At 69.9% G+C, this 115,343-nt stretch carries 97 protein-coding genes and 2 pseudogenes (1 of these 99 running past the window's edge); 55 read left to right on the forward strand and 44 right to left on the reverse strand.

Features of this window, described 5'->3' with window-relative positions; translation table 11 throughout:
• The first annotated feature begins 373 nt into the window (after positions 1-373).
• From PP1_RS30810 to PP1_RS30845, 8 genes are all read left to right on the forward strand, one after another.
• Positions 374-1,690, forward strand: a complete 1,317-nt coding sequence (locus PP1_RS30810) for a hypothetical protein (protein ID WP_170918955.1) — start codon at positions 374-376, stop codon at positions 1,688-1,690.
• A gap of 4 nt (positions 1,691-1,694) precedes the next feature.
• Positions 1,695-2,072: a hypothetical protein gene (locus PP1_RS30815; RefSeq protein WP_010223943.1), complete on the forward strand. Its 378-nt coding sequence runs from the start codon at positions 1,695-1,697 to the stop codon at positions 2,070-2,072.
• A gap of 423 nt (positions 2,073-2,495) precedes the next feature.
• Positions 2,496-3,398, forward strand: a complete 903-nt coding sequence (locus tag PP1_RS30820) for a mycobacterial-type methylenetetrahydrofolate reductase (RefSeq protein ID WP_010223941.1) — start codon at positions 2,496-2,498, stop codon at positions 3,396-3,398.
• 248 nt (positions 3,399-3,646) lie between these two features.
• Complete coding sequence (locus PP1_RS30825) at positions 3,647-6,649, forward strand: Tn3 family transposase (RefSeq protein WP_212592166.1); 3,003 nt, start codon at positions 3,647-3,649, stop codon at positions 6,647-6,649.
• Between the two features lie 438 nt (positions 6,650-7,087).
• Positions 7,088-7,720: a cadmium resistance transporter gene (locus PP1_RS30830; protein WP_443217612.1), complete on the forward strand. Its 633-nt coding sequence runs from the start codon at positions 7,088-7,090 to the stop codon at positions 7,718-7,720.
• A gap of 295 nt (positions 7,721-8,015) precedes the next feature.
• Positions 8,016-8,477 carry a signal peptidase II gene (locus PP1_RS30835; protein WP_202796465.1) on the forward strand — a complete coding sequence of 154 codons (462 nt, stop codon included), beginning with the start codon at positions 8,016-8,018 and terminating at the stop codon, positions 8,475-8,477.
• Between the two features lie 89 nt (positions 8,478-8,566).
• Entirely contained in the window at positions 8,567-9,232 is a 666-nt protein-coding gene (locus PP1_RS30840; RefSeq protein WP_083697440.1) for a TlpA family protein disulfide reductase, read from the forward strand.
• A complete protein-coding gene (locus PP1_RS30845; protein ID WP_010242121.1) occupies positions 9,229-10,011 on the forward strand; it encodes a cytochrome c biogenesis CcdA family protein in 783 nt (260 codons plus the stop codon). Before PP1_RS30840 ends, PP1_RS30845 begins: the two co-directional genes overlap by 4 nt.
• A gap of 263 nt (positions 10,012-10,274) precedes the next feature.
• Here PP1_RS30845 and PP1_RS30850 read toward each other — a convergent pair whose 3' ends face one another.
• The 3 genes from PP1_RS30850 to PP1_RS30860 form a co-directional block, all read right to left on the reverse strand.
• The gene (locus PP1_RS30850; protein WP_139324238.1) at positions 10,275-11,363 is read right to left on the reverse strand and encodes a cytochrome P450; all 1,089 of its coding nucleotides are present in this window, start codon (positions 11,361-11,363) and stop codon (positions 10,275-10,277) included.
• A 196-nt stretch (positions 11,364-11,559) separates the two neighbouring features.
• Positions 11,560-13,554 (reverse strand): heavy metal translocating P-type ATPase, encoded by a 1,995-nt coding sequence (locus PP1_RS30855; protein ID WP_029239386.1) that lies wholly within the window; start codon positions 13,552-13,554, stop codon positions 11,560-11,562.
• Positions 13,547-13,954, reverse strand: a complete 408-nt coding sequence (locus tag PP1_RS30860) for an ArsR/SmtB family transcription factor (RefSeq protein WP_050802305.1) — start codon at positions 13,952-13,954, stop codon at positions 13,547-13,549. The genes PP1_RS30855 and PP1_RS30860 overlap by 8 nt, the downstream gene beginning before the upstream one ends.
• A gap of 158 nt (positions 13,955-14,112) precedes the next feature.
• Between PP1_RS30860 and PP1_RS30865 the strand changes: the two genes are divergently transcribed.
• From PP1_RS30865 to PP1_RS30885, 5 genes are all read left to right on the forward strand, one after another.
• Positions 14,113-14,739, forward strand: coding sequence for a class I SAM-dependent methyltransferase (locus PP1_RS30865; RefSeq protein WP_010227558.1), 627 nt, complete (start codon positions 14,113-14,115; stop codon positions 14,737-14,739).
• A 70-nt stretch (positions 14,740-14,809) separates the two neighbouring features.
• Entirely contained in the window at positions 14,810-16,231 is a 1,422-nt protein-coding gene (locus PP1_RS30870) for a phenylacetate--CoA ligase family protein (protein ID WP_139324237.1), read from the forward strand.
• 252 nt (positions 16,232-16,483) lie between these two features.
• Entirely contained in the window at positions 16,484-17,068 is a 585-nt protein-coding gene (locus PP1_RS30875) for a recombinase family protein (protein ID WP_010227564.1), read from the forward strand.
• A 384-nt stretch (positions 17,069-17,452) separates the two neighbouring features.
• On the forward strand, positions 17,453-17,815 hold the full coding sequence (locus PP1_RS30880; protein ID WP_139324236.1) for a hypothetical protein: 363 nt from the start codon (positions 17,453-17,455) through the stop codon (positions 17,813-17,815).
• 189 nt (positions 17,816-18,004) lie between these two features.
• Entirely contained in the window at positions 18,005-18,400 is a 396-nt protein-coding gene (locus tag PP1_RS30885; RefSeq protein ID WP_010243304.1) for an Lsr2 dimerization domain-containing protein, read from the forward strand.
• Positions 18,401-18,972: 572 nt separating this feature from the next.
• On the opposite strand, the gene PP1_RS30890 is transcribed toward PP1_RS30885, so the two are convergent.
• Together PP1_RS30890 and PP1_RS30895 are read right to left on the reverse strand one after the other, a co-directional pair.
• On the reverse strand, positions 18,973-20,334 hold the full coding sequence (locus tag PP1_RS30890) for an MFS transporter (protein WP_010243308.1): 1,362 nt from the start codon (positions 20,332-20,334) through the stop codon (positions 18,973-18,975).
• Positions 20,335-20,573: 239 nt separating this feature from the next.
• On the reverse strand, positions 20,574-21,656 hold the full coding sequence (locus PP1_RS30895; RefSeq protein WP_249266139.1) for a response regulator receiver protein: 1,083 nt from the start codon (positions 21,654-21,656) through the stop codon (positions 20,574-20,576).
• Between the two features lie 433 nt (positions 21,657-22,089).
• Between PP1_RS30895 and PP1_RS30900 the strand changes: the two genes are divergently transcribed.
• A complete protein-coding gene (locus PP1_RS30900; RefSeq protein ID WP_029240100.1) occupies positions 22,090-22,878 on the forward strand; it encodes a TauD/TfdA dioxygenase family protein in 789 nt (262 codons plus the stop codon).
• Here PP1_RS30900 and PP1_RS30905 read toward each other — a convergent pair.
• The 6 genes from PP1_RS30905 to PP1_RS30930 form a co-directional block, all read right to left on the reverse strand.
• Positions 22,850-23,890 (reverse strand): D-alanine--D-alanine ligase family protein, encoded by a 1,041-nt coding sequence (locus tag PP1_RS30905; protein WP_010243315.1) that lies wholly within the window; start codon positions 23,888-23,890, stop codon positions 22,850-22,852. The genes PP1_RS30900 and PP1_RS30905 overlap by 29 nt on opposite strands.
• Positions 23,890-25,311 carry an ATP-grasp enzyme gene (locus PP1_RS30910; RefSeq protein ID WP_249266138.1) on the reverse strand — a complete coding sequence of 474 codons (1,422 nt, stop codon included), beginning with the start codon at positions 25,309-25,311 and terminating at the stop codon, positions 23,890-23,892. Before PP1_RS30910 ends, PP1_RS30905 begins: the two co-directional genes overlap by 1 nt.
• The gene (locus tag PP1_RS30915) at positions 25,299-26,138 is read right to left on the reverse strand and encodes an O-methyltransferase (protein ID WP_249266137.1); all 840 of its coding nucleotides are present in this window, start codon (positions 26,136-26,138) and stop codon (positions 25,299-25,301) included. Before PP1_RS30915 ends, PP1_RS30910 begins: the two co-directional genes overlap by 13 nt.
• Complete coding sequence (locus tag PP1_RS30920; RefSeq protein ID WP_029240101.1) at positions 26,081-27,328, reverse strand: sedoheptulose 7-phosphate cyclase; 1,248 nt, start codon at positions 27,326-27,328, stop codon at positions 26,081-26,083. The genes PP1_RS30915 and PP1_RS30920 overlap by 58 nt, the downstream gene beginning before the upstream one ends.
• A gap of 85 nt (positions 27,329-27,413) precedes the next feature.
• Positions 27,414-28,082 (reverse strand): HAD family hydrolase, encoded by a 669-nt coding sequence (locus tag PP1_RS30925; protein ID WP_010243323.1) that lies wholly within the window; start codon positions 28,080-28,082, stop codon positions 27,414-27,416.
• Between the two features lie 509 nt (positions 28,083-28,591).
• Positions 28,592-29,014, reverse strand: a complete 423-nt coding sequence (locus tag PP1_RS30930) for a WhiB family transcriptional regulator (protein ID WP_010243324.1) — start codon at positions 29,012-29,014, stop codon at positions 28,592-28,594.
• Positions 29,015-29,158: 144 nt separating this feature from the next.
• Here PP1_RS30930 and PP1_RS30935 point away from each other — a divergent pair, with 144 nt between their 5' ends.
• Positions 29,159-30,187, forward strand: a complete 1,029-nt coding sequence (locus PP1_RS30935; protein ID WP_083697426.1) for a MerR family transcriptional regulator — start codon at positions 29,159-29,161, stop codon at positions 30,185-30,187.
• An 849-nt stretch (positions 30,188-31,036) separates the two neighbouring features.
• Here PP1_RS30935 and PP1_RS30940 read toward each other — a convergent pair.
• Together PP1_RS30940 and PP1_RS30945 are read right to left on the reverse strand one after the other, a co-directional pair.
• Positions 31,037-31,876: a GAF and ANTAR domain-containing protein gene (locus tag PP1_RS30940; RefSeq protein ID WP_010243328.1), complete on the reverse strand. Its 840-nt coding sequence runs from the start codon at positions 31,874-31,876 to the stop codon at positions 31,037-31,039.
• 60 nt (positions 31,877-31,936) lie between these two features.
• Entirely contained in the window at positions 31,937-32,440 is a 504-nt protein-coding gene (locus PP1_RS30945; protein ID WP_010243330.1) for an SRPBCC family protein, read from the reverse strand.
• Positions 32,441-33,381: 941 nt separating this feature from the next.
• Between PP1_RS30945 and PP1_RS30950 the strand changes: the two genes are divergently transcribed.
• The 4 genes and pseudogenes from PP1_RS30950 (at position 33,382) to PP1_RS30965 (ending at position 36,999) form a co-directional block, all read left to right on the forward strand.
• Positions 33,382-34,338 carry a manganese catalase family protein gene (locus PP1_RS30950; RefSeq protein ID WP_010243332.1) on the forward strand — a complete coding sequence of 319 codons (957 nt, stop codon included), beginning with the start codon at positions 33,382-33,384 and terminating at the stop codon, positions 34,336-34,338.
• A gap of 1,453 nt (positions 34,339-35,791) precedes the next feature.
• Positions 35,792-35,984 (forward strand): annotated as a pseudogene (locus PP1_RS31680) (response regulator transcription factor); the annotation flags it as partial.
• Positions 35,985-36,359: 375 nt separating this feature from the next.
• Entirely contained in the window at positions 36,360-36,662 is a 303-nt protein-coding gene (locus PP1_RS30960; RefSeq protein ID WP_010243338.1) for a nucleotidyltransferase family protein, read from the forward strand.
• Positions 36,663-36,681: 19 nt separating this feature from the next.
• Complete coding sequence (locus tag PP1_RS30965) at positions 36,682-36,999, forward strand: HepT-like ribonuclease domain-containing protein (protein ID WP_202796472.1); 318 nt, start codon at positions 36,682-36,684, stop codon at positions 36,997-36,999.
• A 269-nt stretch (positions 37,000-37,268) separates the two neighbouring features.
• Here the strand turns inward: PP1_RS30965 and PP1_RS30970 are convergent, their stop codons facing one another.
• The gene (locus PP1_RS30970) at positions 37,269-37,430 is read right to left on the reverse strand and encodes a DUF1059 domain-containing protein (RefSeq protein ID WP_010243342.1); all 162 of its coding nucleotides are present in this window, start codon (positions 37,428-37,430) and stop codon (positions 37,269-37,271) included.
• Positions 37,431-37,556: 126 nt separating this feature from the next.
• Here PP1_RS30970 and PP1_RS30975 point away from each other — a divergent pair, with 126 nt between their 5' ends.
• The 4 genes from PP1_RS30975 to PP1_RS30990 all read left to right on the forward strand — a co-directional run bounded on the left by PP1_RS30975 (position 37,557) and on the right by PP1_RS30990 (position 42,728).
• On the forward strand, positions 37,557-38,369 hold the full coding sequence (locus PP1_RS30975; RefSeq protein ID WP_010243343.1) for an AfsR/SARP family transcriptional regulator: 813 nt from the start codon (positions 37,557-37,559) through the stop codon (positions 38,367-38,369).
• Positions 38,370-39,122: 753 nt separating this feature from the next.
• The gene (locus PP1_RS30980; protein ID WP_050802581.1) at positions 39,123-39,446 is read left to right on the forward strand and encodes a hypothetical protein; all 324 of its coding nucleotides are present in this window, start codon (positions 39,123-39,125) and stop codon (positions 39,444-39,446) included.
• The gene (locus PP1_RS30985; protein WP_010243347.1) at positions 39,443-40,600 is read left to right on the forward strand and encodes a zeta toxin family protein; all 1,158 of its coding nucleotides are present in this window, start codon (positions 39,443-39,445) and stop codon (positions 40,598-40,600) included. The genes PP1_RS30980 and PP1_RS30985 overlap by 4 nt, the downstream gene beginning before the upstream one ends.
• A 1,801-nt stretch (positions 40,601-42,401) precedes the next feature.
• Complete coding sequence (locus PP1_RS30990) at positions 42,402-42,728, forward strand: type II toxin-antitoxin system Phd/YefM family antitoxin (RefSeq protein WP_010243349.1); 327 nt, start codon at positions 42,402-42,404, stop codon at positions 42,726-42,728.
• A 172-nt stretch (positions 42,729-42,900) separates the two neighbouring features.
• Here the strand turns inward: PP1_RS30990 and PP1_RS30995 are convergent, their stop codons facing one another.
• A complete protein-coding gene (locus PP1_RS30995) occupies positions 42,901-43,134 on the reverse strand; it encodes a hypothetical protein (protein ID WP_139324234.1) in 234 nt (77 codons plus the stop codon).
• Between PP1_RS30995 and PP1_RS31000 the strand changes: the two genes are divergently transcribed.
• Both PP1_RS31000 and PP1_RS31005 read left to right on the forward strand, forming a co-directional pair.
• Positions 43,133-43,555 carry a hypothetical protein gene (locus PP1_RS31000; RefSeq protein ID WP_139324233.1) on the forward strand — a complete coding sequence of 141 codons (423 nt, stop codon included), beginning with the start codon at positions 43,133-43,135 and terminating at the stop codon, positions 43,553-43,555. The genes PP1_RS30995 and PP1_RS31000 overlap by 2 nt on opposite strands.
• A gap of 10 nt (positions 43,556-43,565) precedes the next feature.
• A complete protein-coding gene (locus tag PP1_RS31005; RefSeq protein WP_010243356.1) occupies positions 43,566-44,408 on the forward strand; it encodes a hypothetical protein in 843 nt (280 codons plus the stop codon).
• Between the two features lie 218 nt (positions 44,409-44,626).
• On the opposite strand, the gene PP1_RS31010 is transcribed toward PP1_RS31005, so the two are convergent.
• On the reverse strand, positions 44,627-44,887 hold the full coding sequence (locus tag PP1_RS31010) for a hypothetical protein (RefSeq protein WP_029240105.1): 261 nt from the start codon (positions 44,885-44,887) through the stop codon (positions 44,627-44,629).
• 679 nt (positions 44,888-45,566) lie between these two features.
• On the opposite strand from PP1_RS31010, the gene rhuM reads away from it, so the two are divergent.
• From rhuM to PP1_RS31030, 4 genes are all read left to right on the forward strand, one after another.
• Complete coding sequence (rhuM, locus tag PP1_RS31015; protein ID WP_010243360.1) at positions 45,567-46,586, forward strand: RhuM family protein; 1,020 nt, start codon at positions 45,567-45,569, stop codon at positions 46,584-46,586.
• A gap of 290 nt (positions 46,587-46,876) precedes the next feature.
• Positions 46,877-47,590, forward strand: coding sequence for a DUF3159 domain-containing protein (locus PP1_RS31020; protein WP_010243362.1), 714 nt, complete (start codon positions 46,877-46,879; stop codon positions 47,588-47,590).
• Between the two features lie 227 nt (positions 47,591-47,817).
• A complete protein-coding gene (locus PP1_RS31025; RefSeq protein WP_139324232.1) occupies positions 47,818-48,021 on the forward strand; it encodes a hypothetical protein in 204 nt (67 codons plus the stop codon).
• A 52-nt stretch (positions 48,022-48,073) separates the two neighbouring features.
• On the forward strand, positions 48,074-48,535 hold the full coding sequence (locus tag PP1_RS31030; protein WP_010243366.1) for a VOC family protein: 462 nt from the start codon (positions 48,074-48,076) through the stop codon (positions 48,533-48,535).
• Between the two features lie 125 nt (positions 48,536-48,660).
• Here PP1_RS31030 and PP1_RS31035 read toward each other — a convergent pair whose 3' ends face one another.
• Both PP1_RS31035 and PP1_RS31040 read right to left on the reverse strand, forming a co-directional pair.
• Positions 48,661-49,047 (reverse strand): histone-like nucleoid-structuring protein Lsr2, encoded by a 387-nt coding sequence (locus tag PP1_RS31035; protein WP_010243368.1) that lies wholly within the window; start codon positions 49,045-49,047, stop codon positions 48,661-48,663.
• Positions 49,048-49,867: 820 nt separating this feature from the next.
• Positions 49,868-50,644, reverse strand: coding sequence for a putative RNA methyltransferase (locus PP1_RS31040; RefSeq protein ID WP_139324231.1), 777 nt, complete (start codon positions 50,642-50,644; stop codon positions 49,868-49,870).
• Between the two features lie 1,367 nt (positions 50,645-52,011).
• Here PP1_RS31040 and PP1_RS31045 point away from each other — a divergent pair.
• Both PP1_RS31045 and PP1_RS31685 read left to right on the forward strand, forming a co-directional pair.
• Positions 52,012-52,530: a hypothetical protein gene (locus PP1_RS31045; RefSeq protein ID WP_010243372.1), complete on the forward strand. Its 519-nt coding sequence runs from the start codon at positions 52,012-52,014 to the stop codon at positions 52,528-52,530.
• Between the two features lie 746 nt (positions 52,531-53,276).
• Positions 53,277-53,803: pseudogene (locus tag PP1_RS31685) on the forward strand (PGN_0703 family putative restriction endonuclease).
• Here the strand turns inward: PP1_RS31685 and PP1_RS31050 are convergent.
• The 6 genes from PP1_RS31050 to drmD are packed head-to-tail and all read right to left on the reverse strand — an operon-like array spanning position 53,746 to position 68,763.
• Positions 53,746-55,056 (reverse strand): hypothetical protein, encoded by a 1,311-nt coding sequence (locus PP1_RS31050; RefSeq protein WP_139324230.1) that lies wholly within the window; start codon positions 55,054-55,056, stop codon positions 53,746-53,748. The pseudogene PP1_RS31685 and the gene PP1_RS31050 sit on opposite strands and share 58 nt — an antisense overlap.
• On the reverse strand, positions 55,053-55,811 hold the full coding sequence (drmC, locus tag PP1_RS31055; RefSeq protein WP_010243380.1) for a DISARM system phospholipase D-like protein DrmC: 759 nt from the start codon (positions 55,809-55,811) through the stop codon (positions 55,053-55,055). The genes PP1_RS31050 and drmC overlap by 4 nt, the downstream gene beginning before the upstream one ends.
• Positions 55,783-57,852 carry a DrmB family protein gene (gene drmB / locus PP1_RS31060; RefSeq protein ID WP_010243382.1) on the reverse strand — a complete coding sequence of 690 codons (2,070 nt, stop codon included), beginning with the start codon at positions 57,850-57,852 and terminating at the stop codon, positions 55,783-55,785. The genes drmC and drmB overlap by 29 nt, the downstream gene beginning before the upstream one ends.
• Positions 57,852-61,562, reverse strand: a complete 3,711-nt coding sequence (gene drmA, locus PP1_RS31065; RefSeq protein ID WP_029240106.1) for a DISARM system helicase DrmA — start codon at positions 61,560-61,562, stop codon at positions 57,852-57,854. The genes drmB and drmA overlap by 1 nt, the downstream gene beginning before the upstream one ends.
• The gene (locus tag PP1_RS31070; RefSeq protein ID WP_029240107.1) at positions 61,559-65,581 is read right to left on the reverse strand and encodes an Eco57I restriction-modification methylase domain-containing protein; all 4,023 of its coding nucleotides are present in this window, start codon (positions 65,579-65,581) and stop codon (positions 61,559-61,561) included. Before PP1_RS31070 ends, drmA begins: the two co-directional genes overlap by 4 nt.
• Complete coding sequence (drmD, locus tag PP1_RS31075; RefSeq protein WP_083697425.1) at positions 65,578-68,763, reverse strand: DISARM system SNF2-like helicase DrmD; 3,186 nt, start codon at positions 68,761-68,763, stop codon at positions 65,578-65,580. The genes PP1_RS31070 and drmD overlap by 4 nt, the downstream gene beginning before the upstream one ends.
• Before the next feature lie 117 nt (positions 68,764-68,880).
• Here drmD and PP1_RS31080 point away from each other — a divergent pair, with 117 nt between their 5' ends.
• The 4 genes from PP1_RS31080 (at position 68,881) to PP1_RS31095 (ending at position 72,233) form a co-directional block, all read left to right on the forward strand.
• Entirely contained in the window at positions 68,881-69,984 is a 1,104-nt protein-coding gene (locus PP1_RS31080; protein ID WP_139324229.1) for a helix-turn-helix domain-containing protein, read from the forward strand.
• Positions 69,981-70,520 carry a hypothetical protein gene (locus PP1_RS31085; RefSeq protein WP_010243392.1) on the forward strand — a complete coding sequence of 180 codons (540 nt, stop codon included), beginning with the start codon at positions 69,981-69,983 and terminating at the stop codon, positions 70,518-70,520. Before PP1_RS31080 ends, PP1_RS31085 begins: the two co-directional genes overlap by 4 nt.
• Positions 70,521-71,601: 1,081 nt before the next feature.
• The gene (locus PP1_RS31090; protein WP_010243394.1) at positions 71,602-71,811 is read left to right on the forward strand and encodes a hypothetical protein; all 210 of its coding nucleotides are present in this window, start codon (positions 71,602-71,604) and stop codon (positions 71,809-71,811) included.
• 221 nt (positions 71,812-72,032) lie between these two features.
• On the forward strand, positions 72,033-72,233 hold the full coding sequence (locus PP1_RS31095) for a hypothetical protein (protein ID WP_010243396.1): 201 nt from the start codon (positions 72,033-72,035) through the stop codon (positions 72,231-72,233).
• Between the two features lie 390 nt (positions 72,234-72,623).
• On the opposite strand, the gene PP1_RS31100 is transcribed toward PP1_RS31095, so the two are convergent.
• The 3 genes from PP1_RS31100 to PP1_RS31110 all read right to left on the reverse strand — a co-directional run bounded on the left by PP1_RS31100 (position 72,624) and on the right by PP1_RS31110 (position 76,122).
• Entirely contained in the window at positions 72,624-73,301 is a 678-nt protein-coding gene (locus PP1_RS31100) for a hypothetical protein (RefSeq protein ID WP_010243398.1), read from the reverse strand.
• 257 nt (positions 73,302-73,558) lie between these two features.
• The gene (locus tag PP1_RS31105; protein ID WP_010243400.1) at positions 73,559-74,224 is read right to left on the reverse strand and encodes a hypothetical protein; all 666 of its coding nucleotides are present in this window, start codon (positions 74,222-74,224) and stop codon (positions 73,559-73,561) included.
• A gap of 644 nt (positions 74,225-74,868) precedes the next feature.
• Positions 74,869-76,122 carry a DUF418 domain-containing protein gene (locus tag PP1_RS31110; RefSeq protein ID WP_010243402.1) on the reverse strand — a complete coding sequence of 418 codons (1,254 nt, stop codon included), beginning with the start codon at positions 76,120-76,122 and terminating at the stop codon, positions 74,869-74,871.
• Between the two features lie 277 nt (positions 76,123-76,399).
• Here PP1_RS31110 and PP1_RS31115 point away from each other — a divergent pair, with 277 nt between their 5' ends.
• Positions 76,400-77,095, forward strand: coding sequence for a hypothetical protein (locus PP1_RS31115; protein WP_010243404.1), 696 nt, complete (start codon positions 76,400-76,402; stop codon positions 77,093-77,095).
• 181 nt (positions 77,096-77,276) lie between these two features.
• Here PP1_RS31115 and PP1_RS31120 read toward each other — a convergent pair whose 3' ends face one another.
• On the reverse strand, positions 77,277-77,714 hold the full coding sequence (locus tag PP1_RS31120; protein WP_010243405.1) for a hypothetical protein: 438 nt from the start codon (positions 77,712-77,714) through the stop codon (positions 77,277-77,279).
• A gap of 590 nt (positions 77,715-78,304) precedes the next feature.
• Between PP1_RS31120 and PP1_RS31125 the strand changes: the two genes are divergently transcribed.
• A complete protein-coding gene (locus PP1_RS31125; protein WP_139324227.1) occupies positions 78,305-79,537 on the forward strand; it encodes a glucuronyl esterase domain-containing protein in 1,233 nt (410 codons plus the stop codon).
• Between the two features lie 135 nt (positions 79,538-79,672).
• Here the strand turns inward: PP1_RS31125 and PP1_RS31130 are convergent, their stop codons facing one another.
• Entirely contained in the window at positions 79,673-79,897 is a 225-nt protein-coding gene (locus PP1_RS31130; protein ID WP_010243409.1) for a hypothetical protein, read from the reverse strand.
• A 346-nt stretch (positions 79,898-80,243) separates the two neighbouring features.
• Here PP1_RS31130 and PP1_RS31135 point away from each other — a divergent pair, with 346 nt between their 5' ends.
• The 3 genes from PP1_RS31135 to PP1_RS31145 all read left to right on the forward strand — a co-directional run bounded on the left by PP1_RS31135 (position 80,244) and on the right by PP1_RS31145 (position 81,621).
• Positions 80,244-80,561, forward strand: coding sequence for a hypothetical protein (locus PP1_RS31135; protein ID WP_010243411.1), 318 nt, complete (start codon positions 80,244-80,246; stop codon positions 80,559-80,561).
• Between the two features lie 91 nt (positions 80,562-80,652).
• Positions 80,653-81,039, forward strand: coding sequence for a PASTA domain-containing protein (locus PP1_RS31140; RefSeq protein WP_010243413.1), 387 nt, complete (start codon positions 80,653-80,655; stop codon positions 81,037-81,039).
• Between the two features lie 126 nt (positions 81,040-81,165).
• Positions 81,166-81,621, forward strand: coding sequence for a hypothetical protein (locus PP1_RS31145; RefSeq protein ID WP_010243415.1), 456 nt, complete (start codon positions 81,166-81,168; stop codon positions 81,619-81,621).
• Positions 81,622-81,739: 118 nt separating this feature from the next.
• Here the strand turns inward: PP1_RS31145 and PP1_RS31150 are convergent, their stop codons facing one another.
• From PP1_RS31150 to PP1_RS31185, 8 genes are all read right to left on the reverse strand, one after another.
• Positions 81,740-82,135: a RidA family protein gene (locus PP1_RS31150; protein WP_029240111.1), complete on the reverse strand. Its 396-nt coding sequence runs from the start codon at positions 82,133-82,135 to the stop codon at positions 81,740-81,742.
• 308 nt (positions 82,136-82,443) lie between these two features.
• Positions 82,444-82,917, reverse strand: coding sequence for a DUF6924 domain-containing protein (locus PP1_RS31155; RefSeq protein ID WP_139324226.1), 474 nt, complete (start codon positions 82,915-82,917; stop codon positions 82,444-82,446).
• A 252-nt stretch (positions 82,918-83,169) separates the two neighbouring features.
• A complete protein-coding gene (locus PP1_RS31160) occupies positions 83,170-83,739 on the reverse strand; it encodes a DUF6879 family protein (protein ID WP_010243421.1) in 570 nt (189 codons plus the stop codon).
• A gap of 314 nt (positions 83,740-84,053) precedes the next feature.
• Positions 84,054-85,433, reverse strand: coding sequence for a hypothetical protein (locus tag PP1_RS31165; RefSeq protein ID WP_010243425.1), 1,380 nt, complete (start codon positions 85,431-85,433; stop codon positions 84,054-84,056).
• Positions 85,434-85,525: 92 nt separating this feature from the next.
• Positions 85,526-86,626, reverse strand: coding sequence for a nucleoside hydrolase (locus PP1_RS31170; protein ID WP_010243427.1), 1,101 nt, complete (start codon positions 86,624-86,626; stop codon positions 85,526-85,528).
• 57 nt (positions 86,627-86,683) lie between these two features.
• Positions 86,684-86,902: a hypothetical protein gene (locus PP1_RS31175; protein ID WP_010243429.1), complete on the reverse strand. Its 219-nt coding sequence runs from the start codon at positions 86,900-86,902 to the stop codon at positions 86,684-86,686.
• A gap of 827 nt (positions 86,903-87,729) precedes the next feature.
• Complete coding sequence (locus tag PP1_RS31180) at positions 87,730-88,659, reverse strand: methylenetetrahydrofolate reductase (RefSeq protein WP_029240112.1); 930 nt, start codon at positions 88,657-88,659, stop codon at positions 87,730-87,732.
• A gap of 1,725 nt (positions 88,660-90,384) precedes the next feature.
• The gene (locus tag PP1_RS31185; protein ID WP_010243437.1) at positions 90,385-90,696 is read right to left on the reverse strand and encodes an Lsr2 dimerization domain-containing protein; all 312 of its coding nucleotides are present in this window, start codon (positions 90,694-90,696) and stop codon (positions 90,385-90,387) included.
• Between the two features lie 342 nt (positions 90,697-91,038).
• Here PP1_RS31185 and PP1_RS31190 point away from each other — a divergent pair, with 342 nt between their 5' ends.
• Positions 91,039-92,292 (forward strand): MFS transporter, encoded by a 1,254-nt coding sequence (locus tag PP1_RS31190; protein WP_033200713.1) that lies wholly within the window; start codon positions 91,039-91,041, stop codon positions 92,290-92,292.
• Between the two features lie 333 nt (positions 92,293-92,625).
• Here PP1_RS31190 and PP1_RS31195 read toward each other — a convergent pair whose 3' ends face one another.
• The gene (locus PP1_RS31195) at positions 92,626-92,769 is read right to left on the reverse strand and encodes a hypothetical protein (protein ID WP_157179040.1); all 144 of its coding nucleotides are present in this window, start codon (positions 92,767-92,769) and stop codon (positions 92,626-92,628) included.
• 678 nt (positions 92,770-93,447) lie between these two features.
• Here PP1_RS31195 and PP1_RS31200 point away from each other — a divergent pair.
• The 3 genes from PP1_RS31200 (at position 93,448) to PP1_RS31210 (ending at position 96,432) form a co-directional block, all read left to right on the forward strand.
• Entirely contained in the window at positions 93,448-94,671 is a 1,224-nt protein-coding gene (locus PP1_RS31200) for a GGDEF domain-containing protein (RefSeq protein WP_249266135.1), read from the forward strand.
• A gap of 82 nt (positions 94,672-94,753) precedes the next feature.
• On the forward strand, positions 94,754-95,611 hold the full coding sequence (locus tag PP1_RS31205) for a hypothetical protein (protein WP_010243443.1): 858 nt from the start codon (positions 94,754-94,756) through the stop codon (positions 95,609-95,611).
• A gap of 137 nt (positions 95,612-95,748) precedes the next feature.
• Entirely contained in the window at positions 95,749-96,432 is a 684-nt protein-coding gene (locus tag PP1_RS31210; RefSeq protein ID WP_010243445.1) for a hypothetical protein, read from the forward strand.
• A 47-nt stretch (positions 96,433-96,479) separates the two neighbouring features.
• On the opposite strand, the gene PP1_RS31215 is transcribed toward PP1_RS31210, so the two are convergent.
• The 5 genes from PP1_RS31215 to PP1_RS31235 all read right to left on the reverse strand — a co-directional run bounded on the left by PP1_RS31215 (position 96,480) and on the right by PP1_RS31235 (position 102,311).
• Positions 96,480-97,670: a DUF6545 domain-containing protein gene (locus PP1_RS31215; RefSeq protein WP_010243447.1), complete on the reverse strand. Its 1,191-nt coding sequence runs from the start codon at positions 97,668-97,670 to the stop codon at positions 96,480-96,482.
• A complete protein-coding gene (locus PP1_RS31220; RefSeq protein WP_010243449.1) occupies positions 97,667-98,233 on the reverse strand; it encodes an ImmA/IrrE family metallo-endopeptidase in 567 nt (188 codons plus the stop codon). Before PP1_RS31220 ends, PP1_RS31215 begins: the two co-directional genes overlap by 4 nt.
• A gap of 127 nt (positions 98,234-98,360) precedes the next feature.
• Positions 98,361-99,713, reverse strand: coding sequence for a GGDEF domain-containing protein (locus tag PP1_RS31225; RefSeq protein WP_083697422.1), 1,353 nt, complete (start codon positions 99,711-99,713; stop codon positions 98,361-98,363).
• A 27-nt stretch (positions 99,714-99,740) separates the two neighbouring features.
• Entirely contained in the window at positions 99,741-101,642 is a 1,902-nt protein-coding gene (locus PP1_RS31230; protein WP_010243453.1) for a S9 family peptidase, read from the reverse strand.
• Positions 101,643-101,792: 150 nt separating this feature from the next.
• On the reverse strand, positions 101,793-102,311 hold the full coding sequence (locus PP1_RS31235) for a helix-turn-helix transcriptional regulator (RefSeq protein ID WP_075315350.1): 519 nt from the start codon (positions 102,309-102,311) through the stop codon (positions 101,793-101,795).
• 515 nt (positions 102,312-102,826) lie between these two features.
• Here PP1_RS31235 and PP1_RS31240 point away from each other — a divergent pair.
• Positions 102,827-103,213: a hypothetical protein gene (locus PP1_RS31240; RefSeq protein WP_010243457.1), complete on the forward strand. Its 387-nt coding sequence runs from the start codon at positions 102,827-102,829 to the stop codon at positions 103,211-103,213.
• On the opposite strand, the gene PP1_RS31245 is transcribed toward PP1_RS31240, so the two are convergent.
• Positions 103,210-103,650, reverse strand: coding sequence for a helix-turn-helix domain-containing protein (locus PP1_RS31245; RefSeq protein ID WP_139324224.1), 441 nt, complete (start codon positions 103,648-103,650; stop codon positions 103,210-103,212). The two genes, PP1_RS31240 and PP1_RS31245, sit on opposite strands and share 4 nt — an antisense overlap.
• A 740-nt stretch (positions 103,651-104,390) precedes the next feature.
• Between PP1_RS31245 and PP1_RS31250 the strand changes: the two genes are divergently transcribed.
• From PP1_RS31250 to PP1_RS31295, 10 genes are all read left to right on the forward strand, one after another.
• Positions 104,391-104,966 carry a hypothetical protein gene (locus PP1_RS31250; RefSeq protein ID WP_010243461.1) on the forward strand — a complete coding sequence of 192 codons (576 nt, stop codon included), beginning with the start codon at positions 104,391-104,393 and terminating at the stop codon, positions 104,964-104,966.
• Positions 104,967-105,240: 274 nt separating this feature from the next.
• Positions 105,241-106,278: a MinD/ParA family ATP-binding protein gene (locus tag PP1_RS31255; protein WP_010243464.1), complete on the forward strand. Its 1,038-nt coding sequence runs from the start codon at positions 105,241-105,243 to the stop codon at positions 106,276-106,278.
• Positions 106,278-107,513 carry a glycoside hydrolase family 16 protein gene (locus PP1_RS31260; protein WP_010243466.1) on the forward strand — a complete coding sequence of 412 codons (1,236 nt, stop codon included), beginning with the start codon at positions 106,278-106,280 and terminating at the stop codon, positions 107,511-107,513. Before PP1_RS31255 ends, PP1_RS31260 begins: the two co-directional genes overlap by 1 nt.
• Before the next feature lie 57 nt (positions 107,514-107,570).
• Positions 107,571-110,117, forward strand: a complete 2,547-nt coding sequence (locus PP1_RS31265; protein WP_010243468.1) for a transglycosylase family protein — start codon at positions 107,571-107,573, stop codon at positions 110,115-110,117.
• Positions 110,118-110,121: 4 nt separating this feature from the next.
• On the forward strand, positions 110,122-111,078 hold the full coding sequence (locus tag PP1_RS31270; RefSeq protein WP_139324223.1) for a trypsin-like serine peptidase: 957 nt from the start codon (positions 110,122-110,124) through the stop codon (positions 111,076-111,078).
• Positions 111,075-112,094: a hypothetical protein gene (locus tag PP1_RS31275; RefSeq protein WP_010243472.1), complete on the forward strand. Its 1,020-nt coding sequence runs from the start codon at positions 111,075-111,077 to the stop codon at positions 112,092-112,094. The genes PP1_RS31270 and PP1_RS31275 overlap by 4 nt, the downstream gene beginning before the upstream one ends.
• A 49-nt stretch (positions 112,095-112,143) precedes the next feature.
• Positions 112,144-112,470: a hypothetical protein gene (locus PP1_RS31280; RefSeq protein WP_033200700.1), complete on the forward strand. Its 327-nt coding sequence runs from the start codon at positions 112,144-112,146 to the stop codon at positions 112,468-112,470.
• Between the two features lie 11 nt (positions 112,471-112,481).
• Positions 112,482-113,309: a hypothetical protein gene (locus PP1_RS31285; protein WP_139324222.1), complete on the forward strand. Its 828-nt coding sequence runs from the start codon at positions 112,482-112,484 to the stop codon at positions 113,307-113,309.
• Positions 113,306-115,081, forward strand: coding sequence for a type IV secretion system protein (locus tag PP1_RS31290; RefSeq protein WP_010243477.1), 1,776 nt, complete (start codon positions 113,306-113,308; stop codon positions 115,079-115,081). Before PP1_RS31285 ends, PP1_RS31290 begins: the two co-directional genes overlap by 4 nt.
• A gap of 49 nt (positions 115,082-115,130) precedes the next feature.
• A protein-coding gene (locus PP1_RS31295; protein WP_010243479.1) for an SCO6880 family protein crosses the window boundary here: on the forward strand, positions 115,131-115,343 show its beginning. 1,317 nt of this gene lie beyond the right edge of the window; the window shows 213 of its 1,530 coding nt (coding positions 1-213); it begins with the start codon at positions 115,131-115,133; its stop codon lies off the right edge, out of view.

Genomic DNA, 115,343 nt, shown 5'->3' on the forward strand with positions numbered 1-115,343 from the left:
TCCCGACGTCAGGGCGGACGCATAGATCTCAACGCCGGGCCCGGTGAACACGGCCACCTCCTCACCCCCAGGAATGAGGATCAGCACGTGCGGGGACGGTGCCTCGCCGAACCCGAGAAGTTCGCCGCGCACACCGTCACGGTCCGCGGCCGCCAACCACCGGACGGTCACTGCGGCACCGGGCGAGAGCGGAGCCGGGCGCGTAATACTCATGGCGGCAGCATAGCAGATGACCCCTCATCAGTACGTGCGACCTGTCATCAGTACTGATGACGGGATAAGGGGCATTATCCTGTACTCCTTACGTAGCGTTGCGCAATAACGGAACCAAACGTTATTGACGCAACGAAACGAATGCGGTAGCATGCTCGGCATGAGCGAGGGCGAGCAGACGCGCGACCACGGCAGCGGTGCGGACGGCGGCGGTGTCGCGGGCGCCGGGCTGGAACGGATCGCCTGCCAGATGCCCGGGATCCCGGGCGGCTGCCCGCACGTCATCGAGCAGTACGCCGGCACCGGCGGGCGCAAGCCCAAATACTGCGGCCAGACCGTGGACGGGGTCCCGCACACCCGCTACACCGCCCTGCGGGTGCGCGAGGGCAAGCTGACCCTGCCCGCCCCCGGCTCGGGCCCCGACCACGAGCCGGCCCCGGTCCGACCGGTGTCCTACGCCCGCGCCTCGATCGAGGCCCTCGGCGGCGAGCTGCGCGACCAGCTCGCCGCCCACCAGACCTGGGCCGCCGACTTCGCCGCCCGCCTGGACCAGCAGCTGGCCACCGCCACCGACCCCGACGCCGCCGCCGCCGAAATCACCGCCGCGCACCGCGACGCCCGCACCCGCATCGACGCCGCCGAAGCCGCCCGCGACGACGCCGCCACCCGCGCCCGGGTCGCCGAGACCGCGACCAGGGCCGCGACCACCGCCCAAGCCGAGGCCGAAGCCGCCGCCGAGACCGCGCTGGCCGAGGCCGACGACGCCGCCGCCGAGGCCGAGCAGGCTCGAGCCGAGCGCGACCAGGCCCGCCAACAGCGCGACCAGGTGCTCGCCGACCGCGATCAGCTCCAGCAGCAGCTCGAGGCGACCCGCACCCGGCTGGCCGAGGCCGAGCACACCCGCGACGATGCCGAGACCGCCCGGGCCCGGCTGGCCGAGGACCTCGAGCAGACCCGCACCGAGCTCGAACAGCTCCGCGCCGCACACGAGCAGATCACCGCCGAACGCGACCAGGCCCGCACCGAGCTCGCCGCCGCCCGCGACCAGGCCGAGAGCCAGCAGCGCCGGGCCGCGACCGCCGAACACGACCGCGACACCGCCACCGCGGCCCGCGAGGAGCTGCGTGCCGAACGTGACCAGGCCCGCGAACGCGCCGAGCAGGCCGCCCGCGAGGCCGGCGAGGCCCGCACCGCCCAGGCCGTCGCCGAGGCCCAGAACGAGGCCCTGACCCGCCAGCTCGCCCACGACATCGCCACCGAACGCGCCCACGCCCAGCAGCGCCTCAACGACCAGGCCGCCCGCTACGACCAGCAGATCACCGAACTCCGCACCCAACTCGCCACCGGGCCGCCTGAGCCGGCCCGAGGCGAGGCCGCTCCAGCCGCGACACGGCGCCGGCGCGCCAGCCGTAGCGGCGGGCGGTCACCGGAGGGCACCGACACAACCCAGAAACCGCCCGAGCAGCCGCAGGAGTAGCACCATGGCGACTACCACCCCGGCCCAGACCGACCGTGCCGCGGCCACCCAGCAGCAGGCCCGAGCGCTGCAACTCGCCCACGCCCACCGCGCCACCCAGGCCATCCACCGGGCCGCGCTCGCCGCCGAACACCCCGCCCCGCTCGCCGACGCCCAGGCCCGGCTGCAGGGCATCACCACCGCGATCCGTCAGACCGCACACCCCGCATTGGCCGACGCCCTCGACGTCGAAGCCACCAGCGGGGCCGTCCTGCAATGCCTGCTCACCGCCGACGACGACACCTCGGCCGCCGGCCTCGAGGACGCCCTGGCCGACTACCAACATCGCCGTGCCGACGTCGACGCACTCCTGCCCACCACACGCCCGACGGCCCAGTCCTGAGCGCACCCCTGCCCGCTCAGCACCCGTGCGACGGGCGACTCGCCGCGTGCGTTCTCGGCGCTGCGCTCGGCCCATTTCCGCGCGGGGCGAACCCGGGGCCGCGTAACAGACGATCTGTCGGGGGACCGTGCGATGCTCACGGCGTGAGCCGACCCCCGCGTCTCTACCACGCCGTGACCTGCACCGACACGGCCTGCGACCCGTCGTGCCCGATCGGTGATCCAGACCTGACCGGTGCTGACCCGCCACCGCCGGCCGCGTCCGTCGATCCGGGCGACCCGGAGCGCTGAACACCGTCCGGCGCCGTTGTTGCCCCTGATACACCGGGCCATCGAGCACTGCACGCCGACTACGGTCGATAGCGACCGAACGTCTAAACCGGACACCTGCCCGAGGGTGTGACGGTTCAGAAGGAGCGACCCCGTGGCCCTTGAGACCATTGCGTTCGAGCTGGTGGCGCCGAACGTCGACCTCGGTCGGCAGCGCGCCGTCGAGGAGGCAGGCAAGGTGCTGGAGCACTCGACAGCGTGTGGCATCCAGGATCGTATTGGGCACATTCTGATCCCCGGCATGATCGAGGAGGACGACGACCGTCCGGTGGCGATGAAGCCGAAGATGGATGTCCTCGACTTCTGGTCGACGATCTCGCCCGAGCTTCCGAACGTCCGTGGCCTGTGCACCCAGGTGACCTCGTTCATGGCCGAGCCACAGCTGACCCAGCGGCTGAGTGCGCTGCGTGGCGCCGGCATCGAGGGCATCGTCTTCGTGGGCGTCCCACGGACGATGAACGACGGCGAGGGATCAGGAGTAGCCCCCAGCGACGCGCTGGCTACCTACACAGATCTGGTGCCCGAGCGCGGCGTCGTCGTCATCCCCACCCGCGACGGCGAGGTCGGTCGGTTGAACTTCAAGTGCAACCAAGGCGCGACCTTCGGCCTGACGCAGCTGCTGTACTCAGACCGGATCGTCGAGTTCCTCCGCGACTTCGCCGCGCAGAGCCCGTACCGGCCGGAGTTGCTGTTGTCCTTCGGCTTCGTGCCTCAGGTCGAGAACCGGGTCAACCTGATCAACTGGTTGATCCAGGACCCCGGTAACCCGCTGGTTGCTGAGGAGCAGGCCTTCGTGACCAAGCTCGCTGACGGGGAGCCTGCCGAGAAGCACACGATGCTGCTCGAGCTCTACAAACGGGTCGTCGACGGAGTGCTCGAACTCGGTTTCCCCGTCAGCCTGCATCTTGAAGCCCCGTACGGTGCCAGCGCACCAGCTTTCGACACATTCGCGGCCATGCTCGACTACTGGGCTCCGGACACCGCGGCCGGGACCTGAGCGCCGATCAGCCGGCCCCTCGGCCCGGGCTCGGTCGATCCGCGCACTGCGATCCGGGGCGCGCCCGCGGCCAGCACCACCCTCCCCGGCTTCCCATGACACGGGTGGTGGTGCTCGTCGGGGGTGCTTCCCCCACCCCGGGGTCGGGGTCACCGTAGTAGTCGCCGAAGATCGGGCGGATATAGCTGAGTAGCCTCCTGAGCTGCGGATGGTGGTTGCGCGGGGGAGGTTCGCGGTTGGCGACGCAGGTGTTCTCCGACGAGGAGCTGGAGCGGCTGCGGGGGTTCCCGGAGATCGGCCGGGAGGAGTTGTTCCGGTTCTTCACGCTGGCGCCGGCGGATGTCGCGTTCGTCGACCCGGGCCGGGGCCGCGGACCGGCGGACCGGTTGGGCTTGTCGGTGGCGTTGTGCACGTTGCCGTGGCTGGGGTTCGTGCCCGACGACGTCGCCGCCGCGCCTCCAGTGGCGGTCGCCCGGCTGGCTGACCAGCTCACCGTCGATCCGGGCGTGCTGCGGCACTACGGCCGGCGGGCGAAGACCCGCACTGAGCATCTACGACTGGTAGCGCAGTACCTCGGCTGGCGGGTGCCGACGTCGCTGGAGTTCAAGGAGTTCGACGAGTTCCTGTTGGCGCGGGCGATGGAGCACGACTCGCCGACGTTGTTGTTCCGGTTGGCGTGTGAGTACTTGATCTCGGTACAGGTGATCCGGCCGGGCCCGGTGACGGTGCTGGAGCGGGTCGCGCACGCCCGCGCAGAGGCCCAGCGAGAGACCTACGACCGGCTCGCGCACGAGTTCACGGAGCAGCGCTGTGCCGGGCTCGACGGGCTGCTGGTGGTCGATCCCGCGGTCGGGATGACCCGGCTGCGATGGCTGAGCACCGCCCCGGTCGAGGCCTCCCCGGCCGGGATCAAGGCTGAGGTCACGAAGCTGGAGTTCCTGCGCGGGCTGGGCGCCGAAGCCCTGGATCTGTCGATGTTGCCGGCCGAGCGGTGCCGCTTCCTGGCCACGGTCGGGCGCCGGCTGACCGCGCAAGCCCTCGAGCGGCGGGAGCCGCAGCGCCGCTACCCGATCCTGCTGACGCTGCTGGCCCAGTCCGCAACCGACGTGCTCGACGAGGTCGTGAGCCTGTTCGACCAGGCGGTGTCGGCGCGCGAGGGCAAGGCCGAGCGCACGATGCGCGACGCGCTGGCTGAACGGGGCAAGGCCGGTGAAGACCGCCAGGCGCTGCTCGACGAGCTGCTGGCCGTCATCGCCGACCCCACGATCGCCGACGAGGACATCGGCGGCGTGATCCGGGGCGAACGGATCGGGTGGGCGCGGATCCGGGCGGCGATGGCGCAGGCCGTGCCGCGGCTCCCGCGCGATCACGGCCATCTGGGCGCGCTGGAGGTGTCCTCGTATGGGTATCTGCGGCAGTTCACCCCGCAGGTCCTGGCCGCGGTGGGGTTCGCCGGCGGCACCGCGGCGGCCGAGCTGCTCGCGGCGGTGGAGGTTCTGCGCGCCCTCAACACCTCCGGCGCCCGCCGGGTCCCGGTCGGCGCCCCGACAGGATTCGTGCCGACCCGCTGGCGCGGCTACCTCGACGCGGCCCACGCGTCGGGGAACACCAGCGCCTACCGGCACTTCTGGGAGCTGTGCACCTTGCTGGGGCTCCGCGACGGGCTCCGCACCGGTGATGTGTGGGTGCCGGGCTCGCGGCGCTACGCCGACCCGGCCGCCTACCTGCTCACCACCGAGGCGTGGGCGACGCAGCGGGCGTCGTTCTGCCAGCTCGTCGACAAGTCCGCCGACCCGGCGGTCGCGCTGGCCGCGGTCACCGACGAGCTGGCCGGTGCGCTCGGCGAGCTCGAGCAGGTCCTGTCCGCCGGTGACGGCCCGGTCCGCCTCGACGACGCCGGCGAGCTGGTGATCTCCCCGCTGACCGCCGAGGACATCCCCGCCGAGGCAGTCGCGCTCAAGGCCGAGCTCACCGACATGCTGCCGTTCGCCCCGATCGTGTCGCTGCTGATCGAGCTCGACGGGCGGATCGGGTTGCTGGACTGCTTCACCCACGCCGGGGGCAAGCAGGCCCGCACGCGCGAGTTGAAGCGGAACCTGATCGCGGTGCTGCTGAGCCACTCCACCAACCTCGGGCTGACCCGGATGGCGGATGCGTGCGGGATCTCCTACGACATCCTCGCTTGGACATCGGAGTGGTACGTGCGCGAGGAGACGCTGCGCGCGGCCAACCTGGCGATCATCGGCCACCACCAGCGGATGCCGCTGGCCGAGGTGTTCGGCACCGGCACCTTGTCCTCCTCGGACGGGCAACGGTTCCCGGTGCGGGGCAAGACCACGACCGGGCGGGAGATGACCATCCACGGCGGGCAGGTCCTCTCGACCTACACCCACGTCACCGACCAGCACACCACCTACGGCACGAAGATCATCGTCGCGACCAAGCGCGAGGCCCACTACGTGCTCGACGAGATCCTCGGCAACGCCACCGACGTCCCCATCACCGAGCACGCCACCGACACCCACGGCGTCACCCTGGTCAACTTCGCCCTGTTCGACCTCCTCGGGCTGCAGCTCTCGCCTCGGATCCGGGACCTGGGCAAGATCACCCTGCACCGGGTCGCGGCGAAGGCCCGCGCCGAGACCGACTACCCCCACGTCGGGCCGCTGCTCACCCGGCGGGTGAACGTCGAGCTGATCGCCGAGCACTGGGACGACCTGCTACGCCTGGCCGGGTCGTTGAAGTTCGGGCACGCCACCGCATCGCTGATCGTCGGGAAGCTCTCGGCGTCGTCGCGGCAGAACGCACTCGCCGCCGCGCTCAAGGAGTACGGGGCGCTGCGGCGCACGATCTACGCCGCCCGCTACCTGTCCGACCCGACCTACCGGCGCAGGATCTCCCGCCAGCTCAACAAGGGCGAGTCGTTGCACGCGCTCAAGCGTGACCTGCTCTACGCCCACGAGGGCACCGTGCGGGCCCGGCAGCTGCAGGCCCAGACCGAACAAGCGTGGTGTCTGACCCTGGTCACCAACGCCGTCGTCGCGTGGACGACCGAGTACTACGGCCTGGCGGTGGAGTCGATGCGCGCGGCGGGCCGGCGCATCGACGATGAGGTGCTCGCGCACATCTCGCCGGCACACAGCGAGAACATCAACTTCTTCGGCACGATCGACGTCGACATTGATGGCGAGCTGGCCCAGCTCGGGCCCACCGGGTACCGGCCGCTGCGCGTGCGCGACACCCTGTTCTGATCGATCACAAGCCGGCCGCAGCCAGCCGAGCAGCGAGTCCGAAAGTGTGCCGTAAGCCGATCCGCATGCGGGACGCAGCGGAGGCGCTCAGCGTCGCAGCGGGTAGGTCATTCAGTGATCGTCAATGAGACCCTGGTGCCGCGGTGTTCACGCCGCAGGGCGAGGTGCCTGTGCCGGCCGTCGCCGGCAGAGCACGGCCCCGATATTTTCATCGGTAGCCAACTATGACAGCATTCCTCAATGCTAGCATCGTTGTATGACGATGCTGTGGGCTATGGTCAACCGGTGTTCGCAGCTCGTCATGCTGTTTCGGGGTTGCGCGGGTATGTCCGCGCTGCGTCACGTGCCGGAGAACTGACCGAACGGCGTGCCCCGAAGCGCCATACCGCCATACCGCCTGCTCCCCGGCGGTCGACTCTTGCCGGCCGAACGATGCCGGTGATCATTCAGAAGGCAGCTGCCATGGAACCCCTGACCTGGACTTTGCAGGCCATCGGCCTGTTCATGGTCACCAACATCGACGACGTCATCGTGCTGTCGCTGTTCTACGCCCGGGGCGCCGGCGTTCGGGGGACCACAGCGAGGATCCTCGGCGGTCAGTACCTCGGTTTCGGCGCCATCCTGGCCGCGGCGGTGCTCGTTGCTCTGGGCGCGCGCAGCTTCTTGCCCGAGGAGGTCATTCCGTATTTCGGGCTCATTCCGCTGGTCCTCGGGCTGCTCGCGGCGTGGCGGACCTGGCGTGCCTGGCGCGACGATGACGACGACGACGAGGGCGAGGTGAGCGGTCGGGCCCTGAGCGTGCCCACCATCGCTGCGGTCACCTTCGCCAACGGCGGGGACAATGTCGGCGTGTACGTGCCGGTCTTCGCCGCCGTCGGTACCGCAGGCATCATCGCCTACTCGATCGTGTTCCTCGCCCTGGTGGCCGTGCTGGTGGCCGCGGCGCGCTTCGTCGCCACGCGCAAGCCGATCGCCGAGGTGCTGGAGCGCTGGGAGCGGGTGCTGTTCCCGATCGTCCTGATCGGTCTGGGCATCGTGATCCTGGTCGAGGGCGGCGCCTTCGGCCTGTAGGCGCCCCCCGCTGGAGGTGCCAGCGCTGTGGGTGCCAGCGACGCGCGTCGCAGTGATCCGTGCCGGCCCGCGCCGCGATGGCCGCAGCCTGTAGCGATAGCGCCTCATCCCTCCTGTCGACGCCCGCCCCGACGCTGTCATCGGCACCGCTGTCTATCATCGCCGCATGACGATTCCCGCTGGTTCCGATGGGAGTCCTGTCGGGCGCGAAGCTGAGCGACGGGACGGAGTCGCGATAGGAGTCCGGCCGAGATGGCGCTCGGTCGCCGTGGCGGGTGTCGCGGCGGTGGTCGCGGTGTTGGTCGATGTGGTGACCAAGTGGTTGGCCGACACTCGGCTGCCCGGCGCACCGGTGGATCTCGGGATCGGGCGTCTGCAGCTCAGCTACAACACCGGGGTGGCGTTCAGCCTGGGCGACGGGCTGCCGACCTGGGCGGTGCTCGGGCTGGCCGGGGTGGTTACTGGTGGCGTGCTGGTGGCGATCGTCGCCGGCTGGTTGCGCCCGCCGGTGCCGGCGGGCCTGGTGCTGGGCGGTGCGGTGGCCAACATCGTGGACCGGGCCGGGGACGGCGCCGTGACCGACTTCCTGTGGCTGGGCTGGTTCCCGACGTTCAACCTGGCCGACACCGCGATCACCCTCGGGCTGCTCGCCCTGCTGTGGGCGTCGTGGCGCACCGAGAGCTCCACCGGCACAGGGCACGCCGCGGAGCAGGAACCGGCAGACCAGGGCCGCCCCCCGTCGCGCGGCGTCTCGTGAGCGGACGGCGACTGGTGAGCGCGGCCCTGGCGTCCGCGCGCGCGAACCGGCCGCCGACACCGCGGCGATCACGGTGGGGTGCGGCCGGGCTGAGGTCGCTGGCCGTGGCGTCCGGCGCGGTGCTGCTGGTCGGGTGCTCCTACGGCTCCCCGACCGGGGATGAACCGAGCCAGGCGCGGGAGTTCACCTTCGTTGCGCCGGGAGGCCAGACCCGCATCTTCTACGACGCGCCCGCCCAGCGCGGCGCGGTGGCGGGCCTGTCCGGGGAGAGCCTGCTCGAGCCGGGCGCCACGGTCGGCGTGGAGGATTTCCCCGGTCAGGTGGTGGTGCTCAACATCTGGGGTGCCTGGTGCGGTCTGTGCCGGGAGGACATGCCCGGGCTGCAGCAGATCCATGAGCAGATGCAGCCCAGCGGGGTGACCCTGCTCGGGATCGACATCCGCGATGACGCCGACGCTGCGCGGGACTTCATGAGCGACCGCGGCATCACCTACCCGTCGATCTTCGACAACCCGGCTCGGTCGCTGACCGCGCTGGGGGGGTTCCCGCGCAACACCGTGCCGTCGACGATCGTGCTGGATCGCCAGCACCGGGTCGCGGCGGTGTTCCTGACCGCGGTGCGGGTCAGTGAGCTGCTGCCGGTGGTGCAGCGGATCGCCGCCGAACCCGCCGACGCGCCGGTCGCCGGTGCAGCGTCGAGCACCCCGTCGGGGAGTACCCCGGGAGCGGGCGCACCGGCGGAGGGCACGGGATGAGCATCACCGAGCTGGCGATCTCGGGGCCGCTGCTGGTGGCGGTCGCCCTGGCGCTGGCCGCGGGGGTGCTGTCGTTCGCCTCGCCGTGCGCGCTGCCCCTGGTACCGGGCTACGTCGCCTACCTGGCCGGGCTGGTCGGCGTCGACGAACCCGGCCCCGATGTCGCGGGCGCAACGGCGACCCGCACCGCGGGCCGGTGGCGGGTGGCCGGGGCGGCGATGCTGTTCGTGGCCGGGTTCACCGTCGTGTTCGCCGGCGGGGTGCTGCTGGTGCTGGGCCTGTCGGACTGGCTGATCGGCAACGAGCTGCTGTTGCAGCGCATCGGCGGGGTGGTGACCATCGCGATGGGAATGGTGTTCCTGGGTTTCGTCCCCGCCCTGCAGCGCGACGTGCGGATCCACCGTCTCCCGCGGGCCGGGCTGGCGGGCGCGCCGGTGCTGGGCGCCGTCTACGGCCTGGGCTGGACCCCGTGCCTGGGCCCCACACTGACCGGGGTGATCGCCCTGGCCACCGGCACCCAGGTCGGCCCCACCACGCTGCGCGGTCTGGTGCTGGTGCTGGCCTACTGCGCCGGGCTCGGGGTGCCGTTCGTGCTGATCGCGCTGGGCACGAGGTGGGCGGTGCGGACCACCGGCTGGATGCGCCGCCACATCCGCGCCCTGCAGATCATCGGCGGGGTAATGCTGCTGCTGTTGGGTGGGCTGCTGGTCACCGGGGCGTGGGGGGCGTTCATCGCCTGGATGCGCGGCCCCATCGGCGGCTACACCCTGCCGCTGTGATGCCCGAGCCCCGGGGTGGCGGCCCGCTCGACAGCGTCCGGTGCCGGATCCGCCGCCACCACCGCCCGCGCTGACCGCGCCGCCGGTGCTGCCCAGCAACTGGGTCCTGCGCCCAGACGGCTCCGTCGTACGGATTACCGACCCGCTGGTGTTCCGCGGCCCGGACCAAGTCGCCGTGGCCGTCCAGGCGGCTCTGCGGCAGCAGTGACCGCCACCGCGCCGTGGCCCTCCCCCGCCCGCTCCCGACCCGGAGTGCCGCCGCGTCAGCGGTTGGTGGGGATGAGGAGCACGCCGCTGCGGGGGCGGGTCGGGACCCGGGACAGGTCGATGTCGAGGTCCTGGGCGGCAGCGTGTAGTCCAGCCGGGCGAGCGTGCGGGCGGCGACGGCGATCATGGTGAGCACGACGTCCTCGCCGGGGCAGCGGTGCCCGGTGGCCACGTCGCCACCGCCCTGCGGTACCAGGGTCTCCGGGTCGACCGGGCCGGTCAGGAAGCGGTCGGGGTCGGGCCAGTGCGCCGGGTCGTGATCGGTGCCGTGCACGTCGAGCACCCACCAGCCCGCCGCGCGGGACCGCGACACCCAGGACGTCCTGATCCTCGCGGGCCACGGCGGCCAGCACCGGCACGAACGGGTAGCACCGGCGCACCTCCTGGGCGAACGCGACGACAACGCGCTCGGCGGCGCCGAGATCGGGTTCGGAGCCTGGGTCGGCGAGGCGGTGGCGCCATTCGGGGTGCTCGTGCAGGGCCAGGCCGGCGAAGGCCACGAACCAGGCCGCGGCCACGGTCGGGCGCACGAAGTTGAGCAGGGCGACCCCGGCGACGCGGGCGGGCAACGGCCGCCCGCGCAGGTCGCGCGCGGTCGCGACCGCGTGCAGCGCGGTGCCGGGCGCCGGGTGGATCTGCCCGAGGCGGGCCTGGCGGACCAGCCCGGCCGCCCACCGGCCCAGCTGCGCGCGGGCGAGCGCGGCCCGGGCGAAAGGCCGGCCCGGCGTGCCGAACCCGTCGACGATATCGGCGAGCTGCCGCGCCCGGCGGGGCAGCTCCGCGGAGGCCACCGGGATCCCGGCCCACGGCAGCACGGCCGCGCCCAGGACTTGCACGGCCTCGTCGAACAGCCGCACCGGCGCACCGCTCGCCCAGCGCCGGGTGACCGCCTGCCACTCCTGCTCGGCGCGCCGACCGAGGTCGGCCACCGCGTCGGCGGTGAGCACCTGCAGGTACAGCGCCTTGCGGTGGTGGTGCTCGGCGTCGTCGAGGCCGTGCACGGTGTCCCGGCCGAACAGCACCAGCTGCACCGGGGCGGGCAGCGACCCGCGGCGACGCAGCCGCGGATCGTAGAAGCGACGCACCCCGGCCGGGCCGCCGATCAATACCGCGCGGCGGCCCAGCAGCCGAGTCGCTACCGCCCACGGGGCCGCCGGGGGGGGTCGGGCCGCAGCCCGCCGGCCCAGCGGTACCCCCGACGGATCAACTGCAGCGTCTGGTCCCTCACCACGTCGCGCACCTACCCCTCAACCTCGTGAACCCGTCCGCTGGCCACCGGTATCAGGCGCGATGGGCGGCGTCGAGCGGCTGCGGGCGCGTCGGCGCCGACGGCGGGAGCACGGTGGCGGCGGTGGGAGACAGGCCGCGGGTGCGTCCGCCACGCACGCCGTTGGCGATGACCAGGATCTCGGCGAGCTCGTGCACCGCGACGACCGCGGCCAGGCCCAGGACGCCGAACAGGGCCAGGGGCATCAGCCCGATGATGATGGCCAGGGACAGCCCGACGTTCTGCAGCATGATCGCCCGAGCGCGGCGAGCGTGGTCCAGCGCCTGGGGCAGGTGGCGCAGGTCCTCTCCCATCAGCGCGACGTCGGCGGTCTCGATGGCCACATCGGTGCCCATCGCGCCCATGGCGATGCCCAGGTCGGCGGTGGCCAGGGCGGGGGCGTCGTTGACGCCGTCGCCGACCATCGCGGTGGGCCGTTCGGCGCGCAGCGTGCGGACCAGGTCCGCCTTGCCCTCGGGCCGCAGCTCGGCGTGCACCTCGGTGATCCCGGCCTGGGCGGCGAGCGCGGCGGCGGTGGCGTGGTTGTCCCCGGTGAGCATGGCCACCCGGTAGCCGTCGCGGCGCAGCTGGGCGACCACCTCGGCGGCCTCGGGACGCAGCTCGTCGCGCACGGCGACCGCGCCGAGCAGCTGCCCGTCGGCTTCGATGAGCACCGCGGTCGCCCCGGCCTCCTGCATGCTGCGCACCGGCTCGGCCAGATGTCCGGCCTCGATCCAGCCGGGCCGGCCCAGTCGCAGCGCACGCCCGTCCAGGTGACCGGTGAGCCCGGCGCCGGGCACCGCCTCGACCTCCGCGGCCGGGGTGACGTCGTCGACCGCGGCCAGGATCGCGCGGGCCAGGGGGTGCTCGCTGCGCGCCTCCAGCGCGGCGGCCAGCGCGAGAACCTCCTCGCGAGTGGCGCCACCGGTAGTGGCGACCTCGACCACGGTGGGCCGGTTGCGGGTCAGGGTGCCGGTCTTGTCCAGCGCGACCTGGCGAACGGCACCGAGGGCCTCCAGTGCGGCACCGCCCTTGACCAGCACCCCCATCTTGCTGGCCGCGCCGACCGCGGCGACCACGGTCACCGGGATCGAAATGGCCAGCGCGCACGGTGACGCGGCGACCAGCACGACCAGGGCGCGTTCGATCCACACCAGCGGGTCGCCGAACACGCTGCCCACTACGGCGATCAGTGCGGCGGCGATCATCACCCCGGGTACCAGCGGGCGCGCGATCCGGTCGGCGAGGCGTTGCGCGGCGCCCTTGCGGGATTGCTCGGCCTCCACGATCGCCACGATCCGGGCCAGGGAGTTGTCGGCGGCGGTGCTGGTGACCTGCACCTCCAGGGCGCCGGTGCCGTTGATCGACCCGGCGTACACCTCGTCGCCGGGGCCGGCCTCGACCGGCACCGACTCCCCGGTGATGGCCGAGACGTCCAGCGCGGTCCGCCCGGTCCGGACGGTCCCGTCGGTGGCGATGCGCTCCCCGGGGCGCACCAGCATGGTGTCCCCGACCCGCAGCTCGCCGGGGGCGATCACGACCTCTTGGCCGCCGCGTAGCACCGTGGCCTGTTCGGGGACCAGCGACAGCAGCGCGCGCAGGCCGCGGCGGGTCCGGGCGATCGAGTACTCCTCCAGGCCCTCGCTGATGGAGAACAGGAACGCCAGCATCGCGGCCTCGCCGACCTCGCCGAGCGCGACCGCGCCGACCGCGGCGATGGTCATCAGGGTGCCGACCCCGATCCGGCCCTTGGCCAGGCGGCGCAGCGTGGACGGCACGAACGTCCACGCCCCCACCACCAGCGCGGCCACCTGCAGGGCGAGCTCGACGGGCGCCGGCCCGCCGGACCAGCCGACGATCAGCGACGCGCCGAGCAGCACCCCGGCCACCGCCGCGGCGCGCAGTTCCGAGACCTCCCACAACCGCTCCGGCTCCCGCTCCGCCACGACCTCACCGGTCTCGGCATCGACCCGGGGCTCGTCGTCGCCGCACCCGCACGCGTCACTCACCGCGCACCCCCACACCCTCTCCGACCGAAGCGCCCGCGCCGCCGGTACCGGAGTCGGTGCCGAAGTTCGGGCACAGCGCCACCGCCGACCCGGTCGCCTCCAGCAGCGTCTGCGCGGCGGCGAGCAGGTCGAGCAGTTCCGGGCGGGTCAGCGAGTAGAACATCTGCCGACCCTGCGGCCGGCCCGTCACCAGGCCGCAGTCGCGCAGGCACGCCAGGTGCGCCGACACCGTCGACTGCGCCGACCCGAGCCGCTCGGTCAGATCCACCACCCGCGCCTCGCCCCCGGCGAGATGCTGCACGATCGCGAGCCGGGTCGGGTCGGACAGGCTGTGGAACAACGCCGCGGCCGGCATCAACTCCTGGCGCGGGGACACCGCCACCGCATCTGGCATCGTCATGCAGCGATGATAACGCACGGAACGAGTGATCGGCACCGACTCCCGGGTCGCACCGTGCCGGCCGATACCCGCTGGACAGCGGCTCGCACCTCTGCTATTCATCGCTTTACAGCGATGACACCGGTCGGGTTGGATAGCTTGGAGGTCGGGTCGTGTTGATGAACCGGGTGGAGACGGCGCTGGTGAACAGTCCACCGCGGCGGGCGTTGCAGCGGTTCTACGAGATCCCGACGCTGCTGCGGTTGGGCGGGGCGCTGCCTGCGGAGGCGCGGGTGCTCGAGGTGGGGTGCGGGGCGGGGTACGGCACCGAGCTGATCCTGCGCCGGTTCGCCACGGCCCGGGTGGACGCGATCGACCTGGACCCGGCCATGGTCACCCGGGCGAAGCGCCGGCTGTCCGGTTATGGGGGCCGGGTGCGGCTGGCCACCGGTGACATGACCGACCTGCGCGCCGCCCTGGACGCCGAGGACGGCAGCTACGACGCGGTGTTCGACTTCGCGATCGTGCATCACGTCCCGGACTGGCGGGCCGCGGTCGCCGAGATCGTGCGGGTGCTCAAGCCGGGCGGGTGGTTCTACTTCGACGAGGTCACCGCCGCCGCGCTGGCCACCCGCGGCTACCGGTGGCTGTTCGACCACCCCACCGAGGACCGGTTCACCGCGAGCGAGTTCGTCGCCGAGCTGGAACGACAGGGGTTGCAGGTGGGCGCGCGGTGGCGCACCCGGGTCCGCGGGCACTACCTGCTCGGGGTGGCCGAGCGCCCCGCCAGCGGCACGGCGCTGTGATGAGCGCCGCGGGCGGTGGAACCTCGACCGGTGCGGAGACGACAACGTGACGGCATGTGGGACGTCGGGCGTGGCTGCTGGCGAGGACCGGGTGCTGCGGCTGCTGCTCGACGCCCGCCGCACCTACCGACACGGCCCCGCGGCGATCGCCGCCCGGCAACGCGCCCGGCTGGCCGAGCTGGTGGACTTCGCCCGCGCTCACGCCCGCGTCTACGGCGAGCTCTACCAAGGCCTGCCCGACCGGGTGGAAGACCCGCGCTTGCTACCGGTCACCGGGAAGGCGGCGTTGATGGCCCGGTTCGACGACTGGGTCGCCGACCCGCACGTGACCGCGGAGCGGATGCAGGCGTTCGTGGCCGATCCCGCCCTGATCGGTCGGCCGTTCCCCGGCGCCCCACCCGGCGCCCGCGCGGGCTCCGGCGCCGGCTACACGGTGGCGACCACGTCGGGCACGACCGGAACCCGGGGGATGTTCCTGCTCGACGAGCGGGCGCTCGCGGTGGCCACCGCGCTGAGCGCACGCATGCTCGGCAGCTGGCTCACCGCGAGCGCGCTGCCCCGGCTGATCGCCGGACGGGGACGGTTGGCGATGGTCACCGCCACCGGCGGGCACTTCGCCTCCACCGCCGCGGCCGCCCGGCTGCGCCGCAGCAGACGCGGCTGGCGCCGGGTCCGGGCGCTGTCGGTGCACACCCCGCTGCCGGAGCTGGTGGCCCAGCTCAACGCGTTCGGGCCCGCCGTGCTCGCCCCCTACGCCACCACCGCGGCCCTGCTGGCCGCCGAGCAGCAGGCCGGGCGGCTGCGCATCCGTCCCGCCCTGGTCGCGCTGGCCGCCGAAGGCCTGCCCGACCGGGAGATCGCGCGGATCGCCGCCGCGTTCGGCGCCGCGGTGGGCAACTCCTACGCCGCGACCGAGTGCCCGTTCCTGTCCTACAGCTGCCGGCACGGTTGGCTGCACGTCAACGCCGACTGGGCCATCGTCGAACCCGTCGACGCCGACCACCGGCCCACCCCGCCCGGCCGGCAGTCCCACACCGTGCTGGTGACCAACCTGGCCAACCGGGTCCAGCCGATCCTGCGCTACGACCTCGGCGACAGCGTCCTGGCCCGCCCCGACCCCTGCGACTGCGGCAGCCCGCTGCCCGCGATCAGGGTGCAGGGCCGCACCGCGGACCTGCTCACCCTCCCCACCACCCACGGCACCACCGTGACGCTCACCCCGCTGACCCTCTCGACCCGCCTGGACCGGCTGCCCTCCGTGGCGCTGTTTCAGATCCTGCAGATCTCCCCGGCCGAGCTGTCGGTGCGAATCCAGCCCGCACCCGGCGCCACCCCGCAGCAGGCCTGGGCCCACGTGCACCGCGAACTCACCGACCTGCTCGCCGCCCACGGCCTCGCCCAGGTCATCGTCCGACGCGCCGAGCAGGTCCCCCAACCCGCTACCGGCGGCAAATACCGACTGGTTCAACCGTTGGCCGACACACCGGGCTGACCACGCCACACGTGGCGTCGACCGGCCATGCGCTGTCGGTTGCTCGGTCGAGACCTCACGATCTTCTATCTGGTCGACGACGCAGATGCGGCGTCGCGGCGCGAGGAGCGCGACATCGTCTCGTAGGCCGAACCCCTACCGGGACACCCCCGCCCCGGCCAGCGCCGAAGCATCGGCCCAGTACGAGGTGTCCCGTAAGCCTGGTTCGGTGAATAGTTCCGGTGAGGGGGCCATAACCGGCAGACTGCCCCGGTGACCGGACTGCTGATCGGCTACGCCCGCTGCTCCACCGACGCCCAGGACCTCACCGCTCAACGCGACGCCCTCACCGCGCTCGGCGTCGCGACCGAGCGGATCTACGTCGACCACGGCCTCACCGGCACGAACCGCGCCCGGCCCGGGCTACGCGAAGCCCTTGCCGCATGCCGCGCCGGCGACACCCTCGTGGTCACGAAGCTTGATCGCCTCGCCCGCTCGGTGCCCGACGCCCGTGCGATCGCCGACGAGCTCACTGCCGGCGAGATCAAGCTCTGCATCGGCGGCTCGGTGCACGACCCCACCGACCCAATCGGCCGACTGCTGTTCAACGCACTCGCCATGATCGCCGAGTTCGAGGCCGATCTCGTCAGGATGAGGACACGAGAGGGTATGAAGGTCGCCAAAGCCAAGGGCCGGCTGCGCGGCAAGCAGCCCAAGCTCTCGCCGCGGCAGGAAGCGCACCTCGTCTCACTCCACGCCGCCGGCGAGCACACCATCAGCGAGCTCGAGGAGCTCTTCTCCGTCACCCGCTCCACGGTCTACCGAGCGCTCTCCCGCGCTCGCGCGAAGGTGGTCTGATCCGACCGGCTCGGCCGTTACCTTGCACTTCGGGCCGTCGCCGACTGCGGTCTCCCGCGCAACCACCATCCGCAGCTCAAGAGGCTACTCAGCTATATCCGCCCGATTTTCGGCGAGAACTACGGCGACCCCCTCAGGAGCCACTTGAACTCCTGGACAGTCCCGATGACACGGTGTGGCGGCTAGGTGATTCGGGTGGCTCCGGTCGTGGCGCCGAACCAGGCGGGACAATCGACCTCGTGCCACCGGTCGAATCGTCTGTTGCTGGACAGATCACAGCGGTGGTGTCGCGCGGTCGCCGTGATGCCAGAGATATCGTCGGCGACTGCTACTCCATCGACGTATGTAGGAGGTCTCGCGGTGGCTGAGGACGACGTGTCCACCATGCCGACATCGATTCAGGGTGAGCAGCAGGCCGAGGCCGGTTACGTCCGGGCGTCGGACGCCGATGTCGACCTGTACGTCGACCGGGTCTCCGACGAGGTGCTGGCGTGCCGTGAACGGGGACGTCATCTGTTCCCGACCATCCGCGAGGCCGGTATCCACTTCACCGGTGTCGACGACGACGGTCTGCTGCTGCGGCGGTTGACCTGCACGTGCTGCACGCTGGCGGTGCGGGTGGAGAAGTGGGAGGGGCCCGTCGTCGCGGTCAGCGCACGCGGTTCCATCGGGTCGCCTCGTCTCTGGAGTACCGCACCGGGGCCGAGGGGCAGACCTATCTGGCTCCGTCCGGTCGCGGTCACATGACTCCTCGCCAGATCGGTGACTCCGTGGCGTCGAAGGCGCTGGCCGGTCAGACCGTCGCAGCATTGCGCAAGAGCGCTGCGCGGGCAGCGGCCGAGAGCGCTCGAGCGACCGGGACCAGCACGAAGAGCGGCTGAATCGCGCCGGGCTCAGTGCGCGGTTTCAGCTCCATGTGATCGAGGGAGGCACCGTATGGGAATCCGGCAGATCCGCTACTGCGATGTGAGCGGCGTCGAGGACGACGTCGAGTCGCACGAGATTCATATCGACCAGATGCGGATCGAGATCGACCTCGCAGGTGCGGAGTACCGCAAACTCCTCACCGCACTGCGACCGTATGTCGACGCCGGTCGGGTCGAGGCGTCCGCGCCGGCGTCGGTTCCGGACCGCGGCGGCTCGCGCCGCGAGGGTGAGCGGAGGCCTCCGACGCGCACCGGACTCTCCGCGGCCGAGCGGGAACAGGTGCGCCAGTGGGCCGAGTCCCAGGACCTCCCGGTTCCGGCGAACAACCGGTTCAAACGATCGCTGATCGAGCAGTGGCGCCAGGAAACCGGTGAGGGCGAACAGTCCGAGGTCGCCACGAACTGACCCATGGTCCGCGGCCGCCCATCGGATCGGCTGTCGGGACGTCGTACCCGGTGTCGCTCTCGGGTTCAGGCAGCGCACAGTTCACGGACCGGTCGAGTTCGGCTTGGGCCGATTATGTCGATCTCACCCGGCCAGATGGCGACCGGTAGGTCATCGCCGTCCTCGTTCACGACGGGCCGGCCCGGGGGATGTAGCGACGCGTTGCCGGCGATTGACCGGCGTGGGCCTGCCACTGGCCGGTCGAGGCACTGCGCCGCGGTCGCCTGTGGCCATCGCGTTTTGGGCTCGACGATCCGGCTCCGCCGGCGGCCGGATGGAATCCGAGTACGACTCCCCTGCTAGCGGCCTGCTGCATGTAGACGGGGTTTACATTCGCTACCAGGACGACGAGGTCGTCGACACCGATCACACGAGGCGACGATCTCGATCGCACGTTTTCTACGCCATGAGGTAGATGGAGCGATACATGCCGACGGGCGCGGCCGTGGTGGTCGAGTTCGGAACCCGCACGCGGTCGTGCCGTGCCCCAGCTCGAGCGCTTCGGCCAGTGCGCCTGAGCCCCGAACCGGTCCTCAGGTCTGACGGGGAGCCGGCGTCAGTGCTGCGATCACCAATGCGATCAGCGCGGCGCCTGACGCGGCCAGGAACGACACCGCGAACGCTCCGCCCGCCGGCACCGCGTGCCCGTCGATATGTACGACCAGGGCGGCACCGATGGCCGCGGCGACCGCGGTGATCGTGGAGGTCCCGAGCTGCCGCATCAGCGTGTTCATGCTGTTCGCCGCCGCGGTCTCGGTCTCGGGCACGGCGCGCATGATCAGCAGCGGCAGTGCCGAGTAGGCCAATGCCGCGCCGATCGCCCCTACCGTCGAGGTTACGACCAGCTGCCACAACGACGCCGGCAGCGTCGCCAGCCCGGCGTTGCCCACCGTCAGCAACGCTGACCCGGCCACCACGGTCGTGCGAGGACCTCGCGCCCGCGACAGCCGCGCCGAGACCGACGAGAACACCACCATCGACCCGCCGATCGGCAGCAGCATCACCCCGGCGGCCATCATCGACAGCCCGAATCCGTAGCCGGTCGCGACCGGTGCCTGAAGGATCTGGGTCGCCATCACGAACGTGGCGAAGATGGAGAACCCGAGCAGGACCGTGGCGATGTTCGTCCACAGGACCGCGGGTCGTGCGGAGACCCGCAGATCGACGAGCGGGGATCGGTGCCCCAGCTCGAAGCAGCCCCAGAACACCAGCAGCACCACGGCGGCGCCGAGCGATCCGAGGGTCGCTGCGCTCGCCCAGCCCCACTCGCTGCCCTTGGAGATCCCCAGCAGCAGGCAGACCAACGCGACGCCGAGCAGGACCGCTCCGGTGGTGTCGAACCTCCCACCGGTGCGTACCCGTGACTCCGGGACGAGTCGGGGCACCAGAACCGCCAGGACGAGTGCTCCCGCGGCAACCAGCACGAACAGCATCCGCCAGCTGGTGTGTTGGGCGATCAGCCCGGTCAGCGGCGGTCCCGCGGCACCGCCGACCCCCAGCGACGAGCTCATCAGCCCCACGCCTGAGGCTACCCGCGCCGGCGGGAGCACGTCGCGCATCAGGCTCATCCCCAGCGCGATCACCCCGAACGACACGCCTTGCAGTGCGCGCGCGACAAGCAACACCGCGAAGCTCGGTGCTACCGCCGCGAGCACAGAGCTCGCCAACACGATGCACACCGACAGGTGCAGCATGCGGCGCTTGCCGTACATGTCACCGAGCCGTCCGAGGACCGGCGCCGACACCGCTCCCGCCACCAGGGTCGCGGTCACCAGCCACGACGACGAGGACGGACTCACCGACAGCAGAGCCGGGAACTGCGGGATCAGCGGAACGACCATGGTCTGGAGCAGTGCCACGAGAAGGCCGCAGGTCGCGACCACGGCGATCGCCACGGTCGGGCTGTCGGAGGTTGCGCTGCGAGTGGCAGGACGGGCTGTGTCGGCGTGGACAGCGCTCACGTGTGTGTCGGCTCCTCCGGGGCGAGTGGAGCCTCAGACGAACACAGATCGTGAGCATGGAACAAGCATTACGTTGTCTTTGCGAAACACCTCACGGCGCCGCACGGCCGTCGGGACCGGAGCCGCCGCCAGAACGGCAAGTATCCGGAGCCACCGATGGCTATCGGGCGTAGTCAGGGCTGTCCGCGCATCGCCGCGGTCAGCGCCGCGAGGTCCTCGGGGTGCATGCGCCTCGGGGTGTCACCGTCGGCGACGTCGGTCGTGGCCGCGCGTAGCTGGGCGAGTTCGGCGGCCTGGTCGTCGCGCTCACGACGAGCCTGGTCGAGCTGGGTGGCCAGGCTGCGGTGCTCCTCGCGTGCACGCTCCGCGGTCGCAGTGGCCGACGCGTACTGGTCGCGCAGCTGCTCGGCGGTGGCACGGGCGTCGTCGAGCACCTCCTGCTGCGCGGTGAGACGACTGCGCTGTTCGGCGGTGGTCTCGGCGAGCCGGTCCCGCTCGGTACGCAACTGCTCGTGAGCTGCGCGCAGCGTGGCCAGATCGTCGGTGGCCTGGTCGCGGGCACGGGTGGTCTGGGCGATCTCGCGGTGGGCGGTGTCGCGCTCGTGCTCGGCTGTGCGGGCGGCAAGCACAGCTGCTTCGCGGTCCCGGTCGGCGGTGACCGCTCGCTCGTCCGCCCGCCGGTGGCCGTCGAGGGCCCGGTCCCGGGCGTCCTCGGCGGCGGCAGCCTGCTGGCGGGCGGCGCCGAGCGCCTCGGTGGCCTCGATGGCTGCGCGCGCGGACTCCTCGGCCCGGGTGACGGCCTCGGTGCGTTCCCGGCGGGCCTCCGCCGCGTCCTTGTCCGCCTCACGCGCCCGGACCACGGCCGTGTCACGTGCGGCCTCGGCGTCCTGGCGGGCCGCATCCGCCTCGGCTGCCTTCGTGCGGGCCGCCTCGGTGGCGACCAGAGCGTCACGCTCGACTTCGTCGAGCCGTTCCCCCACCGCGGCCAACGCCGCGGAGAGCTCCGCGACCGGGCCGGCGACGGTGGCGACGTGCTCCCGTAGCCGGTCGGCGTCGAGGGCGAACGCTCCCGAGCCGGTGTCGAGGCCGAGCGTGCCCAACGCGTCGCGTTCGGCGCGGGCCATCTGCGCACACGTGCGCCCGCCCTCCCAGCGGGTGTCACGGCAGAACGAGCGCGGTCGGCCGCCCTGGGGGCCGGGAGGTGCGAGCTCGGCGCGGCAGCGGCTGTATCCGCAGCGTACGGCGGTGTCGGTCACGTCGAACAGCGTACCAGTTCGGGTATTGCAAAGATTTACTGGGTTCTGAGTACTGATACTGGATACTATCCGCCAACGAAATTCTTGTTTCGTTGGTGGACCAGGTGGCGTCGCGAGGCCCGGGAAGGGCGACGCGCCGTCCGAGTCTCGCGCCAACCGGGGACGACGGTCCGCCGCCGGTTGGGCGCGACGAAGAACCGACATCGCTCGTCTCGCCTCGACCGAGAGCTGTCCCGCTGATGCGATCGACACCGCGCGAGCCAGCTCTCACGCACATCCCCTCCCCCGGGCGCCGTTCCCACGGGCACGGTTGCTGGTGGCCTCGAATCGGCCTCGGTGCGGTCGAGCCTCGGCGGGCCGGACTCGGTGCTGCATGATCTCCGCGAGCTGTGATCACCGCGCACGTGTCTCAGGGTGCACGCAGAATGGAACGATGGATCACACCGTTCTACGACCGGTCGGCGTCACCGTCACCGGTATGGGGTTGCATCGGGTCGGGCCTGTCCAGATCGGGCAACTCGTGGGCTTGCTGGCCGAGTACGGTGTCGTGATCTTGCCCGATCAGGCAGACGCCGATGATTCTGCATTCCTGTCCTTCTTGCGTGGATTCGGCGATCTGACCTTCACCCCGGGCGAGACACCGGTGCCCGGATATCCTGACCTCAACGTGGTCAGCAACGTCGGCCGCACGACTCCGCCGAGGAGTTCGTTCCACGTCGACACCAGCTACATCGCTCGCCCTCCCGCCTACACCGCGCTGCGGGCGGTGTCGGTGCCGGCCCATGGCGGGGCGACGCAGTTCAGCAACCAGTACCGCGCCTACGACACCCTGCCCGACGGGCTACGTCAGCGGCTCGCGGGCAGGGCGATCCGACACGTGGTCACCGGGCTGACGCCGGGTGATGCCGGCGGGGAGACCGAGGCGGAGCACCCGGTGTTTCGTCGCCATCCGGTGTCGGGGCGCGTGGCGCTGTATCTGTCGACTCCGGCCCGTTGTGTCTCGGTGAGCGGGATGTCGGCACAGGAGTCATCCGATGTGATCCACGAGCTGTTCGAGCACTCGACTCGTGCGGACAACGTGATGTGCCATGCGTGGTCGCCGGGCGACGTCGTGATCTGGGACAACGCCTGTGTGCTGCACCGGGCTGATCATGCCGGTGTCGTTGGGGATCGGGTGATGCACCGCGGGATGATCACCGGTGGTCCGACGATGTCTGCCTGACCTCCTGTCGGGCGGCAGAGATCAGATCAGCGAACAGCTCTCGTACCGGTGTTGCGGCGGCGTGGGCCATCGTCGCGACGACCGAGGAGTGGGCGAACGAGCAGTACAGGCCGGCCTCGAGGAAGTAGAGGCGGCCGTTCGGGTCGACTCGGAAGTCGAAGAGCCCATAGTGGCGGCATCCCAACGCCCGGTAGGCGCGCCGAGCGGCGTCGTGAACTGTCGCGGTGAGCGGATCGGCGGGATCGACGATCCAGGACCGGTCATCCTTGGCGACCAAACGCAGGTCGCCGGTGGCAGAGCGGTCGAGCTTGTCGTCGGCGAGTCGGATCGGCTTGTCTGTCGGGTCCATGCGGTACTCCTCGAGGGGCAGGCCTACGAGGTCACCGCCGCGATCGATGATGCCGCACCGTACTTCCCGGCCGAGAGGTACGAACTGTTCGACCAGCGCTCGCTCACTGTGGGCAAGAGCGTCTTTGATCGCCACCTCGATGGTCTCGTCGGTCTCGGCCAAGGTCACGCCGACCGAGTTGTCGGTGTCGACAGGTTTGATCACGAGCGGTGGCCGGAGGGTGGGGGCTTGTCCTGCGCGGAGTACCTCTCCGGCCGGAACCGCGACACCGGCGTGTGCGACGACGGCGCGGGCGCGGGCCTTGTCCGCTCCGAGCGCCATCACGTCCGGGGTGTTGCCCACGTAGGGGATCCCTTGCAGATCGAACAGCGCCCGGTAGTGGGTCATGCCGGGTCGGCAGAACATCTGGGGCACCATCACGTCGATCTTGAGACGTGCGATGTGGGCGAGGGCCTCGGGTAGCGACAGCAGCGGGGCGGCGGCGATGTCGCCGGGCGCCAGGCCTACGGGGAACTGCCACCCACCCGGTGTCACGTAGGCGATGTGGACGTCGTAGCGGGTGGGGTCGGCGGTGGCGGTGAGGCAGTCTGCGGCGTAGAGGCGGGACAGGTCGCAGAAGAACTCGTCGACCGGCGATCCGGTCAGGTGCAGCACCGTGATCATCAGTCCCCCGCGGATTCGACGAGCTTGCCGATGTTGATGTCGATCTTTACCCAGGGCGTGCCACGTACCAGCTTGTCGAGCAGCAGCGCGGCGATCTGCAGGTGAGGGACCAGCAGGAACGGCAGCGGGTCCCGCGCTTCGAGCAGTGCTTCCTTGCCGCGGAGGATGGTGCGTAACCGCTTGGGCAGCGACGTCGGAGCCCCGAGGAGCCGGCCGAGCTCGTGGTAGAGCCAGTAGGTCGGGCGGGCACCCGGGTCGGGGACCGCCGGTGGGCCGGCGTGGGCCGAGAGGTAGGCGTCAGCGAGACCTGGGTGGTCGTGGAACAGGGTGATCGCTGAGTGGGTACGTGGATTGCACTCGATCGCGTACACGCTGCCGTCGGCGCGTTCGATGAAGTCGAACGACAGCTGCCCGGTGACGCCGAGTTCGGTGCAGAACCGGCGGACCCATTCGTCGATGACGGGGTGGGTGACTGCGGTGTAGTTGAGCTGGAAGGCCGAGGAGGGGCAGCAGCAGTGCAGTGCCACGGCGCCGTCGCGGACGGTGGAGTGTGTGCAGTACTCGGTGCCCTCCACGAACTCCTGCAGTATCCAGGGGTTGTCCGACGAGATCGGTAGCCGGCGTACGAAGTCGGCTGTCTGGTGGGCGGTCGGGTGCGGTAGACGGGTGAGGTCCATGCGTCGGACCGGGTCGTAGGCGATCGATTTCAGGACGTAGGTGCTTCCGGGCGCGGAGGTGAAGTCGAAGTCGATGACTTGTTGCGGGTCGGTGATCCTGTGGGTGTCCGGCACCGGCAGGCCCATGGCTGCGGCGGCCTGGGCGAAACGGTGTTTGTCGTCGAGCAGCGCTACGACGTCGCTGTCAGGGTGCACGACCTCGCAGAGTGGCTCGAGCGCTTGCTTGGCGTCGGCGTCGTACCAGCTGGCGAGGGGGCTGCACACCGGAACGTAGACGTCGACGCCCTCGTGCTGGGCGATCTCGGCGAGTCGTTCGGCGTAGTCGGGCGCGTCGGGTGCAGGGACGACGTGGAAGGCGTCGACGGCTCGGGAGAAGCGGTGCCCGGACAGTCGGTAGCGGGCCTGCTCCACGAGCACGACCCGGTGCCCGGCGTCATGAAACGCACGGGCCAGTGTGAGCGCTTTGGTCATCTTCCCGCCCGACAGCATGATCGTCTGTCGGGTGGCTGTGCTGCGCGGGCGGCGTGCCCGCCGGGTCAGCCCGATCAGCGCGGCCATCCCTGTGATCGCCGCGTTCACAGGGAGCACTGCTGTAAGCAGCAGCAGCGTGGCCGCAGTCCGGGTGCGGCCCGTGGCGGGCGCACCGGTGGGGGGCACCGGTGCGGGCTGTGTGCCCGCTCGGATTCGGGCAGCGGGCGCGGCGTAGTTCGCCCGGGTGGCGGACCGATCGGTCACGACGCCCACCGGATCAGGGTCAGTCCGTCTCGGAGCGGGACGAGGACCTGTTCGATACGCGGATCATCGGTGACGGATCTGTTGAACGCCGCGATCGCCGTGCCGTTCGGGGTGGACTCGCCCGTCCAGGGCTGCCCCTGCATCAAGGTGTTGTCGACACACATCACCCCGTGCGGGGCGAGCAGGCCGCCTTGCAGCACGGCGTCGAGGTATTCGGCGTATCCGCCCTTGTCGGCGTCGAGGAAGATCAGGTCGAAGCGCTGTCCGACCAGTGTGGCGAGGGTGTCGGTGGCCGCGCCGACTTCGATCGTGATGCGCTGGGAGGCCGTGGACCGGGAGAGAGCTTCACGCGCGAGTGCTGCCGCGTGCGGGTCGATCTCGCAGGCGATCAACTCACCGTCCTCGGGTAGCGCTTCGGCCATGGCCAGGGCCGAGTAGCCGGTGAACATCCCGATCTCGAGTACCCGTTTGGCCTGCATGGCCTGGACCAGGAAACGCAGGAAGCGGCCCTCGACGTGTCCGGAGAGCATCTCTTGCTCGAGGCCGCTTGCGGTGTGGTCCCAGTTCTCGGCGCTGGTCCGGCGTTCCAGTTCCCCCAGCGCGTGGGACGCCGGCGAGGTGTGCTCGTCGAGGTAGGGATCCAGGCCGGAGGCGAGGTCGCGGGCACGAAGCAGGTCCGGTTCGACGTCGGGCCCGGCCCGGGCGACCAGGTCGTCGAGCAGACCGGCCAGGATCGTCGTCGGCGTCACCGGCCGCGGGCCACGCCTCATCGCGTGGGTCATGTCCTGGCCTCGGTGTTCGGGGCGGTCGTCAACTCTGTCTTCGCCGACGACCACATCTCGACACCTTCTACCGATGTCGGTAGGCCAGCGACGACGGCCTTGTGTGCGGCAAGGGTTTCGATCAGTTCCGTGTGCTCGATGTCGTTGGCGAAGTGACACGTTCCGATCGGGCGGGGCAGGGCGGCGCGTAGCTTCCCCGCTCGTGTCTGCATGATCGATGCGGTCGCATCGATGAGCAGCTGCTCGGTGAGGTAGGTGCTGTCGACACTGAGTCCGAGTCCGCTGAACAGTCGGTGGATGCGGTCGCGCTCCCCGGTGGTGATGTCGCCGCGGCGCGCGGCCAGGGTCGCCGAGAACGCCATGTCGATGGCGATCGCGTGACCGTGCAACATCGGCGTGGGTGGGGCGAGCTCCAGGGTCGGGCTCCATGTGTGGCCGAACGCGATGACGCGATCCAGGTCGAGTTCGTGCAGGTTGCGGTGCTCGAGTTCGAGCATGGTGTGGATGGCGTCGTAGGTGCACCGGTGGGCGATCTGGCGCAGTTCCGGGGTGCCCTCGCGGTGCCCGAAGCGTGTGGCGAGCAGGTCGTCGCCGTATTTCTCCAGCAGGTCGAACAGGCCGGCGTTCGCCACGGTCGCAATCTTGATCATCTCGGCGACGCCGTTGCGGACCTGCGCTTCGGGCAAGGTGGCCAGGAACGAGAAGTCGAGCAGGACCTGTTGCGAGGCGTGGAAGGCGCCGAGACGATTCTTGTGTCTGCCGTGGTTGACCGCGACCTTCATCGCGACACTCGCGTCGATGAGACCGATCAGCGTGGTGGGGATCCTGACGTAGGGCGTGCCACGCTTGTAGCTGGCGCAGGCGAACCCGGTGACGTCGGTGGTCAAGCCTCCACCGACGACGAGCACCGGTTCGGTGCGCAGTAGCCCGAAGTCGGCGTAGGCGTCGACGATGCGCTCGAGAGTGCGCAGGCTCTTGGCCGTCTCGGCGATGGTCAGTGGTACGAGGGTCACGGCGATGTCGTGGTGGTCGAAATAGCTGCGGATCGGGTCGCCGTAGTGTTCGTGGACGGTCTCGTCGATCACCATCAGGCACCGGCCCCATGGCCGATAGAGGTCGGCGAGCTCGGTGTTGTGGGGCGCGAACACGCCGTCGACGTAGGAGAGCGTGAACTCGATCCGCTCCCAACTCTCGACACGGAACTCCGTATCGGTCGCGCTGAGCACAGCCTGGGGGTTGCTCATGTCCTGGTCTCCGATCGGTCGGCTTCGGGGCGCGGGATCGTGGCGCAACCGGGTAGGGCCGGTGGCTGATGTGGAGCGACGGCCGTCAAGACCGGGTGAGATCAGAGAGCAGAGCACCGTCGTCGAGTCGTTCCACACGTTCGGTCGCCGCGGAGAAATCGTGGCCGGTGGTGTTGGCGTTGGGGAAGGCGATCACCCGTAGGCCCGCCGCCGTCGCGGAGGAAATGCCGCCGATGTTGTCCTCGATCGCGATCGCTCTGTCAGGTTTCTCGTCCAGAGCGGTGAGCGCGTGCAGGTAGGCGGCTGGGTCGGGTTTGGGGGCCGCGGCGGTGGCGACATCGACGATCACTGCGAAGTCGGTCGCGGACAGGGAGGGGCTCAGTGCGCGCAGCACCGCCTCGACATTGTCGGTCGAGGTGGTGGTCACCAAGCCGACCGTGACGCCGCGACCGTGGGCGGCCTTGATCGTCTCGATCACGCCGGGTCGGGGGGATGTCCCGTCTTCGATCAATTTCTCACGGAACACCTCGGATTTCGTGGCGTGTACAGTGGCGGGGTCGATGTCGTCTCCACGCGCAGCGGCGAAGTCGGCGATCCGCTGCCTGCCTCCACTGGACTCCAGCATCTGCAGGTAGTCCTCACGGTCCCAGTGCCAGTCGAGGCCGTGCCGCTCGAATGCGGTGTTGAACGATGAGCGCTGTATTTCCGACGACTCGACCAACGTTCCGATTGAGCCGAACAGTAGAGCGGGCATCGGGTTTCTCCATTCGCGTTAGGACCGTCGGCCGTTTTCGACGACTGTGGACAGCGACCTCGCCCGAGTTGGGGCTCGACCGTCGTGGGCCACCGCTGTGAGCGGAGGATGAGAGGGGATGCCGGGCTTTACTTCCCGCCAAGGCCTTCCCTACCGAAGGGGGGCCAAACCTGCATGAGGTGGCGCAGGGACGATGGCGGGCCGAGCGCGAGCGGGCGAGAGAGCTGTGCCGCGGCGTTGTCCCCGATGGTCGCGGCTTTCACGACCGCAGTGGGGTGTCGTGCCCCGGTGGATCCGGCCGTGCACCGCCGCAGGCCACTCACGCTGGCCGTGGGTGCGCTGCTCGTGAGCTGCATACGGCCGGCCTCGTGTCGGCGTGAGTCGGTCGAACCGGCACTCGAAGATCGGTGAGCTGCCGGAGGTGCGGCTTCCGGCGCGCCGACGGGTCGGTGATGCTCGAGATTCACGAAGAGGACCGGGGGAAGTCGACATCGCTTGTCAGGGATCGGTCAGTGAAGGAGTTCGCCCCGAACGGGCGGCCGGTCGGTGTTCGTCGCGGGTTCCGGGCCCGACGGGCCGGCGGTGCCTGATGGCGTGGCGACTATGTGGGTTGAGCTGGGCGGTGATGCCGGGCCGGAGGCGAGCCGGGCTTCTCGTCGCTTCCGGCGCACGATCTCCCACCGTTCCCGCTCCCCTACCCCACCCCAGGTTCCGTATGGCTCCTCGATCCGCAGTGCGTGCTGCAGGCATTCGGGTCGGACCTGGCAACCGGCGCAGATCTGTTTCGCGTTTCGCTCACGTTCCCGGGCCGCGGCACCACGTTCTCCGGGCGGATGGAAGAACGACTGGACGTCCATCCCCCGACAAGCGCCCAGACGCTGCCAGTCCCAGGTTTCGGACACTGGCGGTGGTAGACGCTGCGTGTGGGTCATCGCGCTCACGCTCCCTTCCCTGCGAACAACCGTGGCACAACCGTGGCAGCCCCGCTATCGGAGCGCGCCACAAGGCTCGTGAGCAGCCCGGACGGTGCTGGGCCGGGTCATGCGGTGGCCCGCGGTCGGCCACCGCGAACGTTCGTGGGCGAGACTGTGGTGATGAGTCCGCCATGTCCGCCGACCGGCCCGCAGCCGGTGCCGGAGTGGACGGCTGCGGCGGTGGCACGCCGATTCGGGATTGCGCCGGCGACGCTGCGCAGCTGGAGTGCTCGCTACGGGATCGGACCTGTCGATCATCAGGCCGGCCGTTACCGGCGCTATTCCGAGGCCGACCTCGCCGAGCTGGAGATGGTGCAGCGACTTCGCAGGGACGGGATACCCATGGCCACCGCGGCGGCGATCGCTCGGGCAAACCGCCCGGGTTCCGCTGCGGAGGTGCCCGGTTCCGCCCCGAGTTACGCATCGCGCGGGCGCCCAGGGGTGTCCTGTGAAGACGGCGGCGACGGTGCGACCTGCGCAGGAGAGGTCGCTGCCGTGCTGTCGGCAGCCCGAGCCCTGGACGCCGACTCCGCCGTCGAGGTTCTGCGGGAGAGTGTGTCTCGGCGCGGGGTCGTCGACACGTGGAATCGGCTGTGTCGGCCTGCCCTGTGTCACGCGAGCATCATCACGCGTCCGGCGCAGGACCCGCACGGCGCGTCGCCGGGTACGGAGTCGCTGGCCCAGTCTGATCCGCGTGCAGGTCCGATCGATGCAGAATGCACGCTCGTCTGGGCCATCACCACGAGCTTTCGCCAGGTCCCACAGCCACCGATCGGCGTCGGGGGGGTGCTCCTGGCGTGCGCTCGCGCGGAGCTGCACACGCTGGCACTCGACGCCCTGCTGGCCGCTCTGCACCACCGGCGGCGCCCTGCCCGCATGTTGGGTCCGTCGGTCCCGGCCGCGGCACTGCTGCATGCGGCGCACCGCACCCGGCCGGTTGCAGCGTTCGTCTGGGCTCAGACATCGGACACCGCCGATCCGGCGACGTTGCGCGGCCTCGAGCGCTGCACCACCACGATCGTGGCCGCCGGCCCCGGATGGGAACCCGCCCACCTGCCCGATCACGTCCTCACCGTTGACAGCATCGATCAGGCAGTGGCTTTGGTCGACAGAGCTGCGACACGGATCTGAGCGCGACCTGGCCCATCCGATGATCGAAAGTGTGCGGCGGGCCTGCCGCGTCGATGAGGAAACAGCCGCGCCTCTACAGCGAGGGGTGGCAGAGGCGCGGCCGTCGGCCGACTGCCGGGGGCAGGAGGCCGCTCGGAGCAACGCCTGTCGACCTCGCCGCTTCGCGGTTCGAGTTCGACAGGCGCGGCACCGCCGGGAGCTCGACGTCCGCCAGTGCGTTCCCGGTCGGCGCGGCCCGCTGCGCGCGAGGACGCGGTGTCCGCTACACCGTCGGGAATGCGGTCCAGCTTCGTCACATCGGCGTTGACCCACTCGCCGGGACGGAGCACGTTCATGACGGCGAGTCGGTTCGCCCGTGGGGCGTCGCAGTCCGCGAGCTTCGGGCGGTGGTGGCAGCGCAGGACCTGATGCACCGCCGTTGCGGCGACCGGGATCCGGCTGGCGATACGCAGGGCCCGATCTTGTGGGCGTCGCGCAGCGGCAGGACCTCTACCTCGACGACCCGTCTGGTGCGGCGCGGGCTCCAGTGCGAGCGGCTGGAGCGCTCAGTCACGGTCTGCTCATCACCGTGGGCCGTATCGGCGGGCCCAGCTCGCGGCGGTGGTGTGAGCGACCTGGAACTGCTCACCGGCGCAACCCAGGTTCCAGCCCTGGTCGGCGGCACACTGCCGCAGCCGCAGCCGCAGCCGCAGCCGGACCGGTCGGAGGCAGTGGGGCGCCTACAGTGGATCGCCAGGGGGCCTCTGAGGATTCGGCGGTGTGCTGTGGTGATCCACACCGAATCCGTAGGCCTCACCCCATTTCACGATCATTGATCGCGCGCCGGACCGTCTACAACCATGCCCGGATCTAGAGGTCGTTGCGGCGTGATGCCAGGGTTTCGGCGATCTGCACCAGCTTCACGTTCAGGTCCTGCGAGGTGCGGGTCAGGATGTCGAAAGCGCGTTCGGCGTCGATTCCTTGCCGCTCCATGAGGATGCCTTTTGCCTGGCCGATGACATCGCGGCTCTTGATCGCTTCCTGAAGGTGTGCGGCGTGTAGGCGCGCCGCTGTGATCTCCTCGGTGGTGGCGAGGGCGACCGACAGGTGTGAGGCCAGGACAAGCGCGGTATCGCGCGCGGCGTCGTCGAAGGCGTGGGCGCGGTCGGAATAGATGTTGAGTGCACCCAGGCGTGGTGGGCTACTGCGGGGGAACAGGCCGACTCCCAGCATCGAACGCATGCCGAGTTTGGCAGCTGCGGGACTGAAGCGGGGCCAGTGTTCGGTGTCGGCAGCCAGGTCGGGGCAGGAGGCAACTCCTACGCCATCGGTGCGTGTCGCCTCCAGGCACGGGCCTTCGTCGGCGGCGTACTGCACTTGGTCGATCTGTTCGGCCAACGCGTCGGTGAAGACTGGCGTGGTGTATCCGCCGCGAGGGTCACGCATCGTGATGCTGACCAGAGAAGCTCCCTTGATCAACCGCGGGGTGGAGTCCACGACGTGCTGGAGGACGCCACCGACCGTGCCCGCTGTGAACAGTCGCTGCACCAGCTGGGCGAACTCGTCTGCCAGTGGCCCGATCTCGGTCGCATCGTACCGTTCAGTCTGGTCGGCTCGGGTTCGTTCCTGCTCCTCTCGGACGAACCGCTCTCGGGCTTGCTGCCAGTCGGAGTTCGTGGACATGCCACCCCCTGATTCGAACTTCTTCATCGCGTCGAGGGGCGGAGCCGGCCACGGCGCGTTGCGGCCGGTCACCGCCCCGGGAGCACGTTAGCGCGCCACGCCGGTATCGGCTTCGATCAGGCGCTTGAACTCGGCAAGTGCGTTCTCGATCTTTTCCTGCGGGTCGTGGAACAGCGCGACAGCGGCCTCGCCGAGCGCTCCGGCCGGCGGGTTGATGTGCAGACTCACTTCCACCCCGGTCGTATCACCGTGATTGTCGAATCGCACCGCGCCGCCGGTGTCGATGTCGTTGGAACCAGTGTCCAACGACGCCCACGCGATCTTACGATCGCGCTCCTCGTCCACGATCTTCGCCTCCCATTCGACCGGTCGCCCGAGGGGGCCGTCGACGACCCATTTGGTTACGTCGGCGTGACCGTCCTTGGGCTCGACCCGTCGCACATCGGACATGATCTCAGGAAGATGCGTGAGCGGCCGCCACCAGCGGTAGCAGCGATCAGCCGGTGCGTTGACCTCGATGTAATGTGTTGCAGTCGTCGTCATAACGGAGACATGCCCACCCCCGGGCTTGATAAACACCTGCACGGCCATGGATTATGCCAGGCTGGCCGTCTCCTCGACAGCATTTCGACAGTTCAGGGCCAAAGCTGGACTGGCGCACCGCAGGCCGCTCGACTCGGCGTGCAGGACTCGCTTGTGCTCGACGCACCCTTATACGCGCGAGGTCAGAGCGTCGGCTCAGTATCCTCGAGGATACTGCGGTTTGTCGCGCCGCACAGATCTCGCGGGCCTGGCAGTACTCATCCCTGATCGTCGGATATCTGGCTCGCCGGGTAGGGGCGCAGCCGAGGCGACGACACGGCCTGGTCGTCCGCCTCGGCTACTCGGCGACCTGCGCTGCTGAACCCGCCTGGCATCGATGTACCGCAATTCCTGGAGTCCAAACACGGCACGCCGTCAGCGAACTCAGGGACACCTTGCTCGAGCAGGTGCGTCTGTGGGCACCTAGATCGAGTTCGGCTCGCAGGACCGAATCGCGAGATGGACGTCGAAGTATCGAGATCGGACGGCTATACCCACGTGAGCGGCCCCGACCGACGCCGGGGGTGGGTGCATCGATCGAGGCCGCGGCACCGTCGGTCGACAATCGAGCTGCATGCCGATGGATGCGCATTCAGAATACCCTGGTTTCCAGGGTCCAAACGCCTGGAGCGAAGACGTAGCACTGAGCGTGCAGCCAGAGGGTGCGACTCCCGACTGAGCAGAGCTCCCGACGGCCGAGTGAAGCACTTCCCGGGGTGCTGCTGCGCCGGATGGATGGCTCATCGCGGATCCGCCACGTTGCGATACGCGCATTCTCGGCAGCGAGTCACAGAGGCAACGCTTCCGCGGATGTCAGATAGACGGTGTAGAGAGTGGGGCGTGGGGTAGGCGGGTCGCAGCGGCTCGAACTAGGCGGTCGCGTCTTGTGGCACTGCTCGCGTCCGTCGTGAGGCGGACTGATCAGTGCACTCAGTCACTCTCCTGATGAGGTGTTGTCGTTGTTCTTGCATGTCCAGCGTCTGCTGAACGAGATCGTTCCCGACGAGCCTGACCCGGCCGCGGCCAACGCGCTGCAGGAGGGACTCGGCGGCCAGTTCGGCGAGATGCGCACGATGATGCAGTACCTGTTTCAGAGCTTCAATTTTCGCGGTCCCGACGGCAAGCCCTTCCGTGATCTTCTCTACGGGGTCGGCACCGAGGAGATCGGTCATGTCGAGCTGATCGCCACCACGATCGCTCGGCTGGCCGACGGCTCGCCCCGCTACCAGGGAGCCGCGACCGACGACCTGGACACGCCGGGCGCTGGTGGGGCGACGCCGTTGGGTATGGCGCTGGGCGAGGGCAACATTCACCACTACCTGGTGGGGGCCCAGGGTGCGCTGCCGGTCGACGCCCAGGGCGATCCGTGGACGGGCAAGTATGTCTACGACAGCGGGAACCTGCCGTTGAACCTGCTCTACAACCTGATGCTGGAGTCCACCGGCCGCCTGCAGAAGTGTCGGCTCTATGAGATGACGGCGAACAAGACGGCGCGTTCGACCATCGCGTACCTCATCGTGCGCGATCAGGCACACGAGAACGCCTACGCCAAGGCGCTCGAGGCGCTGGGGGTGGACTGGAACAAGCTGCTGCCGATCCCGAAGACCAACGCAGAGAAGTTCCCGGAAGTCGCGACGCTGCTCGAGCAGGGGCTGCAGAGCAAGCAGTACACCTTCAGCCTCGACCAGCTCTCCGAGGCTGGGAAGCTCTACCGGGGACCCTCGCCGTCCAACGACGGGACAGAATTGTCGGTCGAGCAGGCGCCGCGCGGCGTGCCGATGGGTATCGCTGTCGAGCGCCCGGAGGAGTTCGGACCGGGGCTGGATCCGGAGCTGATGGCCATGGTCCAGGCAGTCGCTGAGATGGAGGGCGAGGAACCTACCGGCGAGTGGGGCCAGCTGAGCTGACGTCCGTCGATGTCAGGTCGGGGCGGAGCAGGTCGCGCCGCTCCGACCTACTGCTCTCTGCGGCCTTGGAGATCCCCTTCCCCGGTCCGCGGGGGCTCTAGTTCCGCTCGCTGCGCGGCGAGGGTCTTCAGTTCACTGTGGCTCACTGTGGCTCGCGGACTCGGTCCGAGTTCCTCTGGGCTCTCGGCTCGCCTGGCTAGTCGGGCCGCCCCTGGACCACGGCGGCGAGCCGGTCCAGACTCTCCGCGTTGCGACAGCTCAGCAGCGGGGCTCTCAGCACAAGGGGATGAACTTGGCGGGACCAGCGACCGCGTCCTCGGTCATCTATATCAGGGTGCCCTCGCCGTCGGGGTGCAGTTCGATACGTACCCGCGCTGTACCGACCGGCCATCCATGTGCACGTAGCTGCAGAAGTCGTCCGGGGCGGTGGTCCTCGACCACGGTGCGGTCCTCGAGCATCGCCGGCCAGGCGCCGATGCTGTGTCGGATCCACGACTGCGGCTGCGGCCAGTGGGCGGCGACCCCTCGGATGTGGACCGCACCGACCACCCACAATCCGTAGCTCCACCCGTCGGCCAGCACTGCATGGACCTGGTCTGGCCGTGCCCTCACATACCGCCGTACCTCAGTCACCGGTCGTCTCCTCTCGTCTCTCTGGCGGTGGCTGGTTGCGGAGAGACTCGGGTGAACAGGTTGTGGTGCTCGACGTCAGAGTTGCGGTGGCCCGGTCGATGGCCTCGTTCCGGTTCCCGGACAGTCCTCGGGAGCATCACGGCAACCTTCGCACTGGCTGGAAGACGAGCCGCCCACGACAGCTTGTTCCAACTGCATTTTCCGGGGTAGTCGCGCGCTTCACCGTCGGTGAGCCTGAGGGGGCCAGATGAACGAAAGTTACGTACGAGGTGATCAGCCGCGCCCGGACGTCTACCGCGTGCGCGTTGAGGGGCTGCTCGACACTGCCGCAGGGAGTCGGATGTTGCGGCAGCTCGACGCGCACCTGCACTTGATCAGGTCCGGGCTCGTGGGTACCCGTCACCTGCTGGTTGATCTGTCGGCTGCTGTGAGCACGCCGCGTGGCATGCGAGCCCTACCGCATATCCGACACGCTGCCCAGAGCCAACAACTCACAGTGCATTTGATCGGCGCCCACCGGCTCGCGGCTCGGCTGACACCGGCTGAGCGCGCCGTACTGCGTGGGTTGCACAACTACCCGGATATGGGCGCCGCCCTGCGGGACCTTTCACCGGCACCGGCATAGACCGCCGACTCGAGGCGGCGCCGCGTCGAGGTCGAGAGTTCGGCCGGGCTCGGGCGATCGGCGCCGCAGCTCGGCGCTGTGCTTGGCGTCGGCATGAGGTCAATCGCCCGGCGCGACGCGTCCTGGATCTCTACACCCGCCGCCACCGCCGGACCCTGGCCGCGCGCAACGCCGTGACGACCCGCCGTGACGCCCCTGACCGGCCCCGAACGCGCGGTCCTCGGGCTTCTGGGCGCTGGACTGTCCAACGCCGAGATCGGGCCGCGAGCTACAAGTGGTCGAAGGCACCATCAGAGCCCACGTCAGCACGATCCTCGACCGGCTCGGCCTCCGAAACCGGGTACAGGCCGCGATCGTCGCCTATGAGCACGACCTCATACCCGACTGACTCACGTTGATCTCGGGCCACCCCGGTCCGCTCCGCTCCGCTCTGCCCCACCGTGTCCAACTGTCGTTCTCAGGGCGTGGTGGAGTCCGCATCGGCAGGTACGGCTCCTGCCCGGTCGGCGGCAGCCGTGCCGTCGGCGGACGAACCGTGACCGGTCGACCGGTCTGCTGTGCACGGCTCGGCCGGCGCCGGCTTCGGCCACTGAGTGGCCGTTTACTGCCCGGCCGCCGGGCTCACGGCCGACCCCCGACGAGCAGCACAGGCCGGGTCGCACAGGGCCCCTCGTCAGCATGCGCCTCGCATGGCGTTCGGCCCTCCTCCCTTCGCGTCTCACCGAAGGTCGGATAGTCCGCTCCAGGGCGGTACGCTGGGCCAATGCTGATCGTCGCCGGCCGGGTCGTCGACCGCGAACGCCTCGCCGCGATCTGCCAGGCCTACGGCGTCGAGCACCTCGAACTGTTCGGCTCCGCCGCCCGCGACACCGTCGGACCGACCGGCGACATCGACATCCTCTACACGCTCTGGCCCGGCCGGACACTCGGCTGGGAGATCGACGACCTCGCCGACGAGCTCAGCGAACTCTTTGGCCGCCCGGTCGACCTCGTCGCCCGACGAGCCCTGCACGCGAAGCTCCGCGACCACGTGCTCGCCGAAGCCCGCCCGCTCTATGCAGCGTGACCTTCTTCTGCTCGGCGAGATGATCGACGCCGTCGAGCAGATCCAGCAGCTCGGCACCGACATCACCCTCGACGAGATCACAGAACGGCGCGAACGGCGCGACGCGCTGCTGTGGAACTACACGGTGCTCGGTGAGGCGGTCGGCCAAGTCTCCACCGAGACCAAGGCACGGTTCCCGGCCGTCGCGTGGCACCAGCCCGTGCGGCTGCGCAACCGCATCGTCCACGGGTACTGGTCCATCGACATGGAGATCCTCCTGACCACCGCCCGGCGTCAACTGCCCGCACTGGCCACCGAGCTCCGCGACGCCCTCGCTGTCCTCTCCGCGGACGAGTGATCCGGCACGCCAACCCGCTCTAGGCTCACGTCGATCCCGCACGCCGCGAAAGGGATCTTCGGAAGTCACCGCTCACAACAAGTCTCCGTGACAGGCAGGCAGCTTCGCTGGTGATCGACGCTGCCGGGGGCGCGCTGTGGCGCGGAGTTCCTCGACCGCTGCGTGCAGGTGCAGGCCGAGCGTCTGCTGCGCAGGGTGCCCGTCCGGTCCGTGCATGGAAAGACGACTGGCGTCACCCACATGCGCCCGGGGCGATGTGACGGCGGGCGTCACGGGACGAGTTCGATCCATCCCCGGATGACGTCGGGCGTGACCTGCTCGACGAGTTCCGGGTGGCTGTCGCGGACATGGCGCTCGACCGTTCGTACCACGGTCGCTTCGTCGTTCTCGCGGACCTGGTACCCGCATTCACAGCTGACCTGACGGAGCATGGCTGCACTCCCCTCTGGCGGTACCGAACGAGCGACGACTCATTCGATGTGGATTCCGCCGAGAATGCCAGAGTGGATTGCGACGATGGTGTCGCGATCTTGCCGCAACCTTGTCATCATGACCCCGTGCGGATCCAGCTGCACGGACAGTTCGTGATCGAAAGCGACAGCCCGGGTGCGGACATTCGATTGTCCGGCCGTCGGGCTCGGCTGCTCGTGGCCTGTCTGGCCGCGCACGGATCGCAGGCCGTGGAGCGGTCCACGGTGATCGAGGCGCTGTGGTCGCCGGGGCGTCCCTCCGACAATGCGGGACGAGTGTTCGATCCGCTGCTGTCGAAGACACGCGCGGTGATCGCGCCCGCCGAGATTCGTGGCAGGTCCGCGCTGCGCCTTGTCCTGCCGTCGGGGTCGTTGGTCGACGCCGACCGTGCGGCGGAGGCACTGCACGACGCGGAGGCTGCGGCGAGCCGCGGTCGGTGGCGGCGAGCATGGGCACAGGCGCTGAGCGCCATGTTCGTCACCCAGCGCCCGTTCCTCCCTGATGTCGTCGCGCAGTGGGCCGAGCGGCGCCGCACCGAGGCTCAGATCGCCCACGTCCGTGCGACCGCCTGCTACGCCGAGGCCTGTCTCGAGCTGGGCGGTGCCGAGCTGGCCAGCGCGGAACGGTGCGCCCGCCGACTGGTCGCTGCCGATCCCCTGGCCGAGCGCAGCGCTCTGCTTCTCATGCGTGCGGTGAGCGCCCGCGGCGATCGGGCCGCGGCCCTGGCCGTGTTCGCCCAGCTGCACCGGACCCTGCGCGATCAGCTCGGGGTCTCGCCGGGCCCGCAGGTGTCGGCCCTACATCAGGCGCTGCTGAGCGATGCGCCGCCACAGGGCCGGCGGGCCTCCCGGGCGCGGGCATGGCGGGAACCCGGGAGCCGTACCTGGGGTCTCGGCTAGTCCGGAAGCTTCCCCGGGATAGAAGGTCCACGTCGAGGGAGCCAGGTGGCGGGATCGGCCTGTCCTGTCCCCAGGACGGCGGCACTGCGTGGGCCATCGACCGCGGAGCCTTTGTCCGGTACCGCCTGCTCTCGCTGCCGGTCTGATCCAGCGTCGCTATCCGACATAGGTTGACAAGTCGGCGCGACGTCGCGAGGCAGTCGGCGCGGGTGCAGCCTACTGGGCCGGTCGTCGTCGGCCTCGTCGGTGGCGGTCTCGTCGTCGATGCGGTGGCGCTCACGGCGACCCAGTGTCGTTCCCCGGCTGCGCGGCCAGGTCGCCGGGGCGTGCTCGTCGTCGCGTCGGTCTGGTCGCTTGACCTCTACCGGGCCCTACGAGGTCCGCGCCGGGCCCCCGATCACCTACCGCGACATCCCCCAAGATCGACACCTGCAACCGCTGCGTGCGTCGAAACCCAGCCACCCGGGGAAAGGGTCAACTCGAGGCCGACCGAAACGCTTCCCCATCGCCCGATCCTCCCGATCGCGCTCGACCACTCCCGCCGACGCGTGCGCGAAAATTACGGTGGGTACGTGGCGCAGTGAGCCGGTAACACCGGTCCGCATGCCGCACACCGATCGATCCCCTCGCCCACGATTCTCGCGACGCCGAATCCCGGCATGCGAGCGGGGCCGCACGAGGACGGATTCGCGACTACTCACTGCTGCTGGTCGCACGCAGATATACTCGACGTACGTGATGGAAGGAGTGCCGATGCCGAGCCCCGATCCGAAAGCGGCCACGAACCCGATGGATCTCGTCGCCGATCTGCCGCCACGGCGGTGGAGCAGTGATGATGCCGTGAGTTACGAAGCCGCGCAGGAAGCCATCAACGAAGTCCTCGCCTGCTACGCGGCGCTGCTCGACCAGGAGGAGCAGAAACCGACGGCCCCCGAGCGGATGGCATACCTCCACGCGCAGATCGAGGCTTGCGCCCGTCAACAACGCGTCCTGTCCCCCCACAACCCCGACGAGCTCGCTGCCATCCGCGCCAGCTACAGCCGGCGCCTGACCGAACTGCGCGAAGAGCTCGGGTGAGCACCGACGGCGACGACCTCTCCCGGTATCGGCTCAGCGAGCCCGACAACGAGCGGATCTTCCGCGATCGGATCGTCCCCACCCGGCTATCCGGATATCTGAGCCACGACCATCCCGTCGTTGTCGTGCTGATGGCTCAGCCCGGTGCCGGGAAGTCGAAGTTCGCAGCCGAGATTCGCGAGGTCCTGCGCGGCGATGGTGGAGCGGTGGAGATCGACAGTGATCTCTACAAGCCGTTCCACCCGCAGTACGCGCGCCTGATGCGCACCGACGATCAGAAGATGGCGGCGGCCACGCGGACCGACGGCCGGGCGTGGATGGGCAAAGCCCAGGCCTACGTCCGCGAGAACCGCCTGCACGCGATCTTCCACGAGACCGCGCAGGACCCCACCGAGTCCATGCAGACCTTGGACGATTACCGCACCGCCGGCTACCAGGTCGCGGTCCTCGCCCTGGGGGTCCACGAGAGCCAGAGCCAGCAAGGTGTCCTGCACCGCTATCAGGAACAGGTCAACGACCGCGGTTCCGGACGGCTGACCGTCCCCGCGAACGCCCACCGCTCCTATCGCGGGATCGCCGAGGTGGCCGCGCTCATCGACGACACCGCCGCAGCGGACTTGGTCGCGGTCTACCGCCGCACGATCGACACCACCGGCCCGGCACACCTCAACCGACTCACCCCGACCGGCGACTGGGCCGAGCCACCCCGGTTCGCCCGCGCCCTCACCGCCGAGCGGAACCGGCCGCTGAGCGCCGATGAGGTCGTCAACTTCCAGGCCGTGCAGCAACGCCTTCGCTCGAGCCTGCCCGATGAACTACAGCCCTGGCTGAGCGAGGTGGACGGGCTCGCTCAGAGCGTGATCGCACCCGATGACGACACTCTGGCGGACTACCGCACCTCCGACGCCGGCGCCCGACACGGACACCACGCCCCACATGATCTCGCCTCCTCAGGCAGCGGGCTACGAGTCGCAATGGACAATCTCCGAGCCGAGATCACGCTCCTGCATACGAACCGGACGCCCCAGGCAGAACAATCGGACCCGCGACGAGCAGGTCGCGACAGCCGCCGCCAGCAGGACGTAGGGACAGATCCCCGGCACCACCAGCACGATCGCAGACCTCCCGAGCACAACCTGGGATCGAGCTACTAAGGGCCTGCCGCGATCGCGACAGCAGGCGGGGTGTCCGTCGAGCTGGAATGGGCCGGTCCGCGAACAGCTCTACTGCGGGAGTGAGGTGACGCGTCACCGGCGATGCGTGCGACGGCGCGGTGTGCTGCGAGACCTCGGACGTCATCGCCGCGGTCGAGCGAGGAGGAAAGGCCCGCTAAGCCCGATCTATGTCCGGTCAGCGCCCCTGTCGATCACGCAGAACCTGCTGTCCTCGGGGTCGGCAAGGACGAAGCCGGCGGCACCCGGCCCAGCGGGGACGCTTCCGGACAGCCCCACGTCCTCGCCTGCGACTGGCGCTGCTCGACCAGGAGGGGCGGAAGCCGACCGCCGAGTCCGAGCGGATGGCATACCTCCGCGCGCGCGTCGAGGCGATCTTCCGCGAGACCGCGCGAGACCGCGCGGGACCGCACCGAGTACCTGCAGATCCTGCAAGTTGCCGCACCGCCGGACAACAGGTCACGGTCATCGCCCACAGAACTGGGGAGCCGACGCCCGGCGAGCCTCACCGGGCTTCGGGGCGGCGCAGGGGCCGGACCCGTTGATAGGCGAGTCCTGCCATCCCGCGGCGTTCCTGTTCGCAGCGCCAGGCTGCTTCGGCCTGGTCGTCGTGGTCGAGCGGACGCGGGTCAGTGAGGTGATCTCGGTGGGCGTGGCAGGTGAACGCCCGCCAGGTGGTGCGGGGCCCTGAGAAGAAGATCGTTCCGGTCCAGGCGATCGGGCGCGAGCACGGGGCGAATCCCGTCCGGCCACCGATCGCGGCTCCACCGCAGGTCCCACGGCTGGGGGCGAACGGTTCGCTGCGGGTGGTGTCAGCGTCGGGCATGGCCGTGGTCTCCCTCGGGCGCGCGGACAGCTACGGGCCGCGGGGGAAGCGCTGGCGTGGGAAGTCTACGGCGCCTGAACGCGGAGAGCGCCCCGGCGCCGTAAGGGGGTGCCGGGGCGTCGCGGTTCGGTTCGTCCGGTCGCTCAATGGTGCGGCCCCGAGCCGGTCAGGCTCTTGCGGCAGAGGTGGCGGTGCACGCCCCAAGGGGAGGGAGGTCGCGTGGCAGCCGAACAGGAGCTACGCGCCTACTGCGGTGAAAGGACCTTGTCCGGCCGGACTGGCTCGCGTGGAAGGCCGCCGAGGTCGCTTGACGCCGTCGCGTCGACCGCGAAAGACCGTGCCCGATCGACGGGCTGAGGCGACCCGGCCCGGGCCACGACGGTCGGCCTCTGTCCCCGGCCCGGCGGGCGAGCTTGAGGCGGTGTTTCGTCGAGGCCGGTGGCACCCTGTCGCCACGGGTGTGTTGCGACGGACAGGTCGTGGCGTGAGCACTGTGGTCGAGGTCGTTGGCCGGACCTTGGATGTGGTCTCCGGGTTCAGCGCGGTCCGGTCTCGTGGGGCCACTGCCCGCTCGCGGAAGCGGCGCGACGCCGGGCTCGAGGAGCTCACGCGACTGCACTCGTCCGGCCGGATCAGTGCACGTGAGTTCACCGAGAGGAAGCGTCGCCTGCCTGGATGACGCACAGCACAGGCGGCTGGGCCGCTTCGCACGTGTCTGCCGATCAGGGCTGCAGCCTGACTCTGCGCCTGGTCCGGGCGTGACGGCGATCGTAAGGACGAGTGCGATCACAGCGGCTGCCCGCGAGGCTCGTGTCGGCACGGGCTCGGCGGCGCGCGGTGCCCTCCCTCGGACGGAGGCCTGATTCCGGAGCCACTGGCGCCGACTCGGCGTCCGCATGACGCTCTCGACGCCGGTGGGCGTACCCGAATGCGTACGCATTCGAGTACGCTCGTGGCATGCGGCTGCGTCCCGAGGTGTTGTCGTTCCGCGAGTTCCGTTCGGCACTCGCGGCGACGTTGAGGCGGGTTCAGGAGCCTGGCGCGGAGCCGGTCTTCGTCGGCTCGCATCGCAAACCCGAGGCAGTGGTGATGTCGGTGTCGCAGTACGAGGAGCTCGTCGACGCCGCAACCCGACGTGCCGATGTGGATGAGGCGCTGGCGTCGGTGCGTGCTGAAGGGCTCGAGCCCAGCTCCGAGGGCTTGGCGATGCTCGACGACGTCGCGGCGGGACAGCTGTCGACGAGCGCGGCGCGTGAGCGCGTCCTGGCGCGCTACGGCCGTTGACCGACCGGGCCCCCTATCTCGACTCAGAAGCCGGTGTCCTGCGTAACCGGTTGGGCATCGGTGATCCCGCCGAGCTCGGCCGTGCCGAAGCGGAGCTGGCTGCACTGGGGCTCATCGAGCTCCGTCGCCACCCGCTCGAGGGTTCGTCGCGGACCCGCTCTACGACGCCCCGTCACCGAACCGCATCACTAGCGAGGAGGCGTACGACGAGGAAGTCCTTCCTGTCAGTTGCAGCCACCGTCAATGCGTTGGCCTTGGTCAGCAGATCGTCGTACACGACGTGCACGCGCTCCAGCATGGCCCTTTCCCGCTCGTGCTCGACGCGAAGCTCTGCCTCACGCTCGGCCCTGCGGTCGGCCGCGCGCTGCGTCCACAGGACACCGGCGAGGGTCAGCGTCGGAGTCATGACCGCGAGCAGGATAGTCACCCACAGCGGCGTGGTCGCACCCATCCTGTTACCGCCGCGGCCGGGCGAGAGCCGTGTTCATCCCGGATGCCGGGCATGGCGTGCGCACGACAAGATCCGGTGCCCGCCGGTCGTCTCGCAGGTGATTGGTGAACACGACCGGGTCATTGAACTCGTTCGCGCCGGGGCCGCCGCCGGTGTCGATCATCTCGACGAGCTGATCACAGTGCGGGCGGAACTCGGCTATCTTCTCCATGCCGCAAGCGTTCGCCTAAATCAGAAGACTGCGCCATCGCATGGCGCCGACGGACCGTTCGGACGCGATGAACGGCGCTGGTCACGGGCAGTGAGACGACAACACGGCGCAAAACGTACGACGGGCGGGTGGACGGCTCTATTCTGCCGGCCTCAGCCTGGTTGACTAGTTGGTCATGATGTCCGACCCGGCCGGAGACCAGTTCACCACGGGCGAGCGCCTACGCCGGGCCGCCGACATCGTCGATCAGTGGGCGAAGACCACGGTCACCCCGCATCCGGTCCATCCTGGCAGCAGCCTCGCCGCCGACGACGCGCTGTTCCCGGTCAGCTCGATCAGTCACCTTGCTTGGTTCGGCATCGCCCACGCCGTCGACCACCTGCACCTGTTCCTGCACGTCCTCGTCCGGGATGGCCTGTCGTATCCGATGGCGCCGCAGACCCTTGCCCGCGGTGGGCTCATCGGGGCCGCCCACTCCCTGTGGCTACTCGACGGACCGGACCGCCGCACTCGGCAGTTACGCGGGCTGCGCATCGCGCACGAGGAGTGGCGCAACGAGCGCAACGCCTACAAGGACATCGCCGAGACCGGCGAGGCCGACGAGGGCATGGCGACGATTATCGAGACTCGTACGGAGTGGATGACGAGGGCCGTCACCGCCGGGGAATCGATCGGCTTCACATCCGCTGAGGTGAAGACCCGACCGAACGACACGACCCTGATCAAGGACGTGCTGACGCGATACGAGAGCCACGAGCCTCCGGAACCCGGGGAGATGAGCATGGCCGCGGGCTACAAGCTGCACTGGCAGATGCTCAGCGGCAGCGCTCACGGCTATCGCTGGTCGAGCTTGGGCCGGGTTGAGTTCACCGAGAGCAAGGGCACGTCCGCCGCCGACGGTGTGGACGGGCTCATGGCCGCTGACGAGGACGATCACTGGCAGTCGGTCGGCGCGCTCATGTTGCTGATCAACCGGGCGTTTGAGCTGTTCGACCAGCGGCGGATCCGATACACCTGAAGGGGACGCTCACGCGCTGGCCGTCGCGGCCGGGCCTCGCCGTGCATTCGCAACGCCGTGGCCGGCTGATCTTGAACGAGCGCGCCAGGTCAGTGACCGACTCCCCGGGGCGTACAGGCTTCGGAGCTGACGATGGTGGCGGCACTCAGTCCGGCCGGGGCCGCTGGCATGCTTCCCGCGCGCCGCAGCGGCGGCGCGGGCCTCGGCCGCACGGTCGTTCACCGGCTCACATTCGTACGCCGCGAGCGAGTCGAAGAGCCGGCCTGGCCGGGGCGGTCGATCACGATGTCCTGTGGTGTCCCGATCGGTCCGGTCCGGTCGGAGACCTCCAGGATGATCCGGGCGCCCGGCGCGTCCCGGTCGATGCCGTCCACGGTGAGCCGCGACACGACCGGGATCCCGTTGTGCGCCATCGCGTAGCTCAGGACGGGTCGCACGTCGAGGGCGATCGTCGCCGCGGTGTCCAGCACCTGATCCATGCACCACTCCCCCGCTCGCGCCCGCGACGGCACCACGTCTGGTCGTCCCGGATCTATACCGCCCGGCGCGCACAGCCTCGTTCCCGGGCCCCTGTCACGAACACTGCGGGCAACGATGGCACCGGACCGGGCGACGCCCGAGTACTGCTTCTCGGGGTGCTGTCGGTGACGGCCGCGAACGTTCGCGTCACCTGATCACCATATGGGGTCGACGCGTGGGTCGGCAGCGAGGTCACCGGGCTGGATGTTGGCCGGATCGGCCGGGGAGAACGAACCTGCGGACGCTCTTGCGGGGTGTCCCATCAAGGCCGCGGACCCGCATGGGTGGTGCGGCCGGCAGGCGACGTAGCTGGCCGCGGGTCGCGCAGTGGGCTTCCGCCGGATCTCCGAGCCGGCGGCTCTCGGCCTGCGACGGGCTCGGGGGCACTTGTCGGCGAGGCGTCGGTGTCGCCGATTCAGGCTGCGGGACACTTCGTGTCGTGACCGAGTCCGCTTCGACGGGCGCCGAGCAGCGCCGGGATCCTGCCGCAAGTGCTGCCCGGCAGGTGGGCGGCCATACCCCGACAGGGCGAGCCGCAGTCCTAGGACCCGTCTGTCGACGAGCTCAGTGGTTCGGCCGGGGACGGTCTGCAGAGACTGTGTTCGTGTCGGTCCGGGCCATGACGCCGGGGGCTGGGTCGTGAGCGGCGAGGAGATCGTCGTCTACCGCAGCGCCGACGGCGCTGCGAAGGTTCGGCTGCGCGCGGCCGGTGGCACTGTGTGGCTGACGCAGGCCGAACTCGCGGAGCTCTATGCGACGTCGGTGCAGAACATCGCTCAGATCATCGGGCGGATTCTCGACGACGGCGAGGTGACCCAGGCAACTATCAACTCTGAGTTGAGAGTTCGCCGGGAGGGCTCGCGAGAGGTCCGTCGCGAGGTGAAGGTCTACAACCTCGACATGGTGCTGGCGGTGGGCTATCGGGTGTCGTCGCCGCGCGCGGTGCAGTTCCGGCAGTGGGCCACGACGACGCTGCGCGACTTCCTGATCAAGGGTTTCGCGCTCGACGATCGCCGGCTTCAGCAGCCGGGCGTGGACTACTTCGACGAGCTGCTCGAGCGTATCCGCGATATCCGTGCCTCGGAGCAGCGCTTCTACCAGAAGGTCCGCGAGCTGTTCGCGATCAGTAGTGCCGACTACGACAAGGAGTCCGGTACTGCGCGGGCGTTCTTCGCCACCATCCAGAACAAGCTCATCTATGCGATCACCGAGCACACCGCGGCGGAACTGGTGACGATGCGCTGCGATGCCGAGGCCCCGAACATGGGGCTGACCTCGTTCTCTGGGGGCCGGGTCGGCAAGGCCGATGTGACGGTGGCCAAGAACTATCTCAGTGAGCAGGAGGTCTCTGACCTCAACCTGCTGACCACGCGTTTCCTGGACTTCGCCGAGGACCGGGCTCGTCGGCGCCAGTCGATCCTGATGTCGGAGTGGGTGAGCCAGACCGACCGGTTCATCGACTTCGACGAGCGTCCACTGTTGCGCGATGCCGGATCGGTGTCGGCGGCCGAGGCGAAGGCGGTGGCCGACGACCGCTACGCGCGTTTCGATGCCCGTCGTCGGGTCGAGGAGGCGCGGCGCGCGGAGCTCGAGGAGGCCGACGATCTCCGGGCTCTGACCGAGATCGAGAAGCGACGCGACGACCCGAGCGGTGGGTGACCTGCCAGGTCCTCCCCCTGTTCAGTGGGCCAGGCCGGCCTCGCGGGCGACGGGTGCTTCCTGATTGCGGCAGGCAGCTACCGGTGGTCACGGCTACTCCGCGCCGCGAGCTCCGCCGCTGACGACATCAACTCCGGTCACGGTGCGGCCGGGCGGGTCATGCCCTTCCGACCCGGCGACCGCTCCACGCGATAGTGACGCCGGTCATATCGGGGTTGAGGGTGCCGGAGCGGCACACCTTCTGCTGGGGACAGCTCACCCCGCTCCCCATCGGAAGAGGTTCGAAGACCATGACCGTCCAGGACCACGCCCCCCACCGCATCGACGACGTGGCGACCCGGCCGATCCCGGTGGTCCCCGCCGCAGCAGATGCAGCCGACGCCACGGCGGCCACCGGGCAGCCGAAGCCGACGCTGCTCGACCAGATGGGCGGCCCGATGGGGTTCGTCTACTCGACGCTGCCCGTCGTGGTCTTCGTGACCGCCAACGCGTTCCTGTCCCTGCCCCTGACCATCGCGATCGCGATCGGCTCCGGCCTGGCGCTGACCGTCTTCCGGACGGTGCGCGGCGAGAAGCTCACCGCAGCGGCGGGCAGCCTGGCCGGCGTCGCCGTCGCCGCCGGGGTCGTGGCCTGGACCGGCTCGGCCAAGGACTTCTTCCTGATCGGGATCTGGGCCGCGGCCGCCGGCTTCCTCGTCACCTTCGGCTCCGTGCTCGCCCGGCGCCCGCTGAGCGGCCTGGTCTGGAACGCCGTGCACGGCGGCACCCACGACTGGCGCGGCGACCGGACCGTCCTGCGCGCCCACGACGTCGCGACCCTCGCCGCCGCCGCCGTCTTCGGCGCCCGCTTCGTCGTCAAGGAGTGGCTGTACCTCGCCGACTCCACCACCTGGCTGGCGATCACCAAGGTCGCGATGGGCACCCCGCTGACCGTGCTCGCCGCCCTGGTCGTGGTCTGGGCCTTCCGCCGCAGCACCAAGCAGCTGATCGACGCCCCGGCCTGAGCCCCGGTGAGCCGATACCGGCTCCTTCGACGCGACCGGTCGGAGGAGCCAGCCGTTCGTCGCTCTCGGGTGACGGGCGCAGGAGAGTCCAGTTCGGTACGAACTCGGCCGTGAGCTGTGGCCGGTTGTGCAGGCCGAACCGGGCGTCACAGGCGAAATCGGGCAGCTGTGCCTCGTCGAGGCGATACCCTGTCGTCGAGGTCAGTTCGGGCCTGATGGAGGACACGATGGCAGCTGTTCCCACTCGTTCGGTGCCGCTGGGCTTTCCCACCCTGGTCGGGGCGGGCGGTCTGGTCGGGATGCTCGGCGTCGGCGGACAGCCGTGGCAGGTCGCCGTATCCGGATTCTTCGCCGCCGTCCTGGTCTGTACCGACGTCGTCCGTGGCTGGTCGACGGTCAGGGACCGGAGACGGCCCCACGGTGCGTCGTGACCACGGCAGCCTCCCGTCTGCCTTCTAGGTGGCGGGAATCGGAGCGCTGACCGTGTCGGATCCTGCAGGGTCGCAGTCCGTCGGTGACCTCACCGGCGCCGATATCGCCCCTGGCCCGCTGTCGCTGCTGGTGATCTACACCGAGCAGCTTGAGGCTTGTCGTGAGTTCTACAGCGGTCTCGGCTTGCGCCTGGTCCGCGAGCAGCACGGCGGCGGGCCGGTGCATTACTCGACCGAGCTCGAGCACGGCTTGGTACTGGAGATCTATCCCGGTGCACCTGACCGCAGCACCAATCGGCTCCGTCTCGGCATCACAGTTCTCGCCGGCCCGGGTGTGCCGACCGGTCGCGAGACCCGCACAGACCCCGACGGACGCGTCATCATGCTGACGGTCGCGCCGGGCGCCCCACTGAGCGTACCCGGGCGCACTGAGCCGCTATCGCCGCAAGACCTGGACGAGATCAACCGCGCGCGGGCCGCCCGCGGCGAGGCACCGCTCAGAGGGGACGTCTAGCGCGGCCCGGCCGCGACGCAGCGCGGTGTTTGCCCCAGCCCAGTTACTCCGGCCTACGCCGTATCGGAGTCGGTACGGCAGCCCACGAATGCCGGGGTCTGTAATTCGCTTATGTCCTGCGCCGGTCAGCCGCTGAACTGGACGGTGTTGCCCGGAGCGCGGGTGGAGCCGCTCTGCTTGGCGTGGGCTTCCATGATCTCGGCGGGGAGGCGGCCTCGGTCGGAGACGGTGTAGCCGTTCTCGCGAGCCCATGCCCGCACTGCCTGGTTGTGTGCCCGGGCCTCAGCACCGGTTGTGCTGACGGCGCTTGCCTTGCCGCGGCCACGACGGGTGGCCGTGGCGCTGCTACGAGCGGCGGTCAGGAACGGCGCGAGCTTGTCCCGGAGTTCGCCGGCGTTGCTGGTCGACAGGTCGATCTCGAACTGCTTGCCGTCGAGTCCAAACGACACGGTCTCGTCGGCTTCTCCGCCGGTGAGGTCGTCGATGAATCGGACGGTGTGGATCTGCGCCACGGCGGTCTCTCTTCTGCTCGATCGGTATTCGGCCATAGGCTACCCAACCCCAGGGGCAACAGACCGGGGTGTTCCGGTTTCGTGACATCCGCCGGCTCCCGATATCCGATACCTGCCGCCTGTTCTGCTCGACGGGCGATAGCCGGCGTCCCGCCCGGCTGTAACTGTCGACACCAGTTCCGCCCGCCGTAGGCGGGTGGCGAGCAGTTTCCGGTCGACCGGCGGCCGTGCTCGAGCGCCAGCGGGTCCAGCCGCGCGAGCGGTCGGTGTGCCACACCGGAACAGCGGGCTCCGCCCAGGTCCAGCCGTAGCTCTCGACCGCCTGCTCAGAGCTGCATAGCGCTTGCGCAGAGCAGTTAGTAGAAACCGCGGACCCGTCTCAGGAGGCGGAGGCGACACGGTTTCTCGGCGGCGCACTCGCGATTTCAGCAGTCTACAGTTGGCCGTCGCGTTGGCGATGGCGCCGGAGCCCGGCGCGGATCGTGAGCTTCGCGATCGGCAGTACCGTGGTCTATCTGGTGAATCGACGCCGGACATTCGCCTCGCGTCGAGGCGGATGAGAGATCGGCGCCGTGGCGCTCGTGCTCGTGGCGACCCTGCTCTCGTCGACGCGACGAACGCGCTGGCACTGGCCATGCTGCCCGACCCGGTATGGCGGATCTCGCTGGCGTGGGTGATGTCGCAGGGCGTAGCAACATTGTTCCACGTCCACTCCGCGGGTCCTCGTCTTCCCGGCTCGGCGCCGCGGCCTTCCACTGCGGGAGGTGACCGGTCACCGGGACAGACCGGGTTCGAGGGCATCGGCGGGCGACGGCCGGATCTATCCACGGCGTCGGAGTCCGACGACGTCGATCGAGGCGGTCACCCCGACCAGGGGTGGTAGTCGCGCAACTTGCGCCTCGATCTCTCGCTCGTCGAGGTGGTGGCCGGTGGGTCCCATACCGAGCAGGTTCGCCACCTCGGGCCTGGACAGCGCCAGTCGCCATGTCACCGGCTGGCGGATGACCGGTTCGAACGCCCGCAACGCCGCCTGCAGGCGTTCGCGCTTACGTGGGGCTACTCCCAGGGTTCCGTCGAGTCGGCGCAGCTCGTGGAGGTGGTCCGGTGCTGCCGTGGCGATGAGGAGTACGCCGTCGTCGGCCAGGACGCGGTCGATCTCGGTGATGTTGCGTGGTCCGAAGACGTTGAGGACGTGGGCTGCGGTGCCGGGGGCCAGCGGCAGCTCTTCCCAGGCGTCGGAGGCGATCGCGGCGGCTCGGGGGTGGGCTCGTGCGGCCCGGCGTAGGGCTGCCGGTGACAGGTCGGTGGTCAGCCCCCAGTGCTGGGTCAGGCCGTCGAGCACAGCGCTCAGGTAGTGGCCGGTGCCGCCGGCCAGGTCGACGACCAGTCTCGGCTCGGTCGGGGCGAGCTCCACGGCGACCGAGGTCAGGGTGGAGCGCAGCGGTCGGTAGTGGTCCTGGCCGAGGAAGTGTTCGCGGCGGGCCACCATGGCGGTGCTGTCGCCGCGGTGTCGCCTGCGGCCGCCGCGGAGCAGGGAGACATAGCCCTGGCGGGCGATGTCGAAGGAGTGCCCTGCCGGGCATGCCAGGTTCCGCATGGCCGACGGAGGGTGGCGGCGCAGTGCGGGCAGCGCAGCCACTGGTTGATCTCGAGCAGGGCTGCGGGGTGCGTCGGGCTGTCGGTGGTGCCGGCTTCGTGGCCGGCGGGGGTGGTGTCCACGGTCGCGTCGTCCCGGTTCGTGCTACGGGGAACGCGGCGCCACGCCTACACATCGGGTCCACGTCGACACGGGTGAGGCCGGACCGGTCGGCGGCGTGCGCCGCCTCAGGCGGTGCGGGGGCGCTTGGCGATTGGGATCCACATGCCTACGACTCTACCGACGGTCGTCAGCGCTGCCGGCTGAGCTTCGAGGTCGTCGCGGGGCACGGTCCGGAGGGAGGCCCCTGCGCGGCACCCGTTAACGGCGCGCATTGGGGACCGGGCGCGAGCAAGCCGACGGCCTCCCGGGAGAAGTGGGCCCGGCCGGTGTTTCCCGTCAGCGGCGGCTACTTCGGCCATGCAGGCGGGGCGCCACGGCGATCAGCACCTGCACCGCCGAGCATCGGCGCGTGCGCGTAGCCGCGCTCCGGCGTCGGCCCGCCGACCGTCGCCGGGCGAAGGGTAGTGCGGCGTCAGCGGTCGCCGGCGAGTAGGGACAGTCCGCACCTGGCCACCACCACCAGCTGCGCATCGCAGCGAGCACCGGGCGGCGAGCGCTCTGACAGTCACGGACGATTCCGGCGTCTGCGCAGATCGCTGATCGGGTCACCGGTCCTGACCGCTCCCCCGCTCCGGGCTGTGACGGACCCGCCCTCCGGCGGTCGCCGTGGTGTCGGCACGCGCCTGCTTGTACCCCCGTGGCGGGGTTGGGTTGTCGTTCCTTCGTTGACGGTCCGTTGACGTCAATGAAACATTGACATCTAGAGATCGATACCGCTGCGGGGCGTGGAGCTTCGTACATAGCCAGGGACGCATCTATCGCTGACCGAGCGACGAGGTCGGACCTGCCGCCGGTGTGTCAGCGCGCGACGCAGCCGTGGCTTGAAACGCTCGTTCGCCATCGACGTGGCAGGCACTCGGCGGCGAGCTCGGTTTGTTCTGCGGGATGCGGTGTGGTCGGTCCATGCAGGTGATGGCGGTGAGCGCGTTGCGGTCGTAGATGTAGCGCCCGTCGACGTCGCGGCCGCAGACCACGTCGCCCAAACCGAGGAGCGTCGCCGCGCCCGGCTGCGACGTGGGTGAGCCGTCTCCTGCAGCAGGCAGCAAGGTTGACAGGGCTGCGCACCACACCTCCAAGACGACGAAGCGGCTTCGACTCACTCCGGGACCGTTACGGAGCAGTGGGTGGTCCCGCCTCCGGTCGCACTTCCCGATCGAGGACGGTCGCCCACTGAGCGTCAGGCGGCGACGGGCAGACTGGTCGGCGTGACACAGATCGTTGCCGCCTTCGCCGGCGTCCTGTCTGCCACTGCCGCACTTCTTGCAGTAGTGATAGCCCGCATGACATTCCGTGGGCAGCTCATGGAACTCGCCCGGCAGGCACATATCGACCTCACCACCGGCGAGGTGGCCCAGGCCCGCAACGTCCTCGGAGGAGTCTCCTTCCAGGAGAGTGAGCGGATCCGGGCTGGTGATATCGAGGCGACTAGGCAAGCCTGGTTCACCGTATTGTGGTGCTTTCAACGGCTCGCTGCCGCCCGGCACCGGATCGCATCAGCTGGGCGCGTCGGCCGCGCCCCGCTGATGTACTTCGACGAGTTGGTCGGCGACCAGCTTCGTTTTATGAACGAAGACTACGACGTGGTCCGCCCGCGGATCCTCCGCGCTGTTCCCGCATTGTCAGACTGCGACTCGAAGAAGAGCTTCCCCGCCCTCTTCAACGGCGTCCACCAGGGCCGCTACGAACTCGGGCTTTGGGCCCAGTCAAGCAGAGAACACGCCTAGTCCGGGCGCTCCTGCATTCCATCCGCAGCGCCGCATAAGCGAGCGGCCCCAGGCCTCGCTGCGCCGCCTCCCACGCACCACGGGCAAGGAGAGACCCTTCGCAGGAGTGACGGCAGTCGGTACCCCGGGGCCGCTCTCGACACGAGCGCGCCCGGTTGGAGATGCCGCCCCGCCGACCACCATCTCGTGTCTGTGCGGTCCATCGGACGCTGCGGCACTCGCGTTTCCCTACATCGGCACTCTCATCAGGACTGTGGACGCCGAGTAACATGCGAATGCCGTTACGCGCTGCACTCGGCATGATCATCCACCGCATCGTCGCTGCCGCGTCCCTCGTGCTTCTGGCCTCTCAGCTGGCCGGCTGCTCGTCCGAGCCGCCTGAGTACCGCATCTTGGTGACCGAGCCGTCCAGCAACATGGCCAGCGACGGACAGCTGTTCGTCCATTGGTCGTGCGACGCCTCGGTGGACCCCGCAACCCGATACCAGGGTCACCAGGATGCCCTCTGGCGAAGCGAGACCGCCCCTGAGGGTGCCAGCCTTCTTGACACCAGCGCGTCGTGTCCGTCGGGGTCCCTGTTGACCGTTCAGGTGGACGCAGCGGTCATGGAATTGACCCGCCCGACTCAGCTGCGATGCGAGGTGTTTAACGCAGACGGCCAGCGAGCGGCCGACGAGACGGTCAGCCGCGGGCTCGGGACCTCCGACCCAGTCTGCCGAGTACCGGTCGCTCGCTAGTCCCGAAAGATGAAGTTGCGACGGCAGCAGGTGCAGGGGGCAGTCGCGGAGGCTCCGTCGACGGGCGCGCTGCTGTCGCGTCCGCGGCTGTGGGTCGATCTGCTCCCGAGCCAACCGTTGTGTTTCAACCTGTTCGCTCCTCTGGCGGCCGACCTGGCTCTCGCCACCGCCACGTTGCGCCCGATCTAGCCCGACGTCCGTAGCGTCCTCGGCATCCGCTTCGAGTGGTCACCGGGACGGGGCGATCCGGCCTATACGGCGAACCGGTCGGCGTTCGACATGTTCGTCGAGTACGACCGGAGGATCGAGGGCGGAGCTTTCTTGGCATCGAGGTGAAGTATCACGAGGACCTGCGTGGCACGCCGGCCGCGGACAGGGACGGTCGCTACCTCGAGATCGCGAAGAGGCAGGGCGTCTTCCGGGAGGCGTCATTGCCGGAGCTGTCGGTGCTGCCGCTGCAGCAGATCTGGCTGGATCATCAGCTCGCGCTCACGACTCGCCCTCGACGCCGCGGTCGACGAGGAGATAGGTGTTGATCTCGCCGACCCGCGGGCTTGCGCGGCTGATGGATGCGGGCCAGCTCGAGCAGCACGACGATGGCCGACGATCCGGTGTCGAGCCAGGCGGTTGCGGCACGCAGGTCCTCGAGCTCGGTCGTCGCAGGGTTGAGGGTCTCGTCGTCCACGGTCAGTACGACGGTGCCGGCCTCGATCGCGGCTGCCAGATCCGCCGTCGACAGCTCCGCGGGAATGGCGGGCTGGCCGTCGAGCATGTCGACGGCCAGCTGCCGCACCTCGGCTAGGGTGAGTCCTCGGCCGAGCTCGCGGACCTGTTCCAGCCCACGGCGGCAGAAGTCGGCCCAGACCGAGGCGATCGCCTCCTGCCAGATGTCCTTGACCGCCAGCGCGGCCCATCGATCCGCGACGGCCTGGTGGGCATCGCCTCGGACGGCGTCGGCGGCCCAAAGCCGATGCCGGAACTCATTGGCATCGACGGCGACATCAGCGGTCACATCCACGAGGCTCAGGAAATGCGCGACGGAGGCGCGGCGCCGCGGCAGCGTGTCGTCCTCGCTGTCAGCGCTCGGTTCGCCGGTGACGAGCGCGGCCTGCAAGGCCACCTGCTCTGTGGGGCGGTCGAGCAGGCGACACAGGCAGGCGCGCTCGGCGTAATTCTGGACCACTACGGCCGGGAGCGGTTCGTCACCACCGAGGAAGCGGCGGACGTACTCCGTGTCCCCCACAGCGTCGCGGTACTCCTCGACAACCTGTCGGGCCCGGGCGGAGTCGGGCCGCAATACGTCGATCGGCGTCGGTTCCTCGCCCAGCATGGTCCCGGCGCGGGCGACGAGACCCAGAGTGATCATCGGAGACCGGTAGTACAGGCCGTACCCACCAAGCGCCTGCTGCACCGACTCACCCCGCGGCAGAATGGCCAGGTCATCGGGCAGCGCACGGAGCCGGCGCGCCCCGACCGGGCTGTACCGGCACCCGTGTGGGCAGCGCTCCACGGCCAGCCCCAGATCCCACTCGCTCGCCCGGATGAACCGCCCCAGCTCCGCCATGCTCGGCGGCAGCCCCCGGACCCGGTACTCGTCGAGCAGGAACGCATGAAACGCGAAGTACCGGGCGACGGAGGACAACTCGAGGATGCCGGGGATCAGCCAGGGCAGGTAGCGGTCCTGGGTCATCGACAAGTACCCCAAGGGGTCCTGGCCCTCACCGACGCGAAGCCCGGGCCGGATCCATTGCGGTCCGACCGGGGCCACCGGCTCCACACCGTCGTTCATCGGCGTGGACCCGTAGCAGGCAGCGCCCGTTCGTACAGGGCGTCCTCTGCCCGCCGCATCTCGGACTCGACCGCCTGCACGAGGTTCGTATTGTCGGCTAGCACTCCCAGCTCGACGTTGCCGTGCTCGGCGCTCCACGAGAAGTTCGCGCTGGTCACCAGCAGGAAACGATGATCGATGGCGAGAAACTTCGCGTGGTTGCGAACGTAGCCGCCGCCGAACTCCCTGGTGTGCATGACCACCCCGGGGCGTAGGTGGTCTGCCACCTCCCTGGTACTTGGTGCCGATGCATGGCCGGCGGCCTTTCGGTCGACATAGACGCGGACCGCGATCTCCGGTCGGAGTGCCGCCGCGCGCAGGGCGGTCCACAACGCGGAGCTGCGCTGGAAGTTGAAGGTGGAGCAGGTGACGGACTGGCGGGCGCTGTCGACGAGGTGTGCCACCGAGCTGGTCAGCGGCCCGCTACGGGCGAGGTGGCCGGGCATCGTCCACAGAGGGTCGATCGCGGTAGTAGACGAGCGGGCGCCCTCGATCGCCCGCAGGACGGCCACTGCCTGCTCCCGGGTGAACTCGCCGAAGCGTGGGGCGAGTAGGTCCCGCAGGGGGGGACGCCTTCCGACGATCACCGCCTTGAGCGCCGCGGTGACCGTGTCGCCGTCGGCCAGCCGGTCTGCGATCTCCTTCGCCTCGGTGCCATTGAGCAGGCGGCCCAGCTCACGGGATGCCTCAGCGGACGGATGCGAAGAACCCAACATCGCTCCCCGGAAGGTCGAGCAGGAACCGGCGGTCTAGGAAGCGGTTGGCTCTCTCGCACGAGGTCTCCGACGCCATCACGCAGCAGTGGCAGGCGGCGCCGTGCAAGAAGTCCTCCGGGTCCTGGGGGGTGCGCATCGCGCAGATCGGATCGGACGAACAGCGTTCGGCCCGGTAGAGCGCGGCGGAGACGACCCGTTCTAGCCGGTCCGGCGTGCTGAGCTGCACGAGCCCGCCGAGGGTGCCGTCGCTGTCGGACGCCGTCGTACAGATCAGTAGACCCGCGGCCGGCGCCCGCCCGGGCGCAGACGGCCAGGCGTAAAGCCGCTCCGACAGACTCGCGGCGGAGTAGCCACAGGTCATCGCCAGCTCGCGGATTAGAACGTGGGCAAGGGTGTGCACCAGCCAGTAGCGGGGCGGCTTGAGCCGGGTGTCCGGATGCACCGTCTCGGCGGTTTCAGAGAACCGTCGTTCGAAATTGCGGCGATGCGCGTCCCGGTGGTCCTCCCACAGCTCGGTGGACAGGATCCGGCTTTCCCATGCCGCTACTGCGTCGCCGTCGAGCTGCAGGAAGATGCCTTCGCCGCGGTCCTCAGTGGCCACAGTCCATGCCGGACGCTCAGTACGCATGAGCGGAGCAAGCCGCCGGGGCAGGTCGCCGACGCGGTCCATGTCGTCGATGCGGGTGAAGCCGACCAGCGCGTTGACCTTGCGCAGCCGCTCCACGGCCAACACGCGGGTGATCGAGGCCGGCAGGTCTGGTCCGCGTTCCATCTTCGACAGTGTCAGGCCGCTCGCGGGGTCCTCCTGGTGCGGGCCGATGGGGTCGCGCTGCAGGTAGTCCCACTCGGGGACGAGCAGCTCGACGGGATCCCAGTCCCGGATCCGTTCCTCCTGCTCCTCGCGGGTGGTCGATGGCTGGTTGGCCGCGGTGACGGCGTCGGCCAGCTGCGCGTCGGAAAGCTCGGTGACGTCGACCCGGCCGTCCAGCACGTCCCGCAGCGTGTCCAGGTCGTCGCGATACTTCACGAGCTTGTCGCCGAGGGCCAGGCGGATCTCGTCAGCGACGTCGGCGGCTCGCTCGGCCTTCGACTCCGGCATTACGATCACCGACTGGGTTGCCGGGAACCACAGGTTGGACGCACCGACCAGGATTAGCTTCGTCTTGTTCTTGCATCCGTTGACGTCGAACGCGTCGAGATGGGGGTGACGGCCGCGGCAGTCCGGCAGCTTGGTGCGGCCGACCTCGCCCTGGGCTTCGGTCATCGGGCGACGCAGCCCGCAAGATGCGCATTCGATGACGGCAGACGCGCCCTTGCCGACGGTGCGATCGACCATGCGCAGCGCAGGGAACTCCGCCTGCGCGCAGCCCTGACCGTGGTGGACCCACTGGTCGTAAGGGAACTCGTCGAGGTGGCCATCAACGCAGGCCAGAAGGTAGCGGGCAGGCACGGCAGGGCGCCGGGCCGCCTTGCGCCCTCCACGACCGTTGCGCCCTGGCCGGCCGGTGCACTTGGCGTGCTCGAATCCGGCGAGATCGGTGCGGAAGGGGTGGGTATTGCGGTAGTCGAACTGGGCAAGGCCGGCGAGCATGTCGCATCCGGTGCAGCGTAACCACTGCGGAAACACCCGGGCCGGCACTCCCAGGTCGCTGCCCTCGGTGGAGTGCACGTTCTTCTTCGGCTGCCATGGGTAGGGCCGCAGCTGGACGTCGGGCGAGCGGAGCAACATGCGCACCACGTCGCGCAGCCGGGGAGCGCGAATCTGCGGAATGCCGTCGCGGCGACGCCAGATGCGGTCCCAGTCGTCGAGGCCGGCGGGCATCACCGTGAACTGCGGCAGATCCATGATTGCGCCGGGGCCGTAGGTGTAAAGCAGCGACGACGGGCGACCCGACCCCACCTTCGCGCGGTTGTGCTTGGTGCCCTTCTCAGCCTCTTGGTCGGCATCGCCGAGCGGGTCGACCGGGGAGGCCGGGTCGTAGTGGAACCGGCCCTCGGCGCTGACGCTCGTCCCTGCAAGCAGGTCTTCGGCGCTTGTCATCAGTCCTCCTCCGGCATCTTCCAGGTCGGTGAGCCGGGCGGGGCGACGTACACCAGGTTCTCCGTGATCGGGCTGACCAGCAGGTTGATCTCCGGCTGCACCTCGCGCATGGAGTTGGCCACCACGAAGGGCGCCGCGTCCTTGCTGGTCGCCATCGCGCGCGCCATCTCCGGGCTCGTCATCAGCGCGCCCTGGTGGGCCTCGTCCGGTGTCCGCTCGTAGGCCAGCGCCTTGGAGAGGTTCTTCAGGTACGTTCGCCGCTTGCTCCATTGGTCGAGGCGGTTGGTCAGGCGCTGGCGCGCACGTTCGGCGCTGTCGTCGTCCGATGCCAGCCGAACACGCTCGACCAGCGCGTCGATCAGATTGATGACGGCGGCGCGTTCGTCGTCGATCCGGCCGGCCGACTGCTCGGGCGAGAGCCCCTCGGTGACGATCGCGTGCTGCACCCGCGCCGCGCTGACGAGGACCCCATCGAGGCCGCGTTCCAGTGACGTCACCGAGAACGGGGTCACCGACAGCGCCTCGACCTGCCGGTAGAACGTCTCGTGGTAGTGCCGGAACTGCTCGAAGTGCGCGAGGTCCCGCGGGCGGGCCCAGTTGCCGAGGCTGACGACCAGACCCGGCCGGCCCGGGTCCCGGCCCACGCGCGAGGATGCCTGGATGTACTCGGCGGTGTTCTTGGGCTGCCCGACCACGAGCATCAGCCCGAGCCGGGTGACGTCGACACCGACCTGCAGCATCGACGTGGCTAGCACCGCGTCGAACGGGTTGGTCTCCCGCTTCGGCACCGACTTGCCCGCTTCGCGCAGGTCGCGCAGCTGCCGCTTGCCGTCCGCCGAGTCGAAGGTGGGGTCGAACTCGACGGCCATGTGGTCGAGCGTCCCGGTGATGTCGGCGCTCGCGACCCGTGAGGTCAGCTCGGCGGTGTGCAGGTTGCCGTAATCGGTACCAGAACGACTCGGCAGCAGCGACCACGGTCGGCGCTTGGCCAGCGCGGTTTGCACGTCATCGCCGAGATAGCGCGCCATGCCGGCCAGCTCCCGGATCGCGCTGAAGTAGCTGACGAGTGTCATGTAGGGGTCGGCGGCGCGCCCGGAACGGTCGAGCAGCAACTGCGCGCCCGCCATCAGGATCTCGGCGACCCGAATCTCCGCGGTCGTCAGGCGCACCCCGGTCGTACTGATCCCCACATAGCGCCGCCCGGGGAACTCCTCCGACACCGGCGCGTCCTTGGAGAAGAACGTGCGGCCGGCGTCGAGCACCTGCGGCGGGAAGATCGTGACGTGCCGTCCGTAGAGGGCGCGGACCTGGTCGGGCGCGTTGCGGGCGGTGGCCGTGGAGGCCACCAGCAGCGGCCGGACCGACCGTCCCTGTTGGTCGCGCCACGATGTGAGGATGTCCACAGCCACCTCGAACAGCCCCACCGTGGTACCCAGCGCACCGGTGATGAGGTGCAGCTCGTCCTGAATGATCAGGTCCGGCGGCCGGAGCCGGCCCACCGGCCGGACCGCCGCGGGTGGCGCCCCGTCCTTGCCCTTGGGGTGCTTGCTGCCGTCCTTGATGTCACAGAAGCTGTAGTCGGGATGGACGTAACCGTGGCGCCCGCAGCGCCGGTCGACGAACCCGAACAGCGCGGCCGCCGCACCCTCGCGGGCGAGCCGGGCGAACTTGTCCACCGTGGCGATGACGAACGCCGGCGCGAGTCGGTAGATCTCCTCGTCGATGGTGAGGACGGGCAGACCCTCCTGGACCGTCCCGCCCTCGGCGAACGGGCACCCTGCCAAGTCGTCGCCGCACCGCACGTACACGCGTCGTTCCGAGGCGACGGCCTGGATGTCGCGGGCGGTGATGCGGCTGCCGCACCACGGGCAGCGCTGGATCTGCAGCACAGTGAGCCGATGCCCGCGGCCCTCGTTGACACTCTTGAGCTGCTTGTCGGCCTCCTCCCACCACTTCGGGCTGACATCCGTGCCGACCCACAGCCCGATCCGGAACGGCTCCTCCCCCCAGGTGGCCGGGTCCTTCTGCCGGGTCAACTCGGCGGCACAGACGAGCGCGGTGGCGCGCTGGAACTGCTGGGAGGTGAGCAGCCGCAGCGTGTAGCGCATCAACACAGCGACGCCGTCGCGGCCGTCGAGCGTGCCGTCGGGGGTGTCGACGACGCCCTGACGGCGACGGATCGCGAACGTGTACGCCGCGAGCCCGAGGTAGGCCTCGGTCTTGCCACCGCCGGTGGGGAAGAACAGCAGCTGGGCCCGCGCCATGTTGCCGCCGGAGCGCTTGGGCGCGGCCGGGTCGGTGAGCAACGGGAGTTGGGCGAGGATGAACGCGAGCTGGAAGGTGCGCCACGAGTGGGCGCGGGCGCCCTTGTCGTCGAGAACGGCGGCGCGGGCGGCGGCGATGTCCAACGTCGGGTTCTTGGCGCGAAGTTCGGCGATCTGGGTTTGGATGCGCTGGTCGGCCATCACTCGGTTCATGAACCGGAAGCAGCGCAGCGGTTCGTCGTCGGTGGCGTCCAGGAGGTGGTCAAGTCCGTCGGCGAGCTGCTGGGCGACCTGGCGTGCCTCGATGACGGCGTCGTGGGCCTCGTCGCGCAGGTGCTCGGGCAGGTCGGCGGCGCGCTGTTCCTCGCCGTCGAGCCACTCCCGGTAGCCGGTGATGATCGGCGTCAGCCCGGCTTCGAGGGCGCCGCGGTCGGCTGTGGCAAGGTCCTCCATGTCCAGCAGTGCCGCCTCGACCTCCTCGGCTGTGGTCTGCGGGGTCTCCGACGTCGGAAGCCAGGTTGTCCACACCGAGGTGGCCCGCCGCTTGTCAGGGGCGACAGCCCAGTCGACGGAGCACGTGCGGCCCAGCGCGAACTCCAGGCGGTCGCGGTACTGCAGCCGCAGCCGCCGCAGCTCGTCGTCGCGCTCGTCACGGGCGTCGAGCAGCGGGTCAGTGACCGGCAGGAACACCTCCGCGCCGCCGGCGTCGACGGTCAGCCTGGTCTGGTAGAGCCAGGCGTCGACGGGAATCTTCCGCGGGGTCACCTTGTCGTTGCACAGCGCCACCTCGATCATGCGGCAGCCGCGATCAGCGTCGTCGTAACGGTCGACGCGCAGCACGACCTTGTCGTGCAGCACGTAGGTCTTCGTCGTGCCGAGGACGAGGTCGGCGACCCGCACCGTCGTGGGGAACTCCATAGGTGTGCGCTGGTACTTGCGCGCCCGCGGTGAGTCGGAGCGTTCGTCGGCTACCGACTTGTAGGTACCCCAGGTGGCGAGCACGGTGAACGTCTCGAGGTCGGTGGGGATCTGAAAGCGCAGCCCCATCGACGCGGGGATCATCAGCCCCCGCTGCTGCGGCTGGTCCTCGGCCGAATCCTCGTCGGCCGACGGGGTGCTCTCGTCGACTGCGGTGACCGGCACGCCCCGGCTCTCGTCCGCGTCGACGGCGTCGCCCACGTCGGTGGCGGCCTCCGGGTCGTCGGCGGTGGTGGGGTCGTCGCGGCCGGCGGTGAGCCGTGCCGGAGCGATCCGCCCGACTAGATAGGCCGAGTCGGGCGAGCCACTAAGCAATTCGCGGGGACCATTAGCCGGGCCGAGCAACTCACGTTCGAGGATGTCAGACAGGTTCTCCCGGGCTGTCCACGACCGCCCGTCCGGCTCGTGGGTGAGCTGGAACGGCGGCCGCTCCTCCCGCCGGACCACCTGGGGAATCGATGTGGTCATTCGTCCACTCCCTCAGTGTCCTCGGCCTCGGCCCGGGGCAGCGCCTCACCTTGCGCCGCGGCCCGGCGATGGTTCAGTTCAAGCAACCGGTCCATGACCTCCACCCGAGCGGTCGGGCTGACGGTCCAACGGCACATCTGGCGGTAGGTATGGAAGCCGTGCTCCAGCGGGAGGTCATCCCAGCCATAGGCAGCTATTACGGTCTCGTCTAGCTCGACATGGATCTTCCGGAGACGCGCCGAATCGGGGTCGGCCGCGTCGGTGATCTCTGGGTCATTGACGCGGTTGTAGAGCGTCGTCAGCCCGAACTTTCGACGTGCCATTATCCCGTTACGTTCAGCTTCGAGCGATTCACCGATTGCAGCTAGACGTGCGGTATAAGTTGGACGAGGGAAAGTCTCGAAGCAAGTTCTAGGATTGTATGTTGGATCCGTACGCATTGTAGTTCCGTACTTGACTGCCCACGCCTGATGCAAGCTGGATGATAGCACTGCCTGGAGGGCAAACGAGTCGTCGGCGAAAACCGTGAGTGAGTCACTGAAGACCTGACGAGCCGACACTCGGAGCGGCATAGCAGTCTTACTGACCCGAGTAAGTGCGAGAACATACTTGCGATCCACGAGCGCCTTTCGTAAGGCAGGTCTAGACCTAAAGAAGAGCCACCACGGCGCCGTCCGGACCGCCTGCGCCTTCTTCGCTCGGTCAGACTTTACTCGATCCCTCAGTCGAACGTACGGCAATTCAAATCTCTTGGCAGCCTCTTCCGACCGGTCATTGAAATCAATTACCCATCGCGAAGGAAGTCCCTCCGGACTTCCGTTCAGGTCTTCGCCGTTCAAGTATGGCGAGAGTACTTCGGCGTTCCTTCCGTCCTTCTCAATCCACTCAAGAGCTTCCTCCTCATCAATTACGAAACCCATGCCTTGCAGGTAACAGCCGACGAATGCCACGCCCAAGTTCTCGGCAAGTCGGTGTGGTGCGCCAACGACGCGCCCACTTGGCTCCAAAAGAGTGGAGATCCTTTCCACGGCCAGGTTGTCAGCTACCCGCTCGACACTCCCATCAACCGCTCCGCGAGTCGCCCATACCGCCGCATACTCCAGGGAGGCACTCGCGACCGGCCATGGCTGACTCTGAATGGTCCGCACGATAGTGAAGCCCGAAGCAACTATCTGGTCGAGACCAACCTCACGAGTATCACCCTGGGCAATCGTATTAGTTGCGATAAGGCCTAGATTTCCACGACAATTCAGCAACCCAGAGGTGCGCAGGAAGAAGTACGCCGCCAGGTCTGCATTTCCAGGGGTGCCGTTAGCAAGTACGTGCACCATCCAGTTTCTAATATTGGAGCCAACAGCACCTGAAACCTTCTTGCCTCCAAGAAACGGCGGATTGCCCACGATTGCGTCGAAGCCACCGTTCTCCATCACGTCCGGAATAGCCAGAATCCAGTGCAGTGGCTTCCAGCGCTCGTAGTCCGTCTTCGATGTCGGGGTGAGGCCAGACTCCAGGATGCCGTCGAGCATCTCTCGATTCGGATCCGACCCGTCGACCGGGTGGGCATGGCCAATCGCAATCTGCAGGCCCTTGTACGCCTCTCGCAACGCCTTGCCTCGCTTGCCGCCGAGCCGCAGCCCGGCGGCCACTACTCCGTCGGCGACGTCCACCAAAGTGCGGGTGAGGTCCTGATATTCCCCCCATTGCCGCCTCTTGGCAGCAGCCGAACGCTGAGGGTCGGCGTCGTCGACCTCCGTAGCGAGTCGCCGGCGCAAGTTCACGGCTTTTGCCAGCACGCCATCAACGTCCAGGTTCGACAGCATCATCTGGGCGCTGGCAGGTTCGGGATGAATGTGCTGGTACTTCAGCTGCTGCTCGTCGGTGAGGCCGAGTAAGGAATTGCCGTGCAGCACCTTATCGTCGACGAAGGAGAACGGCAGCTTCGGATCCAGCGACACCAGCCAGAGGGAGAGTTTGCACATCTCCACGGCCATGCCGTTGATATCAGCGCCGTAGAGGCAGTTTGCCACGACCTTGCGGATTGCCTGGGTGTGCAGTTCGTGTGCCGAGCCGGTGGCCACCCCCTCGCGGTGGTAGGCCTCGACCAGCCGTGCGGCAAGGTAGCGGGCGGCTGCCACCAGGAACGCGCCGGAGCCGCAGGCGATGTCGGCGATCTTGAGGTCGAGCAGGCGGTCCGAGGACAGCGGTGTCCAGTCGGCCGAATCGGGCTTCTGGTGCGGGCCCGGGTCGAACACCAGCGGCTGCAGCGCATACTTCACGACCTCCTCCGCCAGCGAGCGCGGCGTGTAGTGCGCGCCGGCGGTGGCGCGGGACGGCGTCTCCACCACCACGAGCCCGTGGGGCTGCACGACCAAGGGGCGCTTGCGCAGGTCGCGGCGGATGATCCCGACGAAGGGCCGCAGCCGCTCGCGCAGGCCGGGTGCCGTGGTCACCGCACGCAAGGCCCGGTCGGCGTCCTCGATTTCGTCGTTCGTGCGGATCGCCTTGGTCAGCGCCGACTTCGACACTGGTGACGCCGCGGGCTGGCTCACTTTGACTGCGGCCAGGATCGCGTCGGCGCGCTTCGCCGGGTCGCAGTGCGTCTCGGCGAAGTTCTCCAGCTCAGCGAGCGTCATTTCAGGCTCCTCGCCGGGCTTGCCGATCAGTCCGACGGTCACCTCGTCGACGGCCACGCACGAGTAGCCGAGCAGACCTTCGTAGATGTAGCCGATCTGCTCAACATCGATGTCGCGGAAAGAGATCCGCCGCGCGGGCTGGCCCTTGAGCTGGGCCACCTGCACCGCTCGCAGCACCTCCAACATGACCCGGTCGCTGACCGTGACCGCCAGCGGGCCGCGCTCACTGCGGGTGGTCAAGAACGCGAACCGGTCGGGATCGAACAGAGACCCGCCGTAGGACGGCAGCCGCAGGTCCTCGAACGACGCCCCGCGGTAGAGGGCCAGCGAAGTGGCCAGCAACCGGTGCCAAGTTAGGTGCGTGGCGTCCAGCGCCTCGCTGCCCTCCCGGAGGGTGCGGCCGTCGAGGGCGTCGAGCTCGGCGCTGATGCCATAGCCCGCGGCAAACAGCCGGCCCTGCGGGAGCAGGCCGCGCTCCTCGGCGAACAGCAGGAACACCACCCGCATCAGCACCGTGACCGCCGCCTCGTATACCTGCGAGCGATTTGCGGGCAGCGGGTCCGGCTCGCCGCGGTCGCGCGCGTCCAGCGCGGCCTCCGACAGGGCCTGCACCAGGAGCTCCACCGCGCGACGGACCTGCACACCGAGCGCCTCGGTGATCTCCTCCGCGGCGGCGACCGAGTCCTTGAACATTTCGGGCAGCCGGTCCCCGACCTGGCCTGCGACCAACCGTCGGCGCGAGAGCAGTTCGATGAACGCATTGCGCGTCGCTGGCTCCTCCACCCAGGTCTGCGCGTCGACGATCCCGGAGGCCACCATCGTCTCCGGCCGGGCGCTGACAATCGCCCACCACCGCCCGTCGGTGACCACGCCGATCGATACCGACGCGCCCCGCAGTAGCTCTTCCATGCGGTCGATCGGGCTGGTGGCCCAGCCGTCGGTTAGCGGGTCGCGCAGTGAGTCGACGGGGTCGACGACGAGCACCAGCGCACCGGTCACCTCGCCGTGGGCGAACGTGCCGGTGGCAGCCACCTCGACCACGTGGTCGGGCGAGCGCACCGTGGAAGTCGTCGACGGGCCGTAGGCTGAGGCCCAGCCCAGGACGTCGCGGAGCACGATCTGCACCCAGGCGTCGCGAGCGGCCCGGTAGCGCTCCAGGGGGCCCTCTCGCTTGCGGTCCCAGTCCTCCCACGCCTTCTCGAACTCTGGCTTGGCGTCCTTCAGCGCGGCAAGGGCGTCATCCGCGGGTTGTGGGATCCCGGCGCCGTACACCCGGGTCAGTGCCGGAACGGCGAGGAACGGTCCGTCGGTGTCGACGAGCTCCAGCCATTGCCGGTGCAGGTCCCCCGCCGTCGGAGTGGGCCGTCTTGGACGGGGCCGCCTCATCGGGCCACCGTCCCCGCCTGGGCGTCCTGCGGGGTCAGCGCGAAAACCACGGCCGCCGCCGATACGTGTGGCTTGACGTCAGCATACCGGTCGGTGATGGCGGCTACCTCGCGCTGCTCCTCTTCGTCGAGGCTTTCCAACCGGTCGCGCATCGCCTCCAGGTCACGGCGGCGCTGCTTCTGCTGGTCGTCGGTGAACAGCATGTCCTCCTGGGTGCGGATCTCCCCCGCCAGCTTTGTGCGCGAGTCGTGCAGGTTGGTGCGAAATGCCCCGAAGATCTCCCGCGCCCGGGCGACGTCGGCGGCGCGGCGCGTGTCGAGGGCCTCGGCCACCGTAGCCTGCCGCTTGCCGGCCTTCTGACTCATCGCCGCGAGCAGCCGGGTGCGCAGCCGCGACCCGTCTGCGTTCCACTCCTGTGCCAGCGCGCCCCGCACGTTGTCGTCGGCGAGCGTGAGGTGTTCGGCGTCCAGGGCGGCGTCAAGGACCGCCTCTACCTTGGCCTCGGCCATCGCCTGCCCGCGCACCCGGATGCCGGTGAGGAACACCTCCTCGTGCAGCCGCAGCCCGCCCCGCCCGACCAGCACCAGCCGCGACACGGCGGCGACACACGATTCCGGCAGGCCCTCCACTACCACCGCCGTGACGCGGTGCACCGGCGACTCGACGCCGAACAGCGCGCTGCGCAGCAGCCGTGTTGAACGCCGCATCAGGGCGTGCCCCAGGTGGACGTGCACCAGGTCTGTCCGCTTCACCGTTGCCTGCTCGTCGAACGTGATCGAACGCAGGACGTCCGGTTCTAGACGGGTGGCCAGGCCGTCAAGCGCGGGCTGCCACGCGGGCCCCAGCGCCGGGACGGCGAACACCTGCGCATCGGTGTCCTCGTCACCGACCTCCACCAGCGGCGGCTGTGCGGTGAGGGCCAGCGCGGCGTCCACCACACGACGCGCATTGCCCGGCGTCAGGTGCATCTCGACCTTGCGCTCCGCATAGGTCTGCGACAGCTCGGTGAGGCGGCGGTTCAGCTCCATACCGCCGGCGAGCGCCCGCGTGATGATCGCGTCCCCGCTCTCCGGGGCGACCCGGCCCTTCTTCCGAGGTCGGCCGGCGAAGTGCTCCTGCACGTCGGCGTCGATGATCTGGTTGACCGAGCCGAGATCGTTCGCGACGGTGCCGACCTTCTCCGCGATGCGGCGCATGAAGTCCATGTCCGCGGCGTAGGTGGACGACGTGGAGTCCGGCGCAAAGTGGTAGATCTCCGGCACCTCCTGCTGCCCGTAGCGGTCGATGCGGCCGATCCGCTGCTCGAGCCGCGACGGGTTGAACGGCACGTCGAAGTTGATCAGCCGGTGGCAATGGTCTTGGAGGTCGATGCCCTCCCCCGCGGAGTCGGTGGCCAACAGAACCCGCACGGCGCTCCGCCCGGGGGGTTCGGTGACGGGCGAGGTGAACGCAGCCCGGATGTCCTCGCGCTCGTCGGAGGAGGTGGACCCCTGGATGACACCGAGGACATCGCGGTAGCCGTGCTGGCTAAGAACCCGCGTGATCCAGTCGAGCGTGGCGGCGTACTCGGTGAACACGACGACGCGTTCGTTGGTCCACGTCTTTCCGTCCGGCCGGCACACGGCATCGAGGTAGGTGATCAGCCGGGTGAGCCGGGAGTCGGGACGGTGCTCATAGCTGCGCCCCCAGGAGACGAGGGCACTGACCTCCTGCGCAGAGGCGGACCCCAGCGGGTCGGACGCCTTGTGCTGCCGCAGGGCGGTGAACTCGGGATGCTGGATGTCGCCTTCCTCTTCGTCGGACTGCTGGCTACCGAGCACCTCCTGGTAGTACTCCTCATCCTCGAGGTCCGGCAGGGCGCCGGCCGCGGCGGCGGTCTCGTAGAGCTCCAGGGTGCGGGCGAAGGACCACGGGCTCGACAGGAACCGCTTCTTGAGCAGCAGGGAGACCATGTCGCCCGAGCGGCCCTTGCCGTTCGCGCGGGCGCTTTCGGTCAGGATTCGATCGAGCGTGGCGAAGCGCGCCTGCTCGTCGTCGCTCGGGGTGAAGTCCAGCGCGGCGATTCGGCGCGGTCGGAAGCCCTTCCCCGTCAGCTCGGCCTTCAGCCGACGCACAGCTACATCGCGCAGGGCCGTCTCGTCGAGCATCGCGCCCCGGCTGAACCGCCGACCGTCGATCATCTCCAGCAGCGCGGTGAAGGACTCGGAGTATCCGTTGTGCGGAGTGGCGGACAGGAACAGGCGGTGCTCGCAACGCTCGGCGAGCGCCCGGGTGGCGACCGTGCGGGCGCTGTCAACGGCGTAGCCGCGGTGGCCGCTCGCCGTACTCGGGCTCGCCGGGGCGACGTGGTGGGCCTCGTCGACCACGAGGACGTCGAAAGCGAAGCGGCGCGCCAGGCTCGTGTCGTGTACGTCGGCGTACACGCTGCGCAGCAGGCGCTGGGCCCGCAGTGACGGCAGCCACGCCATGCTGACGATCACCCGCGGGTGCAGCCGGAACGGGTTGGCGGCGAGGCCGTGGCTGCGGCGGGTCTCGGCAAGCAGTTCGCTGTCAACGATGACGAAGTCGAGTCCGAACTTGTCACGCATCTCGGCCTGCCATTTCAGGCGCAGGCTCGGCGGGCAGACGATCACGACCGAGCGAGCGCGGTGACGCAGCAGCAGCTCCTGGATGACCAGGCCGGCCTCGACCGTCTTGCCCAGGCCTACATCGTCGGCCAGTAGCAGGTTGGTGCGCGAGGACTGCAGCGCCCGGCGCAAGGGTTCGAGCTGGTAGGCCTCGACATTGGCGCCGCTACGGAACGGGGCCTGATAGGAATCAGCGTCGGCGGAGGTGACCGCACCCCAGCGCACCGCGTCGACGTAGGCGGCGAGGGTGTTGGGGTCGTCGTAACCGTCGGCGGTGACGGTGTCCGGAAGTCCCTGGTCAGGGGCGACGGTGTGGCCCACCTCCAGCTCCCAGACAACCGCTAGCTCTTCGCCGAGACGGTCCTCCTCTAGCGACTGCAAGCTCACGACGTGTGTCAGGCCCGGGGAGCCCTCGTCGGCAGGACTGCGTGGAAGCCCCTGCCTGCGAACATCGGCCACTGCCCAGGTTGAGCCACGCACGTTGACGATCTGGCCCGGCTCTGGAGCAAGGGGCATCAACTCGACTCCGGAAGCATGCTCAAGCCCAGTCGTCATCGGTCCCCCATCGCATACTCACACCCTTGGCTATCCGTGCGTCACAGATCCACAGCACAGATGGCGACACTGTGCCGCTTCGTTGCGATTTTCGCAAGTGCTTGCTAGCGTCTATATATGCCCAGCACCTCGGACCGCGTGCGCGACCTCATTAGGGCGTCCGGGCTGACCCAACACGAGTTCGGACAGCAGGTCGGGCTCGACGACTCGAAGCTGTCGAAGGCTCTCGGCGGCAGCCGACGCTTCTCGTCACTCGACCTGGCTCGGATCGCGGACCTCAGCAAGGTCACCGTCGATTGGCTGATCACCGGCGACGAGCCGCCCCTTGCCCTCGCGGCCCGAACCACGGGGGGCAGTGCAAGTACCGCGCTACACGAAGCCCGGCGACTCAGCACGATGCGCTCAGACCTGGCGGATCTTGGCTTTCCCCAAGCCTGGCGGCCACCCGTGGTAGACCTCGGATCAGGCGGATGGGCCGACCAGGGTGCCCGGCTCGCTGAAGCTGCGTTGATGCAGGTAGATCGCTTCGACGGGCAGCTGGAGCCTGGGGACTTCCCCCATCTCGTGGAAACCGTGTTCGGCGCCGATGTCGCCATCCGTGACCTCGGAGGCGGATTCGACGGCCTGGCCATCTCGTCGGACCAGGTGAAGCTGATCGTGCTCGCCGCCTCGCAGGTACCCGCCCGGCAACGTTTCACCCTGGCACACGAGCTTGGCCATCTACTCGCCGGCGATGACCAGGGCTTTCACCTCGATGAGGACATCTTCGACAGGACTCAGGCCAAGATGCCCAGCGAGTTGCGGGCCAACTCTTTCGCCGCCTCGTTCCTCATGCCGGAGGCGGCGCTCCGCGCGGCCGTGGGCACGGCGGGTCTGACCGAGTCGGGCTTCGCGACTATGGCGTGCGACTTGATCGTCACGCCGTCGACCCTCGCGTACAGATTGAAGGCTCTACGGCTAATCGATGCAGGAACCTGTGATCGATTCCGGACCCTCACCGGTCGCATGGCCGCTTCGATGGCAGGCCGTGGGCCGGAGTTCGCTCAGCGCGTCACCGAGGCGAGCAGGCCACGGCCGCCAGGTCTACTCGCCCGCGACGCCTACACCGCGCACGACACAGGTGCGACGACGCTGCGCCCCTACGCGAACCTGCTTGGTGTCGACGTCGACAACCTCAGCAGGGCGCTCGACCGGGAGAACGGGGCGTTCTACGTCTCGTGAGCACGTTCCTCTTCCCGGACAACACGGTCCTGTGCAATTTCGCCGCTGTGAACCGGCTCGACCTGCTCCGGGGTGTTCTGAACGGTCGGGGACGGTGGACGGCAGCCGTGGCGTACGAAGCATCGCAGTCGGCCCGATTCCTGCCGCCCCTCTCCGGCCTCGGCGCCGAGGGATGGCTGGACGAGCCCATCGAGATCACCGCCGAGGCCGACGTCCGCACGGTCAATCAGATCCGTCGCGCCGTCTTCGGCGGGACGGACATCGAGCCACTCAAGCACCTCGGCGAGGCCGAGACTTGTTTCGTGATCAGGGAATGGCAGACCTTCAACGGGTCGTGGTGGGTCTCGGACGATCGCGAAGCGTTGCGTTACGCTCGGTTCCAAGGCATCACCACCTACGAGACGATCGACCTCATGAGCATGGCAGTGGCAGACGGCGACATCACGGACCGGGAGGCGTTCGACATCTTGATCAGCATGCGGGACGAGGGGCGGACGCTGCGGATTCCCCAATCGGCTGCCACCCTCCGAAACTAACTGGTAAATGTCACCTTCGTACGCCGCCCAGTGAGCCATTAAATTTCCCACCATTCGAAAGCCGAGCGCTCGTGTTTCGGCGAGGCCGTGTGCGGATCGGCTATAAGGAGTGTGTGGCGATCTGGCTCGTTGCGGATGCGCAAGCCGAGCGTCCGCTTCCCGTGGGGTTTTGCTGCAGGACGCTCTCAGGGCCCCGTCGAACTCGGTACGGACCGCCAGATCTCACGCCCCGATCGAACACCTCGGCTTCTTATAGGACCACTTGATCGTGCCCACGGCTAGCGCGCGCCCGAGCGGTGACAACAGTTCCCTTCGGCCGCTATGGACGTCCGGAGTACCCGGCCCGGTTGATCGCCTAGCTTATTGCCGACGACGCCGTGTGGCTCACCGGACAGACGACCAACACCGAAGGAGGGTTTGGACGTTGGCGTCCCCGTGGTCACGCCTGAACTCGCGACCGCCAGACCTCGACTCCCCCTGACCCACAACCGCGGCCGCGCCCCGCGGACAACGAGACCTCACCGGACGATGTTCGACGTCTGGCCTCGGCGCGGGGGCGGTGGGGTCGATATGGATGGCGTTACCGCTCGGATCGATCACGGCGAACTCCCGAAATCCCCACGGTTAGTCATCGATCTCGTGGAGACGGACCGTCGGAGCACACGCTTCGACGCGCGCTCGCAGCTGGGCCGTCAGCTCGGGGTGGTGAGACCGGAAGCCGGCGCTAGGTAGAGGCAACCGTCTCGTTGAGCTGCTCGCGGAGGTCGTCGTAGCTAGCTTGCGTATCGACGACACGGAGATGGACTACCCCCGCAGTCAGAGCCGGGCTGACCGCAGTGACGACACCCATGAACCGTTATTCGTCTTCGCAGACCCTGCCGGCCACCGGTTCTGCATCGTCCTCGCACTCGGTGGACCGAACAACGGCCACTAGAGAACCGACGATCCCTTTCAGTCGACGTTCCAAACGAGGCCCACTGGATGGGGGTGCCGCGTCAGCGCAGTCACTCGACCGTCGTTCTACAGCGGGTTAACGGCTGGCATACGGTATGCTGGCCGTTCTCCTGTCATACTCACCCACATGGCAGCAGGGTCGTTCTGGAAGAAGTCTTCGATCGTCTGGTACACGTGCGCCTTGATGATCACCCTCGGGATGGGCTCGGCCCTGGCGTTTGCCGCAGGACACGTCCTATTCCTGCGCCTGTCGATCATCGCGTTCGTGATGGCAGGCGGCTGCGCCATCGCGATCGTCGTCATCAGGGTGAAGCACCACCAGGAGCGCTCCCGGTAGAAACTGCTCCTCTCGAGCACCTCAACACCCGTCGGGCCGCCTGCAAATAGAGCGCCGAGCTCGACTCCGCCGACGGCCTCGGAATGGCGCCGTAGGCACTAGATGGCACCGATCCCGCACCCACCACACGACAAGGACGGGCACGCGCGAACGCGCTCAGCCCATGTGCATAGGTCCCACCCGACCGCGCCACCAGCCGCAGACCAGCGAGGTGCCTACCTGTGGGCGACGTGGCCACCGACTCGGACCTGGCCGAGGGCGAGGTCCCGACCCTGTGGGACCGGATGCACGCCGCCGGCCTGTCCGCTGAGCGGATCGCCGTGCACGCCGAAGCGAACGCGATCGCGCTCGACGGCGAGCTCGTGCGCGACCTCGACCGGCCCGCACCACCCGTCACCCGCTGGCACTTCGTCGGACGTTGACACGACAGCGTCAACGCATGTGGCGTTCGCGATCGCACAGCACTGAGCCACCGCATCGTAGGAACTGTCAGTGTCCGGGTGCACGCTCGCCAAGACCGCGGGGGCCGGGCGAGAACTGCAGCAGCGCCCGGGTGACCCGACGTACGGGAGAGGCTAGACATGGGGTGCGAGGAGAAGCGGCGATGACGCCAGCAGCGTCAGGACAAGCAGCGCCGTGGACCGGACCGCGGGCCGGGCCCGGTGAGCGACGGGCTTCCGTTCGAGGCCACGTTCAGCGTGCGCTTCTACGGCGACCCCCACTGATCCGAGATCGCTGGTCCCTACGGCCGGTCGTGGCTTCGGCGCGACCTCGCTGTCAGGGCGGAGGGCGGGCGGCGCGGAGTGGTCGAGCTACTCGGGGCGGGTGGGACCACCCATCTGGAACAGCGCCGTGTCGACCCGTCGCGCGGTCCAGCGGTGGCCGGCGTTCCCCAGCGCGGTGCGGCACTCCTCGACGATCGCCATGTAGCGGCGGTAGCGACCCGGGCGGTGGTCGAGCTGGAATCCGAGCTGTCGTAGCGCATCTTGGGCGCGCCGGTCGTAGACGGCCAGTCGCTGTGGGTTGGCGACGAAGCAGACCGTCGAGGCCAGCGCGTCCCCGGTGTTGAATCCGGGCAGACCCGTCAATGCGGCACGCGCGTCGCCCGCGGCGTCCGAGGTGGTCTTTGCGGGGTCGTTGGCGGCGGCCACCGCTCGCGCGGTCGCGCTCCTGACCTGGGCCTCGGGCAGACTCATCAGCTCTGCCATCCATGGCGTGTCGGCGCGCAGCCTCTTCCAGGCGATCAGAGCGGCTATCTCGAGCTTCCCGACGCTGCCCGTACCGGCGACCATGGAGCTGATCTCGCGGACGACGTCGTCGTAGGCCGGTGAGACCGACCTGGTGTAGGCCATGTCGGCTGCGACGAGCGCGCGAACGCGGCGATCGTCGACGTCCCTGTCGCCGCTCCCGTCCCCGCGCACGGTACCGGCCACGGTGCCCGGCATGTCGCTCTCGCTTGTCATGGACCGGTCGGCTGCGTCTGCGCGCATCGGATCCTCCTTCGGGCAGATTCCCTGCGTCGTCTGCTGGTTCGCTTCGGGCTGTCGGACTCGCGGTGCGGAGTCCGCGGATGGGTCGTCGGTGTCGGGACGCGGCAGACGAGCCCGAATCCGTGACACGAGGGCTGCTGTTCGGTCGGGCGTGGTGGCCGCCGTGGCGCCGCGCCACAGGAGCGGGCAGGGCCACGGATCGATGCCCGGGTGTGACTACTCCCCGGTCCGGACGCGGGTCCTCCGGGGGCTGGGGGTTACTGCTTGGCCCAGGTGCATCCGCCGTTGAAGGTCACGAACTCGCCGTCCTTGACCGTGACCGACGACGGGCCGGTCAGGTTGTCGTTGGCGATGATCGAGTCGAGCTCGCCGGAGTCGTCCTTGCTCCGCTCGAGGTAGCAGGAGTCGAGGATGTCGGTGGAGCCGGGGCCGGCGGTCTTGTAGCGGCCTGCCACCAGGTCGACGCCGACCTCGTAGGTGCCGTCGGAGACGCTGGTTGCCGGTCCGGTCTCGACCGGCGCCACGGGTGCGGCTGGCGCGGCCGGGGCCGTCGGTACCGCCGGTGCGACCGGGGCGGCGGTCTGGCTGTCGAGCTGTGCCTGCAGGTCCTGGCTGGTGCGCTGGGAGTCGGAGAGCTGCTGCTCGAGCGAGGCGATCCGCGCGGCGTCGTCGTTGGCCGCGGTGGTGGAGGTGGTCTGCCCGTTGCTGCCCATGGCGGCACCGAGTGAGAGCAGCAGGACCGCCGCGGCGATGCCGCCGATCCACTTGAGCCAGCGGCGGGGCTTCTTCGGCGGCTGCGGTGTGCCGGTGTCCCAACCGGCGCTGCGCTGTGCCGGGATGTGGTTCGGGTACTGGGCGGGAGCCTGTGCATCCCACCAGGGCTGCTGCGTGGCCCCGTGCTGGGGTCCGTTCTGAGTAGTCACGACGGCTTCGTCGTTGCATCGAAACGGGGTGTTGCATTCCGCCGCGTGGAGTCATCAGTTGTGTGGATGCTGCGCTCGCTCGGCAGGCGCCGCATCCCCCGGTGTCGCCCCCCCCGGGGGCCACACAGGTGAGCGCACCGGGGGATGCGGTGCGTGCCGTTGGCGCTGTCACCCGCTGAGCGGCGGTACCGACCGATCCGTGCGCCCGGGCTCGGGCCGGGGCCGTTACCCGATGACGGCCCCGGCCCGATGGTCGCCACCCGTCCGCTCCCCAGCGACAAGTGGCCAGAGCATCAGTCTCAGGTGTAACCCCCAGTACGAGCGAGGGATTTTGCGCGAATGGGTCTGAAAAGGTGACAGCGGGCTGTGCGCCACGGCTGCGGGGCGCTGCCGCTCGTGGACGCCGGCAGCACACTGTCGACGGTCGCGTGATCCGTGCTGTGACCGCGTCGGGTCCTGCCGGTGACCTCGTGCCCGGCCCGAGCGGGCCCGACCGGACTGGTCGGGGCGGGTGGTGTCGATCGAGCGCGGAGACCCGGGTGGCGCAGTGCTGGTGGATGTCCGGGGTGGCAGGGCCGTGGGCGTGACCGTCGACCGATGGGCACCTCCGTGAGGGTCGATCGGTGTCGGCGACGGGTGGGGCCTCAGACGTGCTCGAGTCGTGGAGGCCGTTTCCGCGCGGGTCGGTAGGTCAGGCTGCGCAGGAGCACCTCAGCCGGTCCACGGATGCCGGCGATGTCGAGCCGGTAGGCGATGACGACGGTGCCCAGCCATACCCCGATCCCGACGAGCATCGCTGTGGCGCTGCTCAGGTGCGCGCCGAGCCCGAGCCCCCATCCCGACAACAGCGGGACGAACACCAGAGACTGGGTCAGGTATCCCGACAGCGACCGGCGGCCGAGGGCGACCAGCGCGCGGATCGGCAACGGCGGTGTGCCACCGCGGGCACGGTGGGCGATGAGCCCGAACAACGCCGCGTAGCCGAGTCCGGCGAAGATCCCGGTGTAGAGGTGCAGGGACACGAATGCCGAGGGGTTGGGCACGACGAGCACGCCGAGGTGGATCAGCGCCTGCACGGTGCCGGCGCCCCAGCCCAGTGCGAGTCCGAGTACTGCGGTGCGCCGCAACGAGGGCAGGTGCCGGGCGGGCTCGTCGAGGACCCGGTGGCGGGCGGCGAGGATCCCGATCAGGAACGCGGCGGGCATGACGAGTCCGACCAGCGACGAGATCGGGCTCGGTGCCCACGTCGCCAGCCGCAGCGCGATCGAGGCGAGGTAGCTCGGTTCGGCGATCGTCTGCTGCTGCACGGCCATCAGGCCGGTCGCGGCGGGTAGCAGTTGGCTCACCGCGGTGACCGCGATGTTGCCCACGGCCCCGAGTGCGAGCAGGACACCGATCCAGATCTTCAGGGTGCGGTCGCTGCGGTGCAGGAACAGTGGCACGAGCACCAGGCCGAACAGGCCGTAGGTGGCCAGGATGTCGCCTTGCCAGAGCAGGGCGGCGTGGACCAGCCCGAATCCGAGCAGCCACCAGTGGCGGGTGCGCAGCAGGCGGCGGACGTCGCGCCGGGAGCTGCCGCCTGCGCGTCGGCGGGCATACATCTGACCGATGCCGTAGGCGAACAGGAAGCCGAACATCGTCCAGGCCCGGCCGTCGACGACCACTATCGTCACGGCCTGGGCGATGCGGTCGACCAGGCCGCCGTCGGCGGGGTGGAGCAGGGTGGAACCGAGTTCGGAGGTCCACAGGAACCACGGCACGTGCGCGAGCGCGATGAGCAGCAGCATCATCCCGCGGGCCAGGTCGGGTGCCAGGGCCCGCTCGGCGACCGGTGTCGGCGACACCGTGACCGGGTCGTGGCCGGGGCCCGGCGGAGTGCGACGGGTGTCGGTGGGCACGGGAGCTCCTCTCGAGGGTTCGACGCCGATCGGACACCGTGCCGTTGCGGCCGGGTCAAGCGTCGCTGCGGCGACGCCGGTCGGGCACGGCCCGAGGACCGATTGAGCGTGTGTCGGGTGGCCGGTCGGGTCTCGGGCTACCCGGCGGACCTGTGAGGTCCGGCATGCGCCGCGCTGGCTGCACCCCGCGAGGTGCACGGCCACCGACACGCGGGCGCGTCGCGTCCGGGACCGCTTCGGTCTGACAGCCTGAGGCCATGTCGAAGGCCCCGATCTCATGAGCGACAGTTCGTCCGCCCCAGAGCCGAGGTTGGACGCGCTCGCCGAGACCGTCGCCGCGATCGATGCGGTGGTGCGGGGGCTGGGTCCGCGCCTCGACGGTGTGGAGCGGTTGGCCGGGCAGCTGGACGAGTACAGCGCGGAGCAGGCCGGCGCGCTGGCGGAACTGCTCCCCCGAGTCGATCAGCTCGCCGGCGTGGTGGGGACGGGTCGCGGCGGTTCGGGTGCCGACAGCACCGACGGCTCGGAGGGGGATTCGACTCCGGGGGTGGTGTGGGCGTTGCTGACCGCTGAGGAGGCCGTCACTGCCTGGGATGAGCTCGCGCGCTGGGTGGAGACGGTCGCGATCCCCACTCTGGAGCCGACCGCGCGTGAGATCCCGCCGTGCTGGCCGATGCATTCCTGGGGCCGCGAGACGATGTCGTGGTTGCACCACGCCCATCGGCAGGCCTACGGGCCTCATGGCTCGGCGTTTCAGGTCGCGGACTGGCACACGCGGTGGGTCCCGCAGGCCTACTCCGCCATCGACAGCAAGGGCGCAGCCCCTGGCGGCTACTGCGCCGTGGGTGATCACCATTGCGAGCAGGTGGAGCGGGCGGCGCTGCTGCGGACCGAGGACTGGGGGCCGTGGCTTCTGCGTGCCCGCGACGCCGATGTCGCCCATCGGCGGACCGTCCGGGACAGCAACGGCTGATCGCACCTCACCGTGACGCCCGCCCCGGCCCCCTCGATCCATCTCCACGGCGGTGTCTCGTAGACCTGGTCGGAACGGCGTTCGGGGGTGTTTCCCATTTGGCGTGACCGTCCAGGACGCGCGGTGGCCCGTCGCGTGACGGTGGGGGCGGCGACTGCCGGTGCCCGGATGGGCGGTGGTGTCAGCGGGGCGGGTCGGTGTGCTCGGTGGTGTGCATGGTGTGGAGGTCGGCGACGACGCGGTCGAGGGCTCGGCGGGTCTCTGGCCGGAGCTGCCCGATCGCCCGGATCAGCCCGCTGATCTCGGCGCGCCGGATGATCAGGAGCATCTCGTGCTCGTCGGGGGTGATCTCGCTGTGGGGGTCGTCGTGGAGGTAGGCGACGGAGACGCCGAAGAAGCGGCAGATGTCTTCCATCGTGGACTTGGAGGGGTTGGTGCCGCGACCCAGGCGTAGGGCGTTGAGGTTGGCCCGCGAGACCGATCCACCGAGGGCGTGGATCCCGGCGACCATCTCTTCGAGGGTGTAGGGGCCTCGGTCGGGTGGGTGGACCGTGTCGACGAGGTGGTTGAGCTTGTCGGCCAACGAACGCGGCGCGGTGCCGGTCTCCCGCTCTGCCACCGTGCTCCCCCTCGCAGGTCCACCCGGGGGCCGATCCGCCCTTCCGGAGGGAGGTGACGTTAACGGAATCTCTCCGATGTCCGGCACGGAGCCCAGGGGTCACGCCGGGGCCTCTGGCTCGTGGCGATGAACGGCCCGTAGCGAACTCGCACGTCGCGCACGTGTTGTCGGCGAGCGCGCTCTGCTTGCCGGATCGGTGTAGGTCGAACGCAACAACGATCGCGCCCGGGGCGGTCCGCCGAGCTCGCCGGACGGAGGGTGTTCAGGTTGCCCCAGGCGCTGGTCCGAGGTCCGGGCGCTCGCCGTGGGGTGTCGAGTCGCGTCCTGGACGTCGCTGAGCCAGGCCACGACGTCGGGGATCGGCGCTGTGGCTCAGTCGCATCGCGGTTCCGGCGTCGTGCCGGCGTCGGTGTCCGATGTCGTCCATCGTGACGGGCGTAGCTGAGGCTGCTCTCCGGCCCGACCTCCGACAGTGGCCATACAGCCGGATCTCCACAATAATAGCTTTAGCTGGTTAGACTTCCGACGTAGTGGACACGGGAGGGCTGATCATGGACGGCGTACGGGCCCTCTCGAGGAGGGGCGCCGCGGTGGCCATCGCGGTGTCCGTGCTGATACTCGCTGCGGCCCTGATGCCGAACGACAGGCTCGATGCTGTCGACCGATCCGCTGCAAGCCGCGTCCTGGCCCCGCCTGCGCCCCTGACGCCGGCACCGGCTCGTCTCGCGCCGGCCGACGATGCGCGAATCGACGGGGTCGATGTGCCGGATCCGTTGGTGCTGGACAGCGGTGACCCGGTCGACACGGTTCAGGAGTGGGAGCAGCAGCGCCGCCCTGAGCTCGTGGCCGCGTTCGAGGAGAACGTCTACGGCACGAGTCTGCCCCTGCCCGAGGACATCGCCTTCGACGAGAACGGCGAAGGCCGTGCCCGGACGACGACGGTCACGGTGACCGGCCCGGAGGGCACGGCGAGTTTCACCGTGCGGCTGTTTTTGCCCGAGGGCACGCCGAAGGGCACGTTTCTGCTGATCGACCACCGCGGCTCCGTCGGCGACGACGCCGGCTCGTCGTCGGGGTATGCCCCGGTGTCGACGATCCTGGATGCGGGCTACGCCTTCGCCGCTCTCGATGCCGGCGAGGTCGCCCCCGACGATCCGGGCAGCTACCGCGACGGGGTCATCAACGCGTTCTACCCCGCGGGCACTGACCTGCCCGAGGATGCCGGGCGCACGATCAGCGCGTGGGCCTGGGGAGCCAGCCGCGCGCTGGACTACCTGGAGACGGTGCCCGGCATCGAGGCCGCAGGCGTGGCGGTGATCGGCCATTCCCGCGGCGGCAAGGCGGCACTGTGGGCCGGTGCTCAGGACACCCGGTTCCCGGTGGTGATCTCCAACAACTCCGGGTCGACGGGGGCGAAGCTTGCTCGCCGTGACGGCGCCGGGGAGTCGCTGGCGGCGATCAACGAGCAGTTCCCGCACTGGTTCCCCGAGACCTACAAGGCCTACAACGATGATCCGGACTCGCTGCCGGTCGACCAGCACCAGCTGCTGGCGCTCATCGCACCCGGGCGGGTCGTGATCGGCAGTGCCAGCGACGACGGCAACGCCGATCCGCAGGGCGAGCACATGTCCTACCTGGGGGCCGCCCCGGTCTATGAGCTCTACGGCCTCAGCGACACCGGGCTGGCCACGCAGAGCTGGCCTCCCACCACCGACCGGGCGTTCCGCGGCCCGGGGATGAGCTATCACCTCCGCTCAGGCGGGCACGGCCTGCAGGACACGGACTGGAACATCTACCTCGAGGGCGACCTGTTCCGACGATGACCGACTGCAGAAACCGCGAGGACGCAACCCGTCGAGGGCGCGGTCAGGTGCGCAGGCCCCGCCAAGACGGACGCCGGAACCGGCCTCGCCACGGTGCTGAGCCACGGCCGCCCAGGCGGCGAGGTGCTCCCGGATTCAGTGAGCGTCGCCCTGGCGGCGGACCCAGTGTGCGAGCAGCGGACCAGGCACGTCGGCGTGCACGATCGGCACACCGTCGAGCTCGTCGAGGTCGGGAAGGAGGTCGGGCGGTAGGACCCACGTGACGTCGCCGGCCAGGTCGTGGCGGCGCAGGCGGGACAGGACCGGTCGGCCCGCGCACAACGAGCGGGCGACGACCTGCTGGTCGGCTTCCGCGCTCATGGCGCCAGTGTGGGCCGGGAGTCGCTGATTCCGGCGGCGACGCGCGGGCAGAGCCGTCCTCCGGGGTGGGTGGGGTCGGCGATGACGCAGCTCGGATCGCACCAGTGGTCCGTGCAGGTCACCGCGTGATACTGCCGCTGTGTCCAGCTCACCTCGGCAGCCTGGCACGGAGCACCGACAGCGTCGCTGCCGCGTGGGTTCCACGCCGCGTCGGAGATCAAGTCCGGATCGTCACTTTTGATGAGCCCACACCTGATCTTGTGACGTTGGTGCGCGAGTTGGCGATCAGGAGTCCGGAAGATCCGAACCCGAACGCACCCCCGTTCTCGCCTTGAGGGGATCCGCAGTGACCCGGCCCCACCACATGCCCGTGCAGCCACCGGCCCAGCGACCGACCTCGACCTATCCCGCCGCCGGCGCACTCGCGCCGGAGCCCGGCGGGCTCCGCGTGCTGCGCGTGGTCACCTACGTCCTGGCCAGCCTCGCCTCGCTCACGTTCCTGATCGTCGTGCTCTGGGCCACGGTCAAGATCAACCAGATTCAGACCGCCTGGGAGGAGAGCCCCCTCGGCCGGCTCTCGTCGCTGTCGTCGCAGTCCTCGACGCCCCCCACCGACGGACTGGGCCAGTTCTGCCTGCAGTTCCCCAACGCGCAGGGCTGCTGAGCCCTCCAACCCTCGTCTCGGCACAGTCGCCCGGCCACCGTGCCGAGCTGACCATCCGCCTGTTCGATCACCAGCCTGAAGGAAGTACTCGATGCGCTCGCTCCCCGTCGCCCTCGTCTCCGTCGCCGCCCTGACGGTCGTCCTCACCGGCTGCTCCTCGGCCGAGGAGGGGTTCCGCGACGCGACCACCCCCGCCACCGTCACGGTGACCAGCCCGCCGCCGGCCCAGGCCGGCGCCTCGACCACCCCTCCGGTGACCCAGGTCGTCATCCCCGACGTCACCGAGGGGCAGAACGGGGCGATCGCGCTCGACGCGCTCGAGCGCGCAGGCCTCACCGATGTGCAGCCGGCCTCCCGCGACGACAACGACAAGTTCGTCGTCAACCCGGCGAACTGGTCGGTCGTGTCCATCGAACCGAGCTCGGGCACCGAGGTGTCCTCCGACTCGACCGTCGTCGTCACCATGACCAAGGAGTAGTCAGCCGGCTTTGTCGGTTGCACCGGCTTGACGAGGCCTCCGCCGGGCCCCCGACCGGGCCTTTCGCCGTGCACCGACCGCCAGGGGCCCGATGGAGCGGTTGCCGGGAGGAGATTCGAGAGGGCGATGAACAAACGCAAGGCGGGGCACCGACGACTCTGGCTCCCCCGGGTTCTGGCCGGGCTGACGGTCGTGGTGCTGGTCGCGGCCGGGATGACGTTGATGCTCACGAACGTGATCGACGTCCGGTCGACCGCGGCCGCGGATCGGGAGGCGTGCCAGGCCGCCGATACCGCGCTGCGGCAGTTCGGCTCGATGTCGCGGCAGGTGAACGCCGGGACGCAGCCCTCGGCGTACCGCCAAGCTGCGGACCGCGCCCGCGACGCCTTCGAGCACGCAGCCGAGCAGGCGAAGTCCGAGCATGTCATCGCCGACATGGAGTACGCCGCCGGCTTCTACAGCGACGTCGCCTCAGCCCTGCAGAGCGGGAACCTCGGTGTGTTCACACGACTTGCCGCCGAGGCCACACCGATGGTCGAGCAGCTGCAGGCGCGTTGTCGACCGATCCTGGCGAACGCCTGATCGACGCGGCCGGGAGCATGCTGTGCGACTCCCTCGCGGTGCTCCTGGGCTTCTCGAACCGAGGCCGGCCCGTCGTCCGACGTTCGGGTCGTCCATGGGGGCCTTCATCGTGCCGCGGTCAGGCCACGGCGGTCGCTTCGAGCTCGACCATCAGCTCGGGATAGGCCAGGCGCTGCACGCCCAACAACGTGCTGCACTGTGCGATGCCAGCCGCGCCAAGCCGCTGTCCGACGGACTCCAGCGTGCCCAGGAACGCATCGACGTCGGTGGTGTACATGTTCAGTCGGACGATGTTCGACAACGTCATGCCCGCCTGCCCGAGCACGGCTTCCAGGTTGTCGAGTGCTGTGTTGACCTGGGCGAGCATGTCGCCCTCGTGGACCGGCTCTCCCTTCGCGTCGACCGAGGTCTGGCCAGAGCAGTACAACGACCGCTGCGATCCCGTCACTTCGACGGCCTGCTGGAAGCCCATATCGACCGACCACGGCCACGGGTTGATCTCACGACGCTCCACCACTGCCTCCTCCGTGTCGACACACAGCGGCTCGGCCGGGGCTCGCGCGAGATGACTCGCCCGTTACGCCTGTCCCCACCGGCGGGGGTGAGTTCGCGGCCGCGGTCCTGTGCCCGACCGCCCCACCCGAGCGGTGGCTATCCGGCTTGTCGGGTGCGGCCTGACCCTGGTCACCCGTCTCGACTGCCCGCGATCATCGCCACCTCCGCCAGGGCGCAGCTCGACGTCGAAGGCCCGACCGATCTCGAGGCCAGGCCACCTGAATGGTCTAACCCGTTGAACGGTTCAGATCTCAGAGTCGTTTATCACTAGAAGCCTGAGTGGAGCCCGCCGTGCTGCTGCGCCCACCGCGCATATTCCACAAAGTCCATGTTCGAGATAGCGATATTCATCTCAAAAAGGTGGACCGCCTCAGGAGTCACTCGAAATCGCGTCAGTTCACCTTGTTTGCGGAGATCGACGGCAAGCAGTGGGAGGTCGGGCGAGTCCTCGGTCTCGGAATCAAACACGATGATTATCCGTAGGGAGCTCCTACGGTCCTCGCCGAGATCTGACACCAGATCTTCAACCGATGCTCCATCGAAGCCTTCGTCACTAAGAGGACTGAAATTCCCGAGAAATTCTTCCTCGCCCACCGGTTCACTCAACTTCCGCACAACATCATGCCAGCGCTCGGGTGCGGAAAATGCAGTACGGATGACCGGAACACCGACGGCCTCTGGAATAGTCATATCGCCTGATGCCCCTCTCATTGCAATCACCGAGTGCTCATCGCGCGCCATCTATAGCGTCGTTGTGTCCGACCTCGACGCGGACACCGGCCGCGACCGGCCTACCAGTGTCGACGCGCAGGCGCACCGACGCCCCGGAATGGTTCAGGATCCTCCCTGACATCACCACTGCCGGCGGCCGCGGTGACGCCTGCCACCGGGTTTACCTGGTGCAGGCCGTCCCCGACGCTGGACGCCGGGCTGCCTTGCGTGCCTGGTTCTGGCCGAGGCCAGCTTGCTCGCGCAGCGCATCGGGCACTGAGCTCAGCCCGCCCTCTGGCGCTGGTGCAACTCGGGGTGCCGGTCCCACCACGCGCGAAACGGTTCCGCCGTCGCGTGGGCGTCGTCGCGTGCCCGCATGTACGGCGCGATCACGTCGGGGGCGGTGACGATGTCGGCGCTCAGAAAGCGGCCGTGCTCGTCGTACTGCATCGGGATCAGCAGCGCGTCATTGACCAGCCAGAAATCTTCGCGGATGAAGGTCGCTGGGGTGTCGTGCTCGCCGTCACGGAGCACGGAGATGTCCTCGCCGGCTGCGGCGTTGTGGGCGTAGCACCAGTCGGCCTCGTACCGCTCGTACTCGGTCATGGCGTTGGAGAACGCGCGCACGCGATAGGAGATCAGCCCGCGGGACTCCTCGCCCCGCAGGATGGCAAGCCACTGTTCCTTGCGTTCCATGTCGGGTCCGTCAGCCCCGGCCAGGTAGCGCTGGAAGTCGCTTTCCTCGCCCTCGCTCGCCATGTAGCGGGGGAGGCACTCCATCCTGAACAGCCGGTCCCCGGCGTGGTGGAAGTGCTCGTCGATGGCAGCTTCGAGCTGCTGTTCATTGATCATGCCACTATCCCTCCAGGACCTGCGCCTTGACCGTCCCGAGCTGTTCGGTGATCGGGTCGAACAGCTCCGCGAGGGCGATGAGCTCGACCTCGCTGGTGACCTCGGATGAGATCACGTACACCCGATCCGGATGGAGGCCAGGTCCAGTAACCCCACGGAGCAGCCCGCCGGGCATCCGGCTGAGGACTTTGCCCTCGTCGAGCCGCGCGGTGAGGGCGGCACCGGTCAGGCCGTACCGCAGCCACACGCGTGTGCCCCGGGTGCTGGCCTGCGCTGTGAGCTCCGCTGGCTCCGCTCAAACGTCGTCTCAGAGGTCAGTACCTGCTGTCGTAGTCGGGCTGATCGGCTCCTCGTTGACGCGTCTGTGGGTGCTGATCCAACTGTGGGTCTATTCCGTACCCGCGGGCGGTGTCGTGGTGGCGGACCGATGTGCGTGCTGGTTCGTCGGTGCTCGTTGCCCGGTTCCGGCGTGAGGTCTCGACGGCGTTGCGGAGTCGCTCCATCGCCGCGTCTAGGTCGCCGGCTTCTCGTCGTGGGCCTTGCTGGGTGGTGATAGCGGTGCAGTAGCCGCTGGCGAGGTCGCGGCGAATCTGCTGCTTGTCCTGGGGTGTGGCGGTGGCCAGTGCTGTCCAGTGTTGGCTGGGCTCGGTGGGGTCGAGTCCGGCCCCGGCGAGCTGGTCGTAGGCCTCGGCCAGCAACGCGCGGTCGCTGCGCCGCACGAACGCGTCGAGCACGCCGGTGAGCGCTGCGTCGCGGTCCGGGGCCTGGGTGATCCACGCGCGAACGTGGGTGGCGAACCCGTTCACGGCCTGGTGGCGTTCGTGCTGGGTGGTGTGGAACTGCTCCCCGGTCCAGTGTGGTCGGGCCTGTGTGGCGGTGTCGTGCACGGCGAGTAGGGCGGTGACCTTCACCGCTTCCCGCACGCGGGGTTCGCGGTAGGCGGGCTCGATCAGGGCCGGGTTGTAGCCGCGCAATGCTGCGGTCTGGAAGCGCTGCGGTTGTTGGACGGGTCCGTCCTCGGCCAGCTCGGTGGGGCTGGTGTCGGGTCCGTGCAGGGTGTGTTCGATCGCGGCGACCGCCTCGGCGGCGCCGAGGGTCAGCTCGGGTTCGTCGGGGAGCTCGGCGAGGGGGTAGCCGCCCCAGCGGCCGCGGGCGGGCTGGTGCAGGGCGTAGCCGGTCTTGGTTCCCGGGTGCGGGTCGTCGGGGTGGGCGGCGTGGATGGCGTAGCGGCCGTGGACCTCGACGCCGGGGTAGGCGGCGCTGTAGAGCTCCTGGATGGTGCCCTTGAAGGAGTTGTCGACCAGGGTGATCGCACCGTCGGTGGTCGGGATGGCGGCGTCGTCGAGATAGTCTGACAGTGCCTGGAATGCCCCGGCGGCCGCGGTCGGGTCGACGCGGTCGCGTACGCGGAAGCTCTCCACGGCGTCGAACCGGGCCCCGGCGTTGTGCTCGAGGTCGGCCAGGGCCGCCTCGACCACCGCGCGGGACAGGACGATCTCGGTGCAGTACCGCTCGTAGAAGTCGGGGTCCAATCCGCGGACGGCGGCGGCGTAGGAGTGTCCGTCGCGGCCGAGGAACACGATCCGCGCATCGCGCTCGGCGACGTCGCGGTGCAGGTCGGGCAGCATGTCGGCACTGACGGCCGCGACGAACCGCCCGTGATGGGCCCGGAAGGCCTCGTAAGCGCGGGCCACAGCGTCCTGCTCGTCGGTCGAGCGGAGACCGTAGGCGGCATGGATCGCGGCGAGATCCGCAGGGCCGCCAGGGGCGCCGGGGCGTGGAGTGCTCAGGCCGGCCGCCGCACGCTGGACGACGCTGCGGCGGTGGCCGCCGCGGCCGCCGGCACGGTGGCCGGGTCGAGGGCCTCGGACAGCCAGGCCATGAAGGCCGGGTAGTCGGCGCTGCGGCTCAGCCGCAGCGCGGTCCCGGTCTCATCCTGGGTCCAGCGGCCGATCTCGTCCATCGCGACGCGGGTCGTGGCGGCGCGCACGAACGGCAGCCCCAGCGCGGCCGAGAGGGTCAGTGCGTCGTGCTGCAGCGTCGAGGTGTGGTGCGCTGAGTACCAGCGGTCGAGGTGCTCGGCCAGCAGTCGGGCCCAGGGCTGGGTGGTGTCGGCGGCCAGTCGTTGGTGCAGTGGGTGCGCGGCGTGGACAGCGATCTGGTCGGTGAAGGTGACGTCAGAGATGACGAACCGCGGCTTGGCCAGGCGACCGTCGGCGACGGCGGCCAGGACGCGGCGTGCGGCGTCGACGTCGAGGCGGATGTTGTGTTCGGCGCGGTCGGGGCGCCGGTAGTCGATGGCCCCGCCCATCTGGGTCACCTGCAGGCGGGATGCGATCTCCGGGAGGTGGTCACAGACCTCGGCCAGGTTGGACAACGGCGCCATCCCGACCCAGCAGATCAGGCCCTCGGACTTCCCTGCGACGTCGGCCACGGCGGCCAGGACTGCGTCGCGGCCACCGCGCATCGCCGGGACGGTGGCGGGGATGAGGTCTGCGACGCAGAAGTAGTCGGTGCGCCCCACGGTCGCGCCAGCGGTGACCGTGACGTCGCGGCGCTCGACGGTGTCGAGCAGGTGGCGTGCGAGCCGTGCCCGCTGTCCGTAGCCCTGCTCGGGCCCGGTCTCGTCCGCGGTGAGCACCAACGCGAGGTCGGGCTGATGACGGGCGGCCGCGACCAGCGCCAGGGCGTCGTCGGCGTCCCCGCCCAGATCGGTGTCGACGATGATCGGAGCCTTGGTGAGCGGCTCGGCCAGCTCCGCAGTGTGCAGCTGGGACGCGGTGGCGGCCAGCGGGCTGCCGGGCAACCTTCGGCCGACGTCGATCATGGCGTCGCGGTGTGCGCGTACCTGGTCGATCGACAGGTCGCCCTCCGGGCGGCTGGTCATCGGCCCCACCTCCTGAGCACCTCCCACGCTACCGGCTCACCCCGACGAAACGGGGCTTCACCACCCGTTTCGGAGCAGCGCCCGGGCGGGCCACTGCCCACTGAAGTTGACCCGGGACGTCCCCACTGGTGCCGGGACGTCCAGGTCTGTCACCAGGACTCCGTCAAGTAGGACCGCTGCGCGGTCGAAGTGCATCTGGAGCCACTCCTCGGTGATCCCGGCCGCGAGGGCGCGGGACCGCACCGTCGGAGCAGAGGCCTCCTGGTCGCCGGACATGGTGTGACCAGCTCATGGCGCTCGGCGCCGACGTGACCGTGATCCAGGGCAACGCCGATCGCGAGCTGGTCAGCCTCGCCCGCGGCGATCCGATCGACATTCCCGACGAGGTGAGCCCCTGGGCCGCCAGTCAGCTCTCCCCCAGCCATGTCGAGTTCCTCGCCGGGCTCCCGCCGACAGCAGTTCTGGACGTCGACGGCTTCGGGCCCGTCCTGTTCTGCCATGCCCCCTCGAAACGGAGCAGGTGTGGCAGTGGATCGGTGACGTACTCGGGGAGACGCGAGCACGTCACTTCGATCCGCTGGTCAGCAGCGTGCTGGCCTCCACCGGAGTCGTCAAGAACGGACGTGCAGCACAGACACCCCCGAGGTGCTCCAGCACTGGGCCATGTACCTCGACAGCTCTCGGCGGCTGGTCCATCAGAACGAGCTGCAGTTCATCCGGCACCTACGCGCCAGCGGGCGATCCGACCCCGAGATCCTGACGTGGGTTGTACTGGGCCCAGACACCGACGTCGACGCGCACCTCAGAGAGCTAGAACAGCTCGTGCGTCGGATCGACCGCCCACCCCCACCTCAGCGGTAGGCGTTGGGCGCCGGCCACGGCGACCGCGCCGGCGAACTCGGGGCCGCAGGCGTACTGCACGTGGTGACCCGATGCACGAGCTCGCCGACCAGCGGCGGTGTCGACGTCACGTGCCCATGGCCACCCAGAACGACGAACAACAAGCTCTTCGACACCGACGGAACCGTAGAGACCACAGCGGCGGCGCGCCAGCGGTTCGCCCGGGCGCAGGCGCCCCCGATGCGGCCGTCGGCACTGCTGGGTCAGCGGTGCGGGCGGTGTAGTTCCTGCCCCAGCCGCGCGGCGAGCTGTACGGCCTGCTCGATCTCGGTGCGGCGGCTGGACACACTCTCGATGTTGAGCCCGAACGGGACACCGAGCCGCCGGCAGAAGGCGATCAGGTCGAGCGCACACGACAGGGACTGCTCGTAGGAGGTGGTGAGGACGTCGTCGGAGTGCAGCAGATCGTTCTGGATCCAGCGGGGCACCTCGACTCCGAGCCAGCTCAGGAACTCCAGGGTCTTCGTCGAGCCCACGACGGTGAAGGTGAACACGATCGGCGCCGGGTCCACGCCGCGGGCGTCGCACTCGAGGCGGTAGTCCGACACGACGTTCTTCGCCGCGTTCACGTCGTAGACGACCTGGGTGACGAAGAATGAGCAGCTGGCGTCCTGTTTCGCGAGCAGCCGCAGGTGCTCGTCGCCGCTGCGGGTGTGTCGTTCCGGGATCGCGACTCCACCGACCGCGAGCTCCGGGCTTGCCTGGGCCCGCAGCGTGTGGGCCTGCTTCAGTGACATCGCGACCTCCTTGTCCCGGGAGGAGGCACCGACGAACACCGACAGCACCCGCTCGGGATCCTGGGCGTCGAGCCACGGCCGCAGATCGGCCTCGGGATACTTCCCCACCACCCGGTAGATCACGGCGGGTGCAGTCCAGTCGGTGAGGTACCGCGCGAGATAGTCGGCCGGGTCCAACGTCGACACGAACGGAAACGGCCGCTGTTCGACGTTGCGGTCGCTCTCGTCGTCGATGTCGTAGAGCACGAGGCCATCCAGCCCCAGCGGGCGCAGCCGGGCCACCGTGGCGTCGGCGATCTCCTGGGCCCGCTGCGGCGAGGTAGACCGCCGGGGTGGCGTCACCGCAAAGAGCAGGAACTCGCCGTGACGTTCCCAGATGCGCCGCCGAAGATCCACGACGACGACCGTAGAGGTCGGCTACCGCCACCGTCGACGCCAGCCCGTAACGCGCCTACACGCCGGATCGACACAGCCAGCGTGGGTAAGCAGCGCCGTGCTACGGCTCGGGGGGCGGAACGCCCGACTGCCGCTGGCCCGTCGCTCAGACGTGACTGCGCACGATCGCTAGACCGCATCGAAGGGGCAATCGCCACTCTGCGACCGATGCAGAATCGTCTCAGCCGGCGTCAAGTCGCGAGGCTGACACGAGACGTCGAGGAGCTTCTCGCGGCCCTTGAGGCCGTCGATGCGACAGATCGATGCGGATCTCAGTGGGTGTGGCTTGAGCGCCGCGCCCGGCAGGCGCGCGCCAACGCCGAGCTGTTCATCAAGACGGCTCGTGGGATGCCACCGGCTCGCCGGAAGCTGCCGCCCGGGGAGGGAGCGGCTCGAGCCCAAGCAGGGGCTGAACGTGCCCAGGCAAGGACGGCTGCGCTGCTACGCCAGCCCAGATCAACGCGCGCCCCAGCACCGGCCTTGTCTCACACGGGATGCAGTGTGTGGTCAGTAAGCGGAGGTCTGCCAAGCCTCGGGCGCCGGTCCTGAGCCGGCGTGGGCCGGAGCGACCAGTCGCTACCTCCGGTGAGTGGGAATGTTCGGTGGAACGACAGGCCCGGCCTGCCACACGGATCGTTAGGCCTCGACCGGGCTGCCGGGCGCGGCGCGTGGCCTGATTGCGCCATTTGGTCGCGAACCCGTCGTGGTAGGTCCGCGTCTGATCCCTTATGCACCCCAGCACACGCTCTGGCGCGTCCCGCGCCGGGATGATCGGACTCGCCGCCGTCGCCGCCCTAGCCGTTCTCACCGGCTGCCAGGAGGCCTCGGCGGGCCCGCCGCCCCGGGCAACGTCGTCCACCTCGTTTCCCTCGCCGAGCTACGATCCGTCCACGGGCCCGTCCCACGTTGCGGGTGAGGGCGGCGTGGTGCTGTCTTGCACCCAACTCGGCATGAGCGACCGCTACCTCTGCCAACGCACCGGCACCGCGGTGGCACCGCCGCCGCCCAACGCTCCCCACCCAGCGCCGGCACCAGATCCGACGCGTCCACCGTCCACCGGCGATGGCTGGACCCCGGCTCCGCCGCCATGGGGAGGGTCTCCTTCGGAGGGGGAGCCTGCCCCGGAACCGACCGAGCCGCCCACACAGGCACCGATTGATCCCCCGCAGGCAACGGCAACGAGCGAACCCGTCACTCCGAGCACTGGTATGACGATTCAGCCGGTGCCGCGACCGGAGCCGCGTTGACCGTTCAGGCTTCGTCCGGGAGCTGATTCATAGGTCGAGCCCTGACCGACGGGACAGCCCCGGGCGCCGAGACCGACTCCCAGGGTGAGTGTCGGCTGACGGCCGGCGCGTGGCAAGGAAGGATGGTCGCTGTGGATGTGACGCCTCTGCAGCAGGTCACGCTCTGCCGGCTGGTCGCGGGCACGATCACGGCGGAGACGGCGTCGCGCAGGGCACTGCGGTGGTTGCGCCGTTACGGGCTGGTCGACGCTGATCACAGGGTGACCGACGAGGGCCGCGCGTACCTGCAGTGGTTGCAGCAAGAGCGGCGACGTCGGGCGGCCAACGCCGCGCGCGAGCGCCCGCATCGCTCCGGGAACCCGGATCCAGCGGCTGGGATGCGGGAGGCCATCCGGCGGTGGAAACGCGGGGATCGAGACGGGTAACCCCCGGTCGTGGTCTACGACGGACCGGTGTGGAGGCGGTCGCTAGAGCACGCGAGGTCGTCGTCGATCCGATCAAGGTGGGCGAGGGCACGGCTGTCGGCGTGCTGCTGTGCACGGCCCCACGCCGAGACTGTGTCGGCCATCTCGGCACGGCGGCGAGGGCCGAGGACGTCTCGGGCCGCGGCGATGAACGGCGCCAGTCCCTGCCGGAGCCGCTCGGCGTTGGTGGCGTTGAGGTCGACGAACCACTCCTCGCCGTCGAGGGCGAAGCGGATCCGCTCAGTGGCGGGGCCGCCGCTGACGTCGTCGACTCGCTGGAAGGTCACCTGCCGAGTCATCGTCCTCCCCTGAGCAGAGCGTGGCTCACTGTGCAGGATCGTCCGGGATCATTGCGAACCGAGAGCGGGGTGGATCACTAAGGGGCGGCTCTGACTGTATCGCGCTCATCGGGACGGCCGAGGACAAGACCGAGTGCGACGCCTGGCGGACAGAGAACCATCGCCAGGTGTTCAACGGCGAGATCATCGACGTCAGCTGAGCTCCCGAGACCCGGCCGGCTGCGTTCCGGTAGCCACCGTGAGTCCTGGCGCTGCTCTTGATCAGCGGCTCAGTGACGGGCACGCTAGGTGTCGGTCTGGTCGCGCGGCGCGTCCGGGTCGGCCCTGACTATGGAACCCACCGATCGCGACGAGTCCACCGCCCACTCACCCCGGATCAGCACCGTCTTCGCGAACTCGGAGTTCCGGGCGCTGTGGGCCGCTGAGGCCTTCTCGATCCTCGGCGACCAGTTGGCCCGGATCGCCTTCTCGGTCTTGGTCTACGACCGCACCGACTCGGCCGCCCTCTCGGCGCTGGTCTACGCGCTAACATTCCTGCCGGCGTTGCTCGGCGGGGCGCTGCTCGGCTGGATCGCCGACAGGTACCCGCGGCGCCGGGTCATGATCGCCAGCGACATCGCCCGCGCCGGCCTCACGGTGCCGATGATCTGGCCGGGCCTGCCACTACCCGCGTTGTGCGCGCTCATCGTGGCCACCGTGCTCCTCGGCGCCCCGCACACCGCCGCCCAGGGCGCACTGTTGCCCGAGGTACTGCACGGGGACATGCTCGAACGGGGCTACGCCGTCCGTCAGATCACCAGCCAGACCGCCCAGGTCGCCGGTTTCGCCTCCGGCGGCGCGGTGCTACTCGTGCTCGATCCCCATACAGCGTTGCTGGTCAACGCCGCCACCTTCGCGTTCTCCGCAGTCGTCCTACGCCTCGGGGTTCGCGTCCGACCAGCCCCTACGCCCCGGGCCGGGGCGGGATCGCCGCGGTGGTGGGCCGAGGTCGCCGGCGGGGTCCGGACGGTGTTCGGCGACCCGATGCTGCGGACCCTGGCCCTGCTCGTCTGGCTCGCCGGCTGCTACATCGCACCGGAGGGGATCGCAGTGGCCTACGCCGCCGAACTCGGTGGTGGCCCGCTCTCCGTCGGCCTGCTGATGGCCGCGATCCCGGCTGGCAGCGTCGTCGGCGCCGTGGTGTGTACCCGGTGGGTGTCCCAGCCGGTGCGGGAGCGAGCGATGTTGCCGTTGGCGGTCCTGGCCGGGCTCCCACTCTTGGCCAGTGCCTTCACCGTCACCGTCACCGCTGCGGTGGTGCTTTGGGCAGCCAGCGGGGCATGCGTCGCGGCCGCGTTGATCCAGGCCCAGGCCAGCTTCGTGCGGCACACCCCGCCCGGTTCGCGGGGGCGCGCGACCGGGCTGGCCGCGTCCGGTCTCGTCGGGGCGCAGGGCGTCGCCCTGCTCGGCGCTGGGCTCGCCGCCCAGCACTGGTCTTCCACGGCTGCGGTCGGCGCAGTCGGTGCGGCGACCCTGCTGCTGCTGCTCGCCTTGCTCTTGACAGCGGCAGCGCGGACGCTGGTGTGGTCTCGTCCGGCGTTGTGATGGCTTGGGCGGCGCCTCAGGTGACCTTGCGGGCCGCCGTGGCCCGCCGCATGCGCCAATACTGGGTATCGGCCCACTGGGCGCTCCGAGCCATGCGACCTCCAGCCCCGGGCGCAAGCTGTCCGGCACCCTCTCCGGTCTCCCGGCCGGGGTTCGGAGTGCTTCACCCTCTGGCGAGCGGGTCGAAGCGACCGCCCTCCCCGCAGGGCGGGCCGCTTCGTCGCTGTCACCACGGACATGCCCTACCCAGTCACTAATTCCAGTTGGGCACGATCGGACTCCTCATCTCGCTTCGGTCGTTGTTCGTCGCCGCCTGTTGGTGGAGCGTCAGGATCACCAGTTCCAGTTGCGCATGACAAAACTCCTCTCGACGTCGTCAATGGCAGATCGGGAATGTTTCACCAGTTCCAGTTGCGCACGACTCTGCTCCTCCATTTTCGCTGCATCGTTCCGGCGCCTGATGGTCACCAGTTCCACTTGCGCACCACAACGCCCTTCCTGTGTCGCGGTTCAGAGCGGATTTAGCTCACCAGTTCCAGTTACGCACCGCAGGAGCCCCCTCGTCAGTCTGATAAATTCAACGATCGGATTTCACCAGTTCCAGTTGCGCACTACAGCCACCTCCCTCGTACGCTCTCGAAATCCGGCACGATGTCACCAGTTCCAGTTGCGCATAACGCCCTCCCGCTTTCTGTCCTGTTGCCGATTAATGGCCCCTCGAAGTCACCAGTTCCAGTTGCGCACCGCGTCCACCCCCTCCGTCTCGCGGACGGTCCCAGTTCGGCCGAACACTCTCGCAGCGACCGCCAGATGATCACTCCCCGCGGTGGTTTCACTCTCCTGAGTAAGAACGCCAGACAGGGTAAGCGACGAACATCGGCACGTCAGCGGCCTAGTTGATCTTGATGGGTCGAAACTGAACGTTCATCGGGGCCGTCGTCGCACACCTCGTCCCGCAACTGACCTGCGACGAGTGGCTATCGGCTGGACTATGCTGGGGCCACGAAAACGATCAAAGGTTCGAGGGTCTTGACTGAGAAATCCGCTCCGCGCGGCGCCGCAGACTCCCGTCTCCGGTCGTTCCTGCGGGGTTGGTCGCTCTGGCAGCTGCCGACCCGAGTGCGGCTGTTACTGGGTACGGTCGAACTCACGGCTGTGGGGCTGGTCACGGGTGCCGTGGTGGTCGCCGGTGGTATCAGCGCGGCGCCCGGTGCGTGGGCTACCGCGGCCGCGATCGTCGTGATCGCAGGCTTGCATGCTGAGATTTCGTTGGGCGCCGAGCGGATGCGGCGCCGGATAGCCGAGACCCGCTATATCGACCTCAGCTCGGTGTGGACGTTCGCTGCCGCCCTACTCTTACCGCCGCTTCTCGCGACCGCGACCGTGGCCTTGGTCTACACGCATCTGTACTTTCGGGTATTCCGTCCGGCCGGCACTCCCCCGCACCGTCAGATCTATTCGACCTCGACCGTTGTCATCGGTGTGCACCTGGTCGCAGGCATCCAGTACCTATTCGGGATCGGCGATGAGTTCGCGACTCCGCTCGGGGTGTTGTGCCTGGTCGTGTGCTTGCTGGCCTATACCGCGACGAACACCCTGCTGGTGGTCAGCGTGATCCGGCTCGCGCAGCCGGGAAGCAAGTTCTTGGTGATCCTGGCCGGCGGCGACATCGCACTGGAGACCGCGACGCTGAGTCTGGGTGCGCTGGTGGCAGCAGTCATCGTGCCGGACCACTGGGTGCTGTTGGCGCTGTTGCTTCCCCCGCTGGTGCTGCTCGAACAGACCACCCTCATCCGGCAGCTCGAGACACGCGCCGAAACCGATGAGAAGACCGGGCTGCTCAACCCCGACAGCTGGCGATCCCGCGCGCAGCGCGGCCTGGCCGGCGCCGAGCGCGACGGCGCCGCGGCTGGGGTGCTGATCCTCGACCTGGACTACTTCAAGGAAGTCAACGACCGCTACGGACATCTGGTCGGCGACGCGGTGCTGCAGGCGGTCGCCGAGGTCATCTCCCGCGAGGTCCGCGACGGCGACGTCGCCGGACGCTTCGGTGGCGAGGAGTTCGTGATCGCCCTGGGCCCCGTGCGCCCGGGAAACGACGGCGGCGAGGCTGCCGTCCGCGAGGTCGGCGAGCGGATCCGCCGCCGGGTGGAGACGCTGCAGGTACAGGTCTCCGCGGCCCCCACGCTGGTGATCGAGGAGCTCACCGTCTCGATCGGCGCCGCGCTGTACCCCTCGACGGCCGACGAGCTCGACACCCTGTTGGCCATCGCCGACGAGGCGCTCTACGCGGCGAAACGGGCGGGCCGCAACCGGGTGCAGGTGCGCAACGGGACCCCGCCGTTGGGAATCCCGGCGCCCGAGCAGCCCTCCAGCTGAGCCGGGCACCGCCGCTGGGGCTCCGCTCGTCTACGGTCGGGCCAACCTGGCCGTCGACGAGAGGGTGCCTGGCGGTGGCGCAGTGAGCGAAGGGCTGACCTATCCGGCGTTGTCGGCCCGGTTCGCGGCCTCGCTCGGTTCGTCGGAGCAACGGCGAACCTATCGCCGCGTTCTCGGCTCTCTGGAGCGTTGGGCGGCGAATGAGGGCGTGAGCCCACTCGATCTCTCCGCCGCGGGCCTGGCCACCTTCCTCTCCAGCGGCACGGTGGGGCACGGTCCGACGGACCAGGCCCGCGCACGCAGTGCGCTGACCGAGTTCTTCGCCTTCGCCACCGCCTGCGGTGCCCTGCGCGGCTCACCTGCGGCAGCGCAGGAGACGCTCGCGGCCGCAGCCGAAACAAGCCCCATAAGCGCGCACGACCTGCTCTGGCTCATCGATGCCGCCGATCTCGTCGATCAGCCCATCTGCACCCTGGTGCTGCTGCTCGCGGTGAACGGGATCGGGGTGCAGGAGGCCCTGAGCCTCGACGTCGAGAGCCTCACGACCAGCCGCGGCACCGCTGTCGCCCGGCTCCCCCGCCGCTGGGGTCGCCGCTCGGTCATCCCGCTGTGTCGCCCGGTCCGCGCCGCGACCCAGGCCACCCGGGACGGCCGGTCCTCCGGTCCGCTGCTCACCGGAGCGACCAGCGCCGAGCGGCTCGGCCTGATCGAGGCAGGCCAGCGGCTCGCCGCCGCGGCCGCGTCCGCCGGCATCACGAGGTCGATCACCCCCGAGGTACTCGAGCAAACCTTCGTCGCGCTCGCGGTGGAAGCCGGAGTTCCCGCGGCCGAGTTGCGCCATGCCGCCGGCGAGGTCGAGAACCGTGACAGCCACACCTCGTACGCGGCGTTCACCGTCTCCGACCACATGTCAATGCTCGACCCGAATCGGTTTGCGTGAGACTGCTGCCCTACCCGGGTGATGAGCGACGATTCGTCTGGTCGTCCCCCGTACGGTGTGCTGTATTCAATCGGTCATCCTCTGACGGACCCGTCGGAGCGTTGGGCGGTGCACATCGGTCCCGGAAGGCGGTCAGCGTGACGGCGAGTGGCAGCGAGGTCGACGGCCCGGCCGCCGCGGCCGGGGTACGGTGGTGGGGCGCGGCCCTGCCCCGCTCCGGCCAGCTGGTCGTGGCCGATCCTCTGCTGGCGACGCCCCTGCTGCGGGCGTTGCTCTCCGACGCCATCGACGGCGGCCACACCCCTCAGCGTTCGCCGCGGCGGTTCCCGCTTCTGCTGCTGGTGATCGGCGTTGTCGGCGGCTGCGCAGCGGTGGTGGTCGTGGTGCCTGACGCCGTGCAGTCGCTGCTGTTGGTGCTGCTCGCGGTCGGGTTCGCTGTGTGGGCCTGCACCGCGCAGAGCCGGACCGCGACGATCCGGCACCGGGAGGGCGCGCGGCCGTTGTTCGCGATCCGCGCAGCCGGCGGGCCGGCGACCTGGGCCCTGGTGGCCCACCTGGAAGACGTCGGCGGCCACAGCGAGGCGGCCCGAGGCGCTGTGCGGACCCTGCTGTGGCGCGTCGCCCACCTCAGTCCCACCGGGGATCCGGCCATCGCCACGCTGGCCGACCTGGCCCGCTCGGGTGGCCTGCACACCGACGACGACCTTCACCAGGCGGCCGAGCGGCTCCAGGCGCTGCCCGCGGCCGCGCCCGGCGATGTGCGTCGCACGGTGCCGCAGCTGAGTACGTTGTTCCGCTACGAGGCCCGCGAACGGGGCTAACGACGTCGCCCTCGCTGCCGGTTGTGCTAGCGCAGTGCGGTGCTCGGTCAGGCCCGGCCGGGTGACTCGGCGGCGTGATCGAGCTGTCGCAGGATCTGCCGGGAGGGTGCGCTGCGGCGATGGAGCAGGCCGGAGATCCGGAGCTGGAAGCGTGCCTCGGCGAGCAGCTCACCGGCGCCGGGTGGTTGTTCCTGGTCGAGGACCTGGAAGGCCACCGGGGTACTCGCATGCGGATCGCGTAGGGCCCAGCCCAGCCAGGTCGCTTCGGCCAGCGCGGCCCGACCCACCGTCGAGGTGGTGGAGCTGTGTCGGTGGGCGAGGTCGACCGCCTCGGACACGACCTCGGGCGGGACGGAGCTGAGCAGGGCTCGTGTGGTGTCCCAGATGACGACCATGCGGGCGTAGAGGGCGTTGGCCGGTTGCTCATGCCACAGGCTGGGCCGGGCGATTGCCTCACCGCGCTGCCAGCGCGGCATCGCGCCAACGAGTAGTACCTCGAGCCGACCCAGGCGCCAGAACAGCAGCGCTGCGGTCATCGACTCGGCCCACGGTCGCAGCCGCCGGCGCGACCGAGTCCCGATCAGGCAGAGCCCGAGCAGACTGGCGCAGGCGAACACCACGATGTCGCCGATCATGACCAGGTGAGCACGACCGGGAAGCGAGGCCGGGGTGAGCTGCAGGGCAGCCAGGCCGATCAGAGCCACCGTGAGCAGGCCCAGTAGCAGCGCCGCGATGCGCAGCACCGCCCTCATCGGGCGGCTGCCGATGTAGCGCAGCACTCGCCGTCCGATCGCGACCAGCACTCCGGCCCCGACCAGCGGCCAGAGCGCGGTCAGCAGCACCAGCAGCAGCAGCTGGGAGTGGTGCCCGGCAGCCGGCCGACTCACTGAGGCGAGCGCGCCGTCGACGATGAGCAGGACCTGCACCATCAGTACGGTGCCGCCGACCGCGAGGGGGGACATGGCGCGCAGGCGCCGCGACAGCGCGGCCGCCGTGGTGAACAGGCCGCTTCCGGCCAAACCGACCGCGACGACGAGCGCGGCCGTCACACTCACCGGGTCCGCCGGGTAGAAGGCGGGGACCGAGCTCAGCAGCGCCGCAACGCCGGCACAGCCGGCCGCGACGGTGATGCCCACCGCGGGCTGTCCGCACCGCCGGGCCCCGAGCAGCGCCGCGACCAGCAGCGTCGCCGCGGCGGTGAGACTCAGGACCAGGTGCAGGGTGGCGCCACCGGTCACGTGAACGCGGCCTCGAACCGTGCCGCCGCGGCCCGGACCTCGGCCGAGGCGACCCAGCGGTGGGCTCGCCGACTGGGCCCGTATCCGAGCAGCGCTGCCCCGAGTGCGTCGGCCTCGGCCTCGTCGTGGGCGGTGTAGGAGGGGTCGCTGCCCATCCAGGCAGTGATCCGGTCCTGGGAGTTGGTCAGGGCCCGGGTGAGGCTGGGGCGATGCTGGGGGGCCTGAGCGGTGTGGTCGTAGAACAGATGCCCGAGCTCGTGGGCAATGTTGTGACGGCGCGAGAGCTCGCTGGCGGCGTGGGCGTAGTAGACGACCGCGACCTGCGGGTACGGCCGCACGCAGAGCCCGCACAGCTCGCGCGCGGCCGCCCCCAGCTCGACGGCCAGCATCCGGATCGTGAGTCCGCGGACCTGCCCGAGGCGGGCCGCGAAGGCCTCCAGATCGACATCGTCGTCCGGGCACGGCTCCAGGCCCTCGCGGGCAAGGTTCTGGCGGGCCCGCTCGACCAGGACGGTCCAGCTCTCCGGCTCGGTCTCGATGCCGCTGCTCTTGCGTCCCCGCACGTCGGCCAGCCCCTCCAGTCCCTCGGAGGGTCACAGTAGATCGATAACTTCGTGACCTCAACCAGTAGTGAACCGATCAGGTGGCGCTACCCCTTCGCGTTACTCGGCTCGCCGCACAGCTGGTCCGTCAGGGCGATGCCCCGGCCCGGCGGGCGACCACTGCGGCTGCCTCGCTGGTCGCTGTAGTCGTCGCGACACTGACGACGCCGGTGCCGCTGAGCTTGGCCTCATGGAGTTGGGTGTCGGCGCGGGTGAGCAGCACGTCGATGCTGTCGCCGTTGTCCGGCCACCCGGCGACACCGATGCAGGCGGTCAGCTCGGGAGCGTCCTCGCGTTCGAGCGAGAGGATCGCGGCGAGGTCGATCGCAGCGATGGTGGTGAGTACGCGCTCGGCGAGGGCAGCCAGGTCGGCGCCGTCGGCGGCGGGAGCGGCGACGACGAATTCCTCGCCGTGCATGCGGCCCAGGACATCACCGTCGCGGACAGCGGTGGGCAGGACCCGGGCGACCTCGTCGAGGACCCGGTCGCCGGCACGAACGCCCCAGGCGTCGTTGATCCGCCGGAACCCGTCGAGATCGACGGCCAGCACCCCGAGCCCGGTGCTGCGGCGCCGTGCGCGCTGCAGCTCGGCGGTGGCCGCGCGGTGCCAGGCGCCGGGGCTGAGCAGGCCGGCGTCGCGGTCGGCCATGCCGACGTCGGAGACGAGCACGCTACGCATGAGGAGCCACAGCGTCGGCACCAGCAGCAGCGCGAGCCAGGGTGAGGGGGAGGCGAGCAGGAACGCGACGGTCGCGCCGATGCTGAGCTGGGAGAGTTCGAAGCCGTGCTGCCGGACGTCGGTGATCATGTCGCGGGCGGCGAGGCGCCCGGCGGCGAGCAGCACCATGCCGGCGATGAGGCCGGCCTGCACGACGGTGTAGGCCGCGATCGTGACCAGCGCGGCGACGACGGGCACGAGGGTGGGAGCTCCGTCGGCGAGGTCCAGGCCGAGCCCGCGGGCGGTGTAGTGGGCAGCGACTCCGGCCAGCACGACGGTGGTGGCGGTGAAGGTCGTGCGGTAGACCGGGCCGCGCTCGCGCGGCATCCGGGGCCGGTCGATCCGCAGGATCCGGTAGCCGTAGATCACGGCGACGGTGGCGGCCATCAGCCAGGGCGGGAACAGCAGGGCGGCCGCGACGGTGTAGATCGAGTTGGTGACCAGGTGCCCGGTGTCGTTGCTCTTCTCGCGCTTGATGGTCGCGCGGCGATAGCCGCGCTCGGCCGACAGCGCGGCCTCGTGCTGGACCAGGCAGGCCAGCACGAGCAGGGCGGCGACGGCGAGCTGAGTACGAGTTGCCTCCGCAGATGCGGTCGCCACTGCGGCCAGGGCCACCACCTCGACGGTCACCACGTAGGTCAGCGCCGGGCCGGGCAGGCCCAGCATCACCAGGCGGCGACAGCCCTCCGCGGACGGTTCCTGCTCGGTGGGCACTGCACTCATCGGGCTCCTCCTCGCCGCGCGACCCGGTCAGGCCGGCTGTCGGCCGTAGACCGGTGTCGGGGCGCCCGGCTGTTCGTGCATCACGGCCTCGGCGAACGCGACGGAGATCTGCAGGAAGTCCTCGAGGGTGCCGCTGACCTGGCTGCCGTGGCCGCCGCCGAATCGGAACACCGCAGGCGGGCGGCCGAGCGCGGTGAGCTTCTCGGCGTAGGCGTCGACCTGTTGGATCGGGATCCGGGTGTCGTTCTGCCCGGCGATGATCGCGATCGGGACCCGGACGTGCTCGGCCACTGCCAGCGGAGACGCCGCGGTGTAGCGGTCGGGCACCTCGTCGGGGGCCCCGCCGAACAGCGCCCGCGCCATGGCGCGCAGCGGTTCCTGGCCCAGCTCGTAGCTCATCGCGTGGTCGGTGACCGGAACGACGCCGACCCCACCGCGCCAGCGTTCGGGTTGCAGCCCCGCCGCCAGCAGGGTCAGGTAGCCGCCCCACGACGATCCGGCGAGCATGCACGCATCCGGGTCGGCGATGCCCTCGGCGATCGCCCAGTCGTGCACCGCGGCGAGGTCTTCGAGCTCGGTGAGGCCGGGGCGCCCGACGATCGCCTGCCGCCAGGCTGCGCCGTAGCCCGTCGAGCCGCGGTAGTTCGTGGAGATCACCGTCCAGCCGGCGTCGGCCCAGACCGCCAGCCGCGGCGAGTACACATCGGCGTCGTCGAGGTCGGGCCCTGGATGGAGCCAGAACAGCGTCCGGCCCGGCCCGGCCGGAGCCGCGGTCGGGCGCACGACAAGCACCGGGATCGGCCCACCGGGGCCCTCGACCCACTCGACCGAGGCCGGGGCACCGTCCGGTGGGGCATGCTCGTCGTCGGGGAACATCAACGTCGCACCCTGCTCGGGGCTCCAGCGGTAGACCCGCGTGGCGGTCTGCGACGACGTCCAGGTGTACTCCAGGGCGCCGTCGGGTCGGCGGGCCACGCCGAGCACGCACCCCTCGTCGGGGCCGATCTGGGTCAGCTCGCTGCCGTCGAGACGGCACCGCTGCAGCGTGGCCCGGCCATGGTGGGTGTGGCGCACGGCCAGGTTGTCGGCGTCGAGCCAGATCGCGTCGAGCTGGCCGGGCAGGTCGATGGTGATCTCGCACTGCTCACCGGTGTCGGTGTCCCACAGCAGCAGCTCGTCGCGGCCGTAGCGTTCGTGGCGGACCAGCAACCGCGCATCGTCCGGGGCGGGCGCGAAGCCGAGCGGGCACAGCAGCCGGCCCTCGTCGCGCATCTCGACCAGCGAGTCCCCGGTGGCCACGTCCAGCACCCGGATGCCCGGTGTGCTGGCGTCGCCGTGCTCGGAGTGGCGGATCGCGACGCGGGTGGCATCAGCCGAGAGCGGCCCGGACATCCCGTCCTGGTCGTGGTGGTAGATCGCCTCGGCCGGCTGCCCGTCGAACTGGCGCCATACCCTGATGCCCTCCTGAACGGCGAGGGCGAACACGGCGACCGGTCCTTTCGGCCCGTGGCCGAGGGCGAGTCCGCTGGCGATCCCGTCGCCGGCCTCGGGGGCGACGTCGTGTGCCTCGCCACCACCGAAGGGCTGGCGGACCCAGCGGCCGAACTCGTTGCCGCCGGTGTCGGAGAACCACCACAGCCACTCGCCGTCGGCGGAGAGCTCACCGTGCTCGGTGCCTGCGTCTCGCGAGGTGGCCTGCTGGAAGGTGTCCTCGTCGCGGTCCCACAGCCACAGCTCGTGGGTGCCGGAGCGGTTGCTGCCCAGCACGCTGCGCTCGGGCCGCCGGCCGGCGGATCGGGGAAGCCCCATGGCCAGCCCGTTGACCCGCGCTCGCCACCGCGTCTCGCGCTCTTGGTCGGCGAACAACTGCTGTGGTGCCGTGAACGTCAGTCCGGGCTGCTGCCCGGACGCGACGGCCGCCCCGTCCATCGCGGTCCTCCCTCGTTGCGTGGTGCCCGTCTGCCGCGTCGTGGATCCAAAGCGATCACGAACGGCCGCAGCGTAAACCGGGCGCAGAGGCCTGCGAGGCCCGTGGTCGACTTCCCGGAGGCGAGCACCGCCGGGAGGAGGTGGTGCTGGTCAGAAGGTCCGCTTCTTCTTGCTCTCGCCGGTGGGGTCGTCGCCGCCCGGGCGCAGGCCTTCCAGCGAGCGTGCGTGTTCCAGGGCGGCCTCGACCGCGGCGAGGCCCGCCGGTGACAGCTCACGGGCGCGGTAGGCCAGTTGCGCGGTGCCGGATTCCTGAAGGGTCTTGAGCGTGGACAGCTCGCTGGTGATCTCGCGGTACTTCGTCTCGCTGAGGAAGTAGTCCGCGCCCACCCCGAACAGCGCCCCGAGCGACTCGAGGTGCTTCATCGTGGGGTTGTTCTTGACGCCCTTGCGCAGCTGCCAGATGTACTGGTGCGAGATGACCCGACCAGCGCGCTGGTCCTCGGGGAGCTCGCCGACCATGCGCTCGATCGCCGCGGCCGCGCCCGGGTTGCTGTAGGGCTTACCGGTCGTCGGGTCGTTGACGTTCAGGAACAGCTGCTCCAGCTTGTCCGCGAGTGTTGCCGACGAGCCCACGGCCTCGGCACCGGCCGGGTGGTCACTATCAGTCATGTCCGGCGCGAGATCGGCAGCCGACAACCAGTGATGCAGTCGATGCAGTCAACTCGCTCCCCCTTTCTACGTGGGTAGAGGCTAGCCGGTGACGCTACAACTACCAAGGCCCGCCGCGCCACGCCGGATCGAGCGCAGCAGGACTCGCCGCACGGCTAGTCGGATCCCATCGGCGCAGTTCACGCGGCTCGCTCCGCCTTGCACCCGTCGCTGGCCTTAGCCGGAGCGGCCGGCGAGTGCCCACTACTCCACGTCGGCCCCGGCGTCGCGCGCCGCGCGAGAGCCGACTTGACGATCGTTCTATATGAGTTTACGTTTCGGACTGTTCGGCCGATCGAGTACAGCTCCGATCGGATGCCGAGAGTCGAGAGGGGCGACGTCGTGACTCAATGTGATCCTGGATCAGGCGGTCTGCGTAGAGGCGCTGGGCGATGACCTCCGCACCGACCACCGCGACGTCTGGCGTCCCTGAGCCCGCCCGGCCGAGCCCGCGCCCCACCACAGGGGAGGGTGATGTGGACGAGCTCGTGGGCCCGCCGGCCGCCCGGGACGCAAGCGAATCGGCGTACGTCGTCGACCCGGTGAGTCTGCTGCTTCACCGCGAACGGGCTCGCCACCACACCGAGCTGGCTCAGACGCGCGAGCAGGTCATCGCCCTGCTTGCCTCTCCGACTGCGTCGCTGCTGACCGCGCTCGACGCTGACCTCGCCGAAGTCGCGACGACTGCGGTCGAGGCGATGGCCGTGCTCCGACGCCATCAGGGCCCCGAGCTGGCTCCGGATCAGGTCGAGGAGGTCAGTGGGGCGGTCGGCGACTACCTCGCGACTGCCGCTCGGCTGTGTCGCTCCACCCTGGCCATCCATCTGACCCTGGAGGCACAGGTGCGCTCGGATACGTCCTAGCCCCGGCGGGGACGATGCCCGGAGCTGTGCAGCCGGTGCAGGTCCTCGACGATGCGCACGACCGAGTCCTTGGTCTCGTGGGGCAGCTCGCCGAGCAGCTCGACGAGGTCTTCGAGGTTCGCCCGCCGCACGACGGTCAGGATGTGGCGGTCCGCGTCGTCGGTCTCGCTGAACTCATCGGCGAACAGGTAGCCGACCGGGACCTGAAAGAAGCGGGCGATCCCCTCCAGGGCGGCTTTGGTCGGGTTGTCCCGACGGCCGTGGCGGAGGTGGTTGAAGTACTGCGCCGACAGGCTCGGCCCACCGACGGAGCGGATCCCGTCGACGACCTCCTCGTCGGTGTAGGGGCCCCGCTCCGGGGGATGCACCGTCGCAACGAGGCGATTGAGCCGGTCTCCGAGCGTCCGCGCCGCACCACTGGATCGTTCGTCCGGCACGCGCCCCCTCCTCCCAGACCGACGGCGACCACGACGGTGGTCCTCCTGCTGACGCAACGGAGCGACGGTAGCCGGGTCAACCAGTAGGAGAAAGTCGAGGTCGCGGTTCGTACCGCCCTCCCCTCCTGCCGCCCGACCAGGACCGAACGGCGCCACCGATATGCCAGCGCTCGGCCTGGTCAGAACCCATTGACACCGAAAAATCGCGACAGGATAGTTGCGTCCGTTGATTCCTACTAGGAGGGAGTCTGCGGCACTAGCACTACTACGAGAAGGGAGGGTGCCGTGCCCGACCGCATGGCGGCCGCACCGCACACCGACCTCGACCGAGGGGCGGGCCGGTAGCGATGCCCAAGGCCAAGACCCGACAGGCGCCGCGGTGGCGCACAGCGCCGGGGCTGGAGCACGCTCCGCTGTCCACGAGCGCCGAGGCATCCGCTGTCCCCCTGGGCTCGGTGGTCCGGCCTCGATCCACGCGCGGGAAAGCCGAATCGGCAGGCACTCCCTCGTCGCCGGCGAGCCCCGCTCCGCCTCGGGGCACCACTCCGCCTGAGTCGCCGAGCTCTCCGGGGAACGCCGAGGCCGCCCCCGGTGTCCTGACCTCCCGGGTACGCGCGGAGATCGGCGGACAGGCCGGACTTACCCGATCCAGCCCGCTACTCACTGCGCCGCCGCCCCACCCCGTGGAAGCGGACCCTGAGCTGGCCGCACCGCAAGTCCGCCTGGACGCGGAGCTGCCGATGCCGCCGCCACGGGCCCGACCCGACCGTCGCTCCGAACCACGCCCGACGGCGCTGGCCCGGTCCGGACCGCCCGAGCAGGCCTTCACCCGCTCGATCCGCTCGCTGGAGGCGATCTCCGACCACGAGGCCGCGGCATTCGCCGGCCGGTTCGCCGCCGACTTTCAGTCCTTCGACGAGGACAACCCCAGCCGTCGGGCAGAGGTGTTGCGGCCTCTGCTCGCCGATCCCCAGGCCCGCACCTGGGGATGGTCGAGCGTGGGCAGGCAGCGCGCCGACTCACCGTTGCCGGGCCGGATCTACCGGTCTTCCGAGACGGTCGTGTTCGTCGAGGTCGTCGTCCGTGCGACGACCTACACGCGCGCCTGTCCGCAGCCCGAGTCGCCGACACCCCGCGACGCTGCCGAGAGCGAGCCGGCCGGGGTGGTCGGCCCGTCCTGTGCGCCGTCGGAGTCCGATCCCGGGTGGGTCGCCGTCGAGGCGAACTGGGTGCGCATGACCGTGCCGATCACCCGTGACCCCGACGACGGCCGCCTGGTCGTCGACCCGCACCTGGTCGCCGACCAGTCCTCCTGACCCCCACCAGAGGAAGCCGCTCATGTCGACCAATCACGTCAAGCCCGACGAGTCGAAGCCGTCCTGGCTCAACGACAACGCCAGCACGGCCTGGGCCGCCGGACCCGCGCCCTCTTCGGGCCAGTCCTCCGCTGCGAGCCACAGGCCGGTCGAGCCGGACTCTCGCCCTACCCCGGCGACTGCACCCGAACCGGCACCCCAGCCGCGCTCGTCCGCTCCGCCGGTCACGGCTCCCCCACCCGGACCGGCACCGGCTCCGGAACCCGCGCCCGCCATGCCTGCCGCGCCGGCCGAGTCCGCAGCACCCGCGGCGCAGGAGTTCCGGCCGCCGTGGGACGACGAGAGTGGCGTGTTCTCCAACGCGGTACGGGTCCGTAAGTCCCCGCCGAAGCAGGGCTGGCGCGCCGCGGTCTATGCCCTCTCGGGCGGCCGTTGGAACCCCGGGCTGTCTGATGCAGAGGAGCGTCTGCGCGAGCAGCTGGGCAAGATCCGGACCCCGTTGCCCGGCCCGCACAGCGTGGTCGTGTCCAGCATCAAGGGCGGGGTCGGCAAGACCACGGTCTCGGCGCTGCTCGGACTCGCGCTGGCCGAGCACCGCGGCGACCGGGTCATCGCGATGGACGCCAACCCCGACGCCGGAACGTTGGGCGACCGCCTGGTCGGCGAACAGCAGGCCTCGAAGACCACCGTGCGCGACCTGCTCGACAACCTCGACCAGATCCGGTCCTCGACCCAGCTCTCGGGCTACACCCACCTCGCCGGACGTCTGCAGGTCCTGACCTCCGAGCAGGAGCCGGAGCTGTCGGAGATGTTCTCGGCCGAGGACTACGAGGCCGTGTTGCGCACCCTGTCGCGCTACTACGAAGCCCTTATCACCGACTCGGGCACCGGCGTCGTGCACTCGGCGATGCAGGGCAGCCTGCGCCACGCCGACTCCCTGGTCATCGTCGGCGCCCCCACCCAGGACGGCGCCTCGCGGGCCTCACGCACGCTGCAGTGGCTCGCCACCCACGAAGACGCTCGCGGCCGGTTTCCCTACCGCCAGCTCGCCCAGGACGCGGTAGTGGTGCTCTCGTGTGACCGGTCCTCGCCGTATGTCGACGAGTCGGTCATCCGCGAGCACTTCCGCGCCCGCTGCCGCGCGGTGGTCGAGCTGCCCGCCGACCCGCACCTGTCCACCGGCGGGATCGTCGACCTCGACGCGCTGTCCCCGGCGGCGCGTGACGCGGCGCTGAACCTGGCCGCGACCGTGGCCGAGGGCTTCCAGGGCCGGCGCACCACCGGGCTGGCCGCCCACGGGTTCCGCGGCTGATGAGCTCCAACCTGCTGGTCGGTGCCGCGCTGGCGCTGACGACCTCGCTGGCCGCGTCCGGGCTGAGCCCTGCCGCTGCGCCGCAGGACGGGGTCGACTGCGGTTTCCGGATCACCGTGGTGCACGTGCTCGCCGAGCTGTCCGGCGACACCTCGCCGAAGGCGGAGAAGCTGCGTCAGGACCTGATCGACATCGGCGCCGACCAGTCCGCGTTCGTCCCCGACGAGTGTTACAGCGGCAGCTCGAACAGCGGTGGCGACACCGGCTGGGGCTCGGGCAATGGAATGGGGAACGGTTCAGGATCCGGCTCCGGTTCAAGGAGCGGAAACGGTTCGGGTTCGGGTTCGGGCAACGGTGGCGGTGCGGGGAACGGCGCCGGCTCGGGATCCGGGACGGGTGGATCCGAGAGCAAGTGCCCGACGACCGCGGCGGACAAGCTCGGGTGGGGGTCGCCGCAGGTCGAGGACGACTTCGAGGGCACCGAGGTCTCTGGGGACTGGAACATGTACGACGGCCCCGGCCACGGCGGCAACGGCGTCCGCACCCCGGACGCGATCAGTGTCGCCGACGGGATCCTGACCATCACCGGCTCGGAGAACGGCGACGCCGGCGGGATGGCCTGGTCGGCGAACTCCCAGCAGTTCGGCCGGTGGGAGGGCTGCGCCCAGTCCCCACCCGGCGCGAGCGATCTGCACACGCTGTTTCTGCTGTGGCCCACCGCCGAGGACTGGCCCGAGGGCGGCGAGGTCGACTTCATGGAGATCTCCGACCCCGAACGCCAGGAGGTCGGCGGGTTCCTGCACTACGGCGCCGACAACTCCCAGACCGAGGGCACCACCCAGGTCGATGCCACCGAGTGGAACGCCTTCGCCGTCGAGTGGACCCCGGACAAGATCACCTACCTGGTCAACGGCGAGCCGTGGTTCGAAGACACCGACCCCTCACACAACCCGCCCGGCCCGATGCACCTGACCATCCAGCTCGACAACTTCGGCGGCGACCTCGCCGGCGGCGCGGAGATGCACGTCGACTGGGTCCGCCAGTACAGCTCCGACGGCGGCGAGACCAGCGGCGGAGTGAGCGCTGGTGCAGAGAGCTCCACCGGTGGCTCCGGCGAGTCCAGCTCGGACTCCGACTACGGCGCCGACTCGGACTCAGGCGCCGACTCGGACTCGGGCTCGGGCTCCGGCAGCGGCGATGGCGGCTCCGGTGGTGAGTCGCGTGGCGATTCCTGACCCGTATCCCGACCGGCTCGTGCGACAGCCCCCGATCACACGACGAAGGACCTGACCATGCGTTTCTCGCGTAAGCCCCGCCCGGCCTGGGCCGACCACGTCCCGCAGTCCTCGGCCCGCGGGCCGGTCGCGCGCCGCTCCGCGGTCGCGGTCCTGACCGCGGGCGCCCTGCTGGGCGGGACGGCGTTCACCCTGTCCCCGCTGCCCGCGCAGCTCGGGCTGGTCGCCGAGTCCTGCAACCAGGGCAAGACAGTCCGCCAGCTAGCCGCGGCCCGCGAGACCCGCACCCAGACCCGCGCCCTGCTCACCGACCTCACCGTCTCCACCGACCCCGGGGCGCAGGACCTGGCCCGCGAGATCTCCGGGCTCGGGTTCACCCCGGCCACCCAGCCCGCCGGATGGCGGCAGAAGGCCGTCGACACCTCCGACCAGCTCAACGCCCTCGACCACACCGACCCGACGATCCGCGCGGTCGCCGCCCGGCTGGCCAAGGCCGGCCTCGGACCGACCCCGGCCGACCTGCTCCCCAAGGAACCCCCGCCGTCTGCGCCCGGCCCCATCGGGGGGATCGGCCAGTCCCTCGGCGGCGCCGCGGACAGCGCCGTGGGCGCGGTCGAGTCCGCCGGGGACGCGGTCGGTGATGCCGTCGCACCGCCACCCGCGGCCGACAGCTCGGGCAGCTCCTCCTCCGGCCGTCCGGCCGCGTCGAACCCGACCCGCCAGGCCGAGCCCGCACTGCCCCCGACCTGCGTCGACCAGGCCGAAGCCACCGCCGCATCCACCGCCGACACCCCCGCGGCCGCCCCAGCACCCCGCAAGCCCGCCCCGGCACCCGCGGCCGCCCCAGCAGCCCCCGCAGCACCGGCGGCACCGGCGGCACCGGCCGCGGAGCCGGACGGCGCCGATGCGGATGAGCCCGACAGCGGTGGCGAGCCGGAGTCCTCGACCAGCAACGAGCCCCCGGACGCGGCAGACGAGTCCGGTGACAGCGGATCGAGCTCGACCGAGGACACCGACAGCGGCGCCGATCCCGACGCCACCGAGAGCGGGGGCGACGACACCGGCAGCGACACCGGCGCGGAGCAGCCCAGCTCCTCCGACGACAGCTCCAGCTCGCCGAGCAGCAGCGACAGCAGCTCCTCCGGGAGCGGATCGAGCGACAGCAGCAGTTCCAGCTCGGGATCCACCGATGCCGGAGCGGACTCGGGTGAGTCGTCGAGCTCCAGCAGTTCGAGTGGCGGGTCGGCCGACGACCTGGACAAGGCGCGGGCGGCCATGGACATGGTCGGCGAGCTGATGCAGGCCCTCGGTGCCAGCCCGGACGCCGGCGCGGGTGACCTGCAGGACTCGGTGCTGCAGGTCCTCGACCGCGACCAGCTGGAGAAGCTCGGCGCCGACTCCGCCGACCTGGACAAGCTCGACGAGCTCCGCTCCGGGTCCGGCTCGGGCAGCTCCAGCTCGCCCAGCAGCGACAGCAGCTCCTCCGAGAGCGGATCGAACGACAGCAGCAGCTCCTCGAGCGACGACTCATCCGCGGCCGGCTCGACCGGCTCCGACGACTCGACCTCCTCCGGGGCCGGCAGCACCGGTTCCGACTCCGGCACGTCGGACCCCGGGTCGGACCCCGGGTCGGACTCGAGCGGCTCCGAGCCCTCGGACTCGTCGAGCTCCACCGAATCCTCTGGGACCGGGGACTCGTCGAGCAGCAGCTCCGACAGTTCCGGGGCGGGCAGCACCGAGCCCGGTAGCCCGATCAGCCGCGGCGGCGGATCCGACGCCGGCAGCTCGGAGAGCACGGGCTCGGGTGCGCAGGAGGCCAGCGGATCGGGTTCGTCGTCGGGGTCCGGTGCGGCGCAGCCGGCCGCGAGCATCGACTCCAGCGTCGAGAAGCTCACCGAGCAGGCCGAACAGGCCGCCGACACCGACCCGGTCGCCGAGCAGCTGCTCGACAAGCTCAACGACGCCGACCTCAGCACCGCCAGCGACCAGCAGGACACCACCAGCACCGACAGCTCGAGCAGCTCGGACAGCTCGAGCGGCTCGGACAGCTCCGAGTCGACGGACAGCTCCAGCTCACCGAGCGACTCGAGTAGCTCTGGCTCGTCGAGCGACTCCGCCAGTGCCGGAGACGAGCCGGACTCGGATTCGAGTTCGGATTCGGGTTCGGGCAGCTCCGGCGCGGAGCAGCCGGAATCCGGCGAGAACGGGGCCGGCGATCAGGCCGGTCCGGAGCAGCCCGAGGAGCCCGAGGAGCCCGAGGGCCAGACTGCCGAGCAGCCGGCGGGCGACGGTGAAGGTGAAGCACCGCGTGACCCCGAGGGGACACAGGCCGAGCCCGCCACGGCCACCGCCGGTGGCGGTACCGATCCGGCCACCTGGGACAAGCTCGCCGAATGCGAGTCCGGCGGCGACTGGGCGACCGACACCGGTAACGGCTACTCCGGCGGCCTGCAGTTCGCCCCCTCGACCTGGGAGGCCTTCGGCGGGCAGGGCGACCCGCACCAGGCCAGCCGCGAGGAACAGATCGCGGTCGCAGAGAAGGTGCAGGCCGAGCAGGGCTGGGGCGCGTGGCCGGCCTGCACCAAGAAGCTGGGCATCGCCTGATCCGATGGCGATGACCAGGTGGAGCACGAGGTCGGTGGCCGCGGTGATGACCGTGGCCCTGGCCGTCGTGCTGTGGACCTCCGGCACCCCTGACGGGGGCCGGGTGGTGGGGCTCGGGTCGGCCGCGCCGTGGGGGTCGGCCGACCCGAGGTCCCCGCTCCAGGACCCGCCGCCCGGGCGCGGGCAGGCCGGACCGATCGTCGGCGGCCTCTCCGCCTCGTCGGTCGGGGTGCTGGTCGTCGACGGCGGCCGCCACCAGTGCTCGGCCACCGTCGTCGCCTCCAAATCCCGCCGACTCCTCGCGACCGCAGCACACTGCGTGTGGCTCGACGGCGGCTGGCGCGTCGAGGGCGCGACCTTCATCCCCGGCTACGCCGCCGGCGAGGAACCCCACGGCCGCTGGACCGTGGACACCGCCTACGTTCCCCCGGCCTGGCAGGACGCCAACAGCCCCATCGAGGACGTCGCCGCCGACACCGACTTCGCCTTCGTGTCCCTGCTCCCGCGGGACGGGGTCCTGCCCGAGCAGACCCTCGGCGCGCAGGGCATCCGCTGGTCGACACCCGACACCGTGCAGGTCGCCGCACTCGGCTACCCCTCCCTCGGTAGCTACGACGGCCAGTCGCTGCGGGGCTGCACCGGCAACGCCGCAGCCGAGCCGTTCGCCCGCGCCACCGCCCCGACCCCAGCCGAGGTCCTCGCCCTGGACTGCGACATGACCGAGGGCGCCTCGGGAGGCCCGTGGATCGTCGGCCCCGACGCCGCGACCGGTCGCGGGCAGGTCGTGGGCGTGGTCTCCGGCGGTGACGACACCGCCCTGGTCTCCCCACGTTTCGGGCCGGTCGCCCGCGGCGTCTACGACGCCGCCGACTCCGCCTCCCAGATCACCACCCCACCCACTTCCGCCCAACCCGACGCGAGGACTGCCCAGATCGCCCCACGAGGAGGCAGCAGCTCATGACGACCGCCGAACAGCAAGACCGAGCCGGGCCGCCGCGCAGCCCGTTCGAGCTCAACCACCGCCTCGGCTCCGCAGCCCGCGCTCGCGCCCCTCATCTGGGCCCGGTCGACAACGAAGCCATCGTGGACGCCACCTCCGCGGCCGCCGCAAGCGGCGGACCCGGCCCGGACCCGGCCGACACCGCCACGGAGCTCGGTGCGGCCACCGAGGCCGTCCACGTGCGGGCCCGGACCGAGTTCCCCGACACCCGGCCGGTGTCCTGGGCAGCGTTCGGGGCCCTCGTGCCGGTCCTGGCCGGCTCTGCCGGGGCGGGAGCGTCATGTGTCGCCGCCGCGATCACCGACGCGCTACAGGCCGATCAGCGGTGCGCGCTGCTGGTCGACGCCGACGATCCCGCCCGTTCCGGGCTGGCGTGTGCGTCCTCGCAGGAGGGTCCTTGGCTGCGGACGGTCAACGAGCACGTGTCGGTGCGCTACAGCTGGCGCGACGACGCCCTGGTCGCCCGCTTGGAGACCCAGCTGCCGACGATCACGCCGGGGATGGTGCCGATTCCGCCGGACTGGCTGCCGGATCCGGCGCCGGATCCGTTGCACACCACGGTGGTCGACCTCGGGCACGGAGGCTGGCGCGCGGCCGCCACCCCGATCTACGGCGCCGGGGGCTGGCTGCGTCGGGGGCTGCCTTCGCAGCGCCCGATCCTCGTCGTGCGTGCGACGCGGCCGTCGCTGCGCCAGGCCGAGCAGCTCCTCGCCCGCCTGGATCCGTGGGTCCATCGCGGCGTCGCGACCCCGGTCTTCCAGCTCGTAGTCAACGGAGCCCGGAAATGGCCGGCCGGTGTCGCCGGCGCTGCAGGTCCTCGGGTTGCTGCGCTGATCGACGAGGCGTTGTTCGTCCCCCACGAACGCAGCTGGGAGATCGCCGGAGTCACCGACGACCCCAGCCCCGACCGCGCCGTCGACGCCGTGCGACCCCTGCTCGCTTCCTGGGGCCTGGTCACGTCCCCACGACGCCGCTGACCAGACCCAACACCCACCTTCGAACCCCCACCGCCTGCGGAGGCACCTGATGTCCATCCCCCACCTGATCAGCGACTCCATTACACAGATCCATCTGCTCCCGGCCCAGGACAGCCCTATCCCGAACCCCGATCCTGCTGCCCCGCCGGGATCCCAGGCGATCACGAACGTCGTGAGCTATGTGCGGTGGATCGCCGGGATCTGCATCCTCGGCCTGTTCTTCGGCGGCATCGTCGCCGCGACCGCCGGGCGGCTCTGGGATCACCACGGGTCCGGGCGCCTCGGCGCCCGCATGATCGTCGGCAGCCTCGCCCTGGCCGTGCTGTTCGGGCTCGGCTACACCCTGGTCTCCCAGTTCGCCGCCTCCGCCGCGTGATGGCCCGCTTGATGAACACCGACCGGACACCCGCCAGCGGGAGTCGCCGGCGCGCGCTGCTGATCCTCGGCGGCGCCGCCGTGCTGGTCGTGGCGCTATTGGTCGGGGTGGTCGTGTCGCTGGCCAGCATGTTCGGTGCTGACGAGCCCAGCTCCACCTACCAGCGCCCGCCGTCGTCGACCGGCGCTGACGACGCTGGGGGCACCGGCAGCGGTACCGGCCCGGAGGCTGAGGCTGGGCTGGCGCGAGCGCCGATGCTCGAGGTGCCTGACCAGGCCGCGCTGCCGCACACGCTGTCGACGCGCAGCGCAGGCGCTCCGATCACCCTGCCTCAGCCCGAGCAGGTTAGTGGGGTGCTGGTGCCCACCGGGTTTCCCGACACCGAGCAAGGTGCGATCGCCCAGGCGGTGGAGCTGACCCGGGTCGGGTTCGCCGGCGCGGACCCGCAGGTCTGGGCACAGGCCTACAACTCCATCGCCGAGCCGGGTGCCGCACCCGCGGCCCAGACCCCGGCCTCACAGGACCTGGTCGCGTTCCGGCGCGCGGCGAACATGCCCCGCACCGGCGCGACCCGAGCGACTGTGACCTGGACTCCCACTTCGGCGCTGGTCAAGGGCAAGACCGACGACGGCAACTACGTCGTGACGTGTGTGCTCGGAGAACTCGTCACCGACTACAAGGGCCGCGTGGCCACCGGCGGGCTGGGCAACTGCCTGCCGATGCGCCGCGTCGGCGACCAGTGGCTGGTCGCCTCAGGCCCTCGCGCCTGGGTCGCCCCGGCGACCTGGCCGGGAAGCGACGAGGCCGTCTCGGTCGGCTACCGGGACATCATCCGATGACCGGCCTCCTCACCTCCTGGTACCTGCCTGCCCAGGATCCCGCTCCGCCGCCAGGCGGGGGTGGAGACGCCGGAGACGGTGGAGGCGGCGGGAGCCTGGTCGGTGACTTCGCCGGGTCCATCGCGGAGTCGGCGTTCAGCTCCGCGATGCAGGCGGTGTGGGACTCGGCGATCTGGCTGCTCAAAGGCGGCTTCGAGATCGCCGACACCGTCTCGCGGGTCGAACCCGGCACGATCACCGGCAACGACGACGACAACCCCGACCCCATCCCCTTGCCGGACGGCACTTTCCCACCGGTACCGCCCGACGGCGCCGAGACCGCGGTGGATCTGGGCTCGCTGTGGTCGACGATGATCTGGCTGGCCGCCCTGATCGCACTGGGCCTGTTCTTCTACCAACTCGCGTCGGTCGCTCTGCGGGGCGGACGGGGCATGTTCCGCGCCGTCACCGGCCCGGTCCAGTTCGGCATCGCCCTGGCGGTGACCACCGGCGCGGTAGCGGCGCTGCTCACCGGCGCCGACGGACTCACCACAATGTTCCTGTCCAACCTGGGCGAGCAGGGCAGCTTCACCGCCGTCCTGGACAACCAGACGGTCGCGGACCGCTTCGGAGAGAACCCGAACCTCGGCGCTGACGTCGAGGACGGCGTCCGGTCGATGATCCTGGGCATCGCGGCGCTGTTCGGGGTCATCCCGGCCGCGCTCGGTTTCGCCCTGGCCATGATCTTCCGCGCCGCAGCGATCATGGTGCTGATCGCGACCATCCCCATCGCCTCGGCCTGCCTGATCTCCGACTCCACGGCGTCGATGTTCTGGCGCGCGGTGCGCTGGATCCTGGCCGCGATCCTGATGAAGCCCGCCCTCGCGCTAGTGGTGGTGATCGGGGTCAACATCATGTCCCGCACTCAGGGCGTGGCCGGGCTGCTGGCCGGCACGGCGGTGCTGCTGATCAGCTTGTTCTGTCCGATGGTGCTCTACCGGCTGCTGGCCTTCGTCGATCCCGGCACCGGGGCCGGGATGGCCGTGCGTTCCGCCGGTGGGTCGCGCAGCTCTGGCGAGGCTGGTGGCGACAACGGCACCAGCGAGATGATCAATAACGCGCGGGCCACGCAGAAGGCCTACGACGTCGGCAGTGGCGGCTCCGGCGGTGGTGCCGCGGGCGGTGAGCTCGGTGGCAGCACCGCCGCGACCGGGGGAGCCTCCGGCGGCGCGGGTGGCGCCGCAGGTGGTTCCGCTGGTGGCGGTGCCGCGGCCGGTGGCGGAGCCACTGGTGGTGGCGGGGCCGCGGGCAGCGCAGCGGCTGGTGCCGGTGTCGCCGGTGGTGCCGTGGCCGCGGCGGTCGTCGGTGGCTATCTGGCCACGAAGGCCGCCGGGCAGGCCGCAGGGGGCTACGGGTCGTCGCAGATGGCCCAGACCGGTATCGGTCACCCCGGCCCGGCCCCGGCCGCCGGGGCGAGCGGCGCCCAGATCAGCTCGTCCGCCGGTGGCGCCTACAGCGCGACATCGAGCCGGATCGCGCAGATCTCGAGCAGCGACAACGACGGTGGCGGTGATGGCGGCGGTGATGACGGTCCGGAGCCGAAGCCGGTGGATCCGAGCCCGCCCGACCCCGGCCCGCCCGGCGGCGGCGGAGGACCGGGCGGTCCCGGCGGACCGCAGGACCCTCCTGAGCCCCCTCCGGCGAACGCCGGCACGGACGGGGCGTCATCCACGCCGGTGCCCGAACCCGAGCGGCCCACCAGGGACGACAACCGAGAGGACGGCCGCCGATGACCAACTACGCCGTCGTCGTCACGACGACTACCAGTAGCGGGGCCACCTGATGACAACCGGCCAGTCCCCCGGCCCGCGGGTCTACCGCGGGCTCAACCACAAGGAAGGCATCGGCTGGATCGCCGGGATGACCCCGGTCCAGGCGTTCCTCCTGATCGGAGTCTCCGCCCCCGCGCTGATCGCGATGTCACGCAACCAGTGGTCCCAGGCCCTTTCCTGGGGCGTGTTCGCCGCGATCGTCGCCGTGCTGATCCTCATCCCG

Origin of the sequence: Pseudonocardia sp. P1 (genome assembly GCF_000178675.2) — a bacterium.
In the GTDB taxonomy this organism is placed as follows: Bacteria; Actinomycetota; Actinomycetes; order Mycobacteriales; family Pseudonocardiaceae; genus Pseudonocardia.

Coding starts and splice junctions, on each gene's coding strand:
- PP1_RS30810 (WP_170918955.1), top strand. CDS start 374: ATGAGCGAGGGCGAGCAGACGCGCGACCACGGCAGCGGTGCGGACGGC.
- PP1_RS30815 (WP_010223943.1), top strand. CDS start 1,695: ATGGCGACTACCACCCCGGCCCAGACCGACCGTGCCGCGGCCACCCAG.
- PP1_RS30845 (WP_010242121.1), top strand. CDS start 9,229: ATGAGCATCACCGAGCTGGCGATCTCGGGGCCGCTGCTGGTGGCGGTC.
- PP1_RS30860 (WP_050802305.1), bottom strand. CDS start 13,954: ATGACGATGCCAGATGCGGTGGCGGTGTCCCCGCGCCAGGAGTTGATG.
- PP1_RS30865 (WP_010227558.1), top strand. CDS start 14,113: ATGAACCGGGTGGAGACGGCGCTGGTGAACAGTCCACCGCGGCGGGCG.
- PP1_RS30880 (WP_139324236.1), top strand. CDS start 17,453: ATGCCGACATCGATTCAGGGTGAGCAGCAGGCCGAGGCCGGTTACGTC.
- PP1_RS30885 (WP_010243304.1), top strand. CDS start 18,005: ATGGGAATCCGGCAGATCCGCTACTGCGATGTGAGCGGCGTCGAGGAC.
- PP1_RS30900 (WP_029240100.1), top strand. CDS start 22,090: ATGGATCACACCGTTCTACGACCGGTCGGCGTCACCGTCACCGGTATG.
- PP1_RS30905 (WP_010243315.1), bottom strand. CDS start 23,890: ATGATCACGGTGCTGCACCTGACCGGATCGCCGGTCGACGAGTTCTTC.
- PP1_RS30920 (WP_029240101.1), bottom strand. CDS start 27,328: ATGAGCAACCCCCAGGCTGTGCTCAGCGCGACCGATACGGAGTTCCGT.
- PP1_RS30925 (WP_010243323.1), bottom strand. CDS start 28,082: ATGCCCGCTCTACTGTTCGGCTCAATCGGAACGTTGGTCGAGTCGTCG.
- PP1_RS30930 (WP_010243324.1), bottom strand. CDS start 29,014: ATGACCCACACGCAGCGTCTACCACCGCCAGTGTCCGAAACCTGGGAC.
- PP1_RS30940 (WP_010243328.1), bottom strand. CDS start 31,876: ATGAAGAAGTTCGAATCAGGGGGTGGCATGTCCACGAACTCCGACTGG.
- PP1_RS30945 (WP_010243330.1), bottom strand. CDS start 32,440: ATGGCCGTGCAGGTGTTTATCAAGCCCGGGGGTGGGCATGTCTCCGTT.
- PP1_RS30960 (WP_010243338.1), top strand. CDS start 36,360: ATGCTGATCGTCGCCGGCCGGGTCGTCGACCGCGAACGCCTCGCCGCG.
- PP1_RS30965 (WP_202796472.1), top strand. CDS start 36,682: ATGATCGACGCCGTCGAGCAGATCCAGCAGCTCGGCACCGACATCACC.
- PP1_RS30970 (WP_010243342.1), bottom strand. CDS start 37,430: ATGCTCCGTCAGGTCAGCTGTGAATGCGGGTACCAGGTCCGCGAGAAC.
- PP1_RS30980 (WP_050802581.1), top strand. CDS start 39,123: ATGCCGAGCCCCGATCCGAAAGCGGCCACGAACCCGATGGATCTCGTC.
- PP1_RS30990 (WP_010243349.1), top strand. CDS start 42,402: ATGCGGCTGCGTCCCGAGGTGTTGTCGTTCCGCGAGTTCCGTTCGGCA.
- PP1_RS31000 (WP_139324233.1), top strand. CDS start 43,133: ATGACCGCGAGCAGGATAGTCACCCACAGCGGCGTGGTCGCACCCATC.
- PP1_RS30995 (WP_139324234.1), bottom strand. CDS start 43,134: ATGACTCCGACGCTGACCCTCGCCGGTGTCCTGTGGACGCAGCGCGCG.
- PP1_RS31005 (WP_010243356.1), top strand. CDS start 43,566: ATGATGTCCGACCCGGCCGGAGACCAGTTCACCACGGGCGAGCGCCTA.
- PP1_RS31010 (WP_029240105.1), bottom strand. CDS start 44,887: ATGGATCAGGTGCTGGACACCGCGGCGACGATCGCCCTCGACGTGCGA.
- PP1_RS31020 (WP_010243362.1), top strand. CDS start 46,877: ATGACCGTCCAGGACCACGCCCCCCACCGCATCGACGACGTGGCGACC.
- PP1_RS31025 (WP_139324232.1), top strand. CDS start 47,818: ATGGCAGCTGTTCCCACTCGTTCGGTGCCGCTGGGCTTTCCCACCCTG.
- PP1_RS31040 (WP_139324231.1), bottom strand. CDS start 50,644: ATGCGGAACCTGGCATGCCCGGCAGGGCACTCCTTCGACATCGCCCGC.
- PP1_RS31050 (WP_139324230.1), bottom strand. CDS start 55,056: ATGAACGACGGTGTGGAGCCGGTGGCCCCGGTCGGACCGCAATGGATC.
- drmC (WP_010243380.1), bottom strand. CDS start 55,811: ATGTTGGGTTCTTCGCATCCGTCCGCTGAGGCATCCCGTGAGCTGGGC.
- drmB (WP_010243382.1), bottom strand. CDS start 57,852: ATGACAAGCGCCGAAGACCTGCTTGCAGGGACGAGCGTCAGCGCCGAG.
- drmA (WP_029240106.1), bottom strand. CDS start 61,562: ATGACCACATCGATTCCCCAGGTGGTCCGGCGGGAGGAGCGGCCGCCG.
- PP1_RS31070 (WP_029240107.1), bottom strand. CDS start 65,581: ATGAGGCGGCCCCGTCCAAGACGGCCCACTCCGACGGCGGGGGACCTG.
- drmD (WP_083697425.1), bottom strand. CDS start 68,763: ATGACGACTGGGCTTGAGCATGCTTCCGGAGTCGAGTTGATGCCCCTT.
- PP1_RS31080 (WP_139324229.1), top strand. CDS start 68,881: ATGCCCAGCACCTCGGACCGCGTGCGCGACCTCATTAGGGCGTCCGGG.
- PP1_RS31090 (WP_010243394.1), top strand. CDS start 71,602: ATGGCAGCAGGGTCGTTCTGGAAGAAGTCTTCGATCGTCTGGTACACG.
- PP1_RS31100 (WP_010243398.1), bottom strand. CDS start 73,301: ATGCGCGCAGACGCAGCCGACCGGTCCATGACAAGCGAGAGCGACATG.
- PP1_RS31115 (WP_010243404.1), top strand. CDS start 76,400: ATGAGCGACAGTTCGTCCGCCCCAGAGCCGAGGTTGGACGCGCTCGCC.
- PP1_RS31130 (WP_010243409.1), bottom strand. CDS start 79,897: ATGAGCGCGGAAGCCGACCAGCAGGTCGTCGCCCGCTCGTTGTGCGCG.
- PP1_RS31140 (WP_010243413.1), top strand. CDS start 80,653: ATGCGCTCGCTCCCCGTCGCCCTCGTCTCCGTCGCCGCCCTGACGGTC.
- PP1_RS31145 (WP_010243415.1), top strand. CDS start 81,166: ATGAACAAACGCAAGGCGGGGCACCGACGACTCTGGCTCCCCCGGGTT.
- PP1_RS31155 (WP_139324226.1), bottom strand. CDS start 82,917: ATGGCGCGCGATGAGCACTCGGTGATTGCAATGAGAGGGGCATCAGGC.
- PP1_RS31160 (WP_010243421.1), bottom strand. CDS start 83,739: ATGATCAATGAACAGCAGCTCGAAGCTGCCATCGACGAGCACTTCCAC.
- PP1_RS31170 (WP_010243427.1), bottom strand. CDS start 86,626: ATGACCAGCCGCCCGGAGGGCGACCTGTCGATCGACCAGGTACGCGCA.
- PP1_RS31175 (WP_010243429.1), bottom strand. CDS start 86,902: ATGTCCGGCGACCAGGAGGCCTCTGCTCCGACGGTGCGGTCCCGCGCC.
- PP1_RS31190 (WP_033200713.1), top strand. CDS start 91,039: ATGGAACCCACCGATCGCGACGAGTCCACCGCCCACTCACCCCGGATC.
- PP1_RS31225 (WP_083697422.1), bottom strand. CDS start 99,713: ATGAGTGCAGTGCCCACCGAGCAGGAACCGTCCGCGGAGGGCTGTCGC.
- PP1_RS31230 (WP_010243453.1), bottom strand. CDS start 101,642: ATGGACGGGGCGGCCGTCGCGTCCGGGCAGCAGCCCGGACTGACGTTC.
- PP1_RS31235 (WP_075315350.1), bottom strand. CDS start 102,311: ATGACTGATAGTGACCACCCGGCCGGTGCCGAGGCCGTGGGCTCGTCG.
- PP1_RS31250 (WP_010243461.1), top strand. CDS start 104,391: ATGCCGCCGCCACGGGCCCGACCCGACCGTCGCTCCGAACCACGCCCG.
- PP1_RS31255 (WP_010243464.1), top strand. CDS start 105,241: ATGCCTGCCGCGCCGGCCGAGTCCGCAGCACCCGCGGCGCAGGAGTTC.
- PP1_RS31260 (WP_010243466.1), top strand. CDS start 106,278: ATGAGCTCCAACCTGCTGGTCGGTGCCGCGCTGGCGCTGACGACCTCG.
- PP1_RS31265 (WP_010243468.1), top strand. CDS start 107,571: ATGCGTTTCTCGCGTAAGCCCCGCCCGGCCTGGGCCGACCACGTCCCG.
- PP1_RS31270 (WP_139324223.1), top strand. CDS start 110,122: ATGGCGATGACCAGGTGGAGCACGAGGTCGGTGGCCGCGGTGATGACC.
- PP1_RS31275 (WP_010243472.1), top strand. CDS start 111,075: ATGACGACCGCCGAACAGCAAGACCGAGCCGGGCCGCCGCGCAGCCCG.
- PP1_RS31280 (WP_033200700.1), top strand. CDS start 112,144: ATGTCCATCCCCCACCTGATCAGCGACTCCATTACACAGATCCATCTG.
- PP1_RS31285 (WP_139324222.1), top strand. CDS start 112,482: ATGAACACCGACCGGACACCCGCCAGCGGGAGTCGCCGGCGCGCGCTG.
- PP1_RS31290 (WP_010243477.1), top strand. CDS start 113,306: ATGACCGGCCTCCTCACCTCCTGGTACCTGCCTGCCCAGGATCCCGCT.